Consider the following 115,343-nt stretch of genomic DNA (forward strand, 5'->3'; position numbering starts at 1 on the left):
CGATACGAAAGACGAAATTAAGTTAGATACCAACGTAAAGGCTGAACCTGAAAACAACAGCACAGGAACACAGGAACCTGCTGCCAGTAAACCTACGGGCTTCAAACCGAGATTCAAAGCTGGCATAACAAAAATTGACAAAAAGGAAGAATAATTTTCACTACATTTAGACTGATTTTTTTAATTATTTTTAAATTCCGATTAAAAACCAAAGACCAATGTTAAAGGAAGAAAGACAAGCATTCATTATACATCAGATTAACCTACATAATAAAGTTTTATCATCAGATCTAAGTGTTCAACTGAATGTATCTGAAGATACAATTAGACGTGACTTAAACGAACTCGCCGAGAATGGAAAAGTTCTAAAAGTCTATGGTGGGGCATTATCAAAATCTTTTCAATTCCCTTTTCAGGATGGAAACGTATATGCCAAGGAGGCAAAAAAAGAAATTGCCAAGAAAGCAAGCACTTTAATCTCCAATGGAATGACTGTTTTAGTCGGAGGCGGGACAACCTTAATTGAATTAGCGAGAACAATACCCGATCATTTGCAGTGTACATTTTTCACTATAAGTCCATTAGTTGCACTAGAATTGGCCGAAAAGCCAAATCTTGAAGTCATTTTAGTTGGCGGAAAACTTTCACGCAATACAAACATTGTTTCCGGAGCCCAAGTCGCTAATGAATTGGCAGATCTTAAAGTCGATCTTTGTTTGTTGGGAACAAATTCTCTTTCAGTAGAAGATGGGGTGACCGATTCAGACTGGGAGGTGGTACAAATCAAACGTGCGATGATTAAATGCTCGAAAAAAGTGGCTATTTTAAGTATTGCTGAGAAACTAAATTCAGTTCAAAAAATGAAAGTTGTGCCGTTACGTGATATTTCTTATTTGATTACCGATGTCAATCCAACTGATGTTTCCCTAAAAGAATTTGCGAATACAATTGCAATACTTTAATATTGCCGCTCATTTAATTTAGCATGTCATCGCAAACGAAAAATGACTCTTTAAAATCAAAAACAACAAAAGGACTGCTGTGGGGTGGTATGGCAAGTATCATCCAGCAGTTTTTGGGCTTCGGCTTCGGCATCCTACTAAACCGTAAGCTAACAGCAGAAGATTATGGCTTAGTAGCTATGATCACCATCTTTTCTGTTCTCGCCTCTGCTTTTCAAGAAAGTGGATTTGTGTATGGAATTGTCAATAAAAAAGAAGTCGAACATAAAGATTATAACGCGGTATTTTGGACAAGTGTAGGAATTGGAACATTTATTTATATCGTTTTATTTTTTGCGGCTCCTCTTATCGCCTTATACTATAATCAACCAGTACTTGTAGAACTTAGTAGATTTACCTTTTTATCCTTTTGGCTAGGTAGCTTTGGTATTGCGCACAATGCTTACCTCTTCCGGAATTTAAAAATCAAAGAAAGAGTCATCACAGGCACCTTTGCTCTTATTGCATCAAATATAGTCGGAGTTTATTTAGCCTATAAGGACTATGCCTATTGGGCATACGCGATCCAAATTGTCTCCTATAGTGGTTTCAATATGCTCGGATTCTGGTATTTTTCCAAATTCAGACCTACTTTCCAGTTCGATTTTAAACCTATTCGTGACATCTTAGGATTTAGCAGTAAAATACTAGTCACCAATATTTTCATCAACATCAACAAAAATATATATGCTGCGATCTTAGGCCGGCATTATACCGCTGAAGAACTGGGATATACCGTGAATCCAAATCGTTGGAGCATCATGGCCCAGAATATATTGACCAATATGGTTAATAATGTGACACAGCCTATTTTAAAGGAAATAGAAGATGATAAGGATAGACAAGTTCGGGTTTTTCGCAAACTAATTTCCTTTACGGCCTTTTTAGCCTTTCCAATGTTATTTGGTTTAACAACTGTAGCACAAGATTTCATTACTATTGCGATCACCGATAAATGGGCACAAAGTGCCATATTTCTTCAAATATTTTGTATTGGCGCGGCATTTGATTCTGTAAGCAATGTTTTTTCCAACCTCATCATTAGCAAGGGAAAACCTGAAGTTTATATGCGGAATATCATCGTGTTTGGTATACTCCAAATCGCTATTCTATTCTTCGGCAAATCATTAGGTCTTGAACTACTCATTGGATTAACCTCAGCATTAAATGCCCTCTGGATATTCGTTTGGTATGCTTCCGCTAAACCTTATATGAATTATTCATTTCGTTATCTTCTGGCAGATATTTTTGCTTATGCATTATTGGCAGCTGTCAGTTGTATTACAGCTCACTATGCCACCGCATCTATCGCCAACCTCTATCTTCGGTTTGCAAGTACAATTGGAGTGGCTGTATGTGCATATATCATTGTCAACAGAATCTTTAAACCCAGCATTTTGTTGGAATTATTCCACTATTTCCTAACAGTTATCCGAAAAAAATAGATGGCCAGGATTCTCACCATAATCGTCTCTTATAATTTTGAGCCTTGGATCCACAAGTGCTTACCCAGCCTATTGGATTCGAGCTACCCAACAGATATTTTAGTTGTCGACAACAATTCGGGAGACAACACAACACAGATCATAAAAGAAACGTACCCGACAATAAGGCTAATAGAAAGTTCCGAAAATCTGGGCTTTGGAAAGGCCAACAACATCGGACTTGACATTGTTTTGAAGGAAGAATATGATTATGCATTTTTGGTCAATCAGGACGCCTGGCTGGATCAGGACTGTATTGCCAACTTAGTGAAAATAAACGCAGACAATATCGGAATTATCTCGCCTATTCACTACGATGGAACCGAAACAACACTAGACCATGGTTTTGCCGTATATACAAAAAATGCTACTAACGAAAATTCTTATCGAATTTGCTCTTTCGTCAATGCTGCATTTTGGTTTATCCCCAACCCGGTGATCAGAAAAGTCGGTGGTTTCGCGCCGATCTTTTTCCATTATGGAGAAGATAAGGATTATGCCAACCGCATCAAATACTACGGATTAAACATCATTCTCGCCGACAGAGCAAAGGCCTATCACGATAGACAACAGCGTAAAACAGACCGAAAAGCCTTTCTGAAAAGCGAATTTGTCTATCATTTGACAGAGTATTGCAATATCAATTATACCTTTGTAAGATCTTTTTCGATGGCCATATTGGCGAGTCTGAAGAAAATGGGAGCTTCAATTTTTAAAGGTCATATTTTTGAAGCAAAAAGCTACTTAAACATTGCTTTTAGATTGCTAGGCAAATCGGGAGCTGTTTATCGTACTCGTCTAAGCAACAAAAAAGCATACAACAAAATCTATTGATAAATGAACAGTATTGCTCCAGTCATACTTTTTGTGTACAATCGTCCTGATCATACAATAAGAACACTCTCAGCTTTAGAACAGAACAAGCTTGCAGACCAGACTACACTTTACATCTATTCGGATGCTGCAAAAAACGAAAAATCTCTTCAGGCAGTTACTGAAGTGCGAAAGATTATCAATAAGCACTGGAACTTTAAAGAGGTTATTGTTGTAGAACGGACAGAAAATTGGGGTTTAGCAGCCAATGTGATCGATGGTGTTACAAAAGTGGTCAATGCACATGGAAAGATTATTGTTTTGGAAGACGATCTGGAAACTGCGGTGTTTGCACTAGATTATTTCAATCAGGCACTGGAGCGCTATAAAGATCAAGATCAGGTCATGGAGATCAGCGGTTATGGTTATCCGCTAAAAGATTTAAATAAACTGCCTGAGACTTTCTTTTTTCGGGTCGCCAATAGTTGGGGCTGGGCAACCTGGGACCGGGCCTGGCAACATTTCAATCCGAATATTGATGAACTTGTATCGGATTTTACGGCCGAGCAGATACACCAATTCAGTATCGAGGGTAAAGAAAACTTCTGGAAACAAGTGCAGGAATTTAAGGCCGGAAAGATCAACTCTTGGGCGATACGCTGGTATGCTTCTATATTCAAAAAAAATGGGTTAGTTTTGTATCCAAGGAATTCGATGACGCAAAATATTGGCAACGATGGTTCGGGTACACATACAGCTGCGGAAGCTACTTATCAGGTTACACTAGCAGAAAGCCCTGTACGGTATTTTCCGACGGAGATTTCAGAAAACAAGCAAGCTTATGAGGCCATCAAGTATTTCTATGCACATCGGAAAGGATCTTTATTCAACCGTGGCCTCCGATTCCTGAAGAAGAAAATGAATAAATTCAATACATAAAAAACATGTCTGCTCATCCTAAATTTTCGATTATAACTGTCGTTTACAACAATGTGCGTGACATAGAACACACCCTGAAATCTGTTGTCAATCAGAGCTATGACCATATAGAATATATTGTCATTGATGGACAATCAACTGATGGGACATTGGAGATCATCCAAAAATACAGGGATAAAATCACCGTTCTCCTTTCCGAAAAGGATAAGGGGATCTATGATGCAATGAATAAGGGATTAGCATTAGCAACAGGTGATTATGTTCTTTTTCTAAATTCCGGAGATGAGATCTATGATCTCAACAGCATTGAGAATCTTGCCAAACTGAGCGATGATGCGGATATTCTTTACGGCGAAACTATCCTCGTAGATGACAATCGGAATATTATTGGTGAACGGAGGCATAAAGTTCCGGCTCATTTCGACTGGAAAAGCTTTCGCTATGGCATGAATATATGCCATCAGGCCATCTATATCAAGCGGGACATTGCCGAGCCATACGATCTCAATTATAAATTATGTGCTGATATTGACTGGGTTATTCGTTGTGCCAAAAAGGCAAAAAAAACGGTCAATGCACAGCAATATGTAGCCCGGTATCTTGTGGGCGGGATGTCAAAACAAAGACATAAGGAATCCTTGAAAGAGCGCTTTGCTATTTTCAAACACTACTATGGGGCCATTCCCAATCTATTCAATCATGGCATCATCGCACTAAAAGCTATTTGGTACCGTCTCAATTATGGAAAACCTCAAGACTAATGTTGAATCCTGAAATTTTAACCGAGCTTGTTACAGTCAAGATGCCATTTGGCAAATACCAGGGATACACATTGTGTAATCTTCCTGAGCCCTACCTTGTATGGTATAACCAAAAAGGCTTTCCAAAGGGAAAGCTAGGCCAGCAGTTAGCGACACTCTATGAAATAAAGCTTAACGGCTTGGAATACCTGCTCGAACCTTTAAAGAAAAGGTGACGACGGTCATTTTATTCCACTTATTATTTTTTGTAGCTTTGCACTAAATTTATTTTTAGCATTAAACGCCGTTTGCAGCGGTATCAATGAATATCATGACACAATATCAAACTTTGCTGTACTATTGTTACAGCCCTATCGAGGATGGCGAAAAATTTGCATCAGATCACTTAGAATTTTGTAAATCACTGGATCTAGTCGGTCGTATCATCGTAGCTGATGAAGGTCTTAATGGGACTGTTTCAGGCACTGTTGAGGCCTGTAAAAGCTATATGGATGCCATCTATGCCGATGGTCGTTTCAACAAAACAGAGTTCAAAATTGACGCTGTAGATGAACCGTCATTCATTAAAATGCATTGTCGCTACAAAGCCGAAATCGTTCACTCTGGCTTGAGAGATCCAAAAGAAATTGACCCCAACCGTCAAACCGGTGTGCACCTTGAACCGAAAGATTTCTTAGCCATGAAGGACCAAGAAGATGTGGTTGTATTGGATGTACGCTCAAATTACGAGCACAATGTTGGTCATTTTAAAAATGCTGTCACCCTAGATATTGACAATTTCCGCGAGTTCCCAGAGAAAATAAAAGAGCTCGAACAATATAGAGGAAAAAAAATATTAACATACTGCACAGGGGGCATCAAATGTGAGAAGGCATCTGCTCTTTTGTTAAAAGAAGGCTTCGAGGATGTTTATCAATTACATGGCGGAATTATCAAATACGGAAAGGAAGCTGGTGGCGAAGATTTCGAAGGCCAATGCTACGTCTTCGACAATCGTGTTACTGTCGATGTAAATTCTGTCAACCCATCTGTGGTATCGACTTGTTTTAACTGTGGCAAGCAAACCACTAAAATGATCAATTGTGCCAACCCAACTTGTAATGAACATTTCACACAATGTGACGAATGCGGCTGGGAGATGGACGGATGCTGTTCGCCAGCATGTAAAGAAAACCCCAATAAACGTGAATATGACGGAACAGGATATTATGTCAAGGTACCTCAACCCGTCAATATTGACAAAATCAGCAAAAGAAAACATAAAAATTTCCCGCCGAAAGTATCGGTCGAAGATTAATACGAATTGGACAAAAGTGATGAGGTCGGAAGTATGTAACTTCCGACCTCATCACTTTTAGGATCTGCGTCATCTTAGCTTAATCCCATACGAGCTTTTTATCAGGACAAATAATAGCTTAACACAACTTACTTCCCAAACATACCAGCGATCGAATCAAGAATATTTCCCTTCGCCTGTCCATCGTTATTTTTATCAAAAAAACTGCCTGCCAATCCACCCAGCATGTCCGTAATGCTACCTCCCGCTGCTGGCGGCTCAGTTCCTTGCGTTTGTTCTTCTTGGCTGCCGCCTAAAAAAGAGCCTAAAATACCACCTAACATACCACCCCCTGCATTTTGTGATGTTCCACCACCTAACACAGAACCGATCAGATCACCAATCCCCCCGCCACTCGAAGCCTGCTTTTGTTGTCCTAGATACCCCATTACGATAGGAGCAAGTGTGGCCAGTACCCCTGTCACTTGAGAAGAGCTCAAGCCCGCTTTATCCGCAATATTCTGTGTCACGACTTCAGTATTTTGGCCAAACATATGGTTGACAATTTTATTGCCATCTTCAGATCCACTCTGCTCCGCTCCTCCTTGCCCAAAGAAATCTCCAATTTTATCAAGTATGCCACTATTGCTATGCTGATCAATAGCATTGTCAATATTTTCTGCCTGACCCTTGTTTTTCGCATTGTAATTCAATGCTGCAATCATCAAAGGAACTGCCGCTGCTACAATCCATTTTGCTTTAGATTCACTGACACCAGTAATTTTTGAAATAGTCTCTATCGCTTTAGAGCCTACTCCACCTGTAACTAAATCTGTTAAGTTCATAAGTCTTCGTTTATAGTTATATATGAAGATAACGATTTTTTTTGACGAGTTGAGATAATACCTGATTATAAGAAAGCCCCATTGGATTGTGTAATCCAACGGGACTTTCTTATAATCAATTTTTTAAATTAATAACTTTTATAAATAGCGATATCATCCAATCCCAACCTTCCGTTATTAATCACATTGTTACTTGTTCCTAATCCAAGCTTGGTAACTCTAAAGCGTACTGCCCCCTGGATATTCATTAAGAATACGGCCTGTTTTGAATTCATACTCTCTGTCGTTGTATGGGCATCTGAAATAGAATCACCTGTTTGTGTCCAAGTTTTCCCATTGTCCGTCGAATATTCCAACTTAAATGTACTCGAGCGATCTGTCCAGTAAGAGCCATACCAAATAGTGACTTTTGACGCGCCATTTGGCACATCGAAATTCATTTGTACATAACCGTCCACATTTAAATTCTGCTGCATTCGGATAGCATTTTTTCCAGAAACAATACGGTCCCGCCCAGCTGTATTTCCTAAGATAGCTTGATACAGATACCATTGTCCTGTCGGAAAAGAGACAGCGTTTTTATCCTTCATATCATAGCTACCTTTCACACTTGCATCTACAGCATCAAAAGTTTCGGGCCAACCTGTATACAACTTACCACTTGCATAAGCCATATCAGCATAACTCTGCATTCTAACTTGTAGCTTTTCGCCCTCCTTAAATGCAATCCCTCTGAAAGAAGCACTTGGAGCAATAGATTGTCCAGCAAATGTCGCATTATCTTGTGTATGTAATGTAATCTCATTTTTATCACCGTCCATCAAGATTTTATCTCCTTTCAACGCTGTTCCGGCAGCGGGTTCAGGTTCAACATCGGCTGTAATATCGATATACGTTGATTCAAACTCATCAAACTTCGACTTTAGACTGGAAACCGCAACAGGCAATGGGGCAATGTTATTACCAGATGAGTAGACCTTAAGCTGCTGATTATTATCGACTGAAAGAACTAATAAGCCATCTTTTTTAATCAGCTTTGAACCGCTAATATTGATCTGAACCGAATCTCCAAATTTAAATTCAGACGCATTCGGTAGCTCTACTAATATTCCGCGGCGTTGATTTCGCCAAATATTCTGTACAGCAAGTGTATTTTCCGGTAGGTTCTTATTTTCCACGCGCGAAACGACCACTGCTTTGATATATTGTGCTCCTTGCAACGAAGACTCATTAAGCTGTAAATCGGCATTTTTATGCAGACTGCGTAGCGTATACAATGATATTTCAGGATTTAGTGTCCCTATCGATTCATTGACGTTGTCTTTGATACAACCGGACAGCAATGCTGACATTGCCAGCATACTGCATAGTATTGATTTTAACTTTTCCATTGATTAGTTGATTGAAGGTTGCCACCACATTTTTTCATTTATCCCATCTCCCCCCATACGACTCACAGCATCCTGATAATTTACTTTGTTTAAAGATTGTACAATTGTTGGGTAATTTAAACGTACAGGCATTTTCCCCTGATTCAACAAGCCCGGACCTTTGTATAAATCCAACATTTGGGTCCTGCGGTACTCGTACCACTGTTGGAAATCCGTAAATAACATCGCATAGTATTTTTGCAAATGCACCTTTTTCAATTTCGCATTATCACTGTCTGTAGCCAGCAATTGAACCTTGTCACTAGTTAGGTAAGTTGTTGGCGCTGTTAATCCCCAATATTCCATGGCTGCATTCACTCCTTTTAAATAGGCTCCAGACACATCGACCTGAACATACCCTCTCAGACCACATTCAGCAATAATAAATTGCAACTCTGCATAATTCATGATATTTCCCATATGTGAGTCCGCTTTTAAGCTTGTTAAAAGCGTTGATTGTTGTTCCGGAACATTACCTCGTTTGTATCCGGATTGCATACCACCATACACTCCTAATGTGGCCTCAGTCGCCCAAATTTTTAATCGTGGGTCTGAAAGGTCCAACAGATTATTAATAAAAAACTCTGAATAGCCTTTACTCCCATTAAAATCTATATCACGGCTATTAAAATAAGGATTCATGTAAGGCTGTACATTGGTGTAATATAAAGCAGCTGTCTCTGCATTGCTCTGCATCACCGGATATTCAGTGGCATTTGTTTCTAATATTTCTTTGATCTTTGCAACGGCATTGGTTTCTGGCTTATGTGCTATCCGCAGCAATAATCGGAGATATAAAGAGTTGCCGAATTTCTGCCATTTTGCCGGATCAGAATTAAATATGGGATCCATCGCCAAATTGGTAGATTCAACGGCAACCTTACCTTTTAAAAGCGTATTGGCCTCTTCCAATTTTCTGAAGATATCCGCATAAATATCAGCCTGTTTATCAAATACAGGCGTTAAATTATTATCACTATACCCTTTGTTGCTGTCCGTATAAGGTACATCGCCATACATGTCGGTTATTAACGAGCTCACCCACGCATCCAATATGAGCGAAATGCCCTGATAGGTCTGATAACCCTTCTGCTGCCCTTCGGCCGCCTTCTGATAAATATCGCGTATATTGGTCAACTGCACATACCAACCGGACCAGGTAGATTCCGCTTCTGATGGCCTGATTTCATACCGTTGAATCTCCAATGCATCATTTACCGTTACCGTCACTTGCATAAGCTCATTATTGATGCGCATATTACGGGACAAATTTGTGTTTAACACATTGAGTAAGGCTGGTGCTATGAGGCTTTGTGGTGCAGCCGCAGAAATTGCATTTGGATTTGTATTTATCGCAACAAAGTCTTTAGTGCAGCTCTGTAACATCCCGCAGGCTGCCAACAAAATAAAACCTTTTCTTATATTCTTTTTCATAATGCTCTGGAATTAAAATGAGAATGATAAATTGACACCCATTGTGCGGGTTGAAGGGAACTGGGCAATCTCTGCGCCTTTCTCAATACCACTTGAATTTAGCGATCCAAACTCTGGGTCAAATGAAGGCCATTTGGTCATGACAAACAGATCTCTTCCGTACACCCCGATTGATGCGCGCTCAATTTTCAAACGTTCAACAAACGACTTTGGTAATGTATAATCAAATCTGACCTCACGAAGCTTTATAAAGTCGGTGGAAAACGTATTTGATTCTATATTATCCCGGTTAAAATGTTTAGCATAATAGTCTCCAGCAGACGCAACAACCGTATTCTTGCTGTAGCTTCCATCACTATTCTTCACAACACCATCGCCGATAATACCATTATATCGTCCGGGAATTGTTTTTTTCAATTTTCCCTCTTCCATCAATACGGCATGCGTTAAAGAATAGCCTACCCCCCCAAACTGGCCATCAAACAAGAAATTAAATCTAAATCCTTTGTATTTAAACTCATTGCCCCAACCAAATTTGGTCGTTGCATTCGGATTACCGATATAAATGTTCTGTTGGGACAATACAGGAAGTCCATTTTCATAAACAATTTGGCCATCCTGATTCCGCTCATAACCGAGTCCATAAATATCACCAAATCGTTTACCGGGTATAGCCACAATTGATCCTCTGCTGCCAAACAACGTAGAAAGCACTAATTCTCCTTGCAGATCTGCAGGTATAGAAGTGACTTTCGAATCATAGCTCGTAAAATTTCCATACATATTCCAATTTAACCCATCTTTCTTCTTGATAATATCGCCAGAAAGCGCAATCTCTATCCCCTTATTACGTACCTCTCCAGCATTCGTAATTTGATTTCTAAAACCGCTTGAAGGATCCAACGGAGACTCAATAATCTGATCAAATGTCGAGTTCGAGTACAAAGTAAGATCTAATTTTAGTCGATCTCTGAACATTCTAAAATCTGTCCCTATTTCATAGGACCGCGTACTTTCGAATGTCAGGTTTTCATCCGGGACGGTGGTTGGATTTGTAAGCCCCCCAGTAGTCCCCTCAACACTACGGTAACCATAAGAGTTTAGATAAGCACGTTTCCCCCCACCTCCGACTTGAGCAATAGATGCCCTAACTTTCCAAAAATTAATCGCTTTTGGAAGATTTAGCAATTGGGACATAACAAAACTTGTATTAAGCGAAGGGTATATAAATGGCATAACTTCATTCCGTTTTGGCGAGGCCAATGTACTCGCCCAGTCAATACGATTTGTTGCATCGACAAAAATCATATCCTTATAACTATAGTTTATTAAGGCATATAAACTATTGGTCGCATATTCCTCGCGATAAGGTAAGTAAACGACTTTTTCCCTAGCATTTGCAAAATTATACTGGTTCGGATAAATTAGACTGTTAGCGTAAGCATCATCTTTAATATACTTATTGTGCATCAATGAACCACCAACAGATGCGCCAAATTTATGTTTGGTGTTGCGCTGATTGTTATATTGCAATAAAAAGTCAGAGGTAATTTCTTGGTTATTGATTGACTGCTCACGGTAATAGCCATAAGCATATTTATAGGTATCAAATGGTCGCGATTGTTTGCGCTTATCATAGCTCCAATCGATTCCCGTCCGCACCATCAAATTCAATTCCTTGTTGAATTTATAATCTGCCTGCAAATTTCCAATAATGTTGTTTTTATCCTGCGCATTGATCATATCGTAAGATATGGTTCTTGGATTATCCAACAGGTTTGAAAACGGAGTCATCTGTTCAATTCCTTCTTTTCCTGGGATCCAATTCTGGTCCAGCCAAGCTGCATTCACATTCGGCACAATACCCCGTACAAAATACATGTAACTTTGGTTGTTATACCCACTGTTTGGCAAATTATCTGATCCTCTATTATTAAAATTAATCTTTGTTGAAAGACTCAGCTTATCCGTCACCTTGTTACTGAACTGCATGGCAACGGTATTCCTATTATAACCCATGTTAGGAATAATCCATTTGTTCGTCACATTCGTATACGAAAACCTAGAACTGGTCTTCTCCGTGGCACCAGAAATACTGATCGAATTAGTGGATGTGAGTTCCGTTTGGAAAAGATCCTTTCGATTATTTTCATAAGGTCTCCACAATGTCCGCTCCGGAGGTGTCAAACGGTAGAAATTAGGATCGTACTGGTAATAATACTGTCCATCAAATTTAGGTCCCCATGCAGAAGACGTACTTAAAGTACTTGCACCATCCTCTGACTGCCCATAGGAATAATAAAGATCCTGATCGACAGCACCTTGCCCATATTCATATTGATAGTCAGGCCATCTATTAACTGTCCCAATTGCCGTATTTGAATTAACGGATACACCAATTTTATTTTTAGCTCCATTTCCCTTTTTTGTGGTAATAATCACCGCGCCATGTGCGCCACGGGAACCATAAAGCGCAGAGGCGCCTGGTCCTTTTAAAACAGATACAGATTCGATATCATCTGGATTAATATCCGAGAGCGATGTTCCAAAGTCTGTTGGAGAATCACTGTCCAAGTAATTTGAACTACCATTACCGGTCATTCGCGTCCCCCCTCCCATCACAACACCATCAACAACAATCAATGCGGAATTGTCACCCGTAAAAGATGTTTCCCCTCTTAAAATAATCTGATTGGATCCCAATGGTCCTGCCCCTGACTTTACCAAATTCAAACCAGCAACTTTTCCTGTTAGGGCATCCGTCCAGTTGTTTGAAATTGCATTCGTCAATTCCTCGCCTTTTACTGTGCTAATGGAATAACCTAGCGCCTTTTCTTCCCGCTGTATACCCAGTGCTGTTACAACGACTTCATTAAGCGCCTCCGATCTCGCACTTAAAGAAATTTTGGTATCCAATTGGCTGGATGAAAACGTCCTCGTCTCCGCTTCGTAACCTATCAACTGAAAACGGATCGCTGTTCCTGATTCAACTTCAATATCGAAATTACCATTCCGGTCAGTCGCTCCTTTAACTACACCTGCTGCAAGGATTGATACGGATGCCAAAGGTTCTTTCGTCTGATTATCGACAACTTGACCTTTTACTTTAATCTTGGTCTGCTTAATTGCATGCACAGCGTGATCAGCTCCCAGTGGAGCTGCTATCGCCGTAAAATCTTTAGTGCAGGCAATTACTAGTGCCACAAATAGCACTTTCGAGGAGGAGTGCCGCAGATTAATTTGGATAGGGTTAATACTAAACATAGTTATTGGTGTAAATTGTTAATTTTCAATTTGGCACAAAAATATATTCTTAACAAAAAGTATACTTTAACTTAATGTTTTCTTTTTGTTAACAATTGTTTCGAATATCATTTCTTTTTTAATGACATTACCATTGTTTCAAATATTTAAAAAATGTATTGAAGTCTGCATCGGCAGGAATATCACACATTAGGCTCGATCTAAAGCGATCGCTCTTTGGTTATTAATTATTTTCAAATCGAAAATAATTAATAATATTTAAAAAACGAAATAAATCGAAATTATTTAAAACACTATAATAAAATAAAAAAATAAGACTCAATTGATCTTAAAGGACACATAAAATAGCTAGAAAGGCAGTACACTGACGATTCCAAGAAGTTTTAAGCAAATTTCCCAGCTCCATTAAGCAGCTATTTAGTACTTCACATAACTACGATAACGATACCGCAACAATACGGAAAGCATACGGCACCTTTCCTTTATAACTACGACAAGAATAGATTCCAATAGCTACAGCTGCCAACTGGGCTAAAAATCTAGCGATCAAATATTTAGCACCAACGCCCCCAGAAGAAAACAAAAGAGCCCAAACTTTCGTTTGGGCTCTTTATTACAATAGAAACGTAGACACTTAGGCCTTCTCGAAACTCCATTTCACATAATTAATGTTCTTGTCATCAGCTAAATACTTCCGCTCGTAGTATGTTTTAATGGATAATACGTTATCCACCAAGTCTGAATGGTAAAGATCCGTCGTTTCTTTATATTTTTTCAAATGCTGTAAATCGATCTGCTCCAGTGTGTAAGCATAGAAACCATCGTTATCTGTTTTCAAATTCATCATCCCCTCAGGTTTCATAATGATTTTATAACGATCTAAAAACTTTGGCCCCGTCAATCGTTTCTTTTCACGACTATCTTGCGGTTGCGGATCCGGAAAGGTAATCCAGATTTCATCAATTTCATTTTCAGCAAAATGTTCAAGGATAGTCTCAATTTGTATCCGAAGAAAAGCAACATTCCGAATTCCATCTTCCAAAGCTGTCTTGGCTCCACGCCAAATACGATTGCCTTTAAAATCGATACCGATGAAATTTTTCTCCGGAAACAATCTCGCTAGATTAACAGTATACTCACCTTTACCACAAGCAAGCTCCAAAACAACTGGATTATTGTTACCAAATTGCTTCTCAGCCCATTTTCCTTTATATTCTTTGCCTGCGTCGAGTTGGATTACATTTTCAAAAGTAGCAACTTCAGCAAATTTACGTAGTTTGTCCTTTCCCATTTTTTAATAAATATCCGGCAAAAATAACCTTATATTCCCGCTAAAAAAAATAAATCTAACGGACAGCACCAATACCGCCAATTGCGGAACAATCTGAAGTCCGATAGCACACACATGAATGAATAAATCGCCCTCATAGGGGCGAATTATATTGCATATAAAAAGCAATTTATCTAAGTTTGCAGGAATCAATAACTTATCGTGGAGAAAGACGCTAAAATTTATATAGCAGGCCATCGTGGAATGGTCGGATCGGCAATTCATCGCAAATTATCGGAACTTGGGTACAACAATATTGTCACACGCACATCTTCCGAATTAGATTTGCGCAACCAGCAAGCGGTCGCTGATTTTTTCGATCAGGAAAAACCTGACTATGTTTTCTTAGCAGCAGCCAAAGTTGGAGGAATCATGGCGAACAACACCTATCGCGCAGATTTTATCTACGAGAATATGGCTATACAGAATAACGTCATCAAATCTTCCTACGATAATAAGGTCAAAAAATTAATGTTCTTAGGTTCAAGCTGTATCTATCCAAAAATGGCACCACAGCCTTTGAACGAAGATATGCTACTTACGGGCACACTGGAACCTACAAACGAACCCTACGCAATTGCTAAAATCGCGGGAATAAAAATGACAGAAGCTTTTCGGGATCAGTATGGATGCAATTATATCTCCGTTATGCCAACGAATCTTTACGGCATTAACGACAATTATCATCCGCAAAACTCACATGTCTTACCGGCCTTGATCAGAAGATTTCATGAAGCTAAGATCAATCAGCTCCCTGAAGTTATTATCTGGGGAACAGGAACCCCCTTACGGGAATTTCTCTTTTCCGATGACCTGGCAGATGCCTGCGTCTTTTTAATGAATAATTATGACGAGAAACAATTTGTCAACATTGGCATTGGCGAAGATCTAAGCATTAAAGACCTTGCCGAATTGATTAAAGACGTTATTGGTTACACGGGAACTATTTCCTTCGACAGTTCCAAACCAGATGGAACACCACGAAAACTCATGGATGTCTCAAAACTGCACGCACTGGGTTGGAAACATCAAGTTAACCTCCGGGAAGGCATTCAACTAGCTTATGCGGATTTTTTGGAAAAAGAAGCAAACGCTTCCGAATAAATCCAACGCGATCGCATTAGTAGGTTTCGCTATAGGAAGGAATTCCGTACTCGTTAACCTCATCCTTGATAACCGCATTTTCAGCTTGGGCAGCTTTATTTTTCTTCTTTTTGGGACGAATAAACTGTGTTAACTTGCTGAGGAGGCCACTGATTTTATCTTGATTGATCTGGCCGACAGCACGCTCTGACAATAGCAACATCAACGCTTTCTTAAAAACACCGGTATTTTTTAGGAACAACCTATTCATCACAAAAGGCACGCCGATACGTAAGGTCTTCGTTAGCCAATCGGAATCTGGATTGCTACTTTTAGAGAACAGCTGCTGGACAATATTTACCCCCGGTATATTATCTTTTAATGTATTGAAAAAGCGAATTGGGGCCTCTATTTTATTGTTGAGCAAGGTAAATTGAGTCTTAAGATAGACTTCTTGCTCATTCTTAAGAGCTTTCAAACGGGAAATCTCAGCCTTAAGCTCTTGTAGGTTACGTATTTTAGTATGTTTATTGTTCATTTGTAGCCCTTTCTCTATCAAGTTTTTCCTTATGTAGATCTTCTTCCTCCTCCTCAATCTCATCGTTCCATTTAGCCAAAAAACGGCGGATAGAAAGATCCATAAATTTGGACTCTAACATCGGCTCAAAAACCCGTATTAAGATAATAATCACTAAAAAAATACCCGCTGTCGCCAAAAAGCCCAAGGAATAACTCCCCAGTAATTCTCCGAGCCAAAAACCCAGTGCCAAGCATAAAAAAAACAGGACAAATAACGTGAATATCAGCTTTGTCGCATCAACCACAAGGCTAGCGATCAATCGAGAAGAACGCTCAATTGTCTTTAATTTGACAAGCCTAAACTGGGAGTCAATGTACTCTTTGGTTTTTTGAAAAGTACCGCTAAGTGAAAATTTTTCTTCTTCCATGCATTTTAAAATTATTCAGGCTATTTCAGTGTCTAGTTTATAAAACGAATCCTGTTTCGGCTCAACGCTAGCAACTTCAATCCTCTATCCTAAAAAAGAAAGGTGTTATCGTAAAAATCTATCCTAGAAATAGCCTGATGATATGTATTCTACACCAATTATTCATACGAATAATCTGCGAACTATGCATGTTCGATGATATCATCATCTAGCACTTCTTCGGTCTGATTTAATTTTCCTTTTAATGTAGAAACAATTTTCTCTTTAAAATCATTCAATTGATCGAATTGTTCTTCCGCTCTCTCACGAATAGCATCACTCAAATCGCTTAATGAATCATTGATTTTATCTCTCGTATCCGACCCCTTGTCTGGAGCAAATAAAACTCCCAAAGCTGCACCTGCAGCAAGACCCGCTAACAACGCCAAAGCTACTTTACTTGTGTCATTCATTTCTTTTTCGTTTTAAAGTTCTAATTCTATTACGATGAATCTAGTCCTCGCTAATAATACAATTAACAGAGCAAATCGTTTGCCAAACGCGGCATTTAATCCATTATTTACAAGAAACTATATCTTCCAATATAATCATTTTTTGATAAACTTCGATTGACTTTCAATAATTCACCAAACAATTATTAACCCGTTCAGTTTTTTAGTATCTTTAAATCAACCCATTATAAAAATTATGCTAAATAAAACCTATTGCAGTGCCGTCTATGGAATCAATGCCTGCACAATTACCGTTGAGGTAATCGTATCTACAGGCCTGCATTATTATATTGTAGGGTTGCCTGACAATGCTGTAAAAGAAAGCTTAAGACGTGTCGAAAGTGCCATTACTTCCTGTCAACTTCACATGCCACGCCAGAAGATTGTTGTCAACTTGGCACCTGCAGACCTCCGTAAAGAAGGCTCCAGTTACGACTTATCAATCGCAATCGGCATATTGGCATCCTCCGGGCAAACGACAAATGAGCTTCTGGCAGATTATCTCATTTTAGGAGAACTATCATTAGACGGAAGCATTAAGCCCATCCGCGGTATTTTACCCATCACCTTACAAGCCCTGAAAGAAGGCTTTAAAGGGCTTATTTTACCACAAGAGAACGCAAAAGAGGCCGCTATTGTCAGAGGTGTCGATGTTATCGGAGTAGAGAATCTTAGCCAAGTTGTTGATTTCCTAAATCACAGGATAAAAATTGAACCAACAAAAGTTGATATTCAAAATTTCTTTCATACCGATACAGCGAATTACGATGTCGATTTCTCGGATGTTCAAGGACAGGAGAATATTAAAAGGGCCCTGGAAATTGCCGCAGCAGGTGGTCATAATCTTATTTTAATAGGTCCCCCTGGCTCAGGAAAAACTATGTTGGCAAAAAGATTGCCGACGATCCTCCCACCCCTCAATATGACTGAATCATTAGAAAGCACCAAAATACACTCTGTATCTGGAAACCTGAAGACCAAGGAGTCTCTCTTGACTACACGGCCATTTCGCTCTCCGCATCATACCATATCCGACGTCGCCATGGTAGGTGGGGGCTCCAATCCGCTGCCTGGTGAAATCTCACTAGCACATCATGGCGTACTGTTTTTGGATGAATTACCGGAATTCAAACGCAGTGTACTCGAGGTCATGCGGCAGCCTCTCGAATCGCGACAGATTACCATATCAAGGGCAAAACTTACGGTGGATTATCCGGCGAGTTTCATGCTGGTAGCGGCCATGAACCCTTGTCCCTGTGGCTATTTCAATCATCCCGAAAAGGAATGTATATGTGGCAGCAACACCGTACAACGGTATTTAAGTAAAATATCGGGACCTCTTTTAGACCGCATCGATCTGCATATTGAGGTGACGCCTGTATTATTTGACCAGCTGAGTACGACACGTAAAGCCGAAGACAGCCGTACTGTGCGAAATCGGGTCATTCAGACACGAGAAATTCAGAAAGAACGGTTTGATTCTTTTCCAAACGTTCATTGTAATGCACAAATGAGTACACAATTGACCCGAGAAATATGTCAGGTTGATGAGGCCGGAAGGAAGTTACTTAAAACAGCTATTGAACGCCTCAGCTTATCAGCGAGAGCATACGATAGAATACTCAAAGTTGCTCGCACAATCGCTGATATGGAGCGGAGCAAAATGATCGAAAACCATCATCTCGCCGAAGCAATCCAGTACAGAAATTTAGACCGGGAAACCTGGGGCGGAAAATTTTAGAACTGAGCCAAACAATGCTTAATAACCCAAGGGAAACAGATAATCGTCAAGATCACACCTGACAATGCACCAAAGAAATGAGCATCATGATTTATACCATCTTGTGCTTTTTTTGACGCCCACACGCAGTAACCTAAAAACAAAAACGCAAACAGGTAAGCAGGCATCGGTATAATCATCATCACACCAATGGTACTCTTCGGATCGAAAAGAATGTAGCTGAACAGGACCGCACAAATTGCACCTGAAGCACCTAAACTATAATAACCCGGGTTATTTTTCTGCTGAATGATCGTTGGAATATCACTCAGGATTAAACTACCTATATAGATCACGGCAAATAAAATATGTCCGTATGGACTTGCTTCTGCAAGTATACGCTCTAAACCAAAAGCAAAATAGTAGAAGGTAAGCATATTAAACAGCAAATGCCCCCAATCTTTATGTACAAAACCACTGGTAAGAATCGTATATACTTTTCGATTACGTGCGATACTATACGGGTGTAACATCAGTTTGCCGTAAAGTTGCTCATGTGAAAATGTATAGATACTGGTAGCGAGTGTAAAAATGAAAATAATACTCGCAACAGGCATTTCTGTTAGATAAAATAATAGCATAGTAATTCTTAGAATCGATCCTCTAAAAGTAAAACGTAAAGCTCTTTTGGTCCATGTGCTCCCAAAACCAATCTTTTCTCTATATCAGCGGTTCTGGAGGGGCCGGTAATTGTCGAAATCATTGTCGGGATTTCCTGACCGTAACGCTTCTGCATGTAGGCTAAAGCATCCTTTAGATCCCAAACCAATTGCGAAGCTTTGGCAATAACAATGTGAATTGGGGGATATATACTCAACCTGCGTCCTGAAGCATTTGCATTACTCACCATGACACTGCCATTGCGTGCAACTAATGCTTCACATGATGTAATACTTGCATTTGCTAATTCAAAATCTTCCGCTGTTTTTAAAAAAGGAAAACCATATGGACTGAGTAAATTTTGAACACCTTGTTCCCAAGCGTATATATTTTTAATATTATTCTCCTCAGTCAATGAAATCAAATTTTCAATCAGACCGATCTCGCCATCACAATACAGAAACTTGCCTCCCGCAGCAGTCAATTCGCGAACAAAAACAATATCCACCAACTCATCCTCTTCTTTATAAAGCGGTGTTTCTTTGAAATTGGGATGTGGATTATCGTTTTTCTGTAGTAATGCCTGACGTACCCGTTTTAACATTACCTCCTTCGCTGTTGCGTTCTTCACGTTCATGGCGCATGTATATATAAATGCAGCGCTAGATGACTCTAGCGCTGCAGCATTCAAATTAATTCAAATTATTTGACGGTGTTTCTGAGCTCTGCTCTTCGCGAGATCGCGCTTCGTCAGGGTGAACATCCAACGGTAGATCTGTCTGCGGAACTCCGCCACCATCAGCACCATTCACAAACTCCTCGTAAGTAGTCTTAGTTTCAAATGGGCGTTTACCTAATATTTCTTCCAAGTCCGATTGAAAAAGAATTTCTTTTTCCAGTAGCTTTTCGGCTATTTTAATCAAACCTTCACGTTTGTCCAGCAATAACTGTTTCGTACGTGCATAGACATCACTAATTAAGTTGCGAACCTCAGCATCAATCAACTCTGCCGTTTTGTCAGAATATGGTTTTTGGAAAGATGCCTCAGAACTGTCTCGGAAGGAAACATTTCCAACTTTATCATTCATACCGTAGATTGCAATCATCGCATAAGAAAGTTGCGTGATACGCTCTAAGTCATTTTGAGCACCTGTTGAAATTCTTCCAAAAGTAATATCTTCAGCGACACGACCACCCATAGTCATACATAAGCTGTCTATAAGCTGCTCTGTCGTATATAAGAACTGCTCACGGGGAAGATACTGCGCATAACCCAACGCGGCAACACCACGTGGTACAATAGATACTTTTACCAAAGGATCGGCGTGTTCTAAAAACCAGCCTGCAATAGCATGCCCAGCCTCATGATAAGCAACAATACGTTTTTCTTCCGGAGAGATGATTTTATTCTTCTTCTCAAGACCGCCGATCACACGATCAACCGCATCTTGAAAGTCCTGCATATCAATCTCTGGTTTATTTTTACGTGCAGCGATAAGGGCCGCTTCGTTACACACGTTGGCAATCTCAGCTCCTGCAAAGCCTGGTGTCTGCGCCGATAATTTCTTTGCGTCGACCTCAGCCGATAACTTCAACGGCTTTAGATGCACTTTAAAAATTTGCTCCCGGCCAATTAAATCCGGTTTATCAATAGAAATTTGACGGTCAAAACGTCCCGGACGCAACAACGCTGTATCCAGTACATCAATACGGTTAGTAGCAGCTAAAATAATAACGCCCGAATCAGTACCAAAACCATCCATCTCCACCAATAATTGGTTCAATGTATTTTCACGCTCGTCATTACCTCCCATCATCGAGTTTTTACCACGAGCACGACCAATAGCGTCAATCTCATCGATAAAAATGATACATGGAGCTTTCTCTTTCGCTTGCTTAAACAAGTCACGAACACGCGATGCACCTACACCCACAAACATTTCGACAAAGTCAGATCCCGAAAGTGAGAAAAATGGCACTTGAGCCTCTCCGGCTACAGCTTTAGCCAATAAAGTCTTACCCGTTCCCGGAGGCCCTACAAGCAAAGCTCCCTTCGGAATTTTACCCCCTAGATTCGTATACTTACGTGGATTTTTTAAGAAATCCACAATCTCCATAACTTCCTGTTTTGCCTCCTCAAGACCAGCAACATCATTAAATGTGATATTGATCTGCGACTCTTTATCAAATAGCTGAGCCTTTGATTTACCAATATTAAAGATTGCACCGCCGCCGCCGCCAGCACCACCGCCCATACGACGCATCAAGAAAATCCAGATTGCGGCCAACACCAACAATGGCAACATAAACGTGATAAACCAACTTGCCCATGGATTAGAACGATCATCATAAGTCAATTGGACCTTTGGTGTACCTGGAGTTAATTCCGCTTGCGATGCAGCTAATTTCTTTTCTAAAACATCGGGAGAAGCATCCTTAAAAATATATTGTGGTCCCTTATCCTCCTGCCCTGATAGACTTGGAAGCGGATCAGCAGTTTTTATAGCGTCTTTAAAACTTGGATTATCTTTCCAGCCCTTTTTTAGATAGACCTCCACCTCGACAAGATCATTCTTCTTATAGGCAACAAGGCGCTCTACAGAGCCTGTATTCAACATGCGTGTCTCAAAATCACTATAGCTAATTTCCTTAGCTGGGTTTTCTCCAAAAACGTACTGTAAGGCAAAAAAACCTAAAAACATGGCAATCATAAGCCACACAAAATTGAATTTTGGCGGTTTCGGGCTTACCTTACTACTCGGGATTTTTTTCATTATATCGTAATTATATTTTCTTTATAAATTTTTTCGTTGAGGACAATTAAGCGCTTTGGAAATGCTGTACTTCTGCATCTCCCCATAAATCCTCGATACCATAATGCGCTCTTTTTTCGGTCTTAAAGATATGTACAACCACATCCACAAAATCCAAAATCAACCATTCTCCATTTGATTGTCCTTCTTTATATTGGGGTTCTTGACCAAATGCCTTATAGACTTCTTCTTCGACACTCTTTGCTATCGCATTCACCTGAATGTTAGAATCGGCATGACAAATCACAAAATAATCGGAAACAGAACTGTGAAGATCTCTTAAATCCAAGCGAACGATCTCGTTTGCTTTCTTTTCTTGCATACCGTAAACGATAATTTCTGATAGACGTTGGGACAATTCTGAACTTTTATTTTTACTCATTAAAAAATGTGATAGTTTTGACTTAATATTTATTTAATACTTTCAGTTTGCAAAATAACAATATTTCGGGACTTATCATCGGTCAAAATACAATATATCTTGACAAAGTCGCCTCTACAAACGATTATCTCAGAGAATTATTGTCAAATTTCAAGCCACTAGCTGAGGGGACTGCCATTTTAGCAGAAGAACAATTTCAGGGTAAGGGGCAGCGCGGAAGCTCCTGGGTCAGTGAACCAGGGAAAAACCTAACGACATCTATCCTCTTAAAGCCTCAATTCCTACCAATAGCACAACAATTTGCACTTTCAGCTACAATCGCCATTGCAACCGTCAATTGGCTGCAAAGCAAAACGGAGCAGCCTGTTGCCGTGAAATGGCCCAATGATATTTACGTCAATTCAAAAAAAATCACAGGCATTTTAATAGAAAATAAATTAAAAGGCAGTAAAATCGACAGCGCTATTATCGGCATCGGTGTAAATATTAATCAAATTAATTTTGACACAGCAACAACAATAACCTCGCTCGCCTACCTGACCGATCGACAGGATTACAACATCAAGGTACTCGCTCATGAGTTGTTCCAAGTGATCCAACAGGAGTACCTGACCCTTTATAAAGAGGGTGCCCAATATCAGTTAAGCCGCTACAACGCGTTATTGTTTTGGAAAGGTGAAGAAAGACCATTTCTCATCAATGGCATCAAGAAAACTGGAATCATTCAACAGGTATCTAGCGATGGGAAACTATGCGTTCTTTTGGAAGACGCCCTTCGCGAATTTGATATCAAAGAAATTACACATCTTATTACCTAATCTTTACAAAAAAACGATAGCCCATTTTAGAATTGTCAAACCTTTGTTCTAAATTTGTCAACAGCGTGATTAAACCTTTATTCACACGAAGCATCAAAGAACAATAACACACTGCAATCATTGTAGCGGAAAAGGAAAGAACAAATTAAATTCTGATGAAAAAGTTAATACTGTTAATGACTGCAGTAATTTTTGCAGTTACGGGAGCATTCGCTCAGATTCACAAGCCTGTAAAATGGACTGTGGCCAGCAAAAAGTTAAATAACAAGGAAGCTGTAGTTTATGTAAAAGCTACAATCCAAAGTGGATGGCACATTTATTCACAAAATGTGAAAGATGGCGGGCCAATTCCAACTTCTTTCACCTTTGCTAAAGCTGCTGATTATGCACTAGTAGGTAAAACTGCAGAGCCAAAACCAAAAGTAAAACATGAGGATGTATTTAAGATGGATGTTGGTTATTTTACAAACGAGGTAATTTTCCAACAAAAAGTAACTTTAAACAAAGGAACTGCCACAGTTAAAGGTACTGTCGAATGGCAAGCATGTGATGCATCACAATGTCTTCCTCCAGACGAATATGCTTTTGCTGTGACAATCAAATAGTAAAAATGATTCTACACGGATAAATTAATAAGGCGATTCTCATCGCCTTTTTTTATTTTTGACCATAACATCAGAAATTCATACGCATGTTAAAAAACACATTCATTCTACTTTTAATTGCTTTTTTCAGCCTTTCTTTAACTACAGCAACTTTTGCCTCTGCACAAGATAGCTTAACAAATACAGAAGGGCTTCAATTTGAATCATCGCCGGATACAGCTACTGCTGTTGAAGCAGTACCTGAGGATCTAAATTTTACAGCTTCACCTGACACGATGGTTAGTCAAGATAGCAGTAAAATAGTTCCAGCTAAGGCAAACGCTTCCTCCGGAAATCAAGAATCAGGGAAAAAATCACTTTGGAGTATCTTTATTGCTGGATTAGTTGGCGGCTTCGCAGCATTGCTCATGCCTTGTATATTTCCAATGCTCCCACTTACCGTAAGCTATTTTACAAAACAGGCCGGAAGCCGCGCAAGCGGTATCAGCAAGGCACTCTTATATGGTCTCTTCATTATTGTGATCTACGTCGCTCTAGGAATGATTATTACGATTGCCTTCGGTTCGGATGCGTTGAATGCTTTATCGACAAATGGGGTATTTAATTTCCTATTCTTTCTGTTATTGGTTGTTTTTGCCGCGTCCTTTTTTGGCGCTTTTGAAATTACGTTGCCAAGTTCTTTCGTCAATAAAATGGATGCCAAATCCGACAAAGGCGGTCTTGTAGGACTTTTCTTTATGGCATTCAGCCTTTCACTGGTATCTTTCTCCTGTACCGGCCCCATTATTGGCACCTTACTGGTCGAAGCGGCCTCAAAAGGAGAACGCTTAGGTCCAGCAATCGGTATGCTCGGTTTTTCTATAGCACTTGCAATTCCTTTTGGCTTATTTGCGATGTTCCCTTCGATGTTAAAATCCCTACCAAAATCTGGCGGCTGGCTGAATTCGGTGAAGGTTGTACTTGGCTTCTTAGAGCTCGCACTAGCGCTGAAATTCTTATCAAATGTAGATTTGGCTTACCACTGGAATTGGCTGGATCGAGAAGTGTTCTTATCGCTATGGATTGCCATTTTTAGTATGATGGGCTTATATCTTATTGGAAAGATCAAGTTTTCACATGACAGCGAATTAAAATTCCTCTCTGTACCGAGAACTATTCTCGCTATCATTGTATTTTCCTTTGTTATCTATATGGTACCGGGACTGTGGGGAGCTCCCCTAAAATCGATTTCAGCCTTCTTGCCACCTTCGGCAACACAGGACTTTGACCTGTCTGCAGGAATAGCAGCCGCTCCTATACACAATGATGGCAAGGTTAAAAAATACGCGGAGATTTTTCACGAACGTGGTACACCAAAAGGATTTGACCCTTATTATGATTATAATGAGGCCCTCGCAGCGTCAAAAGAACAGAATAAACCGGTATTGATAGATTTTACAGGCTGGAATTGTGTCAATTGCCGAAAAATGGAAGCAAATGTATGGACTGATCCTGCGGTTGCCAAGCTCTTGAAAGAGGAATTTATTATGGCTGAATTATTTGTTGATGATAAAACAGAATTACCTGCAAACGAACAATTCGTTTCAAAATATAGTGGTAAAAAAATCAAAACCATAGGTAATAAAAACAGTGATTTCCAAGCCTCAGCTTTCGACAGCAATTCGCAACCACTCTATGTCATCGTCGATGCATCAGGAACAGTATTGGTTCCAAAAACCGGCGCAAACTATAATGTAGCAGAGTATACTGCGTTTTTACAGAGCGGAATTGACGCCTTTAAGGCAAAAAAATAGTCTGTATACGCTGGAGATATCCGTCTTGAATGATACATGAGAAAAAGCAATTATTAAATTTGCATTATCTTTAGCTCACGCTTAGATGAATTGCACTTAAAAAAGCTCTTGCTTGTTCTTAATAGCGTTATCGGCGACTTCCAATAACGGAAATATAATTGTATATACGCTTAAAAATAGCTAAGTTTGAGTACGTATGAGTAACATTAAAAAAATTGCTGTTTTGACATCTGGAGGAGATGCTCCAGGAATGAATGCTGGTATCCGTGCTGTTGTTAGAGCGGGTATCTACAATAATCTGGAAGTATTTGGCGTACGCAGAGGTTATGATGGTCTAGTTAATGGTGAGATTATCCCCATGGATGCTAAATCTGTAGCCAATATCATACAACGTGGTGGTACTATCCTAAAAACAGCCCGTAGCGAGGCCTTCAAAACTATTGAAGGACGTAAACAGGCTTATGAAAATTTACGCAGCCACGGTATTGATGCCATGGTTGTCATCGGTGGCGACGGTACATTTACTGGCGCATCCAAATTTATAGAAGAATTCGATTTTCCGATCATCGGTCTTCCGGGCACAATTGATAACGATTTGGCCGGCACAGACTTTACGATTGGTTATGATACAGCCATTAATACCGTTATCCAAGCCGTAGACAAAATTCGCGACACCGCCGAGTCTCATGATAGACTTTTTGTGATCGAAGTGATGGGTCGCGACTCTGGGCTTATCGCCGTTCGTTCTGGTATCAGTACCGGTGCCGAAGCAGTTCTGGTTCCTGAGTTCGAGGTAGACTATGATGCCATCATGAAAAGACTTGACAAATCCCGTAAAAATAAATCATCCCGCATTATTATTGTTGCTGAAGGTGACAAAGAAGGCGGCATGGTTGTTTCGGAAAAAATCAAGGAAAATTTCCCGCATTACGATGTTAGATTATCGATTTTAGGACATATTCAACGCGGCGGAAGCCCAACATGTATGGATCGCGTGTTAGCCAGCAGGCTTGGAGTTGCATCCGTAGAGGCTTTACTACAAGGTCGCAGGGGTGAAATGGCCGGACTGATTTGCAGTGAAGTAAGATTCACTCCTTTTAAGAGCGCCATCAAGCATAACGTAAAAATGAATGAAGATCTGCTTCGTATCATTGAAATCCTTTCTTTGTAAGTGATATAAGTTATTCTTAACTAACAATAAAAAAAGAGTATACATTGTGATGTATACTCTTTTTTTATTGACTTCCGTTACTAGATTGTCCAAATTCTTTGGTTAAGGTCTGACATCCAAACTGTCATGTGACATAAAGCCCCAATAGTACCATATCCTGCACAGTTGTTATTTAAGCAAATTATTGAGGTACTCTTCAGATACCGGAGGCAACTGAATGGCTTGGCCTGCTTTCGCCATCGAGTCAGCAAAATGATTCGTGTTGTTAATCGCCTGTTCATAGGCCTTAACAACCTGTTCCGATAAATGCAATACCTTAGGATCTTTAAGATCAACACGGTATTGATTATTTTCCAGTGTAACATGCTGATAAAAACGATATGCAGCAGCTTTTAGTTGGCCCAGCTCCTGTTGCGACAATTGATCTATTCTGGCATTAGGCGGCAGCGTAACATCGATAAAAGTCGTGTCTTTAGCCAATTGATCAATAGCGTGATCCAAAGGAATAGCGTGCAATGCCTCTAGGTTGACAACGGGAATCCCCTTATCTTGATCGCCACTGCAGGAAGCAATCACACTCCCTAGAAATATGCTTAGAATTACTGTTTTATTCATCTTTATAATTTTTATTACCACAATAGCATTAGAAATCCAATTGCTCAACTTGTTTAAAACCCAGGATTCATCACCCCTCAGTTGGGCTGTACATGAGGATATAGTAGTTCCATGTAATCATTCGCTATAGCAACAGGCGAAGTTAGTGAATTCCTTCTATGTTATCACAGCCGCTAGCGCAGTAACGTTGAAAGCGCAATTAGGACAACATGATTAATAAGAAACCCCTAATTGTAGGCTCAGTTCACCTGAGTATAACAATTAGGGGTTATTCAAATGCCTAATGGCGGTTATATACCGATTTATTTTAGCAATTCAGCTAACTTAGCCTCCAAAGCCTCACCTCTTAAATTTGATGCGACAATTTTACCGGAAGGATCAATGAGGAAGTTTTGCGGAATACCACGTACTTCGTACAACTTAACCGGAGCCGATTTCCAACCCTGTAGGTCCGAAACGTGTGGCCATTGTTGTAAATTATCATCATGGATAGCTTTCACCCAGGCATCTTTTTTACCCGGATTGTCTAAAGAAACACCAAACACGGTAAATCCTTTATCTTTGAATTTATTGAAAGCCGCAACGACGTTCGGGTTCTCGTGGCGACAAGGGCCACACCAGCTTGCCCAAAAATCCAATAAAACATATTTACCTCTTAAAGAAGATAAGGAGATATTTTTTCCTGTTGTGTCTGGCAATGTAAAGTCAGGCGCTACCGAACCAACAGCCACTGCTTTCAATTTCTGGATACGCTCAGCCAATTCCTTCCCTTTTTCAGAATTTTTCAATTCAGGAGACAATTTCTCAAAAGAAGTCACATATTCATTGACGTTCTCACCGCTGACATTCTCAGACAACAAATCCAACGTATACCAGCTTTTTGGGTTTTTGTTAATAAATTCAGCATCTGCTTTTTCCATTTTTTCGGAAATCTCACCAGCCTGTTTTTGCAGACCTTCGATGAATTTAGGATCCTGTTTTTGAGTCTCCGAAGCAGCATAATATTGTTGGTTCAACGCCTCGAACGCATCTGCATGAGGTTTCACAAAAGCCTTGTATTGCGTCAGATCATCATTGAGCGCTGTACCCGAGACGGTTGCATTTTTGAATCCTTTGGTTGCATCGACTTTGATAACTCCTTTAGAAAGATACAGCTGTGCTGTTTCAGGCTGCTTTTGACTATTTCTAAGTTCAGCGAAAGATAAGCCCTCCGGTGAATAGATCATCATACCCTTCGTTGGCGAAGCCACCTGTCCATTGAACTTAAACTCACCTTTTACAACCGTTGCTGAATCTGTTTGGCGAGTTCCATTGGCAGCATATTGCATAAACACTTTCGCTTTGTCCGACGTCGTGTTTACCTTTCCTGTAACTGTGTAGCTTTCTTGTGCCATCAATAAGGCTGGTAAAAAGCTTAAACCCATTAATATTCCCTTTTTCATAATTATATACTTCCCATAAATGTAAAACATTTCCCTTGCACTGTGGTTCAATTTAACATTATTTAGCAAACATGTTACCAACGTCCTGAAGCACCGCCACCGCCAAAATCACCACCACCGAAGCCGCCAAATCCGCCTCCTGAACCACCACCGAAGCCACCGCCGCCACCGCGACCGCCACCACCGCCAAGACCATTCAGCAATGTCCACCAAAAGATATCAGAAGCTCCGCGTCCATTCATCACACGGCCGCCTCCACCACCACCTCCACCGCGGCCACCGCGATTGGAGAAAATAACAATCAAGAATATCACAATAATAATGACAAACATCACCGAACCTGATCCCTTTCCTTTCGGTTGTTTTGGATCAGCTTTGTATTCTCCTTTTGTGTAGGAAATTAGGGAACTGGTCGCATCGTCGACTCCTTTGTAGTAATCTCCCTGACGAAAAGCCGGTTTGATATCATTTTCAATAATACGATATGCAATGGCATCGGGGACAGCCCCCTCTATACCATAACCTGTTTGAATGGTCACCGCACGATCTCCCAGCGCTACCAACAACAGAATACCGTTATTATACTTTTTATTCCCAATACCCCATTTTTTCGCTAAACGGACTGCATAATCAGAAATATCATAGCCGCCGGTAGAATTCATCATAACCACAGCAATCTGCGTAGATGCGGAATCCTCAAATGCCAATAGCTTCTGCTCCAATAATTGCTTCTGACTTGCTGTCAATGTGTTTGTATAATCATTGACAAGTCTGTTTGATGTTTCCGGGAAATCTTGACCCAATACTGTGGCTATCGACAGCATACAAAGCAACATAGCCATAGCAGGGATTCGAATCCGAGAAAATAATCTCGATACAAATTTCATCCTATTATTCTCTTTTATTCATTTTTATTTGCCTTAAGCAGCTTTCATGCTCCTAATGGCGTTCGGTGAATCCCGAAGTCGGGTTTATCACAATTTTTATCAATCTATTTGCGAGACAGGCAATAGCAGCTCGGGCTTCTTGCTGGCCACTTAACAATTAACGGTCTCCAAAAACAATATCATTTGGAAGCTCATTGATGTCATCGTGTTCACGCGGAAAGAATTTCGCCAATTGTTTACCCGCATGCTCGATCCCTTTGACCAAGCCCTCAACAATGCGATCCACCCGAAACTCCGCCACCATAAGATCTTTGGTACTGTTCCAAAAATCACTTTCTACACGTTGATGGATTCCCTTATCGCCGATAATGGAAAATTTATGGTCTTCAAGCGCGATATAGATAAGAACACCGTTTTTCAACGTGGTCTTATGCATGCCTAATTTGGAAAAATAATGTGTTGCACGATCATGTACCTCATCGGGGCAATGATTTTCTACCACTACACGAATCTCACCAGAAGTCTCGTTTTCAGCCACATTAATGGCGTGAACGATCTTCTCTTGTTCTTCAGAATTTAATGCCATAATCTGTATACGTTTGCACTCCAAGACCAGATTACCAGACGGTTATTCCAGATTCAAAGTACCTAAAACTAGTTAAAACACGATAAAAAAATGGATGATGTGCTTCTACGAAAGCCGCATCATCCATCGTCCTGTTCATTACTAATAATTTACTATTAGAATGATACCGTTGGCGCTTTATCCGAACCAGGGGCCGCAGTAAATGTACCTTTTGCCTTAAATCCGAACATACCCGCCATTAAATTATTCGGGAAGCTACGTACGGTGGTATTGTATTGCTGTACCGCTTCATTGTAAGATCTACGTTCTGTTGAAATACGGTTTTCAGTACCTTCCAACTGTGCTTGTAATTCCAAAAAGTTCTGATTTGCCTTCAAATCAGGATAAGCTTCAACCGACGCTAAAAGTCGACTCAACGAACCGCTGAATTCATCCTGAACTTTTTGAAACTTGGCAATATTCTCCTCAGACAAATCATCGGCATTAATCGTCACCGAAGTTGCTTTAGCTCTTGCCTCTACTACGGCTGTCAATGTACTCTCTTCGTGTTTTGCCGCTCCTTTTACCGTATTAACCAAATTTGGAACTAGATCCGCACGACGTTGATACGCATTTTCAACTTGTGCCCATTTTCCTTTAACATTCTCATCTTGTGAGACCATCGTATTGTAGCCACAGGAGTTTAATGATACTAATGCAAATAAACCACATAGGGCGACCAAAAATCTTTTAATTTTCATTGTTCAAAGAATTAAATACTATTCAAATTATACGGTTACACTATCAAAGCATATACCAAGCTCTTACTAAGATAAGAATATTTTTATTTCCAAATCTCCAAATAGCCAATATTCATTAACTTTGTCTCGGTTTTGGGATAAAAACCCAGCCCTCATACTATGCAAAAAGAAATCGAAATTGCGATACTTCCAGAAAGGATCGAGGACGAACAGTACATTATACAGCAGGGCATAAAAGCTTTACGCGTTCAACCCCAGCAAATCAAAGGTTATAAAATCCGGAAACGTTCAATTGATGCCCGAAGCAAGCAGGTGGTCTACCGGGCAAGGGTTATCTACTATATCGATGAACTGCCTGTTCCTGAAATCTACGAAAATAATTTCAAGTCTGTCAAAGACGGAAAATCCGTTATTATTATTGGTGCAGGCCCTGCCGGCATATTTGCGGCTATCCGCTGCATTGAGCGTGGGCTCAAACCAATTGTAATCGAACGCGGTAAGAAAGTACAGGACCGTAGACGCGATCTAGCAAAGCTGAACCGAGAAGGCATCGTAAATCCCGAATCAAACTACTGTTTTGGTGAAGGTGGAGCCGGAACTTACTCCGACGGGAAACTATATACACGTTCCAATAAAAGAGGTGATGTAGACAAAGTGCTCAATCTTTTTGTCTCCCATGGTGCTACGACAGATATTCTAGTCAATGCACGGCCACATATTGGTACAAATAAACTGCCGCATATTATTGAAGCAATGCGCGAGAGTGTTCTTGAATTTGGGGGCGAATTTCATTTTGACCAACGTGTCGACGACATTTTAGAATCTTTCGGTCATGTGCGCGGGGTCAAGTTAGCCAGTGGCGAAGAAATTAAGGCCGATCACGTCATCGTAGCAACAGGACACTCTGCACGGGACATCTTTGAGCTTTTTCACCGTAATAACTGGCTGATCGAAGCCAAAGCCTTTGCATTGGGGGTGCGCATCGAACATCCGCAGTCAATTATTGATCAGGCGCAATACCATTGTCAGGTTAGAAGCGAGCATTTACCCCCTGCATATTATAGTTTGGTTGAACAGGTTAATGACCGTGGGGTATTTTCATTCTGCATGTGCCCAGGTGGCGTTATCGCTCCCTGTGCAACAGATTTAAATGAAATTGTTGTCAACGGATGGTCCCCATCCAAACGAAATAATCCGCACGCCAATTCAGGCACCGTTATTCAGATTAACCTTGAGGACGTTGCCAATGCACATAAGGATCCTTTTGCATTACTTAATTTTCAGAAAGAGATCGAGCGAAAAGCTTTTGCCGTAGGTGGCGGTAAACTCGTTGCTCCGGCACAACGTATGGTCGACTTTGTCGAAGGACGTGTGTCTATGGATCTGCCAGAAAACTCTTACAAACCCGGAACAGCATCTGCAGATCTCACCGAAGTGCTACCTGCTTTTGTTCACGAAGCATTACGCGGTGCATTGCCAATCTTTGGCAAAAAGATGAAGGGGTATTATACCAATGAAGCCATTTTAGTTGGTGTAGAATCACGGACATCTTCACCGATTCGGATTCCTAGAAATAAAGAAGATTTACAACACCCTCAGGTCAAAGGACTTTACCCTTGTGGTGAGGGTGCGGGTTATGCCGGAGGTATCATTTCAGCGGCTATAGACGGTATTAATTGTGTTGATGCGATCAATTTAAGTTAACATTTTTTGTTTTTTCTCTTGCAGAATACGAATAAATGCCTTACTTTTGTAGCATCAACGCGAAAGTAGCTCAGTTGGTAGAGCACAACCTTGCCAAGGTTGGGGTCGCGAGTTCGAATCTCGTCTTTCGCTCTAAAAAAGCTTCCAAAATTTGGAAGCTTTTTCTGTTTTATAGCATTATACTTCCTTTCTTGCCAGCCTCCTAATTGGAGCATTGAAAAAAGATAATATCCCAATATCCTAATATAAAGAGGCCCTCCTATCTATTTTTCGATAGAGATCTTAACAAGAGAAAAAGCGAACACGCTATAAAACCCAAGGTTTGTAAGCGTAAGTTGTATATAAAGACATGTACATGGTCGTACAAAACTACAAACAGGTACCGTAGATCCAATTGTTTCTATAAAAAATGGCGTTCACCGTATCGGTAAACGCCATATTTAAAAGTATATGATCCTAAATGGATTTAATTTGTTCTTAGGCTTTCTTCTACAAGCTCTTCAACATATTTGCGAACAACTTCATTAGAGAAACGTGTCGTTACGTCAAATGCAAATGCATGTACCAACAGGATACGTGCAGACTCTTCACCAATTCCTCTTGCTCTCAAATAAAATAAGGCTTCATTATCAAACTGACCGATGGTACATCCGTGTGAACATTTTACGTCATCTGCAAAGATCTCCAATTGTGGCTTGGTGTAAACCGCCGAATTGTCCGACATCAACATATTATTGTTCTGTTGAAAAGCATTTGTTTTTTGAGCATCCTCACGCACAAAGATTTTTCCATTGAAAACCGCAATGGACTTGTCCTGTGTAATATTTTTATACCATTCGTAAGACTCACAATGTGGCTTAAGGTGGTCTACAATGGTATGATTATCGACCAATTGATCACCTGCAGTTAAGTTGATTCCATATAAATGGCTCTCCACATGTGCTGCATCCAAGCGAACATTGATATTGTTACGGATAAAAGAAGCGCCAGGAAAATTACAGTTGTAATTATTATAAAGGCTATCTTTTTCTTGGTATACCTCTGTATGATTAAAGTAACGGCTTACAGATTCTGCGAGCTGTAAATAATAATGTTGTACTTTAGCGTTCTCTTTGACGATAATCTCAGAGACCTTATTGTGTACATTATTTGCAGTACCTTCTGCAGTGATAAAGCTTTCGATCAATTCAAGCTCAGCATTTGGCTCGACAACGATCAAATTGCGTGTTTGTGCAAAGAAATCCTCTTTCCCTGTAGCGACATGAATAATCTGTATTGGTTTATCAAGTACAACTCCCTTTTTCAAATGTATAAAAACACCATTTGTAAAAGCAGCCGTATTCAATGCGACCATAATATTGTCTGACTTATCCGCATATTTAGCAAAATGGCTCTCGAATGCAGGCTCTGAAGTGGCTTCATCCATTGGAATAACCGTCAGTCCCTTCACATTTTCTAATTCACTTACCGCTAACACATACTGACCATTCACCAAGATAATACGGTAGGCATCCAATTGAGGAATCTCCCCTGCACTAAAGTCTAAGCCTTCGATATCCACATCGACATCAAGCGCATAAGGCTTATTGATAATACTGTGGATGTTTGTATATTTCCATTCTTCATTCTTAACGGTGGGAAAGCCTGCTGCTTCGAAACGCTCGAATGCAAGTTGGCGGGCCTCCACGAAAAACGAAGGTTCGTCTGAAACGCCCTGCTCTTTGAAAGCTCCCAACACTTGTTGAAGTAATGATTCTGAAACTAATGTACTCATGTTATTTTTTAATCAAATCGCCAAAATTCTCTTCCAATCCTATTTACTCAGGTAAAAGATTAGGCGTTTTGTGTATCATATTCTTTTAACCAATCGTATCCTTTTTCTTCGAGCTCCAAAGCCAATTCTTTAGGTCCCGATTTCACGATACGGCCATTGTACAATACGTGAACAAAATCTGGAACGATATAATCCAACAAACGTTGGTAGTGTGTAATAACAATAAAAGCATTGTCTTTAGAGCGCAATTGATTCACGCCATTTGCAACGATACGAAGTGCATCGATATCCAAACCAGAATCTGTCTCATCCAAAATAGATAATTTCGGATTCAACATCGCTAATTGAAAAATTTCGTTACGCTTTTTCTCACCACCGGAGAATCCTTCATTTAAAGAACGGTTAGCCAAATTAGCCGAAAACTCAACCAATTTTTGCTTGTCTTTTACCATTTGTAAAAATTCCTTCGCTTCCATTGGAGGAAGGCCTTTATACTCACGAATATCATTTACAGCTGTTTTCAAGAAATTGATATTCGATACGCCCGGAATCTCAACAGGATATTGAAAAGCCAAAAACAGCCCTTCACGTGCGCGGTCCTCAGGTGAAAGATCCAATAAATCTACACCGTCCAATAGTGCAGAACCTTCACTTACTTCATATGATTCACGTCCTGCCAATACATTACCTAATGTACTTTTACCAGCACCATTTGGTCCCATAATCGCATGAACTTCTCCAGCTTTTACTTCTAGGTTTAACCCTTTTAATATTTGTTTGTCTTCTACAGACGCATGTAAATTTTTAATGCTTAACATTTTATTCGTATTGAGTATGGTGTAATGTAGCGTCATAAACTACATTCCCAATGATTTTTTATCTATCCTACTGAACCTTCTAATGAAATTGCCAATAATTTTTGAGCTTCTACAGCAAACTCCATCGGCAATTGATTTAATACTTCCTTTGCATACCCGTTGACAATTAAACCAACAGCTTTCTCAGAATCGATCCCACGTTGATTCAAATAGAATACTTGGTCCTCACCGATTTTGGAAGTAGTCGCCTCATGCTCTAATTTGGCTGTCTTATTTCTATTTTCGATATAAGGGAATGTATGTGCCCCACATTTATCACCGATCAATAAGGAGTCACATTGTGTAAAGTTACGTGAGTTGTCTGCATTTGGACCGATTTTCACTAAACCTCTATAACTGTTGTGGCTCTTACCGGCAGAAATACCTTTAGAAATAATTTTAGATTTCGTGTTTTTACCCAAATGAACCATCTTCGTTCCTGTATCAGCTACCTGATAATTACGTGTCATGGCTACAGAGTAAAACTCGCCAATAGAGTTATCACCCTTTAAAATCACCCCGGGGTATTTCCATGTAATTGCAGAACCAGTTTCTACCTGTGTCCAGGAGATTTTACTGTTATCGCCCTTACAGATTCCACGCTTGGTTACAAAGTTATAAATACCACCTTTTCCATCTTTATCACCAGGGTACCAGTTTTGCACGGTAGAATATTTAATATCAGCATCGCGTTCGGCAATCAATTCAACCACTGCAGCATGCAGCTGGTTTTCATCACGCATAGGCGCAGTACATCCCTCCAAATAAGAAACATAAGCTCCCTCATCTGCAATGATCAACGTGCGTTCAAATTGTCCGGTATTCTGTGCATTGATACGGAAATAGGTAGATAATTCCATTGGACATCTAACGCCTTTTGGAACGTAAACAAAGGATCCGTCCGAAAACACTGCAGAATTCAACGCTGCATAAATGTTATCTGTCTGTGGAACTACTGTACCCAAATATTTTTTCACCAGGTCAGGATGCTCTTGCACAGCCTCACCAAATGAACAGAAAATAACACCTTGTTCTTTTAATTTCTCACGAAACGTTGTTTTGACAGATACCGAGTCAAAGACAGCATCTACCGCCACAACTCCTGCCAATATTTTTTGCTCATCCAAAGGAATCCCCAATTTTTCAAAGGTAGCAATCAACTCAGGGTCAACTTCATCAATCGAATTAAGCTGTGGTTTTGCTTTCGGGGCTGCATAGTAGGAAATCTCTTGAAAATCAATTTCAGGAGCTTTGAAATTCTGCCAACTAGGCATTCTTAACGTCAAGAAATGACGGAAAGCTTTTAATCTCCATTCCAATAGCCATTCAGGTTCATTCTTTTTTGCCGAAATAAAACGAACCGTATCCTCAGTAAGGCCTTTGGCTGCAATTTCCATCTCGATATCTGTCGTGAACCCGTATTTATATTCTTCGAGCTCCAGCTCTTTTAACAAATCGTCGTCTTTAGTACTCATATTGCGCTCTCACGGTTTAACTAATTTGGGAGGGCTTCACCTCCGCACCTATCGAACTGCAAAGTTACAATTTCAAAGCCAATAAAACAGCATTTAATAGCACCATACGAAGGCCTTTTTAATAAAAAAATGACATTTATCACTCCATTTCATTAAAATGAGCACATTTCAATCGATTATGACAGTCAAATGATTTTACATCGATTAAAATTATAACTAAACAATCATAATATAGCTAAAATCTATTAATCATCAATAATTTTGTATATTTTTAAATTTCCAAATATAATTTTGTATATTTACAAATACTATTGATTATTAAGACTTAAGATATGCCCTTTGTACCGGATAAAACAGATTTAAAAATTCTTAAACTATTACAAGAGAATGGTCGTATAACTAATTTGCAACTAGCATCTAGCATCGGACTATCTCCCGCACCAACTTTAGAGCGTGTGCGAAAACTGGAAAACTCTGGCTTCATCAAAAGTTACCATGCTTTTGTAGACGAGGAGAAACTGGGACTCGGAATAAAATCGTTTATCCAGATCTCACTCGATTTCCATACACATAACGCTATCCCTGAGTTTGTTGCTGCTGTCAAAATGATACCCGAGGTGACCGAATGCCACCACGTCACAGGCAATTGTGATTTCATCCTCAAGGTTTACGTAAAAGATATCAAAGCTTATGAAGGCGTCATCATGGAAAAAATCTCCAAAATACCTTTTGTAAAGACATTCCAAACCATGATGATTATGTCAACCAGCAAAAAAGAACCAATTATTCCTTTAGAATATTAAGCGAATAGAATATTAAGCGAAGGAATAAGCCCAATCAAAAATATCATTACCGGAATCTCGCTTTTGGACGTATTTGCTCCATGCGACGATCACCGGCAATGATGTTTATTTAACTCAAGACAAAACTTAAACCAGGCGCCAATCAATTGGGTCTTTACCATGTTCCATCAAATATTGGTTTGCGCGTGAAAAATGCTTACTACCAAAAAAACCACGATAGACAGACAACGGTGAGGGATGAACCGCCATTAGTATAAGATGCTTCTTAGCATCAATAAGCACACTTTTCTTTTGGGCATAACTTCCCCACAACAGAAATACCACATGTTCACAACGCTCCGAAATGGCATGAATAATACTATCTGTAAAAATCTCCCAACCTTTCTTCTGATGTGAACCAGCTAAATGCGCCTGTACTGTCAATGTCGCATTCAACAACAACACCCCCTGCTTGGCCCAATACGTCAAATCGCCAGCATGCGGCTCAACAAAACCGGGTATATCGTCTTGTAATTCCTTAAAGATATTTTTTAAGGATGGCGGCAAAGCAATCCCTTCTGGCACAGAGAAAGACAAGCCGTGCGCCTGCCCATCATTATGGTAAGGATCCTGCCCTAAGATAACTACTTTTACCTGATCCAATGGCGTCAGCTTAAAAGCATTCATCACTAGATCTGCCGGTGGAAACACTTTCGTTTTCTGCCGCTCTTCTTGCACAAAAGTAGACAGCTGTTTCATATAAGGCTGACCAAACAAAGGCTTTAGCACAGGAGCCCAAGAATCATCGTATTGCTTTTCCATACCCCAAACATAGATAAAGTTGCATATAAAGGCAAATTTATCCACATAAGCTCTTCTTAAGGGACTACAGCAAAAAAACACGAGCACATCTCGTTTATCCATATCCTCTTCAGGGGAAAAACACATTTTTACAAAATAACCACCTGAACGAGTTGCTTAAACGGTGAAATTAACGGATATTTGCAGAATTAAATTGAATACAAATATTTTAAACAAAGATTTATGTCAAATCTCGTTAGAATCATTATTTGCAGTGCATTGCTTATCGGAACAGTTGCCTTATTCTGGACCGGAAATTGGGGATGGGGAATCTTAGGTATCTTGATCACGATCTTAGGTTTTGTTACTGTATTTTTCCACGAATATATGCTGATTGCGCAATGGTATATGCGTAAACAAAATATGGCCGCAGCTGAAAAATGGCTACGTAAAATCACCAACTACGAAAAGCAATTGATCCCACAACAGCACGGTTACTACAATATGCTGATCGGATTGATCGAATCACAACGTGCACCTATGCAATCTGAAAAATATTTTAAGAAAGCATTGGCATTGGGTCTACATATGGACCATAATATCGCCTTAGCAAAATTGAGCCTAGCCGGTGTAGCCATGGCTAAGCGCAATAAGCGTGAAGCCGAAAAACTTCTTCAAGAAGCTAAAAAAGCAGATAAAAATAAATTATTAGCTGATCAGATCAAAATGATGAAAGACCAGATGGGCATGATGGACAAACAGCAGATCAGATACAATCGATAATATCGAATAATCAAAAAAAGCTTCGAAGTATAACTTCGAAGCTTTTTTTGTCAAGAGCCAAAATCTATTATTTCTTTAATGAAATAGGAACTTCCAAAAATTCACCCTCCTCTGTACTGCTCTCAAATACCAGTTTAATCATAACCGGCTTATCCGTTTTCTTCCAATCCTTTACAATCACCTGTATATCCACAGGCTTATCTTCTTCTAGCAAATAGTGCAGATAATTCTGCTTATCTTCAAATTTAACCAAAACATTTCCCATCTGAATCGTTGAAAAGAAATGGGGTTGTTTCTTCTGATCCAACACTTGGGTGGAAAAGGTATTCATTTTATATTCCCGCGGATCGGTACTATAAGATGTCGCAAACAAATTGATCACCAATTCATTCTTACCCTCATCGAAGTGAAATTCCTTTACATCGAATTGAATATCGTCGACAACCAGCAATGAATCTGCTGACTGAGCCTTTACAAGCCCACCTCCAAGAAAGAGCATCAAGACAACAACATATCTAAAAAAAACATTCATATCATATTATACTTAAAAAAGCCACGAAGACCGTGGCTTTGACTATTATTGTGTTATCGTTTCAAAATTACGCCCGCAACCGATCGGCAGATCGGATTAACTTTTCATCTTTACGTACTCCACCCATAGCTAACGCACAGAAAATAATCGAAATTGGCAACAAAAAGAAACCTACCCCGATATTCCCGGCACCTAAAAACTGGCTCACGGTGGCAAGATGAGTACTTGCAGAAGAGTATAACCAGATTGCAAATAAGATGATCGCCACAATCTCTACCCATATAAGCAAAAGTTGAACTTTACGCTTTTTAAATTTAAATATCGTAAATAGCGGAAGCCCTCCCAATAACACGGTCACCACAGTCTGGAGAATATAACCAAATCCCCCCTCATGTACCGACTGGCCAGCAGCAACACTATACACACCAGTCACCTTCACATTTTTTCCTAAACCCACTAAATCGCTATAATTAACATAGGGAAATAGAAACAAGCCAAATATGACTAATCCTGCTATCAGCAAATAAACAGTTTGGATACGTTGAATCATAGTTTAATTTTTGTATATCAACAAACTTAGATAAATTGATTTTCATATGCAATATAATTGCGACCGAAAAAACAACCAACCCTACAGCTCTATAAACACCAAAACAATCAAACCTGACATTTTGTTGTATTTTTTTACATCATACCAAAGCGCTTCTTTTTAGAAAGCTTTATCTTTGCGAAAAAAAAATACGATGTTATACATATACGGAGCAACCGCTCATGCTAAAACTGCGGTAGATGTAGCAGAAGATTTAGCGATTGAAATTGGCGGTCTTATTGACAAATCGCTACTAATTGAAGATGTATTTGATTACGAGGTTCAACTTCATCATGAATCAAAAGGCACGGAAGAAAATTTCTTTGTCGCAGTCAAGAATCCTGGTCTTCGCCAAAGGATTGTGTCAGAAAACACAAACTGGAACTTCCAGACCCTCATCCATCCCAAAGCCTACGTATCAAAAAGAGCCGAAATTGGTGAAGGCACCATTATTCTCCCTGGCGCTTCGATCGCTCCAGATGTACAAATAGGCAACCACTGCGTTATTGCCGGTTCCGCCGTTATCGAAAGTAATACCATAATTGAAGATTTTGTCAACATCGGACCAAATGTCTCGATCGGAGCAAACGTTCTAGTAGGCCGCGGTTCAGAAATTAAAGCAAATACACGTATCGAAGACGAAGAAACTATCCCAAAAGAAAGTATAATCGCTTAATTAAATCCCCGCGGAATGAAACTGCAAATCGTATAGTTTTTTATAATAACCATCAAAAGATAGCAATTCCTGATGCGTTCCGATTTCCTTGATTTCGCCTTTATCCAACACAATAATCTTGTCCGCCTTCTGAATGGTGGACAAGCGGTGGGCAATAACAATCGATGTTCTTCCTTTCATGAGATTATCAATTGCATGTTGGATCATTTCTTCCGTTTCGGTATCTACCGAAGAAGTCGCTTCATCCAAAATAAGAATCCGAGGATCGTGTACCAAAGCCCGTATAAAAGAAATCAATTGAGCCTGCCCCGCAGATAAGGTTGCTCCCCGCTCTTTCACATCATAATCATAGCCCCCAGGCAGTCGCATAATAAAATCATGCGCGCCCACTTCTTTTGCTGCCTCGATTACCTGTTCTCTAGATATCCCAGGATCACCCAATGTGATATTATTGATGACGCTATCCGAGAAGAGGAATACATCCTGCAATACCGTCGAAATGGTATTTCTCAGATAATCGAGATCATAATCCCGGATATTACGGCCATCCAATAGAATTTCACCTTTATTGATTTCATAAAAACGGCTCAGAATATTAATTGTAGAAGATTTTCCGGCACCAGTAGCCCCAACTAAAGCTAGAGTCTCGCCCGGATTAACTTTAAAGTTAACATCCTTTAGAACCCAGTTCTCCTCATTATAGGCGAACCAAACATCGCGAAACACAATCTCCCCTTTGATGTGTGCAGGTTCCAACGTCCCCAAATTTGGTGTCTTTTCATCGGTGTCCAAAACTTCAAAAATACGTTCAGCGCTCACCATACCCATTTGAAGTGTATTGAATTTGTCAATAAGTTCCCGAATGGGCCTAAAGATCATATTGATATACATGATAAAGGCCACAACTACACCCGGAGAGATCACATCACCCATAATTTGTTTGGAACCAAACCACACCAATAATCCCAAAGCAATGGCCATGATAATTTCCAAAACAGGAAAAAAGATAGAGAAGTACCAATTGGTTCGAATATGTGCATTTCGATGTTGTGCATTAATTTCTTTAAACTTATCCATTTCCTGCTTTTCACGCGCAAAATATTGGATAATACCGACTCCCGTAATGTGTTCCTGCAAAAAGGTATTTAAATTGGAAACCCATTTCCTCACATCAATAAAAGCAGATTTCATCGCCTCTTTAAAAACGTAAGTTGCCGCTACCATCAAGGGCATGGGTATTAAAACAATCAATGTCAGCTTCCAATCGGAGTAAAACATCACAACCAGAATAACAACCAGCTGCAATAAATCACCGATAATCTGGATCAAGCCCTCAGAAAAAATATTGGAAAGAGTCTCCAGATCAGAAATGGTACGTGTAATCAGTTTTCCCAACGCCGTACGATCAAAATATTTTAGCCTGAGTTGAACAATGTGGTTAAATACCTGAATCCGGATATCGCGGATGACCGACTGCCCCAGGGTATTTGTCATTAGGGTATGGTAATAACGAATCAAGGTCTGCAGAATAACCAATGCCAACATCGCTATCAGCATGAGGGACAAGCCGCTTGTATCGAAGTTTAAAATATAGCTATCTAATGTATGCTGAATTAGCATAGGCAAAGCGGGCGCCACGGCGGCCAACAATATCGTTAGAACGACCGATATCCAAAATGACACATGGTAGGGTCGCATATAGCGACTCATGCGTTTCACTAAATTGATATCGTAGGTTTTACCAGTTATTTTATCTTGACTCACGTTAAATTCTATATCTATTAAATTCTATATATAAGGATATGCCACTTCTGTTAAATACAAACCATGTGCAGGTACAGAAACGCCCGCTTTTCCACGGTTTTTACTTTGAATAACATCTTGCATAAATGAAACGGACTTGCCTTTTATCCCTATTTCCAACGATGTCCCTACAATGGCACGCACCATATTGCGCAAAAAGCGATCTGCAGTTATGTGAAAAACGAGATGTTGTTCAGTATGCCATACCCACTCTGCTCTACGAATATCGCAAATATTTGTAAACACCTGCGTATGAGACTTACTAAAGCATTCGAAATCTTGTTTACCCAATAAGAATTGCGCAGCTTCATTCATCTTTTCAACATCCGGACGATCGCGCATAAAACATGAATAGGGATAGATAAAAGGATCTTTATGAAAATGAAGATGGTATTCATATGATCTTTGTGTCGCATCGAAGCGAGCATGTGCTTCGGGTTCCACTTCGATCAAGCGCTTAACGGCCACATCAAAAGGCAATAAGGCATTGAGCGAATGAATAAAACGATCAGCTTTTTGCAGAATACCCACAGGAGCTGCATCAAAATGCGCATACAATTGCTTAGCATGAACACCTGTATCTGTACGGCCAGCCCCCGTTGTTTCAATGGGCTCCCGCAGCAGGGTTTCAAGCGCTTTATTCAGCACTTCCTGCACGGAAATTGCATTATTCTGAATTTGCCAACCATGATATCCCTGCCCGAAATAGGCTATTTCCAAAAAAAAACGTCTTTTATCCATTATACGCAACAAAGGTACGTTTTTCCAAATGAGCATCATTTCTTCGCGGAACGAATTTGCTCATTTTCATCATTATTTAATCCTTACATGACAAAACTAATTGTTTTGCACTTCCTTTTTACTCGAATCTGCTTGGTGAGTAATTCGGTATCCAGAGGCACCAACGCTATAGCAAACTCCTACCATCTTCGCCCTGCGACCACAGTAAGTCCACCGTGAGTCCACGTTGAGTCCACCTTTTTAAGTACATTCAATGCGGGAGCACCATGGCCGCAATATGGTCGCACCCCGAACTTATCCCCTAGTTGTGCATAACACAGGGCTAAAAAGGCTATAGTAAATCGACCAGATTTTCAAAAGCCATGCCGCGTGATGCTTTCAATAAAACTGTGGCATCAGTTATCGGCTTTTCGCTGATTGCTTGTTTTGCTTCGGCAGTAGTTTCATAAAACTCACCACCTTCATACCGATGCGCGAAAAATTCTTTGCCGACAAAAATTTTGCGATCTGCCGGAATAGATCTTACGTTTTCAACAATTTTTTTATGTTCCTCAAATGATTCCGCCCCCAATTCAAACATATCACCTAATACCATAGCTTTCTTATCCGCTTCAATAATCCGGATATTATCCAGCGCAGCGGCCATGCTTGTTGCATTGGCATTATAATAATCGCAGATCAGCGTATTGTGGGCCGTCTTCATAATCTGCGAGCGATTATTCGTGGGTGTATAGCCTTCAATACCCCGATTGATCGCCTCGGAAGAAACGCCAAAATGCAGACCTACTGCAATTGCTGCAAGAAAGTTTTCGGTATTATAAGAACCTGTTAACTGTGTATCAATTACATAATATTCGGCCATGCCCTTTTTTTGCCATTCAATTTGCAAGAGGGGATTTGCTTTAAGAAGCTTTCCAATCACGTCATTATCTTCCGAAAAACCATAAGTGACAATGTTAGCTACCTGGCGATCAGAAGCCATTTCTTTAAGGTGTGGATTATCGGCCTGCAAAAATAATACACCTTGATGGTCTTGCAGCCAATCGTATAGCTCACCTTTAGTTTTCTTCACTCCTTCAAAAGACCCAAAACCTTCTAGATGGGCTTTACCAACGTTAGAAATCAAACCATGTGTCGGTTCGGCAATTCCACATAACAAAGCTATTTCTTCCAAATGGTTTGCCCCCATTTCGATGATTGCCAGCTCAATGGAATCATCTATTGCCAATAGTGTTAAGGGAACACCAATATGATTATTCAAATTTCCTTTTGTCGCGTATGCTTTATACTTTTGTGAAACAACGGCATACAATAGTTCCTTCGTAGTCGTTTTTCCATTCGTACCCGTCACCCCAATAATTGGAATATGTAGCTGGTGTCTGTGGTAATTTGCAAGCTGCTGTAGTGTTTTTAAAACATCATCAACAAGAATATACGCTTCTCCTTTTCGGTAGGTCTCTTCATCAATAACAACATATTTAGCGCCCATTTCAAGTGCTTTCTCGGCGAAAGTATTCCCATTGAAATTAGCACCTTTTAAGGCGAAAAAAATACTATCCTTTTCAATTTTACGTGTATCCGTTGTAATATTTGGATACTGCTTATAAATCTGATAGAGCGATTGGATGTCCATGTTGAGAAATTTGTTGAACAAACTTAGAGAAATTGCTTTTTAAATGCAATACAATTGAACTCCATATAGACAATTTAGGACTCTTAATCGTTCTAAACATCCTTTTGTGGCTATATGAACTCAATCAAAGGTATCCAAAACACGCAATATTTCAAGATACAAGTGCACGCTTCATGCCATGGTAGCATGCTAGAATTGTCGTTTCAATCGGTTTGCACAAACGTGACCGATAACGTTTGCGCATTTATTTTGATGGATTTCCTTTAAGGAAGGCTTTAATATTGGTAATTTCATTGACCAATTAAACAATTTGGAATGCGAACGATCATACTTTCCTTTTTTTTAATTCCTTTTTTTCTTTTTGCTGCGGAAGTAAAGAGTTATGATTTTGTCGTGGCAAAAGATGGTACGGGAAATTTCACAACAATTCAAGACGCCATTGATGCTGTCCCTGATTTTCGAAAAAATGAAACGGAAATATATATCAAAAACGGGACATATCGCGAAAAAATCATCCTCCCGGGGAGCAAGCAGTTTGTTACATTAGTCGGTGAAGATAAATTTAAAACGATTATCAGTTATGACGATTATGCGCAAAAGAAAAATCGTTTTGGTGAGGAAATGGGTACTTCTGGCTCAGCAAGTTTTTATTGCTATGGGGACGATTTTACGGCCATAAACCTTTCTTTCGAAAATCTGGGACGCCCTTGGCGACCTTATGCCAAAGTAATCTTCATGCATTGTAACCTTCCCAAATTTATTGAAGACAAAGGTTGGCACAACTGGGGCAAAGAGTCAAATGAGAAAACAGCTTATTTCGCAGAATATAAAAACAAAGGCGCGGGCTCAATGTCACAAAATCGTGTCAAATGGAGTTGCCTGTTAACAGATAGAGAGGCCGATAGCCTTAATTTCCAACGTGTACTCAAGGATTGGGTACCAAACCTTACATTTGATCGATAAATAATGACCGGTAACGATTGCATAAGTTTTTCATCCAAGTTAGGGACAAAGAATGTACAATTGCTTTTACAAATAACCATTTTTAAACCAAAATGTAAAAAATGAATTCGTTTAAAAAGCACTATTCACGTACATTGAAATCCGCTCTTGGATTGTTGCTCGTGCTACCACAGCTGTGTATAGCCCAAGAGCCTGCCCATCCTATCGTACAACAGGTCGAATTTAAGAAAGACACGTTAAATATCGGCAATTATGGCACTAAAGGTGACGGTCAATTACTTAATACAGCGTCAATCAACCAAACGATCCATACGTGTAGCGAACATGGCGGCGGTCTGGTACTGATCCCTGCCGGAATTTGGTTGACAGGGCCTATTGAAATGCAGAGCAATGTAAACCTGCACCTCAAACGAGATGCCGTACTGCTTTTCACCAAGGACTTTGATCAATATAAGCTTGTTGAATCTAATATCCATTTATCGAAATCCAACACAAGGACTGCCAAGAAGATCAGTCAATTTATAGCGGGAAGTACAGACAAATGCTTAACGATCAAAAATTAGGAACGCGATGAGAAAGTTATTTTTAATTCTTTTAAACCTTGCAGCACTTGTTCCATTTTCTGGATTTGGCCAACAAAAGCCTTTTTCTGAGCAGATGGCTAAAACTGTACTTGAACAGCTCTATCCGGATTCATTATTCAACAGGACCGACAAATTTCCAAAATGGTCATACGATATGGGGGTTATTTTTGAAGGCCTGACAGATGTGTGGCGCAATACGGCAGACGCTACCTATTTTAATTATATGCAATCGCGCATGGATGCTTATCTCAGCATTCCAGATTCGATTAAAAACTATGATGCATACGATTTCAATATCGACAATATCAAAAATGGCACCGCGCTATTAACACTTTACAAAGTAACCGGTAAAGAAAAATATCTAAAGGCCTGCCACCAATTATATGCACAGCTTCAAAAGCACCCTCGCACACATGAAGGTGGATTTTGGCATAAGAAAATTTATCCTTACCAAATGTGGCTAGATGGTTTGTACATGGGACAACCTTTTTATGCAGAATATGCAAGCCTAATGGATATTCCTGCTGCTTTTGACGATATCGCCAACCAGTTTAGCTACATGGAAAAAAACGCGCGTGACAAGAAAACAGGTCTGCTGTATCATGGCTGGGATGAATCAAGAAAGGAAAGCTGGTCAAACCCCAAAACAGGTTTATCGTCACACTTCTGGGCTAGGGGTATGGGCTGGTATGTAATGGCGCTTGTCGATATATTGGACTATTTCCCAGAAGAGCATCCACGAAGACAAGAACTCCTTGCAATCTTAAACAGAACGTTATCCGCAATTGTCAAGTATCAGGATGTCAAAACCGGCGTTTGGTATGACATTGTGGATCTGGGGACAAGAAAAGGAAATTACCTAGAATCTTCGGCCTCAAGTATGTTTGTATTTGCATTGGCAAAATCACTACGCAAAGGTTATATTCCAGCTTCATTTCAGAAAAATCTGGATCGGGGCTACCAAGGGCTTGTACAACAATTCATCACCCCTGCTGGAGAAAACCGTGTTAATCTCACAAAGACTGTTCAAGTTTCTGGTTTGGGAGGAAAAAATTATCGCGATGGCAGCTTTGCGTATTATATGAGCGAACCAGTCGTTACCAATGATCCCAAAGGAGTCGGTGCTTTTATCCTTGCCGCATCCGAAGTTGAATTTGCAAAGGAACAAAAGGGCAACAAAAGGCGCACTGTCACATTGGACAATTATTTCAACAACGAATATAAAAAGACTGCATCGGGGCAAATTAAACCCTACCACTATCTTTGGGATGGTGACGACAACAACGGGTTTTCCCTATTGGGTAGGGTATTTGAAAAAAATGGTGGTCAATTAAACACATTAAGAACAGCACCTACATTACAGAATCTCTCAAAATCCAACGTCTATATCATCGTAGACCCCGACACAGAGAAAGAAACTGAGCATCCGCATTTTATGAATGAAACCGACGCCCAACAGATTACGCAATGGGTTAAACAGGGCGGTGTACTCGTTCTTTTCTTAAATGATAGCGGCAACTGCGAAATCAGCAGATTCAATACCTTTGCACAAAAATTTGGCATCACATTCAATGAGGATAGTCGCAATCGAGTGAAAGGAAATGACTTTCAGACGGGAGCAATTGCTATTCCAAAAGGTAACGCCGTATTTCCGAGTACGGCAAAAATATATATCAAGGAAATTTCAACATTACAGGTAAACGCTCCAGCCCAAACATTGATTCAAGACCATGGTGATACCATCATTGCTACGGCAAAATATGGAAAAGGTACCGTATTTGCAATTGGAGACCCCTGGTTATATAATGAGTATACCGATGGAAGAAAGCTACCTAAGGAATATGAGAACTTTACTGCAGCGAATGATTTAGTACACTGGTTATTCAAACAGATCAACAACTAGAGACCATGAGAAAAATAAGTATGCTAAGTTTCATCGCGGTATCAGTGTTTCATAATTACTGTACAGGACAGACTGTGCGCACTAAAGATTCAGTGGACGAAAAGATGCTTCAGTACCAGTTGTCAAATGGCGCCTGGCCCAAACAGTTGGTAGACAAAAGTTTGGAGATCGGGACAATACAATCAAATACAACTTTGAGGAGGTTTCAGAGGAGCGTAGAAATGGCTATGCCTGTTTTGGCAACTGGCCGGAAAAGCTGATCCAAAAGGACTATCCAAAGTGGAAAAAACAATACAAAATTCAATAATAAAACTTTCAGATGTTACTGACACAACATACTATACATACAATCAATTCTGATCTCATCAGCAAGCCGACAGAATCCTCTTTCCTCTATCCGGAAAAGATTCTTCAATTTGGCACCGGTGTATTGCTCAGAGGCCTCCCAGATTATTTTGTCCATAAAGCAAATCAAAAAAAACTGTTTTGCGGTAGAATCCTCGTTGTAAAGTCAACAAGTTCGGCCGGTGCTGATGCTTTCGAACAGCAGGACAATCTATACACATTATCTATTAAAGGAATAGAAGATGGTGAAGAGATTTCACATTACGAAATCAACAATTCGATTTCTCGTGTATTGGCGGCCAACCAAGATTGGTCCGAAATATTAAAAAGTGCTGAAAATCCGGATCTGGAAATTGTTTTCTCCAACACTACCGAAGTCGGCATTGTTATGAGTGAAGACACGATCAATGACGCACCCCCCACTTCTTTTCCAGGAAAACTTTTAGCGATCCTCTATCGCAGATTTGTTTACTTCAATGCGGATAAAAACAAGGGCTTAACCGTCGTCCCTACCGAACTGATTACCGACAATGGAACTAAACTGAAATCGATCGTCACAGCCTTAGCTAAGCTGAACGAACTCTCAGAAAAGTTTATGGACTGGCTTGATACCGCCAATGACTTTTGTAACACGCTGGTCGATCGCATCGTCCCCGGTGCATTGCCTTTAGCAGAATACACGAAAACCTGCGCTTTATTGGGCTACGAGGATCAATTGATGATTATGGCTGAGCCCTTTCGCTTATGGGCGATAGAAGCTAATTCTGAACGTGTGCAACAACGCCTTTCTTTTGCATTGGCAGATCCGAATGTCATGTTGGTTCCTTCAATTGAAAAGTACAAGGAAATCAAATTAAGGCTCCTCAATGGAACGCATTCCTTAAGTTGTGCACTTGCCCTTCTTGCGGGCTTCGAAACAGTAAAGGAGGCCATGCAAAATACAGCATTCAATCAATTTATACGTCTTTTAATGCAAGATGAAATTGGTCCCGCCATTTTAAGCGACAGTATTTCTGTTGCCGATATCAACGATTTCTCATCCAAAGTCATCGACCGCTTTGCCAATCCACATCTGGAACACAAATGGGAATCCATCGCTTTAAATTATAGCTCAAAAATGGCAATGCGCAATATTCCGCTGCTAAGAAAGTGGTATACAACGCACAATAAAGCTCCTCAACTCTTCGCACTTGGATTTGCGGCTTATCTCTATCTATTAAAATCCAAGCTGAACGGTGATCAATATGAGCAATTGATTAATGGACGGACGGTTGTACTTCAGGACGAATTGGCACCGAGATTACATGTCGCCTGGAGCAATCCAGATAAACTCGTTCATACCGTGCTTTCAGATACGGATTTATGGGGGATCAATTTAACGGAGTTTCCTCATTTTGAAGAAACAGTCAACCAGAAATTGCAACAGATCATTGAAAAAGGGGCATTAAAGGCACTCGAAATTTCATCAGTTCTTGACAATAAAAAGTATAAATAGCGCTACAGATGAAAAACAACGTATTAAAGATACATCCCAAAGACAATGTTTTGGTCGCCTTACAAGATCTCAAAAAAGGTGATGCGATTTCGTTTGAGGGCAAACATTATATTCTACAGGAAGATATTCCTGCCAAGCATAAATTTTTTATGCAGGATATGCAGTTTGGTGACGAAATCTATATGTATGGGGTTCTCGTGGGAAAAGCGCAATTTGATATCCCACAGGGAAGCATCATGAATACCGACAACACCAAACATGCAGCCGAGCCTTACCATTTCAGGTCTTCACATTATCACTGGGAAAAGCCTGACGTTTCAAAATTTGACGGAAGAACTTTCAATGGTTACCTCCGTCCGGACGGCCGTGTAGGCACCGCAAATTACTGGTTATTTATCCCAACCGTTTTCTGCGAAAACCGAAATCTTGATGTTATCAAAGAGGCATTATACAATGAGCTTGGTTATTCAGTCTCTGGAAAATACAAGAACTTCACCCATCAGCTGTTAAAAGCCTATGAAAAGGGAGAAACACTGGATATGACCTCCCTCGGGCAGCTAAACACAATTACGCAGCAATCGGATCGCATATTCAAAAACGTGGACGGCATTAAATTTTTGAATCATCAGGGTGGTTGTGGCGGAATTCGACAAGATGCAGCCATCTTGAGTAAGTTACTTGCCGCCTATGCCGACCATCCGAATGTCGCAGGTATTACGGTATTAAGTTTGGGCTGCCAAAATTTACAGCTGAACGATCTAGTCAACGATATCAAGTTGCGTAATCCGGATTTTGACAAACCACTGTACTTATTTGAACAGCAGCAATCCAAAAGTGAGGAACAATTACTGAAAGAGGCGATACTACAAACTTTTATGGGCCTGACAGAAATTAATAAACTTGGAAGACAGCCGGTACCATTGAGCAAATTAACCTTAGGTGTAAAATGCGGTGGTAGCGATGGGTTCAGCGGTATTTCTGCCAATCCCGCAGTCGGTTATACTGCCGACCTTTTAGTTGCTCTTGGCGGAAAGGTACTGTTGGCCGAATTTCCAGAATTATGTGGTGCCGAGCAGAATCTAATAGACCGTACCATCGATCCAAAGGCTGCCAATAAATTCATCGATCTGATGACCGCTTATAGCAATGCTGCCGAGGCTGTTGGTTCGGGTTTTTATATGAATCCATCTCCAGGAAATATCCGCGATGGACTTATCACGGATGCTATAAAAAGTAATGGTGCCGCGAAAAAAGGTGGTACTTCGCCTGTTGTAGATGTCTTGGATTATACTGAGGAAGCAACAAAGCCCGGTCTTAATTTGGTCTGTACCCCCGGAAACGATGTTGAGGCAACAACTGGAAAAGCTGCCGCTGGTGCAACACTAATTCTGTTTACAACTGGCCTGGGTACGCCTACCGGAAATCCAATATGCCCGGTCATCAAAGTTGCAACAAATAATATACTGGCAACCAAAATGGCCGACATTATCGATATCAATACCGGTCCTATTATAGACGGTGAGAAATCGATCCAAACCATGGGTGAAGACATTTTAGAATATTGTATCAAAGCAGCTAGTGGTGAAATAACACCTAAGGCTGTCCAATTAAATCAAGACGACTTTATACCTTGGAAAAGAGGTGTGAGTTTATAAAAATAGGATATTGTATGAAAGCTTTTTTAGACGACAACTTTTTATTAAACACAAAAACAGCAGAACAGCTATATCACAGCTATTCAAAGCATTTGCCGATCATTGATTATCATAATCACTTGATTCCTGAACAAATCGCTAATAATGTAAAATTTGACAATATTAGTCAAGTGTGGTTACATGGCGATCATTACAAATGGCGGGCCATGCGGGCCAATGGAGTCAATGAACGTTATATTACTGGCGATGCTTCCGATGAGGAAAAATTTATCAAGTGGGCAGAAACAGTACCTTATACGCTTCGCAACCCGTTACATCACTGGACACACCTCGAGTTACAGCGCTATTTTGGCATCACAGATTTGTTGTCACCAAAGACGGCTGCCAAGATATATGCCGATACAGGCGCTTTGTTACAACAAGACAGCCATTCCGTCCGCGGGTTACTGAAAATGATGAAGGTTGAAGTGGTTTGTACCACTGACGATCCTATCGACAGCCTCGAGTTTCACCAACAATTTGCAAAGGAAAAAGAATCGTTCAAGATGCTTCCCGCCTTTCGTCCGGATAAAGCGATGAACTCCGATGATATTATTGCATTAAATCAATATATCGATAAACTGGAAGCAGTCAGCGACATTCAAATCAATAGCCTTGGGGATTACTTAAACGCGTTAAAAACAAGACATGATTTCTTTGCTGCCAACGGATGTAAAGTATCGGATCACGGCCTGGAACAAATCTATGCCGAAGATTATACCGAACAGGAAATCGTGACGATCTTTGAGAAGATTCGTACAAAAAAGGAAATCTCCCCAACCGAAAATCTGAAATTCAAATCTGCGATGTTGATTTATTTTGCAGAATGGGACCATGAAAAAGGCTGGGTTCAACAATATCACTTAGGAGCATTGCGCAACAACAATGCCCGTATGCATCGTTTGATCGGACCTGATACCGGTTGGGATTCGATCGGAGATTTTAGTCAGGCACGTGCATTGTCAAAATTTTTGAATAAATTAGACAATCAAGATAAGCTAACCAAGACCATCTTGTATAATCTCAATCCTGCCGATAATGAACTTATTGCAACCATGATCGGGAATTTCAATGATGGATCAATTAAGGGAAAAATTCAGTTTGGCTCGGCTTGGTGGTTTCTAGACCAAAAAGACGGAATGACAAAACAAATCAACACGCTGTCAAATATGGGTTTATTGAGCCGTCTCGTCGGTATGTTGACAGATTCTAGAAGCTTCCTTTCATTTCCAAGGCATGAATATTTCAGAAGATTGTTGTGCGACATCTTCGGACAGGACATTGAAAAGGGAGAGATACCACATGATATCGAATGGGTAGGGAAAATCATAACAGATATCAGCTATAATAACGCGAAAGAATATTTTGAATTTTAATGAACATGCAGGGTAAAGTTTTAAGCTTTGGAGAATTGTTGTTGCGGATCTGCCCCGACATCGAACAAGATTGGATTGAACAACATCAGTTGCCTTTTTACGTCGGCGGAGCCGAGCTGAATGTAGCCACAGCCTTAGCGTTGTGGAATGTACCATCATCCTACTTATCTGCAATTCCTCAAAATGCTATCTGTGAAGGTATTGATAGTTACCTTCAACGCAGAAGTATAGACACATCAGCGATGCAGTGGACTGGCGAGAGGTTGGGTATTTACTATCTGCCAAAAGGAAAAGATCTAAAAAATGCAGGTGTCATTTATGATCGTGCGAACTCCTCCTTTGCAAACCTCAAAGTAGGTAGCATTGACTGGGAAGAGGTCTTTGCCGATGTTAAGTGGTTTCATTTTTCAGCCATCTGTCCTGCAATTAGTCAAGATATTGCAGATCTATGCCTGGAGGCCGTAAAAAAAGCACAAGAGAAATCAATCTTTGTATCCTTGGACCTTAATTACCGTGCTAAACTCTGGAAATATGGAAAGGCCCCAAAAGAGATTATGCCCGAAATTGCCCAATATTGCAATTTAATTATGGGCAATATATGGGCTGCTCATCAGATGCTCGGAACCCAGCTAGAGGAACAATTCTTAACTTCTTCTTCCGGATATCAGGAAGAAGATCTATTGGCACAAGCAGATCGTACAAGCAAGGAAATTATATCAGCGAATCCGATTTGTCAGTATGTGGCCAACACTTTTCGTTTTGACTATAAAACCAAGGGAATCAAGTATTATACCACACTGTTTGACAAAGACAGCCTGATTAAATCAACGGAATATACTGCCGAAGAAATTTTGGACAAAGTAGGTAGTGGAGATTGCTTTATGGCAGGCCTGATTTATGGGTTGTATTCCAACCTTTCTCCAAAAGAAACCCTAGCGTTTGCAACGCTCGCAGCATTCGATAAACTATTCATCGCGAGCGACGCAACAACAAGTACAGTGGAAGACATAAAAAAAAGAATGATAGCATGAATTTGAAAGAAATTGTATTAGATAAAATTATAGAGCAGGGGACACTTCCTTTGTTTTTTCATCACGATAAGGCCGAAAGCATAACTATCCTGCGAACTTTATATCAGGCAGGCATACGTGTCTTTGAATTTACAAACCGCGGCCCAGAAGCATTGGCAGTGTTTGAAAGTTTGATTGCCGCAAGGAATTTAGACATGCAAGATCTCTATTTAGGTATTGGCACCATCAAATCGGTTGAAGAAGCGCAACAATTTCTGCAAATTGGTGCAGATTTTATTGTTTCTCCCATTGTAAACCCCTTAGTTGGCTCTCTTGTGCATGAGCAGCATAAGTTGTGGATTCCAGGATGTATGACACCGACAGAAATCTATACTGCGCAACAGCAGCAAGCGGCGCTTATAAAATTATTTCCTGCAAATATTCTGGGGCCGGCATTTATGTCGTCGATAAGAGATCTCTTTAAAGGACAGAAATTTATGCCGACGGGGGGCGTAGAAATCGAAATGGAGAATTTAAAAGCCTGGTTCAAATCCGGGGTTTGCGCAGTAGGCATGGGCAGCAAGTTAATTGACCCCAAAGACACAAGCAATTTATTCGAAAACACTAAAAAAGCACTTGAATTTGTCTCAAAAGCACGATAAACGTCTTCATATAGTGACTTCAAAAAAGTCATGCTGAGGGGCACTTTTTGACAGCAGGAAACAGACACGTACACTAAAAAAATAAACTATTAAACCCATTATGATTAACACGGAGAAAAAGAGTAATTACCGTTGGGTGATATGCTCTCTATTATTTTTTGCTACCACAATCAATTACCTGGATCGGCAGGTGCTGTCCTTGACCTGGAAAGATTTTATTAGTCCTGAGTTTCATTGGACAAATACAGACTATGGTAATATTACAGCACTATTTTCGATCTTTTACGCCATTAGTATGCTATTTGCAGGTCGCTTTGTGGATTGGATGGACACAAAAAAAGGTTTTCTATGGGCAATTGGAATCTGGTCAATTGGTGCCATATTACATGCTTTCTGTGGTATAGCGACCTCAGGAATTGTTGCCGGCGAATGGTTCGTCGGTTTCGAAGGCGCAAAAGAGGCAATTTCTCATGTGAATAATGCAGGCTTAATCATTAGCGTTAGTGTCAACCTATTTATCTTTGCCCGCTTTGTTCTCGCTGTTGGAGAGGCGGGGAATTTTCCTGCCGCGATCAAAGCCACAGCCGAATATTTTCCAAAAAAAGACCGGGCGCTCTCAACAAGTATCTTCAACTCGGGCGCAACTATTGGTGCCCTGGCTGCACCCTTGACCATTCCTGTAATCGCCGCACATTGGGGTTGGGAAATGTCTTTCATCATCATAGGTGCATTAGGCTTCGTTTGGATGGGTTTCTGGATTTTTCTCTATAAAAAGCCACATGAAAATCCAAAAGTCAATGCGGCAGAATTGGCATATATCAATCAAGATGACCATGAACAGCAGTCCGCACATACGGTCGATACGAAACTTCCAAGAACAACCATATCTGAATGCTTAAAATATAAGCAAACCTGGGCATTCGCCTTTGGAAAATTTATGACCGACGGAGTCTGGTGGTTTTTCTTGTTCTGGATGCCAGCTTATCTTTCTGCCGTCTACGACATAAAATCATCGGATACAGAAGGGCAGCTCGCAATTTTTGTGCTCTATGCAATTACTATGTTATCTATTTATGGTGGATGGCTACCGACCTACTTTGTGGAGAAAAAGGGTATGAATGCCTATGAAGGCCGCATGAAAGCCATGCTGTTATTTGCTTTTGTACCATTGGTTGTTCTTTTCGCTCAGCCCTTGGGGCATCTCTCCTATTGGATACCTGTCATTCTGATCGGTTTCGCCGGAGCCGCACATCAGTCCTGGTCCGCCAATATCTTTTCGACCATTGGAGACTCATTCCCAAAACGCTCCATAGCAACTGTTACAGGGATTGGAGGGCTTGCAGGAGGTATTGGAGCCTTTATTATCAACAAGACGTCAGGATGGTTATTTGATTATGCAAAAGAAACACAAATGACTTTTATGGGATTCAAAGGCGAAGAAGCTGGATATTTTATTATCTTCTCTTTCTGTGCGATCGCATATTTAATTGCATGGGTGATAATGAAAACCCTAGTTCCTAAACTTATTTTAATAAAAAATTAACATATATTGCGAAATTTATATTACATTAGCAATATCTTTATAAATATCAATCTAAACCATTTTTTAAACAATGAGCTTAAACTTAGAAGGTATCTTCTACGAGGAGAAAGACATTCCCGCAGAATTTACGCTCGACGAACAGGTCGATCAAAGAGAGTTCCTTTCCAATGGAGAAATGATTTCTTGGACGGGTCAAGTAAACGAAGTTTTTTCACCTATTTGTGTGAAGACTAAGGATGGCTTGAAACGTAAGCGCATCGGTAGTTTCCCTGTTTGTACTGAAAAAGAGTCCATGGAAGCCTTAGACGCTGCTGTAAAAGCATACGACAATGGCCGTGGAGAATGGCCGACAATGAGCGTTGCCGATCGTATTACTTGTGTTGAAAATTTCACGCAAAAGATGATTGCCAAAAAGGACATTGTTGTCAAGCTTATTATGTGGGAAATTGGCAAATCCTATGCAGACTCAGTAAAAGAGTTTGATCGCACAGTGGAATACATCTATGCAACGATCGATGCATTGAAAGATATAGACCGCGATTCTTCGCGTTTTCAAATCGAACAAGGTATCGTTGCCCAAATCAGAAGATCTCCATTAGGCGTCGTCCTTTGTATGGGCCCATTCAATTATCCATTGAATGAGACATTCACGACTTTGATTCCAGCATTGATCATGGGAAATACCATGTTATTCAAACCACCTAAACATGGTACGTTATTACATTATCCTTTATTAGAAGCTTTCAGAACGAGTTTCCCAAAAGGTGTTGTCAATACAATCTATGGCCGTGGCAACAAGATTGTCCCTAGCCTAATGCAATCGGGAAAGATCAATGTCTTGACGTTAATCGGTTCAAGCCGTGTTGCTGATGAACTTAAAAAATTGCATCCAAAAGTGAATCGCCTTCGCGCTATTCTTGGCTTGGACGCAAAAAACGCAGCAATTATTACAAAAGATGCAGATTTGAACCTCGCGGTTTCTGAAACCGTACTGGGTTCACTCTCTTTCAATGGCCAGCGTTGTACAGCATTAAAAATTATCTATGTACATCGCAGCTTAGCACAGGAGTTCCTAAAACGTCTCTCTGCTGAAGTCGCAAAATTGAAATATGGAATGCCTTGGGAAAAGGGGGTATCTTTGACTCCGCTTCCAGAAGTAAATAAACCAGCTTATTTAACTGAATGCATTGAAGATGCAAAAGCATATGGTGCAAAAGTAGTCAATGAAAATGGTGGTCAAGTTGCAGAATCGTTCTTCTATCCGGCAATTGTTTACCCTGTCAATTCACAGATGAAACTTTATAGAGAGGAACAATTTGGCCCAGTTATCCCTGTTGTTCCTTTTGACGACCTTGAAGAACCTATCGAGTACTTAATCGGATCTTCACACGGACAACAAGTAAGTATTTTTAGTAATAACGCAGCTGTTGTTTCATCGCTTATTGATCCACTTGTCAATCAAGTTAGCCGTGTAAACATCAATTGTCAATGCCAACGCGGTCCGGATACTTTCCCTTTCACAGGTAGAAAGGACAGTGCTGAAGGAACGTTGTCAGTAGTTGATGCTTTGCGCTCATTCTCCATACGTTCTCTAGTGGCCACAAAGTTCACCGAGGAAAACAAGAAATTGTTAAACGAAATCGTGAGTGAAAATGAATCAAATTTCTTAAGCACGAAATACATTTTCTAGTATACGGCTGATATGAACAAGCGACATCGATCATTTCGGTGTCGCTTGTTTTTAAATCCATTTTTTCAGAAATTTTCCAAGTACATTTTCAGATCAACTCCATCCTTTTTACGACAGCCCTTCCCCTGTCAATCAAATTGTGTTAGGTGTATGCTTCTTTCTGATTTTATAGCATCCTAAAGTTACTTCAGCATCAGATTTTCTTGAATAGGTAACTGCAATTCACAAATCCCTTTGGCAACCAGCCTTGCCACTTCATTGGCACCAAAGGTATTCAAATGGGTATCATCTTTCTTTCCCTGTGGATAATTCATATTGCCACTGTCTACATGTAAAAACAATTTCTTACTTCCATCTTCTCCGTAAGACCTGACAAGTACTGTTGTCTGATCTTCCATGTCAATACAAGGTATTTGCATATTTCGAGCAATCTTGCGGATAACAGCCGGATACTGCCCATGGGTTTTGATGAGAACGCCATTTTCAAATTTACGTCGCGCTATCGGTGTCAAAAGAATTGGAATCCCCCCTTTCTCCTTTGTCTGATTGATATAGAAAGTCAAATTCTGTTCAAACTCTCCCAACGAAGTTCCCACATTGGGTTTATCGACTTTTTCGTCATTATGTCCAAACTGGATAAAAACATAATCTCCGCGACGGAGGTTTTCAAAAATAGGTTCCCAATGATTAATAGTACTCCCGTCCTTGCCCGAATCTTGTTTAAAGGATTTAGAACTGCGGCCATTTAATGCGCGATTATCGATCCTCACTTGTTGATTAAACATCTTTGCAAAAGCCATTCCCCAACCAGTTTCAGGAAAGGTGCGCTTATCTTTATTTGCAGCTGTTGAGTCGCCAATTATATAAATTGTGAGGGTTTGTTCCTGCTGTAAAGCGAGGAGAAAAATTACCATCACAAAGCCCGAAATAAGTGTACCGATTTTCTTCATTGGGTATATCTAAAAAACACCTGCCTTCAACATCCAGAAGGCGAGTTGTATTCATTTTACTTAAAATCCTATTAAACCTACCCTGCTTATAGAGGAGAACAAACGGGAGCATTAAAAATCACTCCTGCTCCTGTCACAGTTACACTCCCCCCATTAATTCCTTTTGATCGCTATCAACGACAGTTACTTGGACTTTTTGGGTTTGAACATGCACATTTAATGTGGATAAAGAAGCACAAATAGCAGTAGATACTACTAAGGCTTTACTCATATTTTAGGTATTCAATTAAAATGATTAAATCACCCTCGCTGGAAATACAGAGGAATTTAACCAATCATCATATAACCAAGTTTACAAAGTATATTTCACTTGTTGGTGCAAGTATCAGGACTAAAGTTACGCAAACGTTGCCGGCAACGTTTGCATAGGGGAGCCTATTAGGTTTTGTAATTTTTTTTGATTAATATTATGTTCTATTTTGCCAATTATGAGATTCGAAAACTATACAATCAAAGATATTGCTAAAGCACTTAACTTATCAACGTCCACAATCTCCAGAGCACTAAGAGATAGCTATGAAATAAGTCCTGAAACAAAAAAGATTGTGTTGGAGTATGCCGAAAAGATCAATTATCGCGCTAATCCCATTGCAAGGAGTTTAAAGGAACGTCGAAGCCACTCTCTTGGTATCATTGTCAGTGAAATAGCCAATAATTTTTTCTCCCAAGTCATAAACGGTGTCGAATCTATTGCCTATGACAAGAACTTTCATATCATTATTTCACAGACACATGAGTCTTCAGAAAGGGAAAGGCTGAATGTTGAGTATCTAACATCCAGAGGCATAGATGGGTTATTGATAGCGTTATCCTCTGAAACCGAGGACATTTCTTATCTCTACCAATTAAAAGAACGTGGATTTCCAATTGTATTTTTCGATAGAATACCACAACAGTTTAATACCTATAAAGTTGTCGTAAACAACCAACAGGGAGCCTACGATGCAACCCAGCACCTCATAAAACTAGGAAAGAAGAAAATTGCACACCTTACAAATTCTAAATCATTGTCCATAACAAAGGACCGACTAATGGGGTACAAAAAGGCACTGATGGCAAATCATATTGATTTCGATCCAGATCTGGTTAAATACTGCCAATATGGGGGGCTACATTTGGAAGAAATCGAAAATGCAATTGAAGAGCTTATCCGCATTGGTTTTGATGCTATTTTTATTTCTGGCGATAAGTTAACGACAGGATATCTCCATGTCATGAAAAAAAGAAATTTTGAAGCCTGTAACGATATTGCTATCGCTGGATTTACAAACTCTAATGTTGTCGAACTATTCTCATCTAAAGTAACTGCCATAAGACAACCTGCTTTCGAAATGGGGAAAATCGCTACGGAACTTCTTATCAAATTAATAGAAGCCAAATATCCGATTACAGAATTTGAAACGCGTGTATTACCTACTGAGTTAGTCTTCAATGACTAAATAAAAAGCCGTAAGAAAAAATTTTCCTACGGCTTTTTGAAACGACATAATAGTGCGTAGCTATTGCGCTCTTTCCTTCTCCTCGTTACTTGTATCTTTCTTACGATAGTTATTTTTTAAATTTCCGAATTTATACGAATAAGTCAATCGAACCACACGACGATCTTGGTATTGCCTGATACTGGAGTCGAAATCGCCGAAATTGGTTTTCAGATTCTGATTCCCTGTATTAAACAAATCGCTCACCGCCAGTTTCAAAGAACTACGTTGATCTTTAAATGTCTTTGTCGCTCCAAGCTCCATATCCCAGCGGGCCTTCATATCGTATACATTATATTTGAAAGGAGAGAAATACCTCAAATTGACATTAGCCGACAGACTTTTCGCCAATTTTAAATTGTGCATCGATGTAGCCTGCAAAAGAAATGACTTTCTTTTCAGCGGATGACCACCCACCATGCCATCAAAGTTAAAATGGATGCCTGTAATATTGTTATTCATGCTCCAAATCTTGGATACCGTTATAGGGATGTTCAGATTCAGATAAGCAGTCAAATTTTTACCTAAATTTTCACGTATAACCCAAGTTTGTTTCAGTACTGAATCTTGCCCCATACTCTCTACAATCGCATCCCGTACATCGTTAATTCCCAATGTCACATTGTAACGTTGCATCAACGTATAATTTAGGGTGAATTCATTGGAGAATTGCGGATTCAGATAAGGGTTGCCACGTTCGAAGGTTAGTTTATCAATGAAATAATCAAAAGGATTCAACTGTCGGTAATTGGGACGGGTGATTTTCCTTGCATAACCTAAGGAAAGAATATGATTCTCATCGAGGGTATATGTCAGATTTGCATTCGGAAAAAGTTTAAAGTAGTTCCGCTTCACCTGCTTATTTAAGGTCAATGAGTTTCCATCAGAAAACGTATATTCTCCTCTCGCACCGACCTTCAGCCCCCATTTTCCTATCGTATTATTATAGTCTATATATCCAGCGGCAATCTGCTCCTTATACACAAAATGATTCGTACGTTTTTCATTATTAATCCAAGAATTGTTCAAAAAATCTTCAAAGGTTAAGTCGTTATCCGACGTAACATTAGAATATTTAGCCCCCATCTCAAGCTTGGAAACCTTAGACAGCGGTTGTTCATAATCCAATTTGGCGACATAGATATCGATTCCGATGGGCATTCTACTACGTTGGATCTCCTCGGGAGTAATCGCATCCAGCTGACCATCAAAATATTGGTTATTATACCCTACCCGTTTGCTGCTTTTGAATTTACTCCAATCCAGATCAACGGTAAGTTTTCTGCCATTAGAATCAATTCTAAACTCATTGTTTAAATTAGCAGAGTACCGATCAAATAACTCTTTGAATTGCGATGTCGAAATCAAAAGCGAATCCAATGTTGTAAAAGACTTTCCTACATTGGTCTTACTATCGTTATCATTGTATTCGATATTATTCGAACCATTAAACTGCACGGTTAACGTATTTCTGGCTGATGTCCTTTGCTCAACACCGAAGCGATAGGAATGATTCTGTTCCTTTTCATCCAATATCGACCTTTGTTTAAAATAGGTCTTTTCCCCTTTATTCTGAATAACACGATCAAGCAGGAGCTTCCGGTGGCTTTTCTCATTCGAATATGCATACGATCCAAATACTGTCGTATTATTCTTTTTATAATTTAAGGATAAGGAGCTATTCCCTTTGAATTTTTCTCCCCGCCCTGCCGTCATGTTAAAGGTTCCGTTAAATCCCTCCATCCGATTTTTCTTGAGGACAATATTTATAGTCCCCACAGCCCCCTCAGCGTCATCTTTTGCTGCCCGGGTGGTGATAACTTCGACGGACTTAATCTGGTTGCCGTCCGTACTTTTCAAAAAATTCACCAACTGTTCACCCGACATATAGGTCTGCCGACCATCGATGGTCACTGATACACCAGATTGACCCATCAACTGTAGGTTATTATTGTTATCTAAACTCACTCCAGGGGCGCGCTGTACAATATCTAAGGCATTATTCCCTGCGGCCAAGGGAGAGTTTTCGACGTTTAAAATCAGTTTACCAGGCTTGCTTTCAACCATCGGCCGCTTACCCTCTACGGCGACCTCCTGCAATTTTCGTGTGTCCGTGTTCAGCAGGATCGTTGGGAGCTTGTAATCTGATTTACTGATATCAAAAACGTTGCTCTTATTGGCCGTATACCCAACCATTTTGACGTCGACATAATAACTTCCAGCTTGGATATCCGAAAAATGGTATTCTCCATTTTCATCTGTAACAACTGCTTTCAAAATAACAGTTGTCTTTGCCTTCATCAGATAAGCAGTTGCAGAAGCCAAAGGCACATTATTTTCCACCAGTACTTTGCCTGTAACTTTCACTTGCGCATAGGCAAAGGAAGCAATTAAAAAATTTAAGAGTAAGAGGTAAAAATATCTTTTCATTCGTTTATAAATAGGTGTAATAGCATTTACTTTTGATGGCACTAAATAGGCTTATCACACGAGGTTCAGTAGTGATTTTCGATTGGTTATAGCTTCAATAATTTGTCTTCCGCCTGAAGGCGGAAGACTTGGTTTATGTTATTTCTTTTTTGTCTCTATGGTAACACCATCTTTTTTGACATTAATAATGGTATCTCTGCGGATGACAACAGACGTATCAGTTGCGATTACTTCATTGCCTTCAGCATCTGTTTCGTCACTGTCATCTGACTTTTTGGGCGGTAAGGCACATTTCAACCCGAGTGACGTGACCACAAACTCGACGTCTTTTACATCCCTTAGGTCTTCACTATAACGGTCACGACATTCGTAAAATGAAATATCCCTTAATTTATCTTCCAAATTATCATTAATGATCAACTTGGTGCCTACTGGGAGAAACAAGGTAATATTGACTTCTTGATCCCGATAGAGTTCACCTTCATTCAACTGGAACGCATTGTCAAATGTTAATGACGTACTATCTTGTCTCAACGCATAGTTAATTTTACCTGCTCTGTCTGTTGCGACTTTATAGGAATTTCCTTTAGCCGAATACTCATAACGTACATAAGGTTCCTGTAGAGAATCGATACGTTCGACACGGATACGAATATTACGTCTCAGATAAGTAGAGAGGTTTTCGTTTTTTATACCCAAACCGCTTTTTACACCATTTTTTAAGCGGATTACCCGAATATCATTTTCATTTAAGTAATAAACAGCTTGTTTTTGCAGTGGCTTCTCTTCAACAATCGTACTGGACTCTTTGAATTCCTTTGCTACCGATGTAGCGTAGTAGATAATTGCGCCTATCGACGCCAACCAAACCAAAAACAAAGTGGTAGTTAAATAATTGTTCATTGGCTTTTTCTCGAAGAGAACGCGGAGAAGCAAATAGAACAATCCGGCAAAAGGGATAAAAATGGCCAAGAAACCCGCTATCAAAGCAAAAGGTACATCGCTCGGATTCATGAGATAAAAAGGACCAGAATCGTCCATGACGTCAGGAATTACGTTCACAATAGCCAGTGCAAAGAAAATAAGTCCAATAATCAACCCGATGAGCGTCAACCCAACGATAATAACAAAGAATACGCCGATGACTTTCACAAAGACCTGCAATAATTTAGCAACACTATCGCCTGTACGATCCATTCCCCTCGAAAATGAATCCCTCACCCCGCTCATTTCTTCATCGAAAGAACGCTTAAAGTTTTGAATATTCGGTGCTTCCCCACGCATTTCCATCTTATCTGCACGAGTTACAGCGAGCGGCATGACGATCCACAGGATGACATAGACCAATACACCCGATCCACCGATCACAACAAATAAAGCAAAGAGTAAGCGCACCCATTTGGCCTCAATGCCAAAAAAATGTCCCAGTCCACTACATACTCCACTGAAAACTTTGTCATCAGGGTCACGCATCAGCTTCTTCCCTACTTTAAAGCCGTCTGCATTTGGCTGGCGCTGAAAAGATGCATAACCATCCTGATCCTCAGATTCAAAATCACTTACACTCCCCATTTGCTCTATAACAGCATTAACATCGTCCATATTCAGAACTTCTTTGCTGCCCGCCTGAATCTTTTCGGTAAACATTTCAGAAATACGATTTTCGATGTCCTCTAAAATCTCCCGACTATCTTCCGATTGTCCAAAGTGCTTCTTTATATCAATCATGTAGGAGCGAAGCACCTCATAAGCATCCTCTTCAATATGGAAGACGATACTATTTATGTTGATAATTATTGTCTTATTCATCGTTATTGTCTTTAACTGGTTTAGTTGAATCATTGTTCCTACCCACCAATGACGTGTTTACAGCAAACACGAGCTCATTCCAGGTAACATCTAGTCGCGAAAGGACTTCTAACCCTTCTTGGGTAATTTCATAATATTTTCTAGGCGGACCTGAAGTCGACTCCTTCCATATATAGCTTAACAGGCCATTGTTTTTTAGACGTGTTAAAAGCGGATATAAGGTTCCTTCCACAACCAATAATTGAGCTTTCTTCAGTTCGCTGATAATATCGGAGGCATAAATTTCTCCTCGAGAAATTATGGATAGGATACAATATTCAAGTATCCCCTTCCTCATTTGGATTTGTGTATTTTCAGCTATCATAACAATACAAAGATATATGTATTTTATGGTACCATGCAATACATAGTACCATACAAAACAAAACAATTTTATTAAATCACTGATTTACAGCTGAATAATTTTTAAATTCATAATATTTTTATTTCTATCAGGAAATTTTTGGATATTTAACGCCATGATTAAAATCTTATTAGACTATAAGTGGTGTTTTATTTGGGCCATAATAGTTATTATTTTATGCACACTCCCGGGTAACAATTTTGACGCAGTTCCCGCATATCCAGGTATGGACAAATTAGTCCATTGTGGGATGTTTTTTGTTTTCTGTACGCTGCTTTACAATGGTGTTATCCAGCAATTCAGCGGTAAACCAACCCGCTGGCTTCCGATTTTTATCGTATCTATCCTCGGATTTTTATTTGCTGGACTGACAGAATTACTTCAGCTTTATATTTTTACTTATCGGAGCGGTGATTGGTGGGATTTATTTGCCGACAGCATCGGAATAGGGATGGCTGGCTTTGCCTATCTACTAAACTATGTCAACCGAAGGTTGTAAATACCGGGTTGATTTAGTTTTGACGATTTCGTTATCATTGAGTGCTTTACCAGATCTATATATTGGGTCTATATAATTAGCTACTTAAATTATAAGAATTCGCTTTAAATTATCTGAACGCGTTCTTCCGGGCTGTGAATTTTATTCCTTATTATTTTTAAATACCCATACGCTATGGACCAGATTGGACTTAGGCCCTTGCTAAAGTAGCAATAGATACCCGACAGTCAACAGCATCTAAGAGTGTTAATGCCGCGGAAACAATCGTAGCGCCTGTTGTTAACACATCGTCCACCAATAGAATGTGTACATTGGCCGGCACCCCAGTGGCCTGACAATCGAAAATATCACTTACATTTTCGTAACGGTCGAGTCGCCCCTTACCTGTTTGGCTAATTGTCGCTTTCTTTCTTACCAAAATATCTTCACGCAACGGGATTTCCATCGCTCTGGACAAACCTCTCCCAAAGTAAGTGGATTGATTATAACCTCTTTTTCGGAGTTTGCTCTTATGTAATGGCACAGGAACAATACAATCGATATCCTGATAGGCCTTTACTTCTATTAATTTTAAGCCGTATAGATAACCAAAATATTCCGCAAGAAAGGGTTGATTATTGTATTTAATCTGATAAATGAGGTGCTCTACACGGCTATCCTTTTGCATTAACAAAAAAGAACAGGCCTCTTCCACTGGAGCTTTCCCCCAAAGCTGTCTTGCGGTATCGTTATCTGAATATTCGTGAAAGTTAGTATAAGGCAAGTGGAAATCGCATGCTATACAAATAAACTTTTCCTGATATTTTAGCACACAGCCACAACAGCCACATTCTCTTGGAAAAAAGATGGATACAAAATCGCTAAAAAGTTTATTTAATTCGGATTTCATCTGGTTAATTCCCCTATTAAAGATAGGAACTATCCTTCAGATTATGCCTCGGATTCCTCCTTTTTCTCATCCTTGATTGCTAATTGTCCGCAGGCTGCATCGATATCTTTACCACGGCTACGTCTCACATTCGTGATTATACCTTGACTTTTTAGATAATTTGCAAATACCTCGATTTTATCTGCTTCAGCATTCAAGAAATCGGCCAGTGCGATAGGATTATATTCAATCAGGTTGACCTTACAAGGAACGTGTTTACAGAACTTGGCAAGTTCTTTAGCATCCTCCAATTCGTCATTGAAATTGTTAAAGACAATATATTCAAATGTAATTGGACTTTTTGTCTTTGCATAAAAATACTTGAGGGCTTCTGCCAGAGCTTTTAGTGAGTTCTGCTCATTGATAGGCATAATTTCATTCCGCTTTTTATCATTTGCAGCGTGCAAAGAAAGTGCAAGATTAAAACGCACCTGATCATCACCCAATTTCTTAATCATTTTTGCGATGCCAGCAGTGGAAACAGTGATCCGCTTGGCAGCCATATTTAATCCATCGGGAGCCGTAATGCGCTCAACCGACTTCATCATATTGGCATAGTTCAGCAAAGGCTCACCCATCCCCATATAAACGATATTTGTCAGTGGCTGCCCATAATTCTCTTCGGCTTGCTTGCTGATCAGAACGACTTGATCATAGATCTCATCGGCATTGAGGTTCCTTTTACGGTCCATATAGCCTGTTGCACAGAACTTACAGGTCAAGCTGCAACCCACCTGTGAGCTTACACAGGCTGTCATTCGCTCCGGAGCAGGGATCAATACCCCCTCAATGATATTATTGTCATACAGCCAAAAACTACTCTTAATTGTTTTATCTGAGCTGATCTGAGATTCTTTAACTGTAACTGCATTGATCGTAAAATTCGCTTTCAGCTTCTCACGAAGGGGCTTACTTAAATTGCTCATCTCATCAAAATCTACACAGGACTTTACCCAGATCCATTCATAAATCTGCTTCGCACGAAAGCCCTGCTCCCCCAACGCTGTAAGTTGATCTTTGATCTGATCCAAAGACAAACTCCTGATATCTATTATTTTACTTTTTTCAATCACGGTACAAAGATAAGAATAAATAAGTGACAAAAAATCCCGTTCTAAGAAATAGAACGGGACAACTGTTATGTATGTGTTTTAAAATAGGTAGGAGCGAGATCCAATTAGCCATGAATGGCTTCTTTACTTCCGTACGACTGAATTAACTTCCCTTCAAAATCCAACCACTCCTTCCAACGCTTTTCTACGTCGACGTCTACGGTATATTTGCGTGCAAAATTTAAAAATGTTGTATAATGATTTGCCTCAGATACCATTAAATCATGGTAAAACTTCGCAAGATCTTTATCTTGAATATTTTGCGAGAGCACTCTAAAACGTTCGCAGCTTCGGGCTTCGATCATCGCCGCGAATAATAAACGGTCAATAAAAGCCATATTTCTACTGCCATCTTTTTTAGAGAATTTCATCAATTGGCCAACATAATCATCTTTTCTTTCACGACCCAAGGTATAGCCACGTTCTTTGATGATATCAATAACCATCTTAAAATGTTCCATCTCTTCGATAGCAATTGCTGTCAGTTCATGCACTAAATCTTCGTATTCTGAGTTGTTTGTGATTAATGATATTGCATTTGAAGCAGCCTTTTGCTCACACCAGGCATGATCAGTCAAAATTTCTTCTAAATTTCCTTCTGCGATGTTTGCCCATCGCGGATCTGTCAACAACTTTAATCCAAGCATCTTACTCTCTAAAATGATTTACGCCACAAAGGTAGCGAATATCTCAGCGTTAAAAAAATGATAATCGCTCTTTAGGCATCTTTATGAAGAGCCTTTCGAATTTCAGGTGCTATTTTTTCGCCAAAAATCTCAATAGAACGGAGCATCTCTTTATGTCCAGGGGCGCCCACATCCATGTGTGCAGAGAAACGTGTCAATCCGAATTTCTCCTGTATTTGCAAAATTTTATCTACGGCATAGGCAGCATCTCCAACAATGAGGTGTCCCCTTGAAGAACGCCCAAAGTCATATTGTGTACGTTGGTATGGAGGCCATCCGCGACTCGCCCCTATGCGATCCATTTGAGAAGAGTAAACAGGATAATAATAATCTGCTATTTGGGTACTATTGTCACCAAAGAAGGCATGCATGTGCACTCCAACTTGAAAATTAGCCATATCATGCCCATTGTCTTCATAAGCTTGGCGGTACATATCAAATAAGTGGTCGAAGCTTTCGTACATGCCACCGATGATAGCAAACATCACTGGTAAACCTAGTTTTCCTGCACGGATAACAGAAGATGTTGTACCTCCTACGGCAACCCAAATTGGCAGTGATCCATTTTTAGGCCGTGGGAAGACTTCTTGATTGATTAGCGGAGCTCTAAAATTTCCACGCCAAGTAATTGGATTTTGCTTGTTCAATCGTAGCAAAAGCTCAAGTTTCTCTTCAAATAATTCGGAATAATCTTTCAGATCATAACCAAATAAAGGGAAAGATTCAATGAAGGATCCTCTTCCAGCCATCAGCTCAGCACGTCCATCGGATAAAAGATCGACTGCCGCGAAATCCTGAAATAATTTAACAGGATCCGCAGAACTCAATACCGAAACTGCACTACCCAATTTAATATTTTTGGTAACTGTAGAAGCCGCAGCCAAGATAATTTCAGGTGCTGCAACCGCATAATCTGCCCGGTGATGCTCCCCGATTCCAAAGAAATCCAATCCTACTTGATCCATAAGCTTGATCTCTTCAATAATTTCTTTCATTCTATCTTGTGCTGCCTGGATCTGACCTGTAACAGGATCTATCCTCGAGTCACCAAACATTCCTATTCCTAATTCCATAATTGTCTATTTAAATTCTAAATCAAAATTAAGACCTTCTTCATTTAATTAAATTGATGTAGGACAAGAAATCTGATTAGCTTCAGAGCTTTCACCGATTTTGACAAGGTAAAAGGCCTATCGCTACTGTATAACCACCATAAAGGAAAGCTAGCAGACAATAACCCCGCCCAATTAGAAGAGAGCGATCGTATTCTTCGCTACCTGGTCTGCATTCCCACTAAAATGATGGCCCCCGGAGAGGTATTTTTTTGTAAAATTCTTAAGTGTAATTTTTTGTATAGGAAAATCGGCTTCGTCATCACCAAGAATGACGCCCGTTTTGACTCCATCCATGCGATTGATTTCAGAGACGACATCAAGACTTCGCTTTGTATTACTACGGCCTAAAATATCAGCTATATGGATCTCCAGATCTGTAGACACGGATGGTTCCAATAGAACAACACTCTTTACATTTTTTTTAACAACTGGATCCAAGCGGTTAATAATAAAAGGGACCGCATCTGCTCCAAATGAATACCCAACGATGAAAAGACGCATATTCTGCCGTGAGGATAGCAAAGTCTTCAAGGTATTAGAAATATCTCCTGCTATCTCATTCGGGCTTTTCTTCTTCCAGAAATAATTTTTTGAATCAAGAGCTGCGACAGTATATCCTGCTCCAGCAATCAGCTCACAAAGCTTGTTAGAGAATGAATTAAATCCACCATCTCCACTCAGATAGAGAACCAGAGGTAGTACAGCTTTATTATTCCAATATTTCATGTCAATCAAACGTTGTTGAGCAAAAGCATGAAATGCTATGCTACCAATTATAAATAAAGTGGCTAATTTTTTCATCTGTATGAGATCTACATGAAGCTATTCATTCGGTTTCATCACTTTGACCAGTGCAACAGGAAGTTGTAAGAGATCAAAATCGTTATCAAATATAAGGTATTTATTTTCCCAAAATGTCGCATACTTCTCTTTGAAATCACGCAGACTATGGTAATGTTTAAAGTTTCCCAATCGTGTTGAGGCAAACTTCATAATCTTTTCAGCGGGACTATCTGTCGCTCCCAAGCCCGTCATTGGCACCATTCCCAAATTTAGATAGACATACTTTTTAGCTTTAGCATATGTAATAAGCTCAACAATCAATGCATCCATACTCCCACCTGGCGCGTCAAGCGACTTTCGGATCATATCATAAGTACACTCATCTTTAGCATAATCGGGAATAATATTCAGAAAGGCGACAATATTATTTTGCTCATTTTTCAATACAATAATATCTTGCATAATAAGCTCATTTTCATCAAACATCCCTTGCGAAAAAACCATTTCCTTTTTGTCAAATTCTTTCAACCATTCATTGGAAATCAAGCTTAACTGGTCTATGATTGCTTTTTCCTGCGGTGCTTTCAACACTTCTGTTGTAAAACCCTTTTTTTGAATCGCATTAAGTCCATTACGTAATGACTTACGGTCTTTTCCTTCTAGCTTGAATGTTTCCAATTCTAATACAGCCTCCTGTCCAATGGTGATCTTCTGTTTACGAAGGGATGAGAAATGAACCAAGCTATTTTCATCAACACGGTAATAAATCGCCTTTAAACCATTCGCGTAACAGTATTGATCAAATTCATGAACCAGCTCTTCCTTATCTCCCTGTTCACAGACAGGTTCATCCAATACAATAGCAAATTCATTCGCCAGGCGATAAGCGGTAAATCCCTCCGAGACTTCTGAGAAGAACAAACTCTTATCTTTTCCCAATTTAAAGAAGTCCATCGGAGACTGTCCAAACTCAATTAGTAATTGTTCTGCATGCTCCATTTCGGAGCTACTCGAATCTTCGTCATCAATCAGCCGAGGACGTGCAAGTGCGTAGATCAATAAGAACCAACAAAATAGCCCCAAAACTTGGGTGATGCGCAAAAATTCTTGACCAAAAGCTGTTTGTGGCATCAATTCATCATCTGCAAACAACAGAAAACTCCGTGCCGTATGATATATTGATTGTCCCCATGTAAAGTCTAGCCCGAAATGTTGCTTATCAATGAAGTAAAAACTCAACACATCAAACAGGCATATCGCTATCAGAGCGACAAAAAATGTGATAAACCCAATTCTTACCCAACGAATATTACTCTTGATGCGATATTGTTTATAGCTCATTGCCAATAAAATCAAGGTCAATAAAGCAACCGAAGCTTCTTCATAATCTAACGCTTTAAATACATGGCCAAACAGCGACAAAGCACTAAACACCACGGCGATCCAGAACGCAATACGGAAACCTTTAATCAAGTAGGCTGAAGTAACCAATAGTCCTAAGCCCAAAACCAATACCATAAATTTAGAAGCATGAATTGCTTCTAGCGGTAAATAAAAACGATCCAGTTTCATTCGGTCCGCCAAAGGAGGCGTCAATACAGAAACAAGATTTACCACGCCTAAGAAGAAAATAAGCAGCGCTGGTCCAATACGTGCCAGCAATTGCTTACCACGCCATGCAAAGGCAAGGATCCCCAAGAGTAATGGAAGCCAAAATTCGAATGCCCGATAGAGAATCGTGATTCCTAAGCCCTCGGCCTGCGAATAACCGTATGCTTTAAAAATATACAGCATGGTCAGCTCTACAGCCCCAAGGCCCCGTAGAAAAGGAGAAACAATCATCAATACGACCGAAACAGTATAGGCAATAGCCGCAGCCTCGAAGGAGTGGTCCAAACCAAGAGCATACATACTTACAAAGGCATGGGCAATACCGCAGCATTCGACGACCATGGACGCTAACATGGTACCCAACAAATATTTTAGCTTGACTTCCCCTGAAAATATTTCATCGATATTAGAGGCTACAGCAGGAAACTTTAATTCGACCCAGCGATAGATGCCTTTGTGTGTTCGAAAAGACCAAACGAACCAAAATACGACAGCCAGGAGCAGTCCCAAAACCACCAATGAGATCCAGGCATCACCAAAATTTTTATTATGCCAGATCGTATACAATATAACAGGTACACCAATCATAAAGACCGTCAGTAGTCCGACATAGCCATACAGCGCCCCTGCTTGGTGAATTTGCGTCGTATTTAAATTTCTTTTCCGCAACTCCGTTGTTGTATATGCCAAAGAACTAATCCCACCCGCTGGGAGAAACACACTGAGTAAATTTCTCTTCAGGAAAAGATCAATGGCGATTCTCAGATTAATAGAAAGGCCGATCGCTTTAAAACTCTGCACATACATCAATCCCTGAAGCACAATATAAACGATGGTAATTCCAACTCCAACTGAAACCCAGGTTAGGTTAGCCGCGCGCAACTGCGGAATAATTGCCGCAAGCTCTTTCCGCTCATTTCTAAAAAATACGAAGGCCAATAAGATAACCAAAACAGCTATTAGTTCCTTCCAATAGGTCTTTGGTGAAAAATGTCGAATCCGTTGAGCAATAGTTTTGGCCATATGATCGTTTAATGATGAATAACCTTTAAATATATTATAAACACTAAAATAAAGCTAATCGTTTGAAAATGACTAATTGTTAATTTTTCGTAAATTCTTTTCACATTAATCAGTAATTTTCCTGCATGAAAGAGAAAAAGGTTTTGTTCATCGGACTTGTGTGGCCAGAGCCAACATCTTCAGCAGCGGGCTTTCGCATGATGCAATTAATTGACACATTCTTGAATGGCTTTTCTCAGATTACTTTTGTCTCAGCGGCGGCTAAATCACCTTATAGCGCCCCTTTACAATCACTGGGTGTGCATGAGCAAGCAATCGTGCTAAATAGCGATAGCTTTGATAAATTTATCATTCAACTTCAACCCGACATTGTTGTATTTGATCGCTTTATGGTGGAGGAGCAATATGGTTGGCGCGTTGCCCAGCAATGCCCTAACGCACTTCGCGTACTCGACACGGAAGACTTGCATTTTTTACGCCAGGCGAGGCAGGCGTCCGTCAAAAATAAAGGTGATTTCTCCTTTCAAGAGTTATTTACAGATACCGCTAAACGGGAAATTGCCTCAATTCTGCGAAGTGACCTCTCCTTGATTATCTCCGAATCCGAAATGAAGATTCTTATTGAAGAATTTCGAATTTCACCCGACATCCTCTATTACCTCCCTTTCCTTGAACATGAGATCAGTTCTACTGAAATTAATCAATGGAAGCCCTTTGAAGAGCGTAAGAACTTACTATTTATCGGAAATTTTATCCATGAGCCGAACTGGCATACGGTTCAATATCTAAAAACACAAATCTGGCCCCAATTACGGAAGATGCTTCCCAAAGTAGAATTGCACATTTATGGAGCCTATGCAACCCAAAAAGTACTCCAGTTAAACAACTCTAAGGAGAATTTCCTGATCAAGGGCCGAGCGGAATCTGCTCGTCTTACCATGGAAAACTACCGTGTACTGGTAGCTCCAATTCAATTTGGTGCCGGTGTGAAAGGAAAGTTTATCGACGCTATGCAGACAGGCACGCCATCTGTCACCACGACAGTTGGAGCAGAAGCCATGAAGGGTAATTTGGATTGGAATGGTTTTATCGAAGACGATCCCGAAACTTTCTGCAGAAAGACTGTCGAGCTCTACGAAAACGAAGATCTTTGGAAAACGGCCCAAGAACATGGTATCCGTATTATCAACGAGCGTTATGAAAAACGAAAATATCAGGCCGACTTTATGACGAATCTATCTTTGTTAAAAGTGCAGATTGACAGGCACCGCCAACAAAACTTTATTAGTCAGATATTGTTGCACCACACGATGCAGAGCACAAAATATATGTCTTTATGGATTGAGGAAAAAAATAAATAGATCTTTAGTTGACTTCACGCCACCAAGGCGCGTATACTGTATCTAATCTATTAAAATGGATCATTTCCCCTATTTTTGGCGTAAGGAGAGTGATCTGTTCTTTGTTCGCTGTCTCGTAAAATTTCTCCATTGGCTCTTTCCAGTCGTGCATAGCCAACGCGAACTTAGAAGAATGAACGGGCAAAATAGCTTGAGCTTTCAGATCCTTCGTTTCAGCAGCCCATTCGTCAGGTAAGGAATGGATATAATGCCAGGCATCGTTATACTGGCCATTTTCCAAGATTGCTAAATCAAATGGACCGAACTGGTCACCTATCTTTTTGAAGTGCTTACCATATCCGCTGTCTCCACCCAAGAAAATAGTGTACTGGGAAGTTTTTAACACAAAGGATGTCCACAAGGTATTATTCCGTGTAAATCTTCGTCCCGAAAAGTGCCTTGCGGGTGTGAAGGTTACCTGAAAATCGGGCGCCAGTTTTATCTGGTCGTACCAGTCACCCTCGATGATCTGATCGGACTTATATCCCCAAGATTCAAAATGCGCCCCCACGCCAAGACCACAAATCACCCGACCGACTTTATCCCTCAATTTCACAACAGTCTCATAGTCCAGATGATCGTAATGATCATGAGAGATAAACAAATAATCAATTTTCGGAAAAACCATCGTCGCATAGTCGACAGACATCTTAAATGCTTTATTGCTCCCTGGGATAGGAGAAGCATTTGGGCTGAACACCGGATCAACCAATATTAATTTTCCATCTAACTTCAACAGGTAGGAGGAGTGACCAAACCAAATCAGAACGTCATCTGCGGGAAGATGTGCTAAATCGCATTCCATAGCAGGCAATACGTTGATCGGTTTCAAGTGGGGATTTTTGTTGAAAAGGAAATCCCACAGCAAAGAGACCATATTCACATCGCCTTTCAACGATGGCGTTACTTCGAGATTATGAAAAACACCATTTTTAAAATTTGGTGACTGTTTCATACGTTCAAGCCGAGCTCCTTTGAAACTTCCACCAAACATTGGATGAACAAAATAATAGAGTACTCCACTGATGAGAACAATCAATAGAGCCCCTAAAATAATCCATCCCATATTCCGCATCAGAAATTATTCTTCCACATCATGGATTCCACCGGGCGGATGGTCTTGCCATTGTATTTTGCGTTACCTTTGGTATTATAAAATGTTTCGATATCGCCTTCTACAGCAAAATAGATCAATTGTCCAATAGGCATTCCCGCGTAAACCCGAACAGGTTGGGCAACCGAAATTTCCAAGGTCCAGGTATTACAGAAACCGACATCACCCTTTCCTGCAGTTGCATGGATATCTATCCCTAAGCGACCAGTACTCGATTTGCCTTCTAAAAAAGGAACATGCTTATGCGTTTCGGTATACTCTTGCGTAACGCCTAAATAAAGGGTATTGGGTTCCAATACAAACCCTTCTTCCGGGATTTCAAAATGCTGAATTTCATTGTGTTTCTTGGCATCAAGGACACGGTCTGCATACGTTGCCAAATATTTCCCCAAATGCACATCGTAGGAATTTGTTCCCAAACATTTACGATCAAATGGTTGAATGACAATACTGCCATTTTCAATCTCTTCGAGAATTCTTTTATCAGATAAAATCATGTGTATCAAAATAGCAAAAGCGTCAGGCAATGCTATACAAATTCAAAAATACAGTTCTCCCACTAATTTTACTTCATTTTTCCAAACAAAAATCTGGGATTTGTTTTTTAAATTTGGGTATGAGTCTAGTGTATCTACGTGAAATTGATAATCAAACCAAATTTGCAATTTGGCGAATTGAGGAATCGGACGACGATTTACTGTCGAAACTTCAATTGGATGAACGTGAAAAAGCAAAATTAGGGTCCTTCAATAAAGGGAAAAGACGGTTACATTGGCTTGCCACACGTGTTCTCCTGCGAACCCTATTGAACACATCCCGTTATATCGAATGTCCTTCGGATGCAAATGGCAAGCCTTATCTCGCTAATTTTCCCCAAAAAATATCACTTTCACACTCATTTGATTATGCAGCAGCTATGATCAGTACAAAAGGTGAAGTTGGTATCGACATGGAAATCATCAAAACAAAAGTAGAGCGCATCCAACATAAGTTCCTAAAACCTGCGGAGCTTGCATTCATCGCCCAAGATGAGAGCCGATATGAGCAGCTTTATGCTTGCTGGTGCGCCAAAGAAGCGATTTATAAACTTCAAGGCAATGCGGGGGTCTCCTTCTTGAACAACATGACCATACAACCATTCGAATACCAAACACAAGGCATATTAAAACTTGAACTCGACAGCGATCAAAATAAACATATTTATGATGTATATTACGAGAAGTTTAATGAATATATGCTCGCCTACGCTGTAGAATAGGTCCTTTAAAAAAATAATTTTTCTCAATTTCAATGAATTAGCATCCAAACAGCACTTTTTTTTTGCGCTTTTTGAAAAAGCTTCTATATTTGCATCATCGAAAACGATATGGCCCGTTCGTCTAGGGGTTAGGACGCAAGATTTTCATTCTTGAAACAGGGGTTCGATTCCCCTACGGGCTACAAAAAGCGACTTCAAAAGAGTCGCTTTTTCTATTTAAAGCCTACACCTTTTTAATGCCTTTGATAAGCATATTGCCTCTCAAAAAAATCAATAGAAATCTATTACCAGCGTAGTCAAAAGCATACAGCTTAGTTGTTTTACTTCCTATCTAAAGGTTCAAAATTTTCAAGCCGCATTACCTGTGCAAATTGTATCAGTTCAGCTTTTAATTGTTCGATCGTCAAATTGTCTACCTTTTTAGGCGAGTAAACTTTAATTAATGAATCAATGTCTAAATATATTCTATCCTGCTTGGAACTTGCCACGAAAGCCATAAAGCGTTCTCTTTCTACTTTTGGATGCTTAACTAAAGCCCTAAATTCAATATTACTCGGAAATCCCATGATTACATTGAACTGTATTCGATAACCATCAATTACAATCTCTTTGATTTCTTCGGTAAAATTCCATTTCGATTTTTCATTAATATAGGCTGTAGCAAATCCTATCCGATCCAATTCATCGAATGGCTGTATATTAAGTGCTTTCTTCTTAACCCATATTTTATTCAGCCAGGTCAAGTAAGTCATTCCGACTAAGAAAAGAGGGAATATAACGGACCCTAACAGAAAAACGCTGATGAAAAGAGTCCAGGTAGGATAATCTCCATTCGCAATAGAAATTGCCATGGGAAGGATAACAAAGAGTACGGTAAAACTTAACGATAATATCTTGAATGCTAAGAAGAATTTATGCTTATTGAGTTCTAAAAAGTTATTCATTATAATGTAGTAATATAGCTCGGTATAAAGGATAGCTGCTTGACAAATAAATATACTAGGGAAGTCGAAACTTCCGGCTTAGGCCATTCAGCATCACCTAATTCAGCGCAAAAGTATCAAATAAGAACAAATATTAAAAAAGTAAAAAAGTCACTCCGGAAAATGGAGTGACTTTCAGCTCTACCAGATTGCAAGCTAGACTATACTTGAAGTTGTATTATGTCTAATCTCGGATGCATTTTATAGTCCTTTAACATATACTTCTGCTATAGCGGATGAAGGAGGACGATTACTTGCTGTTACTGTACATTTTAAATAACGGGCTTTTGTTGTCGGAACATTAACGGCCAACGTTGATTTGGGACTATTTGTTCCAAAATCAATCTTTCCTAATGGAACATATGTTTTATTATCATTACTAGCCGAAAACTCAACAACTTTTAAATCATTATTCCAAAGTCGCCTTGTCAATTCAATCATCATCACATTATATTCTTTGCCAAAATCTATAATCACGTAATGTGGCAACGGTGGTTCTCCGCCCATCCATATGTTATGCCAGAAAGTATCTGGGTTTCCGTCCAGTATATTTTCCTTTTCACCACCGCCAATCCATTCGGAAGAAGCAGCGATGACCTTCCAGCCACTACGTGGAATATCCGGCGGCTGAAATGAAACAGGAACTAATATTGTCGAAGCAACGGGGTTAATACTATTTTTTGAAACAGACTTAATCCGTAAAGGCAAAGCATATTCTCCGAATAAATTGGTTGATCCATCAATAAGTCCCTTTTTTTGAATGGTGTATGAGAAACTCGCTTTATTCTCCTTCTCAGCAATTTTATAAGGTGCAGGCAAAAGCTGATAAGCCGCTTTCGGCAGTAATTTCAACTTCTTATCATCTGATACCGTCCCATTGTAATCATCCAAAATCATGGGATCTACTTCAATTTCGTAGTCAAGATTCCATTGATTAGGATAGTTTGTCACCAATGTAGCTTCTCCTATAACTTGTTCAGCACTAGTGGGGCTTAATTTGATTTGATCCAGCTGCAGTCCTGGCGATGTGAACTCCAAAAAAGGATCTTTAACGTTGGGGATGAGCAATGTAGTTGCCATTTCAGGTTTCAGCGCATGCAATCCTTCAGCTTCAATACGACAGGGAAGCACATACAACTCCTTATACTTTCCCTGCAACGCTTTTATACGTTCGCTATCAAAAACAATTGCTATATCATGTAAATAGTCTTTTTTTGAAAATTCTAAAGCGGTATTGTCGATTTTATAGCAATCTGGGGGGAGCAACTTATAGTTTGTACCCTCTTGCGCATTATATGCCGCTAGATAAGCTTCGTCAATCTTAAAGTTGACCTTTGCTTCCTGCTGTCCAATTCCAGCCTTCACAACAGTTACATTATAATCAAACTTTCCCCAGTCAAATACCGTTATTTTATTCTCTTTAAAGTCTCTGAAATAAATGGTGTCATCGACCATATTATTCATTCGATCATCCTTTTGACATCCATTCATCAAAACCAATGTCAGTAGGAAAATACAATAGGAAATACAATTTCTCATCATTTTCTGTATTAGTAAATAAGTACTACCATCCATAGTTTTGCGTCATGTTGACCATCTCACTCAGTTGCTGCTGATGTATCGGAAAGAAATAGTGTTTTGCTTGAAATACCCGTTTGCCAGGGAAGACATCTTTTGTGCGTTCCCATGAAGTCTCATAGGTTGTCGCTGCAACATTGCGTGTGTAATAAGGTTCATTCATTTCCTGTTCTGCAATCATCCATGTTCTTAAATCCGGATAGCGATGTCCTTCAAAAGCCATTTCTACCATGCGCTCTTTACGAAGAAGTCCTCGAAGCAATTCTTTATTTCCCAAGACTTCAGGATAAGCCTCCTCCAATTTATTCAATCCGCTGCGTTGGCGAACGAGATTAACATATTTCAAGGCCTCAGTTTCATTTCGGTTTGGCTTTTCATTACATGCTTCAGCATAATTGAGGTATATCTCTGCCAAGCGATAAAAAGGCCAGGCAAACTGTCCCCAGTTTCCAGATTCTATATCGTTTGTTGGGTCACTCATCCTCCGCCAGAGATATCCCGATTTTACACAGTCGCCAGTTTTGGTATAGGTCGATGTTCCTCCATCGAAAAACGTCACCTTTTTGTCGCCATGCAACCTATTAATCCAGTACATTCCATTCGCCAGAATAGATGCATAAAAACGTGCATCACGTCCCACACAACTGTTATGTGCTTTAAAGGCAGCAAAATTGTCCAATGGATGCACATAGTTATCTGTAAATCCAGTTTCTTGGTAACCAGATTTTTCATCAATAATAGGTTGGCCATTGCTATTGTAGCCCGTAATTGGATAACGTCCAGAGCTCGCCATTGGATAAGAATCGACCAATTTCAATGAAGGAGCATATCCACCCCAGCCCATCGTAACGACTCGCGGCGGCGCGGTACGAACATTATAATTAAAGCCATCGTCTGACCAGCGGCCCCAAATAATTTCCGAATTCCACTTTTCAAAATAAATACCCATATATGATTTTATCGCACGACGAAAGTTGTTCGTCTCTTTATTATCCTGATACAGGGTATATAAATTTAGATTAATGAGATCTTTAGCCGCTTGGGCAGCTAGCTCCCATTTAGTAGGATCAACAGTTTGAGGAAACAGGAATTCACCATTTCTATTCTTCAAACCCACATATAATTTCGCTCCATTAAATAACGGTCGTGCCATGTACAACAATAACTCTGATTTAGCGGCCATTACTGCACCTTTGGTCAAGCGACCATACCAGGCCTGATCGGTAATCTCCTTAGGTAATACAGCAGTTGCTTTATCAAATTCCGAGAGTATAAAATTAACGTTGGCTTCCAAGGACATGCGATCCACTGTCTTAGCATCGATCTTATCGTCTGCAGCACGATCACCCCAAACAAATACAGGCCCGTAGCGTTTTAACAATAGGTAATAAAAATAAGCACGTAAAAACCTGGCTTCCGCCTTCATCGTACTTTTAGTAGATTCATTGAGCTCTACGTTTTTATCAACATTATTGATAAAAATGGTCGCCTGGTTAATGCCTTGATAATTATGTACCCATGTCGCATAATCATCTGTTGTCACCCCCCAACCTCCATTTGTGAAGTTGAGCCAAGGTACCCATGCTACCCAGGAGAACAGCGCTTCATCGCTAAGCGGCACATTCCCCCCCTCACTATTAAATAGATCATGTTCAATGGGCAAGTAACCATATACTTGCGCGAGATACCGTTCGGTTGTTGTACGCTTCTGAAAGGTTTCATCAAGGGTCTTCTGGTTTGCCAAATCCACATCCAAATACTTACTGCATGCCCCAAAGAAAACCGGTACTAAAAGACAAGTCAAGAGGTAAATATATTTTTTCATCGTTTTTTCGTTTAGAATATCACACTTAGACCAATATTAAATACGCGCATTTGCGGATAACCACTTCCCGAGACCGTTTCCAATTCTGGATCCCATAATTTGAATTTACTGAACGTAAAAACATTGACTCCTTGGGCATAAAAACGCATTGTTGACATTTTCCATTTTTCTATCCAACGTTTAGGTAGTGTATAACCAAACTCCAGATTTTTTAAACGGATAAAGCTCATATCGCGCTGCCACCATGTAGATGCCTGAGAATTATTGGCAATATTGAGAGACATACGCGGATAAATAGCGTCCGGGTTTGGGTTATCAGCGCTCCAACGATGATCTGCGACATCGGAATAAATTTGTCCTGCATTCCAGATATTGCCTGTCTGCCCATACAAGGGCCCTCCGGCAATAATTCGCGTAATCTCACCCACACCATGAAAAAATGCGGCAATATCAAATCCTCTCCAGGATACACTCGTTCCAAATCCATAGGTCAACTGTGGCATATCAGTATCACCTATAGCGACCTTGTCCTGCTCGGTTATCTGTCCATCTCCATTAATGTCTCGATACTTGAGATCTCCCGGGTGCGGACCATCTCCGTATTTCTGTACCGGACTGTGTGCTATTTCCTCTTCGGACTGGAATAAGCCCAGCGCTATCAAGCCCCGCTGCTGTCCCCAGCGTTGTCCGATATCCGATTGGTAAGCCCACACAGGAACAGGTTTATCATCAAATAACTTTTTATTACGATTATAGGTGATATTCCCACGAATCTGAAGGCCGAAATCTCCCTGATGGTGATTAAATTCCAATGATCCTTCTATACCCCTATTCTCCATTTGACCAATATTTACTAAAGGTTTCACATTTACCCCAACAACAGAAGGCACACTCTCCTGTGGGATATAAATCCCATCGCGCTTCTCAGCGAAATAATCCGTCTGAATGGTCAATTTATTAAATAGCGTCAATTCTAAACCAATATTTCGTTTCAATGCACTCTCCCAGGCTACCAATGGATTTCCGGGATAACCTGTGGCAATTCCAGTCAATGGTTTTTGCCCCCCTATACCAAATGAATATCCTCCACGGTCTTCCATCTCCGAGTTATAAGCAAACCGACGTTTTCCATCAATTTTATCGCTACCAATCTTACCGATGGATCCGCGGATCTTCAAGAAGCTAATCACGGGTAATAAGGACTCAAAGAATGGCTCATTACTTAGCACATAACCCATCGCCAAGGACGGAAAGAATCCAAAACGCTTCTTAGGGGCAAAGTTTTCTGAACCGTTATAACCAAAGTTGCCTTCGATAAAATAGCGATCCTTATACGAATAAGTCAGACGGGAAGCAATTCCGGTATTTCGATAAGGTAACGCAGCTATATAATTGTTCTCCGGAAAATTATTCGTGCGCTCACGCATAGAGAATAAAAATAGCCCCCCGAAACGATGCTTCTCCGCAAACAATCTGTCGTACATTAGTGAGCTTTCAAAGTTGATTGCCCGCTCGCCAGAATGCCAATCCTTTAATGTGAAATAATCGCTTCCAGCGCCATTATCTTTCAAAATCAAATTTCCATCAGTATCCCGGGCATTCGTCTTATCCACATAATAAGTGATAGGATTTTTACGTCTGTCCAAAGAAGTCGAATTTTTAGCATCCCAAGAGAATTTGACATTTGCTCTTAATCCAGGTGTGATCAACTCTGAGAAATCTTGCGTTACGCCAACCAGCGATTGCGCATTATTCCAAAAATCCTTTGAGTATCCTGTTGTATTCAGAAAATAATATGGACTCATTGTATAGGCACCATTAGAAAATTGCGTTGGAATTGCCACTGGTGTCGTATGCAAGATAGTCTCGTACATCGTTCCCAAATCTAGTCCCAGACGGTTCTTTGTTTCAAATTGATTGGAGAGATTTAGGTTTACCTCAGTTGAAGGAGAAAGCTTGATATCTACATTAGATCGGAAATTGATCCTGTCAAAGTTCACCGAAGGATCATAGTTTGATGTTTTACGAGGCTGAAAGATGCCATTCTCTTTCATGTAAGAACCCGACACATAATATTTGATAAAATCTCCACCTCCGGTCACATTCACATTCAAACGTTCATTCGACGTTCTTTTCTTAAATATTTCTTGCATCCAATCCACATTAGGATACACATCCGGATCCACTTTATTCACGTACTTATTTATTTCTTCCTGCGTTAATGGTACTTTACCAGAGGCTTCAAAGTTGATATCATTATAATAATCTAACCATTGCGTAGCATTGGCCAATTTCGGCAGTCGTGTCGGCTCCAACATCCCCCGTTCGACACGAGCATTAATTGTTGGTTTGGCACTTTTCTTTCCTCTTTTTGTTGTAATGATCACAATGCCATTCGCTCCCCTTACACCGTACACCGCTGTGGCTGTTGCATCTTTCAAAACTGAAAAAGACTCTACATCCTCAGGATCAACTAAATCCATCGGACGTTCGATACCATCGACTAAAATCAATGGGCTATTACTTCCAGCAAAACTACTGACCCCCCGTATCCAGAACGAAGTTGCGGAGCCCGGCTCTCCCGAGCCTTGCACCGTGACAACCCCCGCCATCTGTCCCGCCAATGAGCTACTAAGTTTTGCGACCGGGGTTTTCAATTGCTGTGGAGAAACACTACTAATTGCGCCCACCACACTGATTTTACGTTGTTTTCCATAAGCAACCACAACGGCTTCCTCCAAATCGCTTACAGCAGGCTCCAAAGTGACATTCAGCTGATTTGACGTACTAATATTACGCTCAGAAGACTGAAATCCTACCAGCGAAAACTGCAGCACCTTATGCTGATCTTCAATTTCCAAGGCAAATTGCCCCTGCGCATCGGTCTTCGTTCCAATATTTGTCCCCTTAACCGAAACAGTGACACTTTCCAATGGCATCCCCTTAACATCCGACACAACCCCTCTTATTTTACGTCGCTGCAAGATCACCGCGGTGCTGGGAGAAACTGGCAGAGAAGCCGCTTTGGCCATAATCAATACCGTGTTCAGATTCAATTCGTAGGTCAGATTTCTTTCCGATAGAAACTCTTGCAGGACCTCTTTAAAGTTTTTGTGATTTGCTTTAATGGTCACTCTTTTCTGTTTATTAATCAAACTGTTATTGTACAAAAACTCGTACCCCGTTTGTTTTTGAATCTCATCCAGGACGTCCACCAAACGTCCATTTTTTATATCCAATGTCACTTGTTGACCAAAGCTAGATGCATGAACATGCACCATGGAGATGATGAGGATTAGTATGCATACTTTCATCCTGATAAATGCTTTTACAAAGAATTTTTGTGTAAAAAAGCAACTTTTGCTATTCCTTTTATACATTTGTATAGGTTTGGTGTTAAATGGTTTATAACTCAATTAGGTTTATTTAATTGCTAAACTACGATCGGGAGTGTTGCGAGCACTTCCGATTACTTTTAGCTCAAGGTCTCATTATTACATAACAAGGACCCTCCCATCCTGAATTTTAAATTTATAATTGGATATTTTTTCCAGCTGCCGCAATAAATCCGAGAGCTTTTTGGTCCTCTTTATCATCCCCGTAAATTTATCGCTGGACGATGAATTCACCTTGACTTCCTTGATATCATACCATTCACCCACTTTTTGCAAGACAGTCTCAATATTATCTTCGGTAAAGCGAAAGAAGCCATCCCGCCATGCGAGAACCTCTTTTAAGTCGGCTTCCTGTACCACAATTTGTTTCGTATGCAGATTAGTCTGCGCCTGCATTCCTGGGGTTAAAATCTGCTGATTACGCCCTGCAGCTACAGCAACCTTACCTTTGATTAAAGTAGTCAGGATTTTAGTTTTACTGAGATCGGAGGCGATATTGAATTGCGTGCCCAACACTTTAATTTGGGTTTGTTTCGTCTGAACAATAAAAGGCTTGCTACTGTCATGAGTGACATCAAAATAGGCTTCACCATCCAAGGATACCGTTCGGATGTGATCATCAAAATGTGTCGGATAGGTCAAGCTAGCGCCCGAGTTTAGTTGAACTTGTGTGCCATCAATCAGCCTCACGGTTAATGCACTACCTTTTGGACTAAGGAAAGTTCTCATCTCAGACTTGCCTTTGCCATTATTTCTAATTTGATACACTACTGTACCATCTGTTGCTTTAACGATGCTCAGATCGTTTTTATCCAAGGTTTCAGGATGCTCTTCTGAAATTGAATATTGATCACCATTTGAAAGTTTAAGTATAGGCGCACCGTTTTCCGGCAAGGCGATTTCCCTTGGCGAGATGGCTTGTTGAGACGTTATTTCCTTCGCGTTTTGCTGGACCAGAAACAAAATTGAAAAACAAAAAACAACAATTGCAGCTGCAATCGCCCCCCATTTGATGTAGCGTAGCTTTGATTTTCTTTCATCTCCTATCTCTTCATGATGTTCCCCTATTCGACTTGAGATCTGATTTAAAACCTGATCCCTGTTAAACAGCTCCGAGCGTTCAGGAATTCTTTCGCCCATACGTTCAAAAAGATCGGAGAATTCAGCTTCTTCCAGCTGATCTAATTGATCGAGCATCTCTTTCAGTTCCGAACGAGAGATTGTATTTCTAAAATAATGGGTTAGCAAATAGCGTAGTCTTTCTTCTTGCATGGTCAAATTGGTTCGTACTTTCTAAGTATTGATTTTAGACAGTACACCGCAAAAACAGAAAAGGACTACACTGAAAAATATTTTTTTAAAAAATTTTAGATCAAGCCGAAATCACCTATGGCCATAATAATTTCTAAATAGATCTTAAGCCTTGCCATAAAAAATGTAAACAGGCACTTAATATAGATACATCAATAAATGAGATCCTTTTTCAGAAAAAATAAAAAAATAGGGATAATAGCGGATTTCGTCCAGAACGGACTTGTTTTAAATGTTTCGATGCTCTGGCAAGATGGTTTTTTACAGTGTTCTTAGAAAGATTTAGTTCCTCTGCAATTTGATTGTGAGGTATTCCTTCGATTCGGCTTAATGTAAAAACAAGTTTTTGTTGTTCAGGAAGTAGAGCAAGATAATTTTCTATTTCACCAGCAAGTTCCTTTCGTTCTATTAAACCGTCGGCGCTATCCGAATGATGTTCAATATGGTAATATAGAAGCTCAAAGGCCGAATGAGAACGTTTAATACTTCTTAGTTTATTGAAACACTCTCTTTTAGTCAATACATAGAGAAAGGGCCAGAGATCCACATCCTGTTTTATACTTTCTCTATTGGTCCACAGTTTCACGAAAACTTCCTGCACGACATCCTCGCTCCAGCCTGTATCTTTCAACAGGTGGAAAGATACATCGAAAATGCGGTCTGCATATCGTTCGTAAAGTTTTGGTAAAACAGCCTGCTTTCCTATAGAGAGCGCCTGGATCAAATTGGCTTCATCGTTTTCTTTTCTCATAACTAAAGCGCCCAATCTTCAGTTTATTGGTCTTTGTGCTTTTCACAGGTAACAATTAGATTACAAGGCCAAGTTAACAATTATTTCAACATCTTTATTTTAAAAAATCAAGCATATTAAATTTTTCCAAAGCGATCTTCTAACTAATAGATCGCTTTGGGTTCGGATTTTTCTTGCGCTTCTTTGTAGCGCAATACCTGCGATAGAATTGCTGGATTTTCGATCACTTTAGGCCTAAACTTTGTACTGTTCATATACGTTAAGATGGAGCTCAACAGCTGTCTTGCAACGGGCCTATTGGTTAGATCCGCCTCCAGATCAAACGTAGCGATCATCAGCTTGCCTGATCCTACCGTTCCTTCAAAAAGAGATGCTAATCTTCTATTATTGGCAAAGTTATCAATGAGCTCTACAACTGCATTTCCGCCTTTGACCTGATCCGTAATCATCGTAGTCGATTTAATTTGGAGATCCCACCATTGCCAATCCGTATGATTATCTGTCGGGAAATCGGCAAATACAGGGTGTTTAGGGTCACAAAGCAAGCCCATTGTACCTGCCTGTTTTGGAAAATGTACCGGGCTCCAAAAAACAGGAACGAACTTCCCTTCAATACCGTTTATTTTCTTCCAATCGGGATTTAAAAGTACCTTTTTCCCTTCTTTCAGCAAGTGCATTGCTTCCTCCAATTCGCGCGTATAGCTAACTTCCCCAAAATCAACGGCTACCTTTTGAGGATACACCCAAATATTCCAATGATTTTCGTATGAAGTACCCTCAAGTTTAAGTTGAATCGTCAATTTCTTCGCCTGTCCAATTGTTTGTAATGGTATTTCTACATGCCCCACATTGCCTTGATGTCCCTTTCCAATGGTTGACTGAAAATGTCCTTGTGCGACTATTTTTCCCGCATCTTTCAGGAACCAACTAATCCCCTGATTCTTCAAAATCTCCTGTCCATAATTACTCACATCTATAGAAGCTTCGAACGTTTCATCGTTGGTATATACCGCTTTCGCAAACTGGAGTAAAGGCACTACTGGAGCGCTAAATTGTCGAAATTCGGCCGCTGAGAGAATATGTTTGCTGTCCCAAAAAGCATCTAATAAGCCCACCAACGCCGTTCCTTGACCAGGGAAATCGTGAAGATCAAGGAGCTGATAACCGCTGATACCCGGTGTCTTCAACGCTCTTTCCATCTCCTCTTTGTACAGAATAGCTGCCAATTTCCCCGAGGACATCGTATATGCACTGGCCTTATGTAATAATCCTTTTTGTTTTAGATCTTCTGCAACAGAAATGAAGTTTAATGGTTTTAAAACACCTTTATATTTTTTGATTTCGGCGAGATTGGGATAGACAGCATATTGTCCAATTTCGTGCGTCACGACCGGAATCGAAATTCCTTCCAAAGAATTGCTGTAGTTTTTATTGAATGTAGGTACTTCGCTATTAAATACACCTTGTCCCCGCACCCAGCCCTTGGCTGTCCACTGGGTAATCAGATAATCATCATAGGGTTCTTCCTTCACACCATGCCCTTGCTGGAATGTAAAAGAAGTTGCCGTATAAAGATGCCGTTTGTCTTTTTCCTTTACGTATTTTACCAGATCATTCAGCGCATTGAAATCACCACTCAACTCATTACCCATACTCCAAAAACAAAAGGACGGATGATTTCCATAAGTCTGCATTATTCGATCGGCCTCTTCATAGAGAAAATTCATCACTCCCTCATCTTTACCAAGATTATTCTCCCAGATTGGCAACTCAATTTGAAGATAGAATCCCAATTCGTCGGCAACAGCAAAGGCCGCCTCAGGAGGACACCATGAATGAAACCTCAGATGATTTAACCCCCATTCGCGTGCTGTCACAAAGACTTTTCTCCAACCGGCCTTATCCATCGGCGGATGTCCCGTTAACGGGAAGATACTGCACTCCAATGTTCCCCTCAAAAATAAAGGCTCACCATTGACTTTTAGCATGGTCCCATCCGTAGAGAGCTCACGCATACCTATTGAGGTACTCAATGTTGATACGGCATCTGCGGTTTTCAATTCCAGACTGATGTCGTACAAATGCGGCGAAAATTCGCTCCAAAGTTTCAGTTTGTCACCAAGAAGGTAGTTTAGGTTGATCGCTGAATCCCTTGGCGACAGCTGAATGGTTCTTTCAACTGGTGGTAGGGAACCCATTTTGTCTTTTACCTTTATTTTCAGTTTACCGACAACGGCCTTTGCAAGTTTATTACGGAGATTGATCTGCAGATTGATTTCCTTTTTCGCTAGATTAGGGCTCGCATACACAGACTTCAGACGCACCGCATCGTAGGCCTGAATAGCAATCTTTCCAAGAATGCCATTCCAAATAATTTGGGTGTGATCGGTATAAGCATGCGCCATATCATCAACGCTGATCGGGAGCTTCTTCCTGTTATCTACGCGGATTGTCAACCGATGCTTCTTTCCTGTTTTCAGTAGTGAACTCAAGTCAAACTCATGCGGACTGACAAGGCTACGTTGCTTTTGTACTACTGCTATCCCGTCGATCCAAACCATAGACTCCCAAAGAACACGCTCGAGGGTTAAGATCATCTCCTTACCTGCCCAACCAGCCGGAATTGAAACCTCCCGTGTATACCATGCTGCCCCCACATAACGATGTGCTCGCGTAAGATGCGAAAGCTGAGGTTTGGCAAGAGCAGGTGTCAACGTATTTACGGTTCCTAAACCCGCATCATCTGTTGTTCCTGGTAATTTAATCGATGTTTCGAACGATTTACCAGCCCAACCATGCTCGATACCGACATCTTCGGGATCAAGCCGAACTTTCCACTCGCCTGCAAGATCAAGACGATTTACTCCATCTGCCCAGACCGTATAACTTTGAAATAGAACGACGAATACAATGATATAGCGATACATACTGAAATTAATTCTTTAAAGAAGTTTCACCTAAGAAAGAATATATAATAGCCTGGCTCCCTTGGTGATTGGGATCCAACTGCTGCACTTGTGCCAAATAATCCATTGCCAAAGTACGATCTCCATTCCCCAAATACCCCAATCCCATGACATACAGACAATGTATCATATTCTTATGATCCAGATCTTCCTCCCAAATATCCATATCAGGCAAGGAAACTGCAAAGTAATCTATTTTAAAGGTCTTGTCAATAAATAACTTTCCATGATCTATTAAACATTGAAAACGTTGTTCAGCTCGCACCGGATCACCAAGCTCATGCCAGGCTAAACCTTGATAAAATATCTTATCTGGTTGTGGATCATTATAGAAAAGGGCCTGCTGGGGTTCATCAGCACCTTCTGTTGCTTTATAGAAATAAACCTTAGCTTCTTCGTCCATACCCAATAAACGATGGACAAGTCCCTTATAATAGTGAATATCGTTTTCTTCCATTGTAATCAGCTTACCTTCACCAAGGTTATGTGGATAATAATCAATCGCCTTTAGTAAGGAAAGCGCCTGCTGCAGTTCATTTTGCAGTATCGATTTTTTGGCCAATTCCAGCTGACATATGGTGTATTGACGAGAGACCTTACCTTCTCCTCCTTCCCAGGGCTTAAACTGCCGGGAAGCAAGCAACGTTTTCGCGCTCTCGTATTCGCCCAAGAGATTAAACAGGGTGATGCGCTCCAAGAATAGATCATCCCTAAGCTTCACCAAATCCGGATATCGATCGAGTAACGCCAACCTTTCTTTGTAAGAGCGTCCCTCCTTCTTGTAGAGCTGATGGAGCTCCATGAGTAAACGTGCATCAGTTTCATCCAATGAAAATGCGCTCTCCAATAGGGGTACAGCTTCTTTCTTCTTGTCTATCCGATTATAATAAGCTAGGGCCAAATTACGATAAACGGTAGGAAACTGTCCATCCAGTTGGATCGCATGCTCCCAACAGTCAACAGCATCCTGATGCTGTCTTTTACCATACCAAAGATTGCCCAAATAATACGAGGCCTTTGCGTCAGCACTATTTAAAACTATGGCATGTCGGAGAATTGCAATCTCTTCCAAACGATTTGGAAAACAATAAGTCGGATCCATAACGACGGCTTGGTCACAATAAGTTTTTGCCTTGTCATGCAAGCCCAAATGAGTTGCGAAATAACCTAGTGTATAATATACCATTGGGTAAACTAAGGTTACGTCGTCAATGGTTTTTTCAAGGAGTAAAGATGCTTCTTCATACAGACCGGCATGAGCAAAATCCAATGCATACTCTATCACACTATGAATATTAACGCGCGCTAAATCGAGAATAGGAGAAAATATCGATTCTTCTTGTGTTAACAGGTACCATTCGAATCGACAGCCCATATTAAACGGATCCAATTCCATTGATTCTTGAATACATGCTAAAGCGGCATCTTTTGCTCCGAGTTTTCTTAAAATAGAGGCCTTCAGCTGTCTTCCTTTATGGTGATACCAGTTTCTGCTCAATGAGTGATCTATTTTTTCCAAAGCAGCTTTCCAATCGCCTCTCTTCGCATCAATTTGTGCCAAACCAAAATAGCCAGAATCCTTCCATGCGGCATTCCATGTTGCTTTGTAGAAAGCTGCATAAGCTCCATTCAGATCCCCAGATAATTGCAGAACTACACCAAGGTTGTAATAAGGTTCTCCATCATAAGGATTGGGATTACGCTCGGTAGCGCGAGCGATCGCGGTCTCAAAATAAGGAATGGACTCCTCTATCTTACCGTTCCGCAACAAAAAAGCGCCCATTGCATTATTACATCTGATGTCGTTCGGTTCACGTCGCAGAGCCTCCTTATAATAATCCAATGGATTATAAGTTGCATGTCGGTACTGCTCCAGATGCTGTCCTGTCAAAAACAATTCTTCGATAGAACAAATGTCTTCAGGCAGCAATGCTGCCTGTGCTGGTTTGGGTATATCTTCGGCATCCTTCAGCTGTTCTTGCTGGTAGACCAATATTTCATGGTTATTTTTATCATACACAGTCAATATGAGTTCGGTTGGTACACTGTCCAATCCAGCAACACTTTGGGTATAAATATTCCGAGGAGAACAAGTCACTTGTTCGTCCAAATAGATTGTACCGGCCGTATTACGTAACAAAACACGTATACTTTCATACGTCCCTGTTGTATACAGGACAATGTGAGCAGTCTGCTCCCTAACCTCCATATTGAGCACCGCATCTTTTGTTGCATTTTTCACCTGTCCGACTTCTGCGTAAGGCATAAAATACTGCGACCAGGATTTCACTTCGTAGGGTTGTAACCAAGCAAAATCAGGCTGATTATCTGTATATACACCAGCCATCAATTCAATATATGGTCCATTTTCATCTGTCAGGTTTCTATCCCAAGCGACACCAAAGTCACCATTTCCCCAGGTCCACTGTTTTTTCCCCGGTGAAATGTGATGGTCGGCCACATGTAACATCCCCGCATTGGTAGCACCGGCCTCATAGCCGCCAACGAAGTTGTATTTCGATTGAATGGCCATATAGGATGTCGGAACAGGAATATTCCTGTATTGCGCAATATCAACACCTGCCGAGTAATCGTACTTGTAATAGGTCCCCGTAGCAATCGGGAAAGAAGAAACCTCTCGCTTTCCATGATCAAAAACGGCATTGACATCGGGAGGGAACACGGAATAATAGTCGTCATTCACAACAACAGCCGGATTGGCCCACCACAGAAAAGTTTGTGGCAATGCTGTCCGATTATACACCTGAACCTTGATTTCCAGATACGCTTTGTCGGGATGCAAAGTAAATCCCTGCATGGCCTTCATCCGAAACATACGCTCGATTTCGTTGCACCAAACCGTAATACTTCCATCGCTGTTGTGTTCGATTAAATGCTCTGTTGGCATAAAAGTAGTCGGTCGATGATGCTGGGGCCAATTAAATTCAATCCCTCCGGAAATCCAAGGACCAGTGAGCCCAACCAAAGCGGGCTTGATAACTTCATTATAGTAAACGAAATGTCGTTCTCTAACTTTATCATAAGCCATATGAACCCGTCCACCTAAAGCTGGAAGAATCATCACCTTGATATATTCATTTTCAAGAAATAGCGCTTGATATATCTTGTTTCGCTTCTGATCGCTAATTTTCTCTATTATCGGATAAGGATATACTACCCCTGAGCTACCTTGGTATACGCGCTTTTCGGCAAATATGGGATTCTTCTCCATCGTCCCAATCTCGTATGTTGGAATTGCAACCTGCTCCTCCCATGCTTTTACGATCCCTTTCTGGTCAACTGTTGATTTTATGAGGTAACGAGTCAATTCTGTCATTTTCTTAATACGCTAATAGGTTTATATAGGTCGAGTTGATTATCCTGGTGCCAATTATCCTTCCAGTTCTTGTTCAATTTCTTCTAAGCTTTTTCCTTTGGTCTCTTTCAGTCGGCTCCACAGAAACAGATAGCCAATAAAACAGACTCCACCATACAGCCAGAATGTACCAGCTGCGCCCAGATTTTGATTCAGTAAAGGAAAAGTATAAGTGAGCACAAAACATGCAATCCATAATAACGATGTCGCAATCGCCATGGCCTGCGCCCTTACAGCGGTAGGGAATATTTCGGCGATGATTACCCAAGTAACAGGTGCCAAGGTCATTGCATACACCGCAATTCCGGCTAACACAAGCAGAAGCACGAAAATTCCACTGCAATTGAAATAATAACAAGCTCCTAAGGCAATATAAATCACAAAAAGCCCTGCCGATCCGAAGAGCATCAATGCACGACGACCAATTCGATCGACCAGATACATGCCGATGAATGTAAAAATTACATTGATCACTCCAGTGATAATAATATTGAAAAGCATCCCCGAAACTGTATATCCAGCAGCCGTAAAAATTTCTTGGGCGTAATTAAAAATAACATTAATCCCACACCACTGCTGAAAGACCGCAATAAAACTCCCTAGCAACAACAAGCGCAGCAACTTGCCCTGAAATAAATTTCTTTTTCGAGCTTTACCCTGACTTAGCTCAGCCGCCTCGGCAATAGATCGTATATTTTCTGCTGCATATTCATCTCCACCCATGCGTAAAAACACGCGCTTTGCCTGTTCGTGCTTCCCTTTCGAATACAACCAACGGGGACTTTCGGGAATCAGGAAAAGTAATACCAAAAAAAAGACCGCTGGGATCGCACCTGCCCAAAACATCCACCTCCAACCCTCTTGCCCATTCCAGGTTTCTAGAATAGATTCTCCAGCTAAAACCGGCTTAGCAATGAGCCAATTAACCACCTGTGCTGTAAGTATGCCCAGTACAATGGTTAATTGATTGACTGATACAAATTTTCCCCGACTTTCTGCAGGGGCGATTTCCGCGATATACATCGGAGCCAAATTGGAGGCTACACCAATACCTATCCCGCCCAAAATCCGATAAATAATAAAGGTGTCAAGTTCGGACGCCATGCCGGTTCCCAATGCAGAAATTATAAATAAAATTGCAGCTGTATAAATCAGTGGTTTTCTACCAAAGCGATCTGCCAATCCCCCCGAGAGCAGTACACCAACAAAGCTTCCCACAATCGCCGAAGACATGGCCCATCCTTGCAATGCAGGATCGGATTCCAAATGAAAATAAGCCTCATAAAATGGTTTCGCACCTCCAATAACTACCCAATCATATCCAAATAGAAATCCACCAATAGCAGCCACAAAAGTGATCAATAGCAGATAGGTCGTCGCAGTCTTTTGCATAAGAGTTTACATATTTAGATTTACTTAGGTAAAAGTAATGGATTACTTGGGGAGAATCATGTAAGTGAACACGATAAACATGTAAAATATTACTATTTTTATAAGGATAACCAAAAACAAGCTCGATTTATGAAACAAAACCAAGATGTCATCGCTGAAGGATTCAAAGGAGAAAAGGCGATTGTCCTTCCCTATGCCGTCTGCAATTACCTGGCAGACAATAGCATTACATCAAAATTACACATCACACATATCGGCTATTATCCCAATGCAAAAAAACACTACCGTGATCGTCAAGAAGGATGTAAGGAATATATTCTGATTTATTGCGAAGAAGGAAGTGGTTGGATAAAACAGGATGAAACAACGCACAACCTTAAAAGAAACGATGTATTTATAATACCGAGAGATAGTGCACATTGCTATGGAGCAAAATCAAATGATCCCTGGAGCATCTATTGGATTCATTTCATCGGGACAGATGCGGCTCTTTTTAAACATATCATGGGCGAAGTGATTCATATAGATGACGCGGATTCAAACAAACATGCCAACCGCATCCAACTCTTCGAAAGCATCTACAAAAACCTCGAAATGGGATACAGTCCAGAAAATTTGGAGTATACGAGTTTTTGCTTCCAATATTTTTTAGCTTCCATTCAATATCAGGCACAGTTTAGAGAAAGTAACCGAATTCAAGTAGACAATATTATACAGGACATCATCATATTTATGAAAGACAACCTGGAGAACGATATCAATCTGGATGATATTTCAGCACATTTCAGCTACTCCAAATCACATCTTATAAACTTGTTCAAGCAGAAAACGTCTTACCCACCCATGGTATATTACAATCAACTCCGTATGCAAAGAGCTTGCTCTTACCTACAATTTACACTACTTAAGATTAAAGAAATCGCATTCAAACTCCACTTTTATGATCCCTTTCATTTTTCAAAAGCGTTTACACGAGAAATGAAAATGTCGCCACAAGAATATCGCAAAAAATATCAAAAATAAAGTCGGTTAAACCCTTCGGATTCATATGCCATCTAGACCAGTCACCTCTAAACGATTGGTTATAAACGATTAGCTCTCCATTCGAACATCTTTTCTTGGCTATCTCTCACTCTTCATCGACACTCAAACCTGCCAATACACAAGGTATAGCGTTTAGCGAAGTATTGCGGCATTATTCAAAATTGGGTGTCCTTTTCCCTAAAAATGCTGAAACACCTTCTTTGAAATCTTCTGTCCCGAACAAATGTCCGAAGGCATCCATTTCCAACTTATTTCCGTTTTGTTGTCTATCCTCAGCAGCATTAATAGCTGCAATAGCATTTGCCACTGCAACGCGCGAGCGCGTAAATATCTTTTGGAGTATTTCCTCCGCTCGGGCAATTAGTTTATCCTGTGCGATCACCTCATTGACCAGTCCTAGTTCATAAGCTCGCTGCGCATCAATCATATCGCCCGTTAAAATCATTTGCATAGCCTGCCCTTTTCCGATCAATTTGGGCAAACGCTGCGTACCTCCGTAACCCGGAATCAGGCCTAAAGAAACCTCCGGAAGTCCCATTTTGGCATTTTCAGAAGCTATACGGATATGGCAAGCTAAAGCCATCTCCAGCCCTCCGCCTAAAGCATATCCATTTATAGCAGCAATAACTGGCTTAGGAGAACCTTCGATAAGATCCGTAAAGATAATATGCCCTCTTTCACTAAGCCATCGCGCCTGAATCACAGACAAATCCATAAATTCCTTGATATCCGCGCCCGCGGCAAATGCTTTATGTCCGGCGCCAGTCAGGATAATACCCCTTACATGATCATCGGAATTGAAATGTTTGAAGATATCTTGCAATTCATCAAGCGTTTCCTGATTTAAGGCATTCAGTTGCGGCTCGCGATTAATGATGACATAGCCAATACTATCTTTAATGGCATACTTTAAATTTGAATATTGAACCATAATTGCTAAAAATTAAAATGTAAGGATGCCGTAAAAGTATCAGAAGGAACTCCTTCTCCGCCTTTATAGCTTAATCTCTTTTTATACTCTAATCTAATCAATTTAAAGATATTATCCACCCCCACAAGTCCTTCTACATAAGGTTTATTTCGCACTGCTTTTGTTTGAATAATACCATCCTTGTCCGCTTCAAACTGAATATTTTCGGGCGTAACAAAGGGATTGTTGGCATCGCTTAACTTTCCATAAAACGCCTTGAATCCTGTTACTTCACGCCACTTTAACCGTCTGAACAAAGGAATTCTATTAAAAAAGAAACCATTCCAATTGTGGTAATAAGTCAATTTCAAAAACTGGTCTGAAACAAATTCCGAGGTAGCCATCAAGTCAAAATTCACCAACGGGCCCTGCTTATCTTTAGTGACTTCTGGAAGTTCCAGTAAGGTATAAGGCAGGTGTTTCCCCCAAATTCTCCCGCCTGAGAATTCAAAATCAGCCTGTCCTGCTGGCGATAAGAACAATCGTTTGAACACACTGAACCGCAACGCATCATAACTATAATCTGCCCCCCAAAATCCTTTCAGGCCTTTATTATATTGCAGGGTAAAAATGGGATATTTATTTTCTACTGTTCCCCTGTCGAGATTATGATAAGTAAATTCTTCATTCGGAGCCCAACGCAAAATTAGCTGTAGATCATTTGTATTTACTTGGCGGATTGTATCCGGTAAAGGTAGACTATTGATATAAAACAAATCACCGCGAGGTTGTCTGCGGGTATGTGTAAATGCCGTTCCTACACTAATATGGTTCCCAAATTCGATCAGATGATCGATACGATAGATATCATTAAACTGCCATTTATTCGGTCTGTTTTTCCCAAAAGAACGGAAGAAACCATCTCCTTTTAAAAAACCCAAACCTCGCCCCGGTTCCATAACGTCGTGCTGTACGGTAAAGCGCAAATAATTTGCCGGAAACTGAACAATACGTTCTCCATTTAAAGTAAATGCCGTACTCAAGTAGTATTTTAGCGCTTTGTCTTTATCGCCATAGGCTGTGTATCCTTCAATGTAGGCCTTTTCCGAAAACAACCGTGTTGTTCGACCACTCATCCTAAAACGATTCCCTTCGTAATTATTACGGCTATAAAGATATTCCAGAGGACCAAACTCAACTTTCCCGGCATTATAATACCCCTTTGCCAATAAATAGCCCAATGCTACTAACTGATTAAAAGAACGCATATTCTGTACCGAATCAACTTTTTGATATGCCCCTAATTCAGCATGGCTTAATGGGCTTGGTCTGACCCCTCCTATGGGTACATGCGGTGCGGACTGGAGGAGATACCTTTTTTCAACAGGTACACCCGCAAAATTCTCATTCGAAATAGAATCGGTGCGATGTCCTAAGTATTGGGTTTCCCTGCGCCCATACAATACATCCGACTTGCTCCCGCCAAATAACATTTTCAGGTCTGCATGAACGGGAAGCATGCTACCGTTTTTAAATTCGCTATAGCTGAGATCTATCTGCACGTCATTTATCCAATTGATATTTGCAGTACGTCCGATATTCAATGTCGCGCGATGAACGGCATACCTTGTATCATCTGAGATTAGTAGATCACCATAGAAGAGCAGATCAATTTCCGATTTACCTTCAAAATGGAGCTCAATATAATCCTTCCCCTCTATCTTAATCGTATCTTGAATTTTGTATTTATAAAATGCCGTGGCACCGGCTGCAATAGGGCTTAAGACCCCTTTGTTTGTGATCTGAATTGTATTATCATAGAGATCAACATCACGGAGTATCGTCTGAAACCGTGTCTGCCAATTATCATTGTTAAAAAAACGTGGATTTAATTCGGTCTGATTGTGGCTAATGACAATCTTCTTACTCCGATCTGGATTATGGGACGAATAGATATTAGCATAGTTTTCTTCCAAATAAAAGGGTGCTATGGTCTGCCCCCGAAAAGCTGTAGAATCGACATTTTCAAAGAGGAATCGGAATGGTTTCGGAAATTTTTTCGCTTTATCCTCAGGATTGACAAAACCAAATTGCGTCTTCTCGTATTCGTCAAAACGAATTTCAGGTATTCGGGTATAATGATTTTGTGGTCGATGCGCTATCACCTGTTCGATCAGTGCAATAGCTGGATCTTTAGGCTTTTTGTTTTTTCGATTGACCACGACCTCCTCTAATGTATTATTCGAGGCAATTAAATGCACCGTCAGCATAGAATCTTGTAAACGACGAACATCCACCGTCCGCCGCTCATACCCCACTGCTCCAAATACAAGTTGTCTGTATTTCTTGATATCTAGAATCTTAAAATACCCAAGGGTATCACTACTACCACCACTATCTTCCCCAAGCCAGTTGATTGAAACCCTTGAAATGCCCTTGCCTGTTTGTGCATCAACAACCTTTCCACGAATAAAGTCCTGTGCAATTACTTGTCCGCAGATAACGAAGAAAAGTAACACACATAAAACATGAATCGAAAAAGATTTAACACACACTTTAAACGCCATCTGCAATTTGATAGGATTTCTTTTTTACAATATACAATTTGTATGCAAGAGTTATACCAATAAAAATAAAAAAAGCACAGCGAAATCGCCATGCTCTAATAAACAACAAGTATTTTAACAGAAACTTTATATTAATTTTAAAAGGCAGTCTGGATATACCCCAATTAAGATTGTAAGCATTACGGCAAGGAATAATACCAATGAATAATTCCACTGCACATTGACACAGGATTCGTCACTGTCTCTAAAGTACATCGCAACGACAACTTTTAAGTAGTAATACACGGCAATGCCTGCATTGATTACCGCCAATACGAGCAAAACAATATGATAATTTTCCATAACAGAAGAAAACATCATAAACTTACCGATAAATCCAGCTGTCAGTGGTATTCCCGCAAGAGAAAGCATGGCTATCGTGATGGCAAATGCGAGCAAAGGATTTCGTTTGCCCAAGCCATTAAAAGCTTCAAAATGCTCGGAGCCAGTCGTTTTCTTGACAAGGATCAATCCCGTAAAGGCAACAATGGTTGCCAGTGAATAGGCAAGGCCATAAGCAAAGATACTATTAGCCGAAGTAGCCCCAACTGCTACAATCGCAAATAACATATACCCAGCATGCGAAACACTTGAATAAGCAAGCATGCGTTTGAAGGAAGACTGCATTAATGCAGAAATATTTCCAACAAATAAGGTAAGAATGGCGATCACTAAGAAAACCGGAGTCCAAAAATCTTGTAAAGGCAATAGACTATAACTGAATAAACGTAACAATCCAGCAAAAGAAGCAACTTTAACGACCGTACTCATATAACTCGTAATCAGTATCGGAGCTCCATCATAAACATCTGGTGTCCAGAAATGAAAGGGAACAGCCCCCACCTTGAACGTCAGTCCCACAATGAGGAGCAATATACCTCCATAAAACAAAGGCGAAATTGCCTGCGGGTTATTGACAACATAGTTTTTGATTTCACTTAAATCAAATGATCCTGTAGCACCGTATAACAGGGCAATACCAAACAGTAGAAACCCAGTAGAGAAAGCTCCCATCAAAAAGTACTTTAATGCCGCTTCATTTGATGCTTTGTCTCTTTTACGTATACCGACCAAAATATAAAGCGCTACAGACATAATTTCAATACCTAAAAAAAGCATTGAAAAATTATGATAACTATTCACAAGAACAGCACCTGTGAGGGAGAAAATCAATAACGAATAATACTCCGCAATTTGTCCCTCCTCATCGAAATATCCCTTTGATATTACAAAGATGCACAAGGTAACCGCGATACATAAGACCGAGAAAGCAATAGCATAATGATCAAAATGAACCATCCCACTATAGAGAGGTCCGCTGGTAGAAGTCCAGTCATTCCATAAGAAACCAATAGCGACCAAGAAGCCAAGAATAGAAACAGGCAGCAGCATAGATTTCATCTTGAATAAACCAAGATAAAGGACGACTAATGCTAATATCGAAAGTGTAATTATTGCACCCATACAATTAAATATATCTATTATCTGCCTAAAAATGTACTTAAAACTTCCACAGAACCTGCAGAAAGGTTCAATAGGAAATTAGGGAATATACCAATATAAAGGATCAATACGGAGACCACTGTCAATACAATAAGTTCCGTTCCTTTTACATCTTCAAATTGTATAGTTCTTTCGGTCGTTTCTCCCAGCATCGTTCCTTGATAAAGCCTAAGGATATAAACTGCACCGAGAATTAAGGTTAAACCCGCGAAAACCGCAAACCAAAATCCATATTGAAAGACGCCTTTCAATAATAAAAACTCACCAATAAATCCATTCGTTAATGGTAACCCCACTGCTCCCATACAAATAATCATAAAGAAGATGGCCAACCGAGGCGCCTTGCTTGCTATTCCGCCGAGCTCAGTGAGACTACGTGTCTGTGTGCGTTGCTGTATAATATCCAACACATAAAAAAGCCCTATCACAGAAATACCGTGATTTAACATTTGAATAGTTGCTCCACTCAGGCCATTCGTATTCCATGTGAAGACACCAGCACTAATTAAGCCAACGTGGGCTATTGATGAATATGCGATCAATCGCTTCACATCATCTTGTTTAATTGCAATAATGGAAGCATAAACGATCCCAATAACGCATAAGATCATTGCAAAATGTCCGTATAGAGCAACACCAGCTGGCGCGATAGGCAATAGCCAACGCATTAAACCATAAACCCCCATTTTGAGCATGATACCCGCCAACAACATCGTACCTGCTGCAGGTGCATTTGTATACGTATTGGGTTGCCAAGTATGAAAAGGAAAAATTGGTATTTTGATGGCGAAAGCAACAAAAAAAGCCCAAAATAACCATCTCTGCGTATTTTCCCCCAAATCTAATGCTATAAATGAAGTCCATTCAAAATCACGATTGGGTACTTGTTGATAGAGATAAAGAATACCGATCAACATCAAAAGGCTCCCCAAAAAAGTATAAATAAAGAATTTCAAATTTACGCGAATACGATCTCCTTCACCCCAAAGTGCACAAATAAAATAAATCGGAATCAAGGCAATCTCCCAACCCACATAAAAAGTAAACGCATCCAAGGCCATAAATACGAGCAATAAGCCCGCTTGCATAAAAGCCATTAATGCATAAAAGTTTCCTTTATAATCCTTCTTAAAGGTTGTAGCAATAATTAAAGGCATCAGTCCATTCGTCAATAATATCAGCGGCAAGCTAATTCCATCAACGCCGATATGAAAATGAATATGCAATGAAGAAATCCATAGCCAATTTTGTTCAAATTGCATTCCGCCATTTGCGTCAAAAGTACAAAGGAAAGGAATAGTCAAAGCCAAAGACAGTAATGATAAAATCAAGGCAATAGACTTTGCAGCATTGGTCTTTAAAAACGTTAGAATCAATGCGCTTATTAACGGCAATAAAATAAGTAAAAACAAGTTATCCATCGATTACACCAAAATTAAAGACTCAACAATCCATAGATGAAAATGGCAATCACCCCAATTACCATCATCAATAAATAAAAACCAACATTACCATTCTGGAGCAAACGCAATACTTTTCCTGTATCAAATGTTGCTTTCCCGGCACCATTAACAACACCGTCAATGCCACGTTGATCCACAACATTCCCGAAGAAAGACGAGAGCCAATTGATGGGACGTACAATGATGCTATCATAAAGTTCATCCACGTAAAACTTATTGTAAGATAGATTCGCCAAGAAACTTCTGGTACCTTCTCCCGCTTCAGGTAACTGTTGTCGTTTAACATACTTGTTAAAGGCTAAAGCAACCATAATCAATACTCCAACAACAGAAACAGCCATTAATAAATATTCAGTACTGTGTTCCAAATGATGAGTTGCAGGCATTATTGCTTTTCCCTCTGAGAACACCGGCGCCAGGAAGTCCTCAAGCCAATGATTACCACCCAAAACAGCTGGTAAGTTGATCACACCTCCAACCACAGAAAGTATAGCCAATACAATGAGTGGCATTGTCATACTCTTTGGAGATTCATGCAAATGATGTTTTTGCTCTTCCGTACCACGGAATGTTCCAAAAAAGGTCATAAACAGCATCCTAAACATATAGAATGCCGTCATTAATGCACCAATAAAACCTAAACCCCATAAGACCGGACTAGCGGCAAAAGCCCCCGCCAATATTTCGTCTTTGGAGAAGAAGCCAGAGAATGGCGGAATTCCTGCAATCGCGATTGTCCCCATCAACATCGTCAGATAAGTAATAGGCATTGCTTTCTTCAAGCCGCCCATTTTACGCATATCCTGTTCCTCACTCATACCATGTATAACAGATCCGGCCCCTAAGAATAGTAATGCTTTGAAAAAGGCATGAGTCAATACATGGAAAAACGCTCCAGTAAATGCTCCGACACCGAGGCCAAGAAACATATAGCCCAATTGTGAAACTGTGGAATAAGCCAATACTTTCTTAATATCATTTTGTGTCAATGCAATCGCAGCAGCTAACAGGGCTGTACAGATAGCTATGACAGAAATGAGCTGCAACGTAAACGGTGAAAGAATAAACAATACATTGGAACGTGCAATCATATAAATACCGGCTGTAACCATCGTCGCCGCATGGATCAGGGCCGACACGGGTGTCGGGCCAGCCATGGCATCTGGCAACCAGGTAAACAAAGGTATCTGCGCCGATTTACCTGTTGCAGCAATAAATAACAAAATGGTAATGCTAACGACTGTGATATCACCAACAGCAAAATTCTTGGCCGCTGGAAATACAGTCGAAAATTCTAAGGAGCCAAAAGTCCCAAGTATTAAAAATACCGCAAGCAGAAAACCTAAATCTCCTATTCTATTCATCACAAATGCTTTTTTTGCCGCATTTGCATACGAACTATTCTTATACCAAAAGCCAATCAATAAATAGGAACATAGTCCTACACCTTCCCAGCCTATGAACATGACCAGGTAATTGGATCCCAATACCAATAGCAACATAAAAAAGATAAAGAGATTCAAATAAGCGAAGAACTTACCAAATCCATTATCATGATGCATATAACCAATAGAATAGACATGGATAAGGAAACCAATTCCCGTAACGATTAAGAGCATAATCGCACTTAACGGATCTACTAAAAAGGACAGACCGATCTTGAGATTGCCCACTGCAATCCAATCAAATACATGTTGTTCAATGATGCCTGCTTGTCCAGCTTGTCTCGCTTGGTAGACTTCGGAGAAAAGAAGGCAGCTACATACAAAAGAAATAAGCACTACAGCACTGCCAACAGCGCCTATCATACCTTTGGAAAAGGTATTCCTACCCAATCCGTTCACTATAAACCCGATTAAGGGCAAAAGGGGAATCAACCAAACTAATTCACTCATCGTATTTATTTCTTAAGTTCTACCAACGAAGTTTATTTAAGGAATCGATATCCACAGACTTCGTATTCCGATATACCATAATAATAATCGCAAGGCCTACGGCAACTTCTGCCGCCGCCAATGCCATGATAAAGAAGACAAAGACCTGTCCAGACGCATCGCCATGCTGCACGGAAAAAGCAGCTAAAAGAAGATTCACCGCATTCAGCATCAATTCAATAGACATCATAATAATAATGACGTTACGGCGAATAAGAACACCGATAACACCAATAACGAAAATAATCGCACAAAAAATCAGATAATGATTTATTGGCACCCCCTGTAACTGTTGAACAACTGTTTCCATTAGATTTGTTTAGGTTCTTTCTTAGCTAATAATATTGCTCCAATCATTGCCGTCAATAACAATAATGATGATAACTCAAAAGGAAGCAAAAATTCGTTAAACAACACCTTACCCAGATTCTTAACCAACCCGATTTCTGGATTAACAACAGTCAAGGGATTAGAAATATCAAATACGCGGTATACACCGAAGAAAGTCACCAATAGGCAACAGCCGGCGATAACCCCCATAAACTTAACCAAGTTGGATTTCATGGGTTCGGTATCCTTATTCAGGTTGAGCAGCATCAATACAAATAAAAACAAAACCATGATGGCTCCCATATATACGATGAAATTCACCACAGCCAGAAACTGTGCATTCAAAAGAATATAATGTATTGTAAACGTAAAAAACGTAATGACCAGATACAGTACACTGTGTACAGGATTTTTTGTAAAAATGGTCAGCAGCGCAAAGAAAATAGACAAGAAGGCTACAAAATAAAATACTGTCATAATTTCCTGTTTTAGCTCTTTAATTTGGTAATATCAAAAGTTGGTTCTACCAATTTATCTTTTCCATAGATAAAATCCTTACGGAGATAATCTGCTGTCACATGCGGTCCATCCAGATAAATCGCTTCTTTCGGACAGGCCTCTTCACATAGACCACAGAAAATACAACGCAACATATTGATTTCATATACCGACGCATATTTTTCTTCGCGGTAAAGATTTTCTTCACCTTTTTTCCGCTCGGCAGCAGTCATTGTAATCGCCTCTGCAGGGCAGGACAAAGCACATAATCCACAGGCTGTACATCGCTCACGCCCTTCCTCATCACGTTTGAGCGAATGTTGCCCTCTGAAGTTTTTCGAATAAGGTCTTATTTCCTCAGGATATTTAATGGTTGGAATTTTCTTGAAAAAATGCCTTAATGTAATGCGTAAACCTTTGATAATAGCCGGAAAGTAAATTCTTTCCGAAAATGTCATCGGTTTTTGTTCGATTACTTTTTTACGATTGGTTAGTTGCATAAAAAGTCCTTTCTTATGAGAAATAAGTATCTTTAATCAATGTAAATACACCTGTAAGTACAATATTGGCAATCGCCAATGGAATCAACATCTTCCAGCCCAGATTCATCAATTGATCGTAGCGGAAACGTGGTAAAGTCCAACGCACCCACATAAAGAAAAAGATAAACAGCAATATTTTAATGAAGAATGCAACCACCCCGATGATCGTGATCATATTGGCCGACCATCCCAGATCATTCATAAAAGGGAAATTATAACCGCCAAAATAAAGTGATGCCATCAATGCAGAGGAAACGAACATGTTAATATATTCGGAAAACATGTAGAGTCCCAATTTCATGGAGGAGTACTCCGTATGGTAACCACCAACAAGCTCCGTTTCACATTCTGGCAAATCAAACGGAACCCGATTACACTCGGCAAAAGCACAGACCATAAAAATGATAAAACCCAGCGGCTGTGCCCAGATATTCCAATTGACAAAACCAGACTGTTGAGCAACAATTTCTTCCAGTGTCAAGGTACGCGTCACCATCAACAGAGCGATAAGCGACAATCCCATTGCAATCTCATAGCTGATACTCTGTGACGCTGCACGAATTGCACCCATAAGCGAGAATTTATTATTGGAGGCCCAGCCACCCAACATGATACCATATACGCCAAGTGCAATCACACCAAACATATACAACACCCCAACATTGATACCCTGCGCAACCTGCAAAGAAATTGTGCGATCTCCAATCTGCAATTCCTGTCCCCAAGGAATAACGGCTGAACTAATACATGCCGTTATAATCGCAATTGTAGGCCCCAAAATAAAGAGCACCTTGTGTGCGCCCGCAGGGATAATTTCCTCTTTAAAGAAAAACTTCCCCCCGTCACATAAAGGTTGTAAGATTCCGAAGATACCGGCCCGATCGGGGCCATATCGATCTTGCATAAAGCCTGCAATTTTACGTTCCGCAAGTGTCGAATACATCGCGATCACCAAGGTGATAACGAATACAATAGACACCAGTATTAATTTTTCTATGACAAAAGACCACTCCATATTTGTGATTATTTCAATTTTTCTGTTCTAGCCAACTGTTCGCGATTTTGTTCCTGTAGCATTGGATTCTCCTTAACAACTTTCGGCGGATTAAATAACTCGTAGTGATTGGCAGAAATGACGGAATGTCGGTCTATTTCTGTCGGTTCCTCTAAGACCCAATCGCTTGTTTTTTTCTGATCAAAGCGACAGGTATTACAGATAAACTCTTCCACTTCACCAAACTCATCCTTTCGAGCAGTTACCCGAATGACCTCTTCTCCCTTATACCATAAGGTTACCTTACCCGAACATGTCGGACAATCACGATGAGCATCGACAGGCTTCGTAAACCATACCCTGTTCTTGAAACGGAAGGTTTTATCTGTCAAAGCTCCCACAGGACATACATCAATAACATTTCCGGAGAAATCGTTATCGATTACATTTTCAATATAAGTCGATATCTCGGCGTGATCTCCTCGTCCTAAGATACCGTGTACACGCTGGTCAGTCAACTGATTTGCGACATAAACACAACGGTAACATAAGATACAACGGTTCATATGCAATTGGATCTTATCGCCCAAATCAATGCGTTCGAAGGTACGTCGATTGAATTCGTAGCGTGTATGAGCACTGCCGTGTTCATATCCAAGATCCTGCAATTTACATTCACCAGCCTGATCGCAGATTGGACAATCTAAGGGATGGTTAATCAATAAGATTTCAACAACACCTTTTCTCGCTTCCACCACCTCTGGCGAAGTAATATTTTGTACTTCCATACCGTCCATTACCGTTGTACGACAAGAAGCCACCAATTTCGGCATCGGTCTTGGATCCTTTTCAGATCCCTTGGAGACTTTTACCAAACAGGTACGGCATTTACCGCCACTTCCCTCCAGTTTGGAGTAGTAACACATTGCCGGAGGGACTATATCGCCGCCGATCTGTCTCGCTGCATTTAATATGCTTGTCCCAGGAGCAACCTCTACCGGTATACCATCGATGGTGACCTTAAACTTTACATCTTCCGCTTCTGCCATGATATGATTAATTTATCGTTACAGCTTCTATTATGATACTATTGGTTGTAAAGGATCAGCATAATGTGCCAGTCCATAATTTCTTGTTTGTGACTCTTCCGGATGCAGGATATGCCATTCAAATTCATCCCTAAAGTGTCGTATTGCAGCTGCCACAGGCCATGCCGCAGCATCCCCCAATGGGCAAATCGTATTCCCTTCTATTTTTCGTTGAACGTCCCACAGTAAATCAATATCTTCCATAGCACCATGACCGCTCTCGATCTTATGCAGTACCTTCTCCATCCAACCCGTTCCTTCACGACAAGGCGAGCATTGACCACAGCTTTCATGATGGTAGAATCGCGCAAAGTTCCAGGTATTACGCACCACGCACTGATCCTCATCAAATACGATGAAACCACCTGATCCAAGCATTGTACCAGTTTGGAAGCCACCATCAGCCAATGACTCATAAGTCATCAATCGGCTATTTCCAGCAGCAGTTTTCAAGATTAGATTAGCCGGTAAAATAGGCACCGAAGAACCTCCGGCTACGACAGCCTTCATTCGTTTCCCATTGGCAATACCACCACAATATTCGTCCGAGTAAATAAATTCTTCAACGGGCAGACCGAGTTCGATCTCATAGACCCCTGGTTTTACAATATTTCCGCTAGCGGAAATTAATTTTGTTCCGGTACTACGCTCTACACCGATCTTAGCATACTCTTCACCACCCAAATTAATAATGGGAACTGTCGTTGCAATAGACTCCACATTATTCACCACTGTTGGGCAGTTATATAAACCCGCTATCGCTGGAAAAGGGGGTTTAATACGTGGGTTACCTCGTTTACCTTCTAAGGACTCTAATAAAGCCGTTTCCTCACCGCATATATACGCTCCGCCTCCCGGTTGAACATAGATCTCTAGATCATACCCCGAACCCAAAATATTTTTACCCAAAAACCCTTTTTCCTTGGCTTCAGCAATAGCACGCTCCAGAATTCTGATCTGTGGCATCATCTCTCCACGCACATAGATATAAGACGTGTGAGCCCCCAAAGCGAAGCTGGATACAATCATTCCCTCAATAAGTGCATGCGGAATATGTGTCATTAGATAACGGTCTTTGAATGTCCCTGGTTCAGACTCGTCGGCATTACAGACCAAATAGCGCGGCACCCCCTCAGGTTTGGCCAAAAAGGACCATTTCATCCCCGTAGGAAAACCGGCTCCGCCACGGCCACGTAATCCAGACTTCTTAACCTCTTCGACAACATCCTCAGGAGACATTGTCTTTAATACTTTTTCAACAGCAACATAACCACCTTTTTGTCGATAGACCTCAAAGGTATTGATGCCAGGAACATCGATATGAGTCAACAAAAGTTTACGTGCCATATTATTCTGTTTTAGCTTTTAAATTATCAATCAATTCGTCGACTTTATCTTCTGTCAGATTCTCATAGAATGTATATTCAGGACCGATCTGTAAGACTGGTCCAAAACCACAGGCAGCCAAACATTCTACACCACGCCAAGAGAAAAGCCCATCGCTTGTGACCTGCCCTTCCTTTACACCGAGCTTTTGTTCTAAATGCCCCATGATACGCTCTGCACCGACCAAACAACAGGGGCCGGTACGACAAATCTCCAGTACATATTTTCCTTTAGGTTGCAACAGGAACATGGTATAGAAGGTTGCCACCTCATATACCTCAATCGGTAATATATTCAGGTAAACAGCAACCTTATCCATCGCATCTGCGCTGACCCAGCCGTATTCCGCCTGAACCAAATGTAAAATGGGCAATAAGCCTGATTTCTGCTTTCCTTCGGGGTAACGGCTTACCACTTCTCCAAACTTGGCTAACAATTCTGGAGAAAACGTTACATTTTCATTATGTTGTTTTACACTAAGCATCTAATTCTCCAGCTATAACGTTAAGACTACTCATATTTATAATGGCATCTGAAATCAGCATTCCTGCACTCATTGGTGCAAACATCTGATAATTGACAAAAGAAGGTCTCCTAAAGTGAAGACGATAAGGTGACCGTCCACCATCGTGAATCAAATAAAAACCAAGTTCGCCATTTGCACCTTCGACCGCATGATAGACTTCTGCTTTTGGTGTGTCCACCTCACCCATGACGATTTTAAAATGGTAAATTAGAGCCTCCATATTGGTATACACCTGTTCTTTCGGAGGTAAATAGAAATCAGGCACCTCCGCATGGAAGACGCCTTTAGGTTCTTTCTCAATTTTCTCTAATGCCTGTTCAATAATCCGAAGTGATTGCCACATTTCGGCATTCCGAACCATGAAACGATCGTATACATCACCTGTCGTGCCAACAGGTACATCGAAATCAAATTCTTCATACGAGCAATAAGGATTCTGTACACGCACATCGTAATCTACACCTGTCGCCCGTAAAATAGGGCCAGACCAGCTATAATCCAGGGCATCTTCTGCTGTTACAGCTGCAACACCCGACGTTCTTTCTATAAAAATGCGGTTACGAACAAACAACTCTTCAAACTCTTGCAATACCGGAGGATAGCGTTTCAGAAATTCACGTATTTTCTCAAAGGCTATAGCATTGAAATCACGCTCGAAGCCTCCAATACGACCAATATTCGTTGTCAGACGAGCGCCACAGATTTCTTCAAAGATTTCATAGATAAACTCGCGTTCCTGCATCACATACAAAAAGCCCGAAAAAGCACCCGTATCTACCCCCAAAATACCATTACAAATAATATGATCCGCAATACGGGCAAGCTCCATGACGATAACACGCATGTACTGCACCCGCTTAGGAATCTCTATCTTGAGTAGTTTTTCAACGGTCATATGCCAGCCCATATTATTGATTGGAGACGAGCAATAATTTAGACGATCAGTCAAAGGCGTTATTTGATAAAAAGGTCGATGTTCAGCAATTTTTTCAAATGCGCGGTGAATATAACCGATCGTGGACACGCCACTCACAATACGCTCGCCATCGATTTGTACCACGTTCTGAAATACGCCATGCGTAGCGGGGTGCGTGGGACCAATATTTAGGGTAATCAACTCGTCTTGCGGATCGTTGTCTTCGAAGACTGGCTGATTAGATGTTATCTTGCTTATAAATTCGCTCATATCGTATAAATTAACGGCCGAAATACAAATCTTTCTTATCTACGCGATTTGGATCCTCTAAAGGATATTCCTTACGCATTGGAAACACCTCCATATCATCTACATTCAGAATCCTTCTCAAATCGGGATGCCCTATAAAATTGACACCAAAAAAATCAAAAGTCTCACGTTCCATCCAGTTCGCACCTTTCCAAACAACGGTTGCCGTTGGAATTTCAGGATTCGGTCCATGCAAAAAGACCTTTATCCGAATTCGAATATTATGAACGAGACTATGGATATGATAGACGACAGCAAATTCCTTTTCTAAATGCGGATAATGCACCGCCGTAATATCGGTCAGATGGATAAACTGCAACTCCTTATTCGATTTCAAGAAACGAAGTACTTCGATCACATTTTCCGTATCCACGACAATCGTCAATACATTGTGTGCATCTTGAATTTCGTTAATCTGTGCCGGAAAATTTCCTTGGAGCTTATCCAATAAAAAACTGTTTTCCATCATCTATTTATTTATATGTATTCCGTACTTTTCAAGCAGCGCTTTGTATTCGGGTGTATTTCTCCGGTTCAATGATTCATTCTTTACAATATCCTGTAGACGCAACACGCCATCCAAAATTGCTTCTGGACGGGGAGGACAACCAGGTACGTACACATCAACCGGTATGATTTCGTCTATTCCTTGTAAGACAGAATACGTATCGAAAATACCACCACTAGATGCACAGGCCCCAACAGCAATTACCCAGCGCGGCTCAGCCATTTGCACATACACCTGCTTTAACACCGGAGCCATTTTCTTAGCAATGGTACCCATCACCAATAGCATATCGGCCTGACGCGGTGAAAAACTAGGGCGCTCGGCACCGAATCTAGCCAAATCGTAAGTAGAGCCCATCGTTGCCATAAACTCGATACCACAGCAGGATGTGGCGAACGGCAAAGGCCATAACGAGTTGGCTCGGGCTAAGCCAATGGCCTTGTCCAAACTTGTCGCAAAAAAACCTGCGCCTTCTACTCCCGGAGGAGCTTCTGCCAATTTTATATCACTCATGAAAAATCGATTTATAGGTTTAAGTATTGCTGGCCCAACGGCCAACCATCACGGGAATATCTAATCCCAACTCAATGCTTTTTTCTTGATCACATAGATAAAGCCCAACAAGAGCAGTCCCATGAAAATAAACATCTCGATCAAGCCCTGTAGTCCCATTTCCCGAAAGTTGACTGCCCATGGATACATGAAAATGACTTCAACATCAAATATGACAAACAGAATAGCGACCAAGAAATATTTTATGGAGAAAGGCTGCCTGGCATTTCCGACAACTTCAATTCCCGACTCAAAAGCCCCAAGCTTGTTTTCTGTACGGACTTTCGGTCCGATAAGATGTGTAATAATTATGGTACCTACTCCAAATCCTACAGCTACTAAAAGCTGTATAAATATAGGCAAGTAGTCTATCGGCATACTATTGGCTTGCTCCATCTCAATTAAAATTTATATTGGTAACTGTCTTTAAATATAGAGATTCCAAGGTAAAAAACAAAACAAAAAAGGCGTAGATATTACTATCTACGCCTAATTTAGAATGATTTTACTTAAGCTTATTTCAATGCACCTAGGTACCCTTTAACAGCTTCATTCGTTGGATCAATTGCCAATACTTTTTGGAAGCTTTCCTTCGCTTTAGGAAGATCTTGCTTCACATAATAGTAGAGACCGATATACGTGTTTGCATCGATCAAATAATTCTTATTCTTCTCTTGTGCCCCACGTTGATTGATAGCTTCGATCAATTTTTGGAACGGCGCCACGAAATCACCTTTAGGTTGCTCCAAGTTGTCCGCGGTTAAGGCAGCAAAAGCTTTATAATAAAGTGCATTGATCAAATATTTATCTTGTGCTTCTTTATTGTCTGTTGTTTCAATAACAGATAAGAAAGTCTGTGCTTTTAGCAAATCGGCAATTGCTTTGTCTCTCAATTCTTGATTAACTACCACTTGTTCCTCATTCTTGCTACCAGCATCTTCTTTAGCTCCGATTTGGTAATAGGCTTCTCCAGCATAGTAGTTTGCATCAAACAAATACGTCTTATTGTCTTTATAAGAAGCTACCAATTCAAATAACGAGGCTGCTGTCTGCAATTCTTGCTCTTGGTATTTAGCAAATGCCAACTCAGCTGTTTCTCCCAACAATTCTTTGTCTAAATCAATTGCTTTCTTAATATCGGCAATACCCTTTTGAATATTCGCTGTATTCTCTGCTGTCAATACCGGAGCCGCAGTAGCCGTACTATCCGCACCAGCAGCTGCTGGTTTTGGGCTATTTGCAGCAATCTCAGACATACCTAGATACATATAATCCAATGGAATTACACGATCTTTTTCCATTTTGCTAAACATCTGGTTTAAGTACTCCAGTGCTTTCGGATAATCCTTTGCTTTTTGGAAAGCGATATAACCCAAATAACGATAGATTTTTGGATCTACAGAAGGGTTTTTAGCTAATTCCTCAGAAACTACCTTCAAATCGTCATATTGACGCGCGTAAACCAAGAAATCGGCGTAACGGATTTTAGCTTCCAATGAATTATCACCCGCAACTTCAAGATATTTCTTGTATTGTTCAACACCTTTCTTATTTAACTCGACATATTTCTCGTCAGAAGTACCCGGTAATCTAGACCATTGATTGTATGTTTCAGCCAATTCACGGTAAGTCGGCGCGTATGCCGGAGTTTCCGCCGCAATAGCTTCCAATTGTGTGATAGCCTCATCAAATGCTTGCGCGCCACGTACGATCACAGCCTGTCCAACTTTCGCTTGTACTGAATTTGGATCGATATCAGTCGCTTCACCATAGCTTGTATAGGCTAATGAACCTTCTTTTAAACCACGGTATGCATCACCTAATGCGATAGGAACTGCAACATCTTTTTTGTTTTTTTCTTTCGCTTGCGTTAGGTATTCCAAAGCTTTCGCATAATCGGGCTCAGGCGTTTTTATATATGCACGACCGATTTCCAATAATGGTTCATAATCTTTTTTACCTAATTTTGCGGTTGCCAAAGCGAATTTAGATTCAGCGCTCGCTTTATCCTTTTTCATTAAGTCAACATAGCCCAAACCTACATTATTGATTGTAGCCTTTGGATCAGCAGCCAAACCTTGGTTGAAAATCGCAGCGGCAGAATCCGCTCTGTCGTTTACCAAATAAATTTGACCCAAATAGAAATAATTATCTCCATTCTTAGGTTGCTTAGTCACTAACTGTTGAAGGATAGTTTTCGCTTTACCATAATTCTCAGCCTCGATGGCTGCTCTAGCATCTTTCAAACTTTGTGCACTTACTGTGCCCACAGATCCCGCCAATAAAAGACTAAATAATAATTTACTGTTTGTCATAATCTATTTTTGTACTATTTATTATCTATTTAATATAACTTTCATCTCTAATAATGATCTCCCGTCCAGGCATTGTGGCAGGAACCAATCCAGCTTTCAATACAATACGTTGTCCACGATCTCCTGTCAAAAAGGCACTGAAGCCCAAACCTAAGCCCATATTCGGCTGATAGTTCATAATGTAGACAGGTCTTACAAAAGGATATAAGCCGTCGGCGATAGTCGATTGGGACGGTCGATAAAAACTGACCTTTTCTCCCTCCTTACCAACACTTTCGATGCTCAATGTACGAATTTTCTCCAATAAATTCGAATTTTTTTCTACTGCTTTTAAATACCAATTATAACCAATAACACCCACTGTATTCGCATTCTCGCTCACATATTTCATCACATCTTCACTATCTTTCAAAGCAGAAACAGCTTTCGGATCGATTTTGTTCAATTTAAAATAATCTTTCAAATAGCGCAGTGTGCTTGAATTGGCGTTGTCAAAGATCAATCGTTGTCCTGCTAAGTTACCTTCCAACAAAGACTTAACGTCCTTTTGAGGCATTATAGTATCTGCACTGTTACGATTATTGATCAATACAACTGCATCCGACGCCATTTGGAATATTTTAGGTTGAATACCTCGCTTTTTAAAGTAGCTATCTTCCTCATTTGTCAGCTTGCGCGTCAAAACAACCACATAGGCCGAATCGCCAAGCAATGCATTCACCGCTTTAATTTCAGGACGAGCGATAAGCTCCAAATTCGAGTTTGGATAAGAGCTCTCAAACACATCCGCAGATTCCTGGACAATAGGCAACAAAGTTTGATCCACAATAACAGGTAGCTTACCTGTTAAAATATCATCGCCCTCTTTCGCTTGCTTTGTTTTATTTTTACAGGAAACAAAAATGCCCATACAGATGCCAAGCATCACAAGAACCATT

Annotated in this window: 99 protein-coding genes and 2 tRNA genes (1 of these 101 running past the window's edge); 35 read left to right on the forward strand and 66 right to left on the reverse strand. The window is 40.3% G+C overall.

What is annotated here, in order from left to right; translation table 11 throughout:
* Positions 1-218: 218 nt before the first annotated feature.
* The 7 genes from M2419_RS26180 (at position 219) to M2419_RS26210 (ending at position 6,295) form a co-directional block, all read left to right on the forward strand.
* Positions 219-962, forward strand: coding sequence for a DeoR/GlpR family DNA-binding transcription regulator (locus M2419_RS26180; protein WP_046673148.1), 744 nt, complete (start codon positions 219-221; stop codon positions 960-962).
* Positions 963-985: 23 nt separating this feature from the next.
* Complete coding sequence (locus M2419_RS26185; RefSeq protein ID WP_182982292.1) at positions 986-2,446, forward strand: lipopolysaccharide biosynthesis protein; 1,461 nt, start codon at positions 986-988, stop codon at positions 2,444-2,446.
* Positions 2,447-3,319, forward strand: a complete 873-nt coding sequence (locus M2419_RS26190; RefSeq protein ID WP_182982293.1) for a glycosyltransferase family 2 protein — start codon at positions 2,447-2,449, stop codon at positions 3,317-3,319. It begins immediately after the preceding gene.
* A gap of 3 nt (positions 3,320-3,322) precedes the next feature.
* Positions 3,323-4,237, forward strand: coding sequence for a glycosyltransferase (locus tag M2419_RS26195; protein WP_153844438.1), 915 nt, complete (start codon positions 3,323-3,325; stop codon positions 4,235-4,237).
* A gap of 5 nt (positions 4,238-4,242) precedes the next feature.
* Complete coding sequence (locus M2419_RS26200; RefSeq protein ID WP_259256133.1) at positions 4,243-4,998, forward strand: glycosyltransferase family 2 protein; 756 nt, start codon at positions 4,243-4,245, stop codon at positions 4,996-4,998.
* On the forward strand, positions 4,998-5,213 hold the full coding sequence (locus M2419_RS26205) for a DUF3820 family protein (protein ID WP_046673143.1): 216 nt from the start codon (positions 4,998-5,000) through the stop codon (positions 5,211-5,213). The genes M2419_RS26200 and M2419_RS26205 overlap by 1 nt, the downstream gene beginning before the upstream one ends.
* A 95-nt stretch (positions 5,214-5,308) precedes the next feature.
* Positions 5,309-6,295 carry a rhodanese-related sulfurtransferase gene (locus M2419_RS26210; protein ID WP_182330620.1) on the forward strand — a complete coding sequence of 329 codons (987 nt, stop codon included), beginning with the start codon at positions 5,309-5,311 and terminating at the stop codon, positions 6,293-6,295.
* A 128-nt stretch (positions 6,296-6,423) separates the two neighbouring features.
* Here the strand turns inward: M2419_RS26210 and M2419_RS26215 are convergent, their stop codons facing one another.
* From M2419_RS26215 to trmB, 5 genes are all read right to left on the reverse strand, one after another.
* Complete coding sequence (locus tag M2419_RS26215; protein ID WP_153844441.1) at positions 6,424-7,119, reverse strand: DUF937 domain-containing protein; 696 nt, start codon at positions 7,117-7,119, stop codon at positions 6,424-6,426.
* A 128-nt stretch (positions 7,120-7,247) separates the two neighbouring features.
* Positions 7,248-8,510: a DUF5689 domain-containing protein gene (locus tag M2419_RS26220; RefSeq protein WP_153844442.1), complete on the reverse strand. Its 1,263-nt coding sequence runs from the start codon at positions 8,508-8,510 to the stop codon at positions 7,248-7,250.
* A gap of 3 nt (positions 8,511-8,513) precedes the next feature.
* Positions 8,514-9,983, reverse strand: coding sequence for a SusD/RagB family nutrient-binding outer membrane lipoprotein (locus M2419_RS26225; RefSeq protein ID WP_153844443.1), 1,470 nt, complete (start codon positions 9,981-9,983; stop codon positions 8,514-8,516).
* Positions 9,984-9,995: 12 nt separating this feature from the next.
* Positions 9,996-13,187, reverse strand: coding sequence for a SusC/RagA family TonB-linked outer membrane protein (locus M2419_RS26230; RefSeq protein ID WP_259256135.1), 3,192 nt, complete (start codon positions 13,185-13,187; stop codon positions 9,996-9,998).
* Positions 13,188-13,881: 694 nt separating this feature from the next.
* Positions 13,882-14,538, reverse strand: a complete 657-nt coding sequence (trmB, locus tag M2419_RS26235; RefSeq protein WP_153844445.1) for a tRNA (guanosine(46)-N7)-methyltransferase TrmB — start codon at positions 14,536-14,538, stop codon at positions 13,882-13,884.
* A 201-nt stretch (positions 14,539-14,739) separates the two neighbouring features.
* Between trmB and M2419_RS26240 the strand changes: the two genes are divergently transcribed.
* Positions 14,740-15,681 carry a GDP-L-fucose synthase gene (locus tag M2419_RS26240; RefSeq protein ID WP_153844446.1) on the forward strand — a complete coding sequence of 314 codons (942 nt, stop codon included), beginning with the start codon at positions 14,740-14,742 and terminating at the stop codon, positions 15,679-15,681.
* A gap of 16 nt (positions 15,682-15,697) precedes the next feature.
* Here M2419_RS26240 and M2419_RS26245 read toward each other — a convergent pair whose 3' ends face one another.
* The 3 genes from M2419_RS26245 to M2419_RS26255 form a co-directional block, all read right to left on the reverse strand.
* On the reverse strand, positions 15,698-16,198 hold the full coding sequence (locus M2419_RS26245; protein WP_075990247.1) for a hypothetical protein: 501 nt from the start codon (positions 16,196-16,198) through the stop codon (positions 15,698-15,700).
* Positions 16,188-16,607: a phage holin family protein gene (locus M2419_RS26250; RefSeq protein ID WP_259256148.1), complete on the reverse strand. Its 420-nt coding sequence runs from the start codon at positions 16,605-16,607 to the stop codon at positions 16,188-16,190. The genes M2419_RS26245 and M2419_RS26250 overlap by 11 nt, the downstream gene beginning before the upstream one ends.
* Before the next feature lie 182 nt (positions 16,608-16,789).
* Positions 16,790-17,059, reverse strand: coding sequence for a YtxH domain-containing protein (locus M2419_RS26255; RefSeq protein ID WP_075990249.1), 270 nt, complete (start codon positions 17,057-17,059; stop codon positions 16,790-16,792).
* A 235-nt stretch (positions 17,060-17,294) separates the two neighbouring features.
* On the opposite strand from M2419_RS26255, the gene M2419_RS26260 reads away from it, so the two are divergent.
* Positions 17,295-18,839 (forward strand): YifB family Mg chelatase-like AAA ATPase, encoded by a 1,545-nt coding sequence (locus M2419_RS26260; protein WP_259256153.1) that lies wholly within the window; start codon positions 17,295-17,297, stop codon positions 18,837-18,839.
* Here the strand turns inward: M2419_RS26260 and M2419_RS26265 are convergent.
* From M2419_RS26265 to rsfS, 4 genes are read right to left on the reverse strand one after another with little or no spacing between them, the layout of a single operon-like run.
* Positions 18,836-19,459, reverse strand: coding sequence for a rhomboid family intramembrane serine protease (locus M2419_RS26265; protein ID WP_145328760.1), 624 nt, complete (start codon positions 19,457-19,459; stop codon positions 18,836-18,838). The two genes, M2419_RS26260 and M2419_RS26265, sit on opposite strands and share 4 nt — an antisense overlap.
* Before the next feature lie 8 nt (positions 19,460-19,467).
* Positions 19,468-20,115, reverse strand: a complete 648-nt coding sequence (locus tag M2419_RS26270; protein WP_120335174.1) for a lactate utilization protein — start codon at positions 20,113-20,115, stop codon at positions 19,468-19,470.
* A gap of 55 nt (positions 20,116-20,170) precedes the next feature.
* Complete coding sequence (gene ftsH / locus M2419_RS26275; RefSeq protein ID WP_159727519.1) at positions 20,171-22,252, reverse strand: ATP-dependent zinc metalloprotease FtsH; 2,082 nt, start codon at positions 22,250-22,252, stop codon at positions 20,171-20,173.
* A gap of 46 nt (positions 22,253-22,298) precedes the next feature.
* The gene (rsfS, locus tag M2419_RS26280; protein WP_046673130.1) at positions 22,299-22,673 is read right to left on the reverse strand and encodes a ribosome silencing factor; all 375 of its coding nucleotides are present in this window, start codon (positions 22,671-22,673) and stop codon (positions 22,299-22,301) included.
* 47 nt (positions 22,674-22,720) lie between these two features.
* On the opposite strand from rsfS, the gene M2419_RS26285 reads away from it, so the two are divergent.
* The 4 genes from M2419_RS26285 to pfkA all read left to right on the forward strand — a co-directional run bounded on the left by M2419_RS26285 (position 22,721) and on the right by pfkA (position 27,060).
* Positions 22,721-23,491: a biotin--[acetyl-CoA-carboxylase] ligase gene (locus tag M2419_RS26285; protein ID WP_220801580.1), complete on the forward strand. Its 771-nt coding sequence runs from the start codon at positions 22,721-22,723 to the stop codon at positions 23,489-23,491.
* 155 nt (positions 23,492-23,646) lie between these two features.
* Entirely contained in the window at positions 23,647-24,096 is a 450-nt protein-coding gene (locus M2419_RS26290) for a protein-disulfide reductase DsbD domain-containing protein (protein ID WP_182330617.1), read from the forward strand.
* An 86-nt stretch (positions 24,097-24,182) separates the two neighbouring features.
* The gene (locus tag M2419_RS26295) at positions 24,183-25,889 is read left to right on the forward strand and encodes a protein-disulfide reductase DsbD (RefSeq protein ID WP_259256159.1); all 1,707 of its coding nucleotides are present in this window, start codon (positions 24,183-24,185) and stop codon (positions 25,887-25,889) included.
* Positions 25,890-26,085: 196 nt separating this feature from the next.
* Positions 26,086-27,060, forward strand: a complete 975-nt coding sequence (gene pfkA, locus M2419_RS26300; protein WP_075990255.1) for a 6-phosphofructokinase — start codon at positions 26,086-26,088, stop codon at positions 27,058-27,060.
* A gap of 168 nt (positions 27,061-27,228) precedes the next feature.
* On the opposite strand, the gene M2419_RS26305 is transcribed toward pfkA, so the two are convergent.
* The 5 genes from M2419_RS26305 to M2419_RS26325 all read right to left on the reverse strand — a co-directional run bounded on the left by M2419_RS26305 (position 27,229) and on the right by M2419_RS26325 (position 31,324).
* On the reverse strand, positions 27,229-27,675 hold the full coding sequence (locus M2419_RS26305; protein WP_159727523.1) for a hypothetical protein: 447 nt from the start codon (positions 27,673-27,675) through the stop codon (positions 27,229-27,231).
* 302 nt (positions 27,676-27,977) lie between these two features.
* Positions 27,978-29,117, reverse strand: a complete 1,140-nt coding sequence (locus M2419_RS26310) for a TlpA disulfide reductase family protein (protein ID WP_159727525.1) — start codon at positions 29,115-29,117, stop codon at positions 27,978-27,980.
* 74 nt (positions 29,118-29,191) lie between these two features.
* Positions 29,192-29,959: a YgcG family protein gene (locus M2419_RS26315; RefSeq protein ID WP_259256300.1), complete on the reverse strand. Its 768-nt coding sequence runs from the start codon at positions 29,957-29,959 to the stop codon at positions 29,192-29,194.
* A gap of 202 nt (positions 29,960-30,161) precedes the next feature.
* Positions 30,162-30,590 carry a TPM domain-containing protein gene (locus M2419_RS26320; protein WP_075990259.1) on the reverse strand — a complete coding sequence of 143 codons (429 nt, stop codon included), beginning with the start codon at positions 30,588-30,590 and terminating at the stop codon, positions 30,162-30,164.
* A gap of 155 nt (positions 30,591-30,745) precedes the next feature.
* A complete protein-coding gene (locus tag M2419_RS26325; protein WP_046673163.1) occupies positions 30,746-31,324 on the reverse strand; it encodes a LemA family protein in 579 nt (192 codons plus the stop codon).
* Positions 31,325-31,489: 165 nt separating this feature from the next.
* Between M2419_RS26325 and M2419_RS26330 the strand changes: the two genes are divergently transcribed.
* Together M2419_RS26330 and M2419_RS26335 are read left to right on the forward strand one after the other, a co-directional pair.
* Positions 31,490-33,034: an NAD(P)/FAD-dependent oxidoreductase gene (locus M2419_RS26330; RefSeq protein WP_259256162.1), complete on the forward strand. Its 1,545-nt coding sequence runs from the start codon at positions 31,490-31,492 to the stop codon at positions 33,032-33,034.
* 59 nt (positions 33,035-33,093) lie between these two features.
* A tRNA-Gly gene (locus M2419_RS26335) sits at positions 33,094-33,166 on the forward strand.
* A gap of 334 nt (positions 33,167-33,500) precedes the next feature.
* Here M2419_RS26335 and sufD read toward each other — a convergent pair.
* The 3 genes from sufD to sufB form a co-directional block, all read right to left on the reverse strand.
* On the reverse strand, positions 33,501-34,808 hold the full coding sequence (sufD, locus tag M2419_RS26340; protein ID WP_153844456.1) for a Fe-S cluster assembly protein SufD: 1,308 nt from the start codon (positions 34,806-34,808) through the stop codon (positions 33,501-33,503).
* Between the two features lie 59 nt (positions 34,809-34,867).
* Positions 34,868-35,626, reverse strand: coding sequence for a Fe-S cluster assembly ATPase SufC (sufC, locus tag M2419_RS26345; protein ID WP_046673119.1), 759 nt, complete (start codon positions 35,624-35,626; stop codon positions 34,868-34,870).
* Between the two features lie 62 nt (positions 35,627-35,688).
* Positions 35,689-37,140: a Fe-S cluster assembly protein SufB gene (sufB, locus tag M2419_RS26350; protein ID WP_259256163.1), complete on the reverse strand. Its 1,452-nt coding sequence runs from the start codon at positions 37,138-37,140 to the stop codon at positions 35,689-35,691.
* Positions 37,141-37,472: 332 nt separating this feature from the next.
* Here sufB and M2419_RS26355 point away from each other — a divergent pair, with 332 nt between their 5' ends.
* Positions 37,473-37,943 carry an Lrp/AsnC family transcriptional regulator gene (locus M2419_RS26355; RefSeq protein WP_259256165.1) on the forward strand — a complete coding sequence of 157 codons (471 nt, stop codon included), beginning with the start codon at positions 37,473-37,475 and terminating at the stop codon, positions 37,941-37,943.
* Positions 37,944-38,069: 126 nt separating this feature from the next.
* Here M2419_RS26355 and ung read toward each other — a convergent pair whose 3' ends face one another.
* A complete protein-coding gene (gene ung / locus M2419_RS26360) occupies positions 38,070-38,744 on the reverse strand; it encodes a uracil-DNA glycosylase (protein WP_153844458.1) in 675 nt (224 codons plus the stop codon).
* A gap of 222 nt (positions 38,745-38,966) precedes the next feature.
* Between ung and M2419_RS26365 the strand changes: the two genes are divergently transcribed.
* Positions 38,967-39,506, forward strand: a complete 540-nt coding sequence (locus M2419_RS26365) for a hypothetical protein (protein ID WP_075990263.1) — start codon at positions 38,967-38,969, stop codon at positions 39,504-39,506.
* Positions 39,507-39,573: 67 nt separating this feature from the next.
* On the opposite strand, the gene M2419_RS26370 is transcribed toward M2419_RS26365, so the two are convergent.
* Complete coding sequence (locus M2419_RS26370; RefSeq protein WP_182982357.1) at positions 39,574-40,038, reverse strand: hypothetical protein; 465 nt, start codon at positions 40,036-40,038, stop codon at positions 39,574-39,576.
* 67 nt (positions 40,039-40,105) lie between these two features.
* Positions 40,106-40,588, reverse strand: a complete 483-nt coding sequence (locus M2419_RS26375; RefSeq protein WP_075990265.1) for a DUF4293 domain-containing protein — start codon at positions 40,586-40,588, stop codon at positions 40,106-40,108.
* A 193-nt stretch (positions 40,589-40,781) separates the two neighbouring features.
* Here M2419_RS26375 and M2419_RS26380 point away from each other — a divergent pair, with 193 nt between their 5' ends.
* Positions 40,782-41,303, forward strand: coding sequence for an acetyltransferase (locus M2419_RS26380; protein WP_153844460.1), 522 nt, complete (start codon positions 40,782-40,784; stop codon positions 41,301-41,303).
* Here M2419_RS26380 and M2419_RS26385 read toward each other — a convergent pair whose 3' ends face one another.
* The 3 genes from M2419_RS26385 to murF all read right to left on the reverse strand — a co-directional run bounded on the left by M2419_RS26385 (position 41,304) and on the right by murF (position 45,480).
* Positions 41,304-43,067, reverse strand: a complete 1,764-nt coding sequence (locus tag M2419_RS26385) for an ABC transporter ATP-binding protein (protein ID WP_202883709.1) — start codon at positions 43,065-43,067, stop codon at positions 41,304-41,306. It lies immediately after the preceding gene.
* A gap of 24 nt (positions 43,068-43,091) precedes the next feature.
* Positions 43,092-43,847, reverse strand: a complete 756-nt coding sequence (gene truA / locus M2419_RS26390; RefSeq protein ID WP_182330612.1) for a tRNA pseudouridine(38-40) synthase TruA — start codon at positions 43,845-43,847, stop codon at positions 43,092-43,094.
* A 331-nt stretch (positions 43,848-44,178) separates the two neighbouring features.
* The gene (gene murF / locus M2419_RS26395; protein WP_259256171.1) at positions 44,179-45,480 is read right to left on the reverse strand and encodes a UDP-N-acetylmuramoyl-tripeptide--D-alanyl-D-alanine ligase; all 1,302 of its coding nucleotides are present in this window, start codon (positions 45,478-45,480) and stop codon (positions 44,179-44,181) included.
* A gap of 315 nt (positions 45,481-45,795) precedes the next feature.
* On the opposite strand from murF, the gene M2419_RS26400 reads away from it, so the two are divergent.
* From M2419_RS26400 to M2419_RS26450, 11 genes are all read left to right on the forward strand, one after another.
* Complete coding sequence (locus M2419_RS26400) at positions 45,796-46,443, forward strand: pectinesterase family protein (RefSeq protein ID WP_259256176.1); 648 nt, start codon at positions 45,796-45,798, stop codon at positions 46,441-46,443.
* Between the two features lie 101 nt (positions 46,444-46,544).
* Positions 46,545-47,006 (forward strand): hypothetical protein, encoded by a 462-nt coding sequence (locus M2419_RS26405; RefSeq protein ID WP_182330610.1) that lies wholly within the window; start codon positions 46,545-46,547, stop codon positions 47,004-47,006.
* A 7-nt stretch (positions 47,007-47,013) separates the two neighbouring features.
* Positions 47,014-48,930 (forward strand): glycoside hydrolase family 88 protein, encoded by a 1,917-nt coding sequence (locus M2419_RS26410; protein ID WP_259256180.1) that lies wholly within the window; start codon positions 47,014-47,016, stop codon positions 48,928-48,930.
* A 181-nt stretch (positions 48,931-49,111) separates the two neighbouring features.
* Positions 49,112-49,237 carry a pectate lyase gene (locus tag M2419_RS26415; RefSeq protein WP_259256301.1) on the forward strand — a complete coding sequence of 42 codons (126 nt, stop codon included), beginning with the start codon at positions 49,112-49,114 and terminating at the stop codon, positions 49,235-49,237.
* 12 nt (positions 49,238-49,249) lie between these two features.
* Entirely contained in the window at positions 49,250-50,770 is a 1,521-nt protein-coding gene (locus tag M2419_RS26420) for a tagaturonate reductase (protein WP_259256187.1), read from the forward strand.
* An 8-nt stretch (positions 50,771-50,778) separates the two neighbouring features.
* Positions 50,779-52,425, forward strand: a complete 1,647-nt coding sequence (locus tag M2419_RS26425) for a UxaA family hydrolase (RefSeq protein WP_159727539.1) — start codon at positions 50,779-50,781, stop codon at positions 52,423-52,425.
* 14 nt (positions 52,426-52,439) lie between these two features.
* A complete protein-coding gene (gene uxaC, locus M2419_RS26430) occupies positions 52,440-53,840 on the forward strand; it encodes a glucuronate isomerase (protein ID WP_153844468.1) in 1,401 nt (466 codons plus the stop codon).
* A gap of 5 nt (positions 53,841-53,845) precedes the next feature.
* Positions 53,846-54,871, forward strand: a complete 1,026-nt coding sequence (locus tag M2419_RS26435; RefSeq protein ID WP_227550070.1) for a sugar kinase — start codon at positions 53,846-53,848, stop codon at positions 54,869-54,871.
* Positions 54,868-55,512 (forward strand): bifunctional 4-hydroxy-2-oxoglutarate aldolase/2-dehydro-3-deoxy-phosphogluconate aldolase, encoded by a 645-nt coding sequence (locus M2419_RS26440; protein WP_153844470.1) that lies wholly within the window; start codon positions 54,868-54,870, stop codon positions 55,510-55,512. Before M2419_RS26435 ends, M2419_RS26440 begins: the two co-directional genes overlap by 4 nt.
* A 100-nt stretch (positions 55,513-55,612) precedes the next feature.
* On the forward strand, positions 55,613-57,055 hold the full coding sequence (locus M2419_RS26445) for an MFS transporter (protein WP_159727543.1): 1,443 nt from the start codon (positions 55,613-55,615) through the stop codon (positions 57,053-57,055).
* Between the two features lie 70 nt (positions 57,056-57,125).
* Positions 57,126-58,745: an NADP-dependent glyceraldehyde-3-phosphate dehydrogenase gene (locus M2419_RS26450; RefSeq protein WP_153844472.1), complete on the forward strand. Its 1,620-nt coding sequence runs from the start codon at positions 57,126-57,128 to the stop codon at positions 58,743-58,745.
* Between the two features lie 182 nt (positions 58,746-58,927).
* Here M2419_RS26450 and M2419_RS26455 read toward each other — a convergent pair whose 3' ends face one another.
* Positions 58,928-59,695 (reverse strand): rhamnogalacturonan acetylesterase, encoded by a 768-nt coding sequence (locus M2419_RS26455; RefSeq protein WP_153844473.1) that lies wholly within the window; start codon positions 59,693-59,695, stop codon positions 58,928-58,930.
* A 139-nt stretch (positions 59,696-59,834) separates the two neighbouring features.
* Complete coding sequence (locus tag M2419_RS26460; protein WP_259256196.1) at positions 59,835-59,966, reverse strand: hypothetical protein; 132 nt, start codon at positions 59,964-59,966, stop codon at positions 59,835-59,837.
* A 217-nt stretch (positions 59,967-60,183) separates the two neighbouring features.
* On the opposite strand from M2419_RS26460, the gene M2419_RS26465 reads away from it, so the two are divergent.
* The gene (locus M2419_RS26465; RefSeq protein WP_153844474.1) at positions 60,184-61,194 is read left to right on the forward strand and encodes a LacI family DNA-binding transcriptional regulator; all 1,011 of its coding nucleotides are present in this window, start codon (positions 60,184-60,186) and stop codon (positions 61,192-61,194) included.
* Between the two features lie 60 nt (positions 61,195-61,254).
* On the opposite strand, the gene M2419_RS26470 is transcribed toward M2419_RS26465, so the two are convergent.
* The 3 genes from M2419_RS26470 to M2419_RS26480 form a co-directional block, all read right to left on the reverse strand.
* The gene (locus M2419_RS26470; RefSeq protein WP_259256199.1) at positions 61,255-63,663 is read right to left on the reverse strand and encodes a TonB-dependent receptor domain-containing protein; all 2,409 of its coding nucleotides are present in this window, start codon (positions 63,661-63,663) and stop codon (positions 61,255-61,257) included.
* A gap of 138 nt (positions 63,664-63,801) precedes the next feature.
* A complete protein-coding gene (locus tag M2419_RS26475) occupies positions 63,802-65,472 on the reverse strand; it encodes a PspC domain-containing protein (protein ID WP_259256202.1) in 1,671 nt (556 codons plus the stop codon).
* Positions 65,465-65,836, reverse strand: a complete 372-nt coding sequence (locus M2419_RS26480) for a PadR family transcriptional regulator (protein ID WP_046673104.1) — start codon at positions 65,834-65,836, stop codon at positions 65,465-65,467. Before M2419_RS26480 ends, M2419_RS26475 begins: the two co-directional genes overlap by 8 nt.
* A 154-nt stretch (positions 65,837-65,990) precedes the next feature.
* Here M2419_RS26480 and M2419_RS26485 point away from each other — a divergent pair, with 154 nt between their 5' ends.
* Complete coding sequence (locus tag M2419_RS26485) at positions 65,991-66,374, forward strand: VanZ family protein (RefSeq protein WP_157698591.1); 384 nt, start codon at positions 65,991-65,993, stop codon at positions 66,372-66,374.
* Positions 66,375-66,564: 190 nt separating this feature from the next.
* Here M2419_RS26485 and M2419_RS26490 read toward each other — a convergent pair whose 3' ends face one another.
* From M2419_RS26490 to M2419_RS26515, 6 genes are all read right to left on the reverse strand, one after another.
* Positions 66,565-67,263, reverse strand: a complete 699-nt coding sequence (locus M2419_RS26490; protein WP_088163299.1) for a ComF family protein — start codon at positions 67,261-67,263, stop codon at positions 66,565-66,567.
* Between the two features lie 41 nt (positions 67,264-67,304).
* The gene (rlmN, locus tag M2419_RS26495; RefSeq protein ID WP_153844478.1) at positions 67,305-68,375 is read right to left on the reverse strand and encodes a 23S rRNA (adenine(2503)-C(2))-methyltransferase RlmN; all 1,071 of its coding nucleotides are present in this window, start codon (positions 68,373-68,375) and stop codon (positions 67,305-67,307) included.
* Positions 68,376-68,479: 104 nt separating this feature from the next.
* Positions 68,480-69,061: a tRNA-(ms[2]io[6]A)-hydroxylase gene (locus M2419_RS26500; protein ID WP_153844479.1), complete on the reverse strand. Its 582-nt coding sequence runs from the start codon at positions 69,059-69,061 to the stop codon at positions 68,480-68,482.
* A 71-nt stretch (positions 69,062-69,132) separates the two neighbouring features.
* On the reverse strand, positions 69,133-70,173 hold the full coding sequence (locus tag M2419_RS26505; RefSeq protein WP_153844480.1) for an Atu2307/SP_0267 family LLM class monooxygenase: 1,041 nt from the start codon (positions 70,171-70,173) through the stop codon (positions 69,133-69,135).
* A 174-nt stretch (positions 70,174-70,347) separates the two neighbouring features.
* Positions 70,348-71,016, reverse strand: a complete 669-nt coding sequence (locus M2419_RS26510; RefSeq protein ID WP_153844481.1) for an AcvB/VirJ family lysyl-phosphatidylglycerol hydrolase — start codon at positions 71,014-71,016, stop codon at positions 70,348-70,350.
* 21 nt (positions 71,017-71,037) lie between these two features.
* Positions 71,038-73,632, reverse strand: a complete 2,595-nt coding sequence (locus M2419_RS26515) for a phosphatidylglycerol lysyltransferase domain-containing protein (protein WP_153844482.1) — start codon at positions 73,630-73,632, stop codon at positions 71,038-71,040.
* Between the two features lie 125 nt (positions 73,633-73,757).
* On the opposite strand from M2419_RS26515, the gene M2419_RS26520 reads away from it, so the two are divergent.
* Complete coding sequence (locus M2419_RS26520) at positions 73,758-74,993, forward strand: glycosyltransferase family 4 protein (protein ID WP_259256220.1); 1,236 nt, start codon at positions 73,758-73,760, stop codon at positions 74,991-74,993.
* Between the two features lie 4 nt (positions 74,994-74,997).
* On the opposite strand, the gene M2419_RS26525 is transcribed toward M2419_RS26520, so the two are convergent.
* Together M2419_RS26525 and dcd are read right to left on the reverse strand one after the other, a co-directional pair.
* A complete protein-coding gene (locus tag M2419_RS26525; RefSeq protein WP_153844484.1) occupies positions 74,998-76,098 on the reverse strand; it encodes an MBL fold metallo-hydrolase in 1,101 nt (366 codons plus the stop codon).
* 8 nt (positions 76,099-76,106) lie between these two features.
* Complete coding sequence (gene dcd, locus M2419_RS26530) at positions 76,107-76,643, reverse strand: dCTP deaminase (protein WP_046673098.1); 537 nt, start codon at positions 76,641-76,643, stop codon at positions 76,107-76,109.
* 119 nt (positions 76,644-76,762) lie between these two features.
* Between dcd and M2419_RS26535 the strand changes: the two genes are divergently transcribed.
* Positions 76,763-77,404 (forward strand): 4'-phosphopantetheinyl transferase superfamily protein, encoded by a 642-nt coding sequence (locus tag M2419_RS26535; RefSeq protein WP_153844485.1) that lies wholly within the window; start codon positions 76,763-76,765, stop codon positions 77,402-77,404.
* Positions 77,405-77,514: 110 nt separating this feature from the next.
* Positions 77,515-77,586 (forward strand) — tRNA-Glu (locus M2419_RS26540).
* A gap of 138 nt (positions 77,587-77,724) precedes the next feature.
* Here M2419_RS26540 and M2419_RS26545 read toward each other — a convergent pair.
* The 9 genes from M2419_RS26545 to M2419_RS26585 all read right to left on the reverse strand — a co-directional run bounded on the left by M2419_RS26545 (position 77,725) and on the right by M2419_RS26585 (position 94,981).
* Positions 77,725-78,348, reverse strand: coding sequence for a hypothetical protein (locus M2419_RS26545; protein ID WP_153844486.1), 624 nt, complete (start codon positions 78,346-78,348; stop codon positions 77,725-77,727).
* A gap of 240 nt (positions 78,349-78,588) precedes the next feature.
* Positions 78,589-79,929: a BT_3987 domain-containing protein gene (locus M2419_RS26550; protein WP_159727555.1), complete on the reverse strand. Its 1,341-nt coding sequence runs from the start codon at positions 79,927-79,929 to the stop codon at positions 78,589-78,591.
* A gap of 22 nt (positions 79,930-79,951) precedes the next feature.
* Positions 79,952-81,790: a RagB/SusD family nutrient uptake outer membrane protein gene (locus tag M2419_RS26555; RefSeq protein WP_153844488.1), complete on the reverse strand. Its 1,839-nt coding sequence runs from the start codon at positions 81,788-81,790 to the stop codon at positions 79,952-79,954.
* Between the two features lie 11 nt (positions 81,791-81,801).
* Positions 81,802-85,104 (reverse strand): TonB-dependent receptor, encoded by a 3,303-nt coding sequence (locus M2419_RS26560; protein ID WP_259256229.1) that lies wholly within the window; start codon positions 85,102-85,104, stop codon positions 81,802-81,804.
* A 180-nt stretch (positions 85,105-85,284) separates the two neighbouring features.
* The gene (locus M2419_RS26565; RefSeq protein WP_159727559.1) at positions 85,285-86,457 is read right to left on the reverse strand and encodes a FecR family protein; all 1,173 of its coding nucleotides are present in this window, start codon (positions 86,455-86,457) and stop codon (positions 85,285-85,287) included.
* A gap of 211 nt (positions 86,458-86,668) precedes the next feature.
* Entirely contained in the window at positions 86,669-87,247 is a 579-nt protein-coding gene (locus tag M2419_RS26570) for an RNA polymerase sigma factor (RefSeq protein WP_120335201.1), read from the reverse strand.
* 143 nt (positions 87,248-87,390) lie between these two features.
* Positions 87,391-90,174, reverse strand: coding sequence for a sugar-binding domain-containing protein (locus M2419_RS26575; RefSeq protein WP_259256239.1), 2,784 nt, complete (start codon positions 90,172-90,174; stop codon positions 87,391-87,393).
* A gap of 7 nt (positions 90,175-90,181) precedes the next feature.
* Positions 90,182-93,550 carry a DUF5107 domain-containing protein gene (locus tag M2419_RS26580; protein WP_259256242.1) on the reverse strand — a complete coding sequence of 1,123 codons (3,369 nt, stop codon included), beginning with the start codon at positions 93,548-93,550 and terminating at the stop codon, positions 90,182-90,184.
* Positions 93,551-93,604: 54 nt separating this feature from the next.
* The gene (locus tag M2419_RS26585) at positions 93,605-94,981 is read right to left on the reverse strand and encodes a sugar porter family MFS transporter (protein WP_153844492.1); all 1,377 of its coding nucleotides are present in this window, start codon (positions 94,979-94,981) and stop codon (positions 93,605-93,607) included.
* A gap of 129 nt (positions 94,982-95,110) precedes the next feature.
* On the opposite strand from M2419_RS26585, the gene M2419_RS26590 reads away from it, so the two are divergent.
* On the forward strand, positions 95,111-96,004 hold the full coding sequence (locus tag M2419_RS26590) for an AraC family transcriptional regulator (protein WP_153844493.1): 894 nt from the start codon (positions 95,111-95,113) through the stop codon (positions 96,002-96,004).
* Positions 96,005-96,176: 172 nt separating this feature from the next.
* On the opposite strand, the gene M2419_RS26595 is transcribed toward M2419_RS26590, so the two are convergent.
* From M2419_RS26595 to M2419_RS26680, 18 genes are all read right to left on the reverse strand, one after another.
* Entirely contained in the window at positions 96,177-96,956 is a 780-nt protein-coding gene (locus M2419_RS26595; protein WP_153844494.1) for an enoyl-CoA hydratase/isomerase family protein, read from the reverse strand.
* 5 nt (positions 96,957-96,961) lie between these two features.
* A complete protein-coding gene (locus M2419_RS26600; protein WP_194932823.1) occupies positions 96,962-99,454 on the reverse strand; it encodes a DUF5686 family protein in 2,493 nt (830 codons plus the stop codon).
* Between the two features lie 174 nt (positions 99,455-99,628).
* Positions 99,629-101,005, reverse strand: coding sequence for an NADH-quinone oxidoreductase subunit N (locus M2419_RS26605; protein ID WP_259256243.1), 1,377 nt, complete (start codon positions 101,003-101,005; stop codon positions 99,629-99,631).
* Between the two features lie 17 nt (positions 101,006-101,022).
* Positions 101,023-102,465, reverse strand: a complete 1,443-nt coding sequence (locus M2419_RS26610) for a NuoM family protein (RefSeq protein WP_153844497.1) — start codon at positions 102,463-102,465, stop codon at positions 101,023-101,025.
* A gap of 14 nt (positions 102,466-102,479) precedes the next feature.
* Complete coding sequence (gene nuoL / locus M2419_RS26615; protein ID WP_159727570.1) at positions 102,480-104,402, reverse strand: NADH-quinone oxidoreductase subunit L; 1,923 nt, start codon at positions 104,400-104,402, stop codon at positions 102,480-102,482.
* Between the two features lie 19 nt (positions 104,403-104,421).
* Positions 104,422-104,751, reverse strand: coding sequence for an NADH-quinone oxidoreductase subunit NuoK (nuoK, locus tag M2419_RS26620; protein ID WP_153844499.1), 330 nt, complete (start codon positions 104,749-104,751; stop codon positions 104,422-104,424).
* On the reverse strand, positions 104,751-105,248 hold the full coding sequence (locus M2419_RS26625) for an NADH-quinone oxidoreductase subunit J (RefSeq protein WP_046673083.1): 498 nt from the start codon (positions 105,246-105,248) through the stop codon (positions 104,751-104,753). The genes nuoK and M2419_RS26625 overlap by 1 nt, the downstream gene beginning before the upstream one ends.
* 11 nt (positions 105,249-105,259) lie before the next feature.
* Positions 105,260-105,769: an NADH-quinone oxidoreductase subunit I gene (locus M2419_RS26630; RefSeq protein WP_070560982.1), complete on the reverse strand. Its 510-nt coding sequence runs from the start codon at positions 105,767-105,769 to the stop codon at positions 105,260-105,262.
* Between the two features lie 13 nt (positions 105,770-105,782).
* The gene (gene nuoH / locus M2419_RS26635) at positions 105,783-106,826 is read right to left on the reverse strand and encodes an NADH-quinone oxidoreductase subunit NuoH (RefSeq protein WP_153844500.1); all 1,044 of its coding nucleotides are present in this window, start codon (positions 106,824-106,826) and stop codon (positions 105,783-105,785) included.
* 8 nt (positions 106,827-106,834) lie between these two features.
* Positions 106,835-107,854, reverse strand: coding sequence for a 2Fe-2S iron-sulfur cluster-binding protein (locus tag M2419_RS26640; protein ID WP_153844501.1), 1,020 nt, complete (start codon positions 107,852-107,854; stop codon positions 106,835-106,837).
* Positions 107,855-107,884: 30 nt separating this feature from the next.
* Positions 107,885-109,240, reverse strand: coding sequence for an NADH-quinone oxidoreductase subunit NuoF (gene nuoF / locus M2419_RS26645; RefSeq protein ID WP_153844502.1), 1,356 nt, complete (start codon positions 109,238-109,240; stop codon positions 107,885-107,887).
* A gap of 1 nt (position 109,241) precedes the next feature.
* Positions 109,242-109,763, reverse strand: coding sequence for an NAD(P)H-dependent oxidoreductase subunit E (gene nuoE / locus M2419_RS26650; RefSeq protein WP_075990305.1), 522 nt, complete (start codon positions 109,761-109,763; stop codon positions 109,242-109,244).
* Positions 109,756-110,991: an NADH-quinone oxidoreductase subunit D gene (locus M2419_RS26655; protein WP_182330600.1), complete on the reverse strand. Its 1,236-nt coding sequence runs from the start codon at positions 110,989-110,991 to the stop codon at positions 109,756-109,758. Before M2419_RS26655 ends, nuoE begins: the two co-directional genes overlap by 8 nt.
* A 10-nt stretch (positions 110,992-111,001) precedes the next feature.
* Positions 111,002-111,499 carry an NADH-quinone oxidoreductase subunit C gene (locus M2419_RS26660; RefSeq protein WP_228280104.1) on the reverse strand — a complete coding sequence of 166 codons (498 nt, stop codon included), beginning with the start codon at positions 111,497-111,499 and terminating at the stop codon, positions 111,002-111,004.
* Complete coding sequence (locus M2419_RS26665; protein WP_153844503.1) at positions 111,500-112,051, reverse strand: NADH-quinone oxidoreductase subunit B; 552 nt, start codon at positions 112,049-112,051, stop codon at positions 111,500-111,502.
* 60 nt (positions 112,052-112,111) lie between these two features.
* Entirely contained in the window at positions 112,112-112,486 is a 375-nt protein-coding gene (locus M2419_RS26670; RefSeq protein WP_088163316.1) for an NADH-quinone oxidoreductase subunit A, read from the reverse strand.
* Positions 112,487-112,605: 119 nt separating this feature from the next.
* Positions 112,606-114,405, reverse strand: coding sequence for a tetratricopeptide repeat protein (locus tag M2419_RS26675; protein ID WP_153844504.1), 1,800 nt, complete (start codon positions 114,403-114,405; stop codon positions 112,606-112,608).
* A gap of 25 nt (positions 114,406-114,430) precedes the next feature.
* Positions 114,431-115,343, reverse strand: the 3' portion of a protein-coding gene (locus M2419_RS26680; protein ID WP_227550073.1) for a PstS family phosphate ABC transporter substrate-binding protein. The gene runs 14 nt beyond the window's last position; 913 of the gene's 927 nt are visible here — the last part of the coding sequence; its start codon lies off the right edge, out of view — the gene reads right to left on this strand; its stop codon occupies positions 114,431-114,433.

Source organism: Sphingobacterium sp. BIGb0116 (assembly GCF_024808035.1).
GTDB classification, from domain to species: Bacteria; Bacteroidota; Bacteroidia; order Sphingobacteriales; family Sphingobacteriaceae; genus Sphingobacterium; species Sphingobacterium paramultivorum.

Excerpts from the sequence above, each read along its gene's own strand:
- M2419_RS26180 (WP_046673148.1), top strand. The coding sequence starts at position 219 with ATGTTAAAGGAAGAAAGACAAGCATTCATTATACATCAGATTAACCTA.
- M2419_RS26185 (WP_182982292.1), top strand. The coding sequence starts at position 986 with ATGTCATCGCAAACGAAAAATGACTCTTTAAAATCAAAAACAACAAAA.
- M2419_RS26190 (WP_182982293.1), top strand. The coding sequence starts at position 2,447 with ATGGCCAGGATTCTCACCATAATCGTCTCTTATAATTTTGAGCCTTGG.
- M2419_RS26195 (WP_153844438.1), top strand. The coding sequence starts at position 3,323 with ATGAACAGTATTGCTCCAGTCATACTTTTTGTGTACAATCGTCCTGAT.
- M2419_RS26200 (WP_259256133.1), top strand. The coding sequence starts at position 4,243 with ATGTCTGCTCATCCTAAATTTTCGATTATAACTGTCGTTTACAACAAT.
- M2419_RS26205 (WP_046673143.1), top strand. The coding sequence starts at position 4,998 with ATGTTGAATCCTGAAATTTTAACCGAGCTTGTTACAGTCAAGATGCCA.
- M2419_RS26210 (WP_182330620.1), top strand. The coding sequence starts at position 5,309 with ATGACACAATATCAAACTTTGCTGTACTATTGTTACAGCCCTATCGAG.
- M2419_RS26215 (WP_153844441.1), bottom strand. The coding sequence starts at position 7,119 with ATGAACTTAACAGATTTAGTTACAGGTGGAGTAGGCTCTAAAGCGATA.
- M2419_RS26220 (WP_153844442.1), bottom strand. The coding sequence starts at position 8,510 with ATGGAAAAGTTAAAATCAATACTATGCAGTATGCTGGCAATGTCAGCA.
- M2419_RS26225 (WP_153844443.1), bottom strand. The coding sequence starts at position 9,983 with ATGAAAAAGAATATAAGAAAAGGTTTTATTTTGTTGGCAGCCTGCGGG.
- trmB (WP_153844445.1), bottom strand. The coding sequence starts at position 14,538 with ATGGGAAAGGACAAACTACGTAAATTTGCTGAAGTTGCTACTTTTGAA.
- M2419_RS26245 (WP_075990247.1), bottom strand. The coding sequence starts at position 16,198 with ATGAACAATAAACATACTAAAATACGTAACCTACAAGAGCTTAAGGCT.
- M2419_RS26250 (WP_259256148.1), bottom strand. The coding sequence starts at position 16,607 with ATGGAAGAAGAAAAATTTTCACTTAGCGGTACTTTTCAAAAAACCAAA.
- M2419_RS26255 (WP_075990249.1), bottom strand. The coding sequence starts at position 17,059 with ATGAATGACACAAGTAAAGTAGCTTTGGCGTTGTTAGCGGGTCTTGCT.
- M2419_RS26260 (WP_259256153.1), top strand. The coding sequence starts at position 17,295 with ATGCTAAATAAAACCTATTGCAGTGCCGTCTATGGAATCAATGCCTGC.
- M2419_RS26265 (WP_145328760.1), bottom strand. The coding sequence starts at position 19,459 with ATGCTATTATTTTATCTAACAGAAATGCCTGTTGCGAGTATTATTTTC.
- M2419_RS26270 (WP_120335174.1), bottom strand. The coding sequence starts at position 20,115 with ATGAACGTGAAGAACGCAACAGCGAAGGAGGTAATGTTAAAACGGGTA.
- ftsH (WP_159727519.1), bottom strand. The coding sequence starts at position 22,252 with ATGAAAAAAATCCCGAGTAGTAAGGTAAGCCCGAAACCGCCAAAATTC.
- rsfS (WP_046673130.1), bottom strand. The coding sequence starts at position 22,673 with ATGAGTAAAAATAAAAGTTCAGAATTGTCCCAACGTCTATCAGAAATT.
- M2419_RS26290 (WP_182330617.1), top strand. The coding sequence starts at position 23,647 with ATGAAAAAGTTAATACTGTTAATGACTGCAGTAATTTTTGCAGTTACG.
- M2419_RS26295 (WP_259256159.1), top strand. The coding sequence starts at position 24,183 with ATGTTAAAAAACACATTCATTCTACTTTTAATTGCTTTTTTCAGCCTT.
- pfkA (WP_075990255.1), top strand. The coding sequence starts at position 26,086 with ATGAGTAACATTAAAAAAATTGCTGTTTTGACATCTGGAGGAGATGCT.
- M2419_RS26305 (WP_159727523.1), bottom strand. The coding sequence starts at position 27,675 with ATGAATAAAACAGTAATTCTAAGCATATTTCTAGGGAGTGTGATTGCT.
- M2419_RS26310 (WP_159727525.1), bottom strand. The coding sequence starts at position 29,117 with ATGAAAAAGGGAATATTAATGGGTTTAAGCTTTTTACCAGCCTTATTG.
- M2419_RS26315 (WP_259256300.1), bottom strand. The coding sequence starts at position 29,959 with ATGGCTATGTTGCTTTGTATGCTGTCGATAGCCACAGTATTGGGTCAA.
- M2419_RS26320 (WP_075990259.1), bottom strand. The coding sequence starts at position 30,590 with ATGGCATTAAATTCTGAAGAACAAGAGAAGATCGTTCACGCCATTAAT.
- M2419_RS26330 (WP_259256162.1), top strand. The coding sequence starts at position 31,490 with ATGCAAAAAGAAATCGAAATTGCGATACTTCCAGAAAGGATCGAGGAC.
- sufD (WP_153844456.1), bottom strand. The coding sequence starts at position 34,808 with ATGAGTACATTAGTTTCAGAATCATTACTTCAACAAGTGTTGGGAGCT.
- sufC (WP_046673119.1), bottom strand. The coding sequence starts at position 35,626 with ATGTTAAGCATTAAAAATTTACATGCGTCTGTAGAAGACAAACAAATA.
- sufB (WP_259256163.1), bottom strand. The coding sequence starts at position 37,140 with ATGAGTACTAAAGACGACGATTTGTTAAAAGAGCTGGAGCTCGAAGAA.
- M2419_RS26355 (WP_259256165.1), top strand. The coding sequence starts at position 37,473 with ATGCCCTTTGTACCGGATAAAACAGATTTAAAAATTCTTAAACTATTA.
- ung (WP_153844458.1), bottom strand. The coding sequence starts at position 38,744 with ATGGAAAAGCAATACGATGATTCTTGGGCTCCTGTGCTAAAGCCTTTG.
- M2419_RS26365 (WP_075990263.1), top strand. The coding sequence starts at position 38,967 with ATGTCAAATCTCGTTAGAATCATTATTTGCAGTGCATTGCTTATCGGA.
- M2419_RS26370 (WP_182982357.1), bottom strand. The coding sequence starts at position 40,038 with ATGAATGTTTTTTTTAGATATGTTGTTGTCTTGATGCTCTTTCTTGGA.
- M2419_RS26375 (WP_075990265.1), bottom strand. The coding sequence starts at position 40,588 with ATGATTCAACGTATCCAAACTGTTTATTTGCTGATAGCAGGATTAGTC.
- M2419_RS26380 (WP_153844460.1), top strand. The coding sequence starts at position 40,782 with ATGTTATACATATACGGAGCAACCGCTCATGCTAAAACTGCGGTAGAT.
- truA (WP_182330612.1), bottom strand. The coding sequence starts at position 43,847 with ATGGATAAAAGACGTTTTTTTTTGGAAATAGCCTATTTCGGGCAGGGA.
- murF (WP_259256171.1), bottom strand. The coding sequence starts at position 45,480 with ATGGACATCCAATCGCTCTATCAGATTTATAAGCAGTATCCAAATATT.
- M2419_RS26400 (WP_259256176.1), top strand. The coding sequence starts at position 45,796 with ATGCGAACGATCATACTTTCCTTTTTTTTAATTCCTTTTTTTCTTTTT.
- M2419_RS26405 (WP_182330610.1), top strand. The coding sequence starts at position 46,545 with ATGAATTCGTTTAAAAAGCACTATTCACGTACATTGAAATCCGCTCTT.
- M2419_RS26410 (WP_259256180.1), top strand. The coding sequence starts at position 47,014 with ATGAGAAAGTTATTTTTAATTCTTTTAAACCTTGCAGCACTTGTTCCA.
- M2419_RS26420 (WP_259256187.1), top strand. The coding sequence starts at position 49,250 with ATGTTACTGACACAACATACTATACATACAATCAATTCTGATCTCATC.
- M2419_RS26425 (WP_159727539.1), top strand. The coding sequence starts at position 50,779 with ATGAAAAACAACGTATTAAAGATACATCCCAAAGACAATGTTTTGGTC.
- uxaC (WP_153844468.1), top strand. The coding sequence starts at position 52,440 with ATGAAAGCTTTTTTAGACGACAACTTTTTATTAAACACAAAAACAGCA.
- M2419_RS26435 (WP_227550070.1), top strand. The coding sequence starts at position 53,846 with ATGCAGGGTAAAGTTTTAAGCTTTGGAGAATTGTTGTTGCGGATCTGC.
- M2419_RS26440 (WP_153844470.1), top strand. The coding sequence starts at position 54,868 with ATGAATTTGAAAGAAATTGTATTAGATAAAATTATAGAGCAGGGGACA.
- M2419_RS26445 (WP_159727543.1), top strand. The coding sequence starts at position 55,613 with ATGATTAACACGGAGAAAAAGAGTAATTACCGTTGGGTGATATGCTCT.
- M2419_RS26450 (WP_153844472.1), top strand. The coding sequence starts at position 57,126 with ATGAGCTTAAACTTAGAAGGTATCTTCTACGAGGAGAAAGACATTCCC.
- M2419_RS26455 (WP_153844473.1), bottom strand. The coding sequence starts at position 59,695 with ATGAAGAAAATCGGTACACTTATTTCGGGCTTTGTGATGGTAATTTTT.
- M2419_RS26460 (WP_259256196.1), bottom strand. The coding sequence starts at position 59,966 with ATGAGTAAAGCCTTAGTAGTATCTACTGCTATTTGTGCTTCTTTATCC.
- M2419_RS26465 (WP_153844474.1), top strand. The coding sequence starts at position 60,184 with ATGAGATTCGAAAACTATACAATCAAAGATATTGCTAAAGCACTTAAC.
- M2419_RS26470 (WP_259256199.1), bottom strand. The coding sequence starts at position 63,663 with ATGAAAAGATATTTTTACCTCTTACTCTTAAATTTTTTAATTGCTTCC.
- M2419_RS26475 (WP_259256202.1), bottom strand. The coding sequence starts at position 65,472 with ATGAATAAGACAATAATTATCAACATAAATAGTATCGTCTTCCATATT.
- M2419_RS26480 (WP_046673104.1), bottom strand. The coding sequence starts at position 65,836 with ATGATAGCTGAAAATACACAAATCCAAATGAGGAAGGGGATACTTGAA.
- M2419_RS26485 (WP_157698591.1), top strand. The coding sequence starts at position 65,991 with ATGATTAAAATCTTATTAGACTATAAGTGGTGTTTTATTTGGGCCATA.
- M2419_RS26490 (WP_088163299.1), bottom strand. The coding sequence starts at position 67,263 with ATGAAATCCGAATTAAATAAACTTTTTAGCGATTTTGTATCCATCTTT.
- M2419_RS26500 (WP_153844479.1), bottom strand. The coding sequence starts at position 69,061 with ATGCTTGGATTAAAGTTGTTGACAGATCCGCGATGGGCAAACATCGCA.
- M2419_RS26505 (WP_153844480.1), bottom strand. The coding sequence starts at position 70,173 with ATGGAATTAGGAATAGGAATGTTTGGTGACTCGAGGATAGATCCTGTT.
- M2419_RS26510 (WP_153844481.1), bottom strand. The coding sequence starts at position 71,016 with ATGAAAAAATTAGCCACTTTATTTATAATTGGTAGCATAGCATTTCAT.
- M2419_RS26515 (WP_153844482.1), bottom strand. The coding sequence starts at position 73,632 with ATGGCCAAAACTATTGCTCAACGGATTCGACATTTTTCACCAAAGACC.
- M2419_RS26520 (WP_259256220.1), top strand. The coding sequence starts at position 73,758 with ATGAAAGAGAAAAAGGTTTTGTTCATCGGACTTGTGTGGCCAGAGCCA.
- M2419_RS26525 (WP_153844484.1), bottom strand. The coding sequence starts at position 76,098 with ATGGGATGGATTATTTTAGGGGCTCTATTGATTGTTCTCATCAGTGGA.
- dcd (WP_046673098.1), bottom strand. The coding sequence starts at position 76,643 with ATGATTTTATCTGATAAAAGAATTCTCGAAGAGATTGAAAATGGCAGT.
- M2419_RS26535 (WP_153844485.1), top strand. The coding sequence starts at position 76,763 with ATGAGTCTAGTGTATCTACGTGAAATTGATAATCAAACCAAATTTGCA.
- M2419_RS26545 (WP_153844486.1), bottom strand. The coding sequence starts at position 78,348 with ATGAATAACTTTTTAGAACTCAATAAGCATAAATTCTTCTTAGCATTC.
- M2419_RS26550 (WP_159727555.1), bottom strand. The coding sequence starts at position 79,929 with ATGATGAGAAATTGTATTTCCTATTGTATTTTCCTACTGACATTGGTT.
- M2419_RS26555 (WP_153844488.1), bottom strand. The coding sequence starts at position 81,790 with ATGAAAAAATATATTTACCTCTTGACTTGTCTTTTAGTACCGGTTTTC.
- M2419_RS26560 (WP_259256229.1), bottom strand. The coding sequence starts at position 85,104 with ATGAAAGTATGCATACTAATCCTCATCATCTCCATGGTGCATGTTCAT.
- M2419_RS26565 (WP_159727559.1), bottom strand. The coding sequence starts at position 86,457 with ATGCAAGAAGAAAGACTACGCTATTTGCTAACCCATTATTTTAGAAAT.
- M2419_RS26570 (WP_120335201.1), bottom strand. The coding sequence starts at position 87,247 with ATGAGAAAAGAAAACGATGAAGCCAATTTGATCCAGGCGCTCTCTATA.
- M2419_RS26575 (WP_259256239.1), bottom strand. The coding sequence starts at position 90,174 with ATGTATCGCTATATCATTGTATTCGTCGTTCTATTTCAAAGTTATACG.
- M2419_RS26580 (WP_259256242.1), bottom strand. The coding sequence starts at position 93,550 with ATGACAGAATTGACTCGTTACCTCATAAAATCAACAGTTGACCAGAAA.
- M2419_RS26585 (WP_153844492.1), bottom strand. The coding sequence starts at position 94,981 with ATGCAAAAGACTGCGACGACCTATCTGCTATTGATCACTTTTGTGGCT.
- M2419_RS26590 (WP_153844493.1), top strand. The coding sequence starts at position 95,111 with ATGAAACAAAACCAAGATGTCATCGCTGAAGGATTCAAAGGAGAAAAG.
- M2419_RS26595 (WP_153844494.1), bottom strand. The coding sequence starts at position 96,956 with ATGGTTCAATATTCAAATTTAAAGTATGCCATTAAAGATAGTATTGGC.
- M2419_RS26605 (WP_259256243.1), bottom strand. The coding sequence starts at position 101,005 with ATGGGTGCAATAATTACACTTTCGATATTAGCATTAGTCGTCCTTTAT.
- M2419_RS26610 (WP_153844497.1), bottom strand. The coding sequence starts at position 102,465 with ATGGATAACTTGTTTTTACTTATTTTATTGCCGTTAATAAGCGCATTG.
- nuoL (WP_159727570.1), bottom strand. The coding sequence starts at position 104,402 with ATGAGTGAATTAGTTTGGTTGATTCCCCTTTTGCCCTTAATCGGGTTT.
- nuoK (WP_153844499.1), bottom strand. The coding sequence starts at position 104,751 with ATGGAAACAGTTGTTCAACAGTTACAGGGGGTGCCAATAAATCATTAT.
- M2419_RS26625 (WP_046673083.1), bottom strand. The coding sequence starts at position 105,248 with ATGACAGTATTTTATTTTGTAGCCTTCTTGTCTATTTTCTTTGCGCTG.
- M2419_RS26630 (WP_070560982.1), bottom strand. The coding sequence starts at position 105,769 with ATGCAACTAACCAATCGTAAAAAAGTAATCGAACAAAAACCGATGACA.
- nuoH (WP_153844500.1), bottom strand. The coding sequence starts at position 106,826 with ATGGAGTGGTCTTTTGTCATAGAAAAATTAATACTGGTGTCTATTGTA.
- M2419_RS26640 (WP_153844501.1), bottom strand. The coding sequence starts at position 107,854 with ATGGCAGAAGCGGAAGATGTAAAGTTTAAGGTCACCATCGATGGTATA.
- nuoF (WP_153844502.1), bottom strand. The coding sequence starts at position 109,240 with ATGGCACGTAAACTTTTGTTGACTCATATCGATGTTCCTGGCATCAAT.
- nuoE (WP_075990305.1), bottom strand. The coding sequence starts at position 109,763 with ATGCTTAGTGTAAAACAACATAATGAAAATGTAACGTTTTCTCCAGAA.
- M2419_RS26655 (WP_182330600.1), bottom strand. The coding sequence starts at position 110,991 with ATGAGCGAATTTATAAGCAAGATAACATCTAATCAGCCAGTCTTCGAA.
- M2419_RS26660 (WP_228280104.1), bottom strand. The coding sequence starts at position 111,499 with ATGATGGAAAACAGTTTTTTATTGGATAAGCTCCAAGGAAATTTTCCG.
- M2419_RS26665 (WP_153844503.1), bottom strand. The coding sequence starts at position 112,051 with ATGAGTGATATAAAATTGGCAGAAGCTCCTCCGGGAGTAGAAGGCGCA.
- M2419_RS26670 (WP_088163316.1), bottom strand. The coding sequence starts at position 112,486 with ATGGAGCAAGCCAATAGTATGCCGATAGACTACTTGCCTATATTTATA.
- M2419_RS26675 (WP_153844504.1), bottom strand. The coding sequence starts at position 114,405 with ATGACAAACAGTAAATTATTATTTAGTCTTTTATTGGCGGGATCTGTG.